At 70.3% G+C, this 106,663-nt stretch carries 120 protein-coding genes and 1 other RNA gene (2 of these 121 running past the window's edge); 54 read left to right on the forward strand and 67 right to left on the reverse strand.

Going from position 1 to position 106,663, the window contains the following annotated elements:
• The 4 genes from atpD to sugE all read left to right on the forward strand — a co-directional run.
• Positions 1–571, forward strand: partial view of a F0F1 ATP synthase subunit beta gene (gene atpD / locus ACO06I_RS17815; protein ID WP_421933963.1) — the final stretch only. It extends 1,019 nt beyond the left edge of the window; only the last 571 of its 1,590 coding nucleotides appear in the window; its start codon lies beyond the left edge, outside the window; the stop codon is at positions 569–571.
• A 5-nt stretch (positions 572–576) separates the two neighbouring features.
• Positions 577–843: an ATP synthase F1 subunit epsilon gene (locus tag ACO06I_RS17820; RefSeq protein ID WP_304699530.1), complete on the forward strand. Its 267-nt coding sequence runs from the start codon at positions 577–579 to the stop codon at positions 841–843.
• Between the two features lie 93 nt (positions 844–936).
• Entirely contained in the window at positions 937–1,611 is a 675-nt protein-coding gene (locus tag ACO06I_RS17825) for a hypothetical protein (RefSeq protein ID WP_421933964.1), read from the forward strand.
• A gap of 95 nt (positions 1,612–1,706) precedes the next feature.
• Positions 1,707–2,027: a quaternary ammonium compound efflux SMR transporter SugE gene (sugE, locus tag ACO06I_RS17830; RefSeq protein ID WP_421933965.1), complete on the forward strand. Its 321-nt coding sequence runs from the start codon at positions 1,707–1,709 to the stop codon at positions 2,025–2,027.
• A gap of 52 nt (positions 2,028–2,079) precedes the next feature.
• Here the strand turns inward: sugE and ACO06I_RS17835 are convergent, their stop codons facing one another.
• The 17 genes from ACO06I_RS17835 to ACO06I_RS17915 all read right to left on the reverse strand — a co-directional run bounded on the left by ACO06I_RS17835 (position 2,080) and on the right by ACO06I_RS17915 (position 17,033).
• The gene (locus tag ACO06I_RS17835; protein ID WP_421933966.1) at positions 2,080–2,844 is read right to left on the reverse strand and encodes an alpha/beta fold hydrolase; all 765 of its coding nucleotides are present in this window, start codon (positions 2,842–2,844) and stop codon (positions 2,080–2,082) included.
• Between the two features lie 66 nt (positions 2,845–2,910).
• Positions 2,911–3,402, reverse strand: a complete 492-nt coding sequence (locus ACO06I_RS17840) for an RNA pyrophosphohydrolase (RefSeq protein WP_421933967.1) — start codon at positions 3,400–3,402, stop codon at positions 2,911–2,913.
• A gap of 10 nt (positions 3,403–3,412) precedes the next feature.
• The gene (locus tag ACO06I_RS17845; protein ID WP_421933968.1) at positions 3,413–4,573 is read right to left on the reverse strand and encodes a divergent polysaccharide deacetylase family protein; all 1,161 of its coding nucleotides are present in this window, start codon (positions 4,571–4,573) and stop codon (positions 3,413–3,415) included.
• Between the two features lie 101 nt (positions 4,574–4,674).
• A complete protein-coding gene (locus ACO06I_RS17850) occupies positions 4,675–6,060 on the reverse strand; it encodes a S41 family peptidase (RefSeq protein ID WP_421933969.1) in 1,386 nt (461 codons plus the stop codon).
• Between the two features lie 88 nt (positions 6,061–6,148).
• On the reverse strand, positions 6,149–7,015 hold the full coding sequence (locus ACO06I_RS17855; protein ID WP_421933970.1) for a murein hydrolase activator EnvC family protein: 867 nt from the start codon (positions 7,013–7,015) through the stop codon (positions 6,149–6,151).
• 6 nt (positions 7,016–7,021) lie between these two features.
• Positions 7,022–7,486 (reverse strand): 23S rRNA (pseudouridine(1915)-N(3))-methyltransferase RlmH, encoded by a 465-nt coding sequence (gene rlmH / locus ACO06I_RS17860; RefSeq protein WP_421933971.1) that lies wholly within the window; start codon positions 7,484–7,486, stop codon positions 7,022–7,024.
• The gene (rsfS, locus tag ACO06I_RS17865; protein ID WP_421935103.1) at positions 7,483–7,896 is read right to left on the reverse strand and encodes a ribosome silencing factor; all 414 of its coding nucleotides are present in this window, start codon (positions 7,894–7,896) and stop codon (positions 7,483–7,485) included. The genes rlmH and rsfS overlap by 4 nt, the downstream gene beginning before the upstream one ends.
• 75 nt (positions 7,897–7,971) lie before the next feature.
• Positions 7,972–8,631, reverse strand: coding sequence for a nicotinate-nucleotide adenylyltransferase (locus tag ACO06I_RS17870; RefSeq protein ID WP_421933972.1), 660 nt, complete (start codon positions 8,629–8,631; stop codon positions 7,972–7,974).
• A 15-nt stretch (positions 8,632–8,646) separates the two neighbouring features.
• Positions 8,647–10,206: an aldehyde dehydrogenase family protein gene (locus ACO06I_RS17875; RefSeq protein ID WP_421933973.1), complete on the reverse strand. Its 1,560-nt coding sequence runs from the start codon at positions 10,204–10,206 to the stop codon at positions 8,647–8,649.
• A 69-nt stretch (positions 10,207–10,275) separates the two neighbouring features.
• Positions 10,276–11,415, reverse strand: coding sequence for a glutamate 5-kinase (proB, locus tag ACO06I_RS17880; protein ID WP_421933974.1), 1,140 nt, complete (start codon positions 11,413–11,415; stop codon positions 10,276–10,278).
• A complete protein-coding gene (gene obgE, locus ACO06I_RS17885) occupies positions 11,412–12,458 on the reverse strand; it encodes a GTPase ObgE (protein WP_421933975.1) in 1,047 nt (348 codons plus the stop codon). The genes proB and obgE overlap by 4 nt, the downstream gene beginning before the upstream one ends.
• Positions 12,455–13,027, reverse strand: coding sequence for a biotin transporter BioY (locus ACO06I_RS17890; protein WP_421933976.1), 573 nt, complete (start codon positions 13,025–13,027; stop codon positions 12,455–12,457). Before ACO06I_RS17890 ends, obgE begins: the two co-directional genes overlap by 4 nt.
• Positions 13,028–13,081: 54 nt before the next feature.
• Positions 13,082–13,612 (reverse strand): GNAT family N-acetyltransferase, encoded by a 531-nt coding sequence (locus ACO06I_RS17895; RefSeq protein WP_421933977.1) that lies wholly within the window; start codon positions 13,610–13,612, stop codon positions 13,082–13,084.
• Between the two features lie 137 nt (positions 13,613–13,749).
• Positions 13,750–14,019, reverse strand: coding sequence for a 50S ribosomal protein L27 (rpmA, locus tag ACO06I_RS17900; protein ID WP_421933978.1), 270 nt, complete (start codon positions 14,017–14,019; stop codon positions 13,750–13,752).
• Between the two features lie 32 nt (positions 14,020–14,051).
• Complete coding sequence (gene rplU / locus ACO06I_RS17905) at positions 14,052–14,627, reverse strand: 50S ribosomal protein L21 (RefSeq protein ID WP_421933979.1); 576 nt, start codon at positions 14,625–14,627, stop codon at positions 14,052–14,054.
• A 114-nt stretch (positions 14,628–14,741) separates the two neighbouring features.
• Positions 14,742–16,076 carry a serine hydrolase gene (locus tag ACO06I_RS17910; protein WP_421933980.1) on the reverse strand — a complete coding sequence of 445 codons (1,335 nt, stop codon included), beginning with the start codon at positions 16,074–16,076 and terminating at the stop codon, positions 14,742–14,744.
• 33 nt (positions 16,077–16,109) lie between these two features.
• Positions 16,110–17,033, reverse strand: coding sequence for a cation diffusion facilitator family transporter (locus tag ACO06I_RS17915; RefSeq protein WP_421933981.1), 924 nt, complete (start codon positions 17,031–17,033; stop codon positions 16,110–16,112).
• A gap of 118 nt (positions 17,034–17,151) precedes the next feature.
• On the opposite strand from ACO06I_RS17915, the gene ACO06I_RS17920 reads away from it, so the two are divergent.
• Entirely contained in the window at positions 17,152–18,228 is a 1,077-nt protein-coding gene (locus tag ACO06I_RS17920) for a CobW family GTP-binding protein (protein ID WP_421933982.1), read from the forward strand.
• Between the two features lie 101 nt (positions 18,229–18,329).
• Here ACO06I_RS17920 and ACO06I_RS17925 read toward each other — a convergent pair whose 3' ends face one another.
• On the reverse strand, positions 18,330–18,758 hold the full coding sequence (locus tag ACO06I_RS17925; protein WP_421933983.1) for a biopolymer transporter ExbD: 429 nt from the start codon (positions 18,756–18,758) through the stop codon (positions 18,330–18,332).
• A 207-nt stretch (positions 18,759–18,965) separates the two neighbouring features.
• On the opposite strand from ACO06I_RS17925, the gene ACO06I_RS17930 reads away from it, so the two are divergent.
• On the forward strand, positions 18,966–19,934 hold the full coding sequence (locus ACO06I_RS17930; protein WP_421933984.1) for a WD40 repeat domain-containing protein: 969 nt from the start codon (positions 18,966–18,968) through the stop codon (positions 19,932–19,934).
• Positions 19,935–20,107: 173 nt separating this feature from the next.
• Here the strand turns inward: ACO06I_RS17930 and ACO06I_RS17935 are convergent, their stop codons facing one another.
• A complete protein-coding gene (locus tag ACO06I_RS17935) occupies positions 20,108–20,770 on the reverse strand; it encodes a nitroreductase (RefSeq protein ID WP_421933985.1) in 663 nt (220 codons plus the stop codon).
• Between the two features lie 243 nt (positions 20,771–21,013).
• Here ACO06I_RS17935 and mtgA point away from each other — a divergent pair, with 243 nt between their 5' ends.
• Positions 21,014–21,727, forward strand: coding sequence for a monofunctional biosynthetic peptidoglycan transglycosylase (gene mtgA / locus ACO06I_RS17940; protein WP_421935104.1), 714 nt, complete (start codon positions 21,014–21,016; stop codon positions 21,725–21,727).
• 64 nt (positions 21,728–21,791) lie between these two features.
• A complete protein-coding gene (ald, locus tag ACO06I_RS17945) occupies positions 21,792–22,907 on the forward strand; it encodes an alanine dehydrogenase (protein WP_421933986.1) in 1,116 nt (371 codons plus the stop codon).
• Between the two features lie 148 nt (positions 22,908–23,055).
• On the opposite strand, the gene ACO06I_RS17950 is transcribed toward ald, so the two are convergent.
• On the reverse strand, positions 23,056–23,763 hold the full coding sequence (locus ACO06I_RS17950; protein ID WP_421933987.1) for a glycosyltransferase family protein: 708 nt from the start codon (positions 23,761–23,763) through the stop codon (positions 23,056–23,058).
• Between the two features lie 36 nt (positions 23,764–23,799).
• Complete coding sequence (locus tag ACO06I_RS17955) at positions 23,800–24,672, reverse strand: bifunctional regulator KidO (protein ID WP_421933988.1); 873 nt, start codon at positions 24,670–24,672, stop codon at positions 23,800–23,802.
• Between the two features lie 97 nt (positions 24,673–24,769).
• Between ACO06I_RS17955 and ACO06I_RS17960 the strand changes: the two genes are divergently transcribed.
• Entirely contained in the window at positions 24,770–25,816 is a 1,047-nt protein-coding gene (locus tag ACO06I_RS17960; RefSeq protein WP_421933989.1) for an XdhC family protein, read from the forward strand.
• Between the two features lie 48 nt (positions 25,817–25,864).
• Here ACO06I_RS17960 and ACO06I_RS17965 read toward each other — a convergent pair whose 3' ends face one another.
• Both ACO06I_RS17965 and ACO06I_RS17970 read right to left on the reverse strand, forming a co-directional pair.
• Positions 25,865–26,041, reverse strand: a complete 177-nt coding sequence (locus tag ACO06I_RS17965) for a hypothetical protein (RefSeq protein ID WP_421933990.1) — start codon at positions 26,039–26,041, stop codon at positions 25,865–25,867.
• Complete coding sequence (locus ACO06I_RS17970; protein ID WP_421933991.1) at positions 26,041–26,697, reverse strand: Crp/Fnr family transcriptional regulator; 657 nt, start codon at positions 26,695–26,697, stop codon at positions 26,041–26,043. Before ACO06I_RS17970 ends, ACO06I_RS17965 begins: the two co-directional genes overlap by 1 nt.
• A 305-nt stretch (positions 26,698–27,002) precedes the next feature.
• Between ACO06I_RS17970 and ACO06I_RS17975 the strand changes: the two genes are divergently transcribed.
• On the forward strand, positions 27,003–27,713 hold the full coding sequence (locus ACO06I_RS17975; protein ID WP_421933992.1) for a Crp/Fnr family transcriptional regulator: 711 nt from the start codon (positions 27,003–27,005) through the stop codon (positions 27,711–27,713).
• Positions 27,714–27,869: 156 nt separating this feature from the next.
• Positions 27,870–29,507, forward strand: a complete 1,638-nt coding sequence (locus ACO06I_RS17980) for a calcium-binding protein (RefSeq protein ID WP_421933993.1) — start codon at positions 27,870–27,872, stop codon at positions 29,505–29,507.
• Between the two features lie 3 nt (positions 29,508–29,510).
• Here ACO06I_RS17980 and glp read toward each other — a convergent pair whose 3' ends face one another.
• Genes glp through moaA form a run of 6 tightly spaced genes read right to left on the reverse strand, consistent with a single transcriptional unit; the run spans position 29,511 to position 33,446 of the window.
• Entirely contained in the window at positions 29,511–30,704 is a 1,194-nt protein-coding gene (glp, locus tag ACO06I_RS17985; RefSeq protein ID WP_421933994.1) for a gephyrin-like molybdotransferase Glp, read from the reverse strand.
• On the reverse strand, positions 30,701–31,171 hold the full coding sequence (gene moaC, locus ACO06I_RS17990; protein WP_421933995.1) for a cyclic pyranopterin monophosphate synthase MoaC: 471 nt from the start codon (positions 31,169–31,171) through the stop codon (positions 30,701–30,703). The genes glp and moaC overlap by 4 nt, the downstream gene beginning before the upstream one ends.
• Positions 31,168–31,722, reverse strand: coding sequence for a molybdenum cofactor biosynthesis protein B (gene moaB, locus ACO06I_RS17995; RefSeq protein WP_421933996.1), 555 nt, complete (start codon positions 31,720–31,722; stop codon positions 31,168–31,170). The genes moaC and moaB overlap by 4 nt, the downstream gene beginning before the upstream one ends.
• Complete coding sequence (locus tag ACO06I_RS18000) at positions 31,719–32,168, reverse strand: molybdenum cofactor biosynthesis protein MoaE (protein ID WP_421933997.1); 450 nt, start codon at positions 32,166–32,168, stop codon at positions 31,719–31,721. The genes moaB and ACO06I_RS18000 overlap by 4 nt, the downstream gene beginning before the upstream one ends.
• Complete coding sequence (locus ACO06I_RS18005; RefSeq protein ID WP_421933998.1) at positions 32,165–32,410, reverse strand: MoaD/ThiS family protein; 246 nt, start codon at positions 32,408–32,410, stop codon at positions 32,165–32,167. The genes ACO06I_RS18000 and ACO06I_RS18005 overlap by 4 nt, the downstream gene beginning before the upstream one ends.
• Position 32,411: 1 nt before the next feature.
• Positions 32,412–33,446, reverse strand: a complete 1,035-nt coding sequence (moaA, locus tag ACO06I_RS18010) for a GTP 3',8-cyclase MoaA (protein ID WP_421933999.1) — start codon at positions 33,444–33,446, stop codon at positions 32,412–32,414.
• Between the two features lie 32 nt (positions 33,447–33,478).
• On the opposite strand from moaA, the gene ACO06I_RS18015 reads away from it, so the two are divergent.
• From ACO06I_RS18015 to ACO06I_RS18025, 3 genes are read left to right on the forward strand one after another with little or no spacing between them, the layout of a single operon-like run.
• Positions 33,479–34,096, forward strand: a complete 618-nt coding sequence (locus ACO06I_RS18015) for a nucleotidyltransferase family protein (RefSeq protein WP_421934000.1) — start codon at positions 33,479–33,481, stop codon at positions 34,094–34,096.
• Positions 34,097–34,121: 25 nt separating this feature from the next.
• A complete protein-coding gene (locus ACO06I_RS18020) occupies positions 34,122–34,400 on the forward strand; it encodes a type II toxin-antitoxin system ParD family antitoxin (protein ID WP_421934001.1) in 279 nt (92 codons plus the stop codon).
• Entirely contained in the window at positions 34,393–34,686 is a 294-nt protein-coding gene (locus ACO06I_RS18025) for a type II toxin-antitoxin system RelE/ParE family toxin (protein WP_421934002.1), read from the forward strand. Before ACO06I_RS18020 ends, ACO06I_RS18025 begins: the two co-directional genes overlap by 8 nt.
• Here ACO06I_RS18025 and ACO06I_RS18030 read toward each other — a convergent pair.
• Together ACO06I_RS18030 and ACO06I_RS18035 are read right to left on the reverse strand one after the other, a co-directional pair.
• The gene (locus ACO06I_RS18030; RefSeq protein ID WP_421934003.1) at positions 34,683–36,869 is read right to left on the reverse strand and encodes a molybdopterin cofactor-binding domain-containing protein; all 2,187 of its coding nucleotides are present in this window, start codon (positions 36,867–36,869) and stop codon (positions 34,683–34,685) included. The two genes, ACO06I_RS18025 and ACO06I_RS18030, sit on opposite strands and share 4 nt — an antisense overlap.
• A gap of 11 nt (positions 36,870–36,880) precedes the next feature.
• Entirely contained in the window at positions 36,881–37,369 is a 489-nt protein-coding gene (locus ACO06I_RS18035) for a (2Fe-2S)-binding protein (protein ID WP_421934004.1), read from the reverse strand.
• Between the two features lie 132 nt (positions 37,370–37,501).
• Between ACO06I_RS18035 and ACO06I_RS18040 the strand changes: the two genes are divergently transcribed.
• The 5 genes from ACO06I_RS18040 (at position 37,502) to ACO06I_RS18060 (ending at position 40,827) form a co-directional block, all read left to right on the forward strand.
• Positions 37,502–37,855, forward strand: coding sequence for a c-type cytochrome (locus ACO06I_RS18040; protein ID WP_421934005.1), 354 nt, complete (start codon positions 37,502–37,504; stop codon positions 37,853–37,855).
• Positions 37,852–38,169: a hypothetical protein gene (locus ACO06I_RS18045; RefSeq protein WP_421934006.1), complete on the forward strand. Its 318-nt coding sequence runs from the start codon at positions 37,852–37,854 to the stop codon at positions 38,167–38,169. Before ACO06I_RS18040 ends, ACO06I_RS18045 begins: the two co-directional genes overlap by 4 nt.
• Positions 38,170–39,060: an NAD(P)-dependent oxidoreductase gene (locus ACO06I_RS18050; RefSeq protein ID WP_421934007.1), complete on the forward strand. Its 891-nt coding sequence runs from the start codon at positions 38,170–38,172 to the stop codon at positions 39,058–39,060. It abuts the gene before it with no gap.
• Entirely contained in the window at positions 39,057–39,752 is a 696-nt protein-coding gene (gene modB / locus ACO06I_RS18055; RefSeq protein ID WP_421934008.1) for a molybdate ABC transporter permease subunit, read from the forward strand. The genes ACO06I_RS18050 and modB overlap by 4 nt, the downstream gene beginning before the upstream one ends.
• A gap of 70 nt (positions 39,753–39,822) precedes the next feature.
• Complete coding sequence (locus ACO06I_RS18060) at positions 39,823–40,827, forward strand: phosphotransferase (RefSeq protein ID WP_421934009.1); 1,005 nt, start codon at positions 39,823–39,825, stop codon at positions 40,825–40,827.
• Between the two features lie 35 nt (positions 40,828–40,862).
• Here ACO06I_RS18060 and ACO06I_RS18065 read toward each other — a convergent pair whose 3' ends face one another.
• From ACO06I_RS18065 to ACO06I_RS18075, 3 genes are all read right to left on the reverse strand, one after another.
• Entirely contained in the window at positions 40,863–42,536 is a 1,674-nt protein-coding gene (locus ACO06I_RS18065; RefSeq protein ID WP_421934010.1) for an MFS transporter, read from the reverse strand.
• Between the two features lie 70 nt (positions 42,537–42,606).
• Positions 42,607–45,294, reverse strand: a complete 2,688-nt coding sequence (locus ACO06I_RS18070) for a PAS domain S-box protein (protein WP_421934011.1) — start codon at positions 45,292–45,294, stop codon at positions 42,607–42,609.
• A 113-nt stretch (positions 45,295–45,407) separates the two neighbouring features.
• A complete protein-coding gene (locus tag ACO06I_RS18075; protein WP_421934012.1) occupies positions 45,408–46,349 on the reverse strand; it encodes an alpha/beta hydrolase in 942 nt (313 codons plus the stop codon).
• Positions 46,350–46,486: 137 nt separating this feature from the next.
• Between ACO06I_RS18075 and ACO06I_RS18080 the strand changes: the two genes are divergently transcribed.
• Genes ACO06I_RS18080 through ACO06I_RS18090 form a run of 3 tightly spaced genes read left to right on the forward strand, consistent with a single transcriptional unit; the run spans position 46,487 to position 48,152 of the window.
• Positions 46,487–46,813, forward strand: coding sequence for a PadR family transcriptional regulator (locus ACO06I_RS18080; RefSeq protein ID WP_421934013.1), 327 nt, complete (start codon positions 46,487–46,489; stop codon positions 46,811–46,813).
• Positions 46,810–47,376 carry a DUF1700 domain-containing protein gene (locus ACO06I_RS18085; RefSeq protein ID WP_421934014.1) on the forward strand — a complete coding sequence of 189 codons (567 nt, stop codon included), beginning with the start codon at positions 46,810–46,812 and terminating at the stop codon, positions 47,374–47,376. Before ACO06I_RS18080 ends, ACO06I_RS18085 begins: the two co-directional genes overlap by 4 nt.
• A gap of 11 nt (positions 47,377–47,387) precedes the next feature.
• Positions 47,388–48,152, forward strand: coding sequence for a GIN domain-containing protein (locus ACO06I_RS18090; protein ID WP_421934015.1), 765 nt, complete (start codon positions 47,388–47,390; stop codon positions 48,150–48,152).
• Between the two features lie 173 nt (positions 48,153–48,325).
• Here ACO06I_RS18090 and ACO06I_RS18095 read toward each other — a convergent pair whose 3' ends face one another.
• The 5 genes from ACO06I_RS18095 to ACO06I_RS18115 all read right to left on the reverse strand — a co-directional run bounded on the left by ACO06I_RS18095 (position 48,326) and on the right by ACO06I_RS18115 (position 54,888).
• Positions 48,326–49,516 (reverse strand): acyl-CoA dehydrogenase, encoded by a 1,191-nt coding sequence (locus tag ACO06I_RS18095; protein ID WP_421934016.1) that lies wholly within the window; start codon positions 49,514–49,516, stop codon positions 48,326–48,328.
• Between the two features lie 42 nt (positions 49,517–49,558).
• The gene (locus ACO06I_RS18100) at positions 49,559–50,350 is read right to left on the reverse strand and encodes an enoyl-CoA hydratase/isomerase family protein (RefSeq protein ID WP_421934017.1); all 792 of its coding nucleotides are present in this window, start codon (positions 50,348–50,350) and stop codon (positions 49,559–49,561) included.
• 55 nt (positions 50,351–50,405) lie between these two features.
• Positions 50,406–51,089 (reverse strand): Fe2+-dependent dioxygenase, encoded by a 684-nt coding sequence (locus ACO06I_RS18105; protein WP_421934018.1) that lies wholly within the window; start codon positions 51,087–51,089, stop codon positions 50,406–50,408.
• Between the two features lie 73 nt (positions 51,090–51,162).
• Positions 51,163–53,622, reverse strand: a complete 2,460-nt coding sequence (locus tag ACO06I_RS18110; RefSeq protein ID WP_421934019.1) for a TonB-dependent receptor — start codon at positions 53,620–53,622, stop codon at positions 51,163–51,165.
• 105 nt (positions 53,623–53,727) lie between these two features.
• Positions 53,728–54,888: a PepSY-associated TM helix domain-containing protein gene (locus ACO06I_RS18115; protein WP_421934020.1), complete on the reverse strand. Its 1,161-nt coding sequence runs from the start codon at positions 54,886–54,888 to the stop codon at positions 53,728–53,730.
• 212 nt (positions 54,889–55,100) lie between these two features.
• Between ACO06I_RS18115 and ACO06I_RS18120 the strand changes: the two genes are divergently transcribed.
• A complete protein-coding gene (locus ACO06I_RS18120; protein ID WP_421934021.1) occupies positions 55,101–55,301 on the forward strand; it encodes a hypothetical protein in 201 nt (66 codons plus the stop codon).
• Positions 55,302–55,305: 4 nt separating this feature from the next.
• Here the strand turns inward: ACO06I_RS18120 and cysQ are convergent, their stop codons facing one another.
• Both cysQ and ACO06I_RS18130 read right to left on the reverse strand, forming a co-directional pair.
• Positions 55,306–56,076: a 3'(2'),5'-bisphosphate nucleotidase CysQ gene (cysQ, locus tag ACO06I_RS18125; protein ID WP_421934022.1), complete on the reverse strand. Its 771-nt coding sequence runs from the start codon at positions 56,074–56,076 to the stop codon at positions 55,306–55,308.
• Positions 56,073–56,282 (reverse strand): DUF3553 domain-containing protein, encoded by a 210-nt coding sequence (locus ACO06I_RS18130; protein ID WP_421934023.1) that lies wholly within the window; start codon positions 56,280–56,282, stop codon positions 56,073–56,075. Before ACO06I_RS18130 ends, cysQ begins: the two co-directional genes overlap by 4 nt.
• 66 nt (positions 56,283–56,348) lie before the next feature.
• Between ACO06I_RS18130 and chpT the strand changes: the two genes are divergently transcribed.
• From chpT to ACO06I_RS18150, 4 genes are all read left to right on the forward strand, one after another.
• Complete coding sequence (gene chpT / locus ACO06I_RS18135) at positions 56,349–57,038, forward strand: histidine phosphotransferase ChpT (protein ID WP_421934024.1); 690 nt, start codon at positions 56,349–56,351, stop codon at positions 57,036–57,038.
• A 105-nt stretch (positions 57,039–57,143) separates the two neighbouring features.
• A complete protein-coding gene (locus ACO06I_RS18140) occupies positions 57,144–57,509 on the forward strand; it encodes a response regulator (RefSeq protein ID WP_421934025.1) in 366 nt (121 codons plus the stop codon).
• Entirely contained in the window at positions 57,506–58,333 is an 828-nt protein-coding gene (locus ACO06I_RS18145; protein ID WP_421934026.1) for a CheR family methyltransferase, read from the forward strand. Before ACO06I_RS18140 ends, ACO06I_RS18145 begins: the two co-directional genes overlap by 4 nt.
• A 54-nt stretch (positions 58,334–58,387) precedes the next feature.
• Complete coding sequence (locus ACO06I_RS18150) at positions 58,388–59,008, forward strand: hypothetical protein (RefSeq protein WP_421934027.1); 621 nt, start codon at positions 58,388–58,390, stop codon at positions 59,006–59,008.
• A 65-nt stretch (positions 59,009–59,073) separates the two neighbouring features.
• Here ACO06I_RS18150 and ACO06I_RS18155 read toward each other — a convergent pair whose 3' ends face one another.
• From ACO06I_RS18155 to ACO06I_RS18170, 4 genes are read right to left on the reverse strand one after another with little or no spacing between them, the layout of a single operon-like run.
• Positions 59,074–59,211, reverse strand: coding sequence for an entericidin A/B family lipoprotein (locus ACO06I_RS18155; protein WP_304701844.1), 138 nt, complete (start codon positions 59,209–59,211; stop codon positions 59,074–59,076).
• Positions 59,212–59,259: 48 nt separating this feature from the next.
• Positions 59,260–60,984, reverse strand: a complete 1,725-nt coding sequence (locus ACO06I_RS18160) for a sensor histidine kinase (protein WP_421934028.1) — start codon at positions 60,982–60,984, stop codon at positions 59,260–59,262.
• Positions 60,985–60,998: 14 nt separating this feature from the next.
• On the reverse strand, positions 60,999–61,604 hold the full coding sequence (locus ACO06I_RS18165; protein WP_421934029.1) for a sigma-70 family RNA polymerase sigma factor: 606 nt from the start codon (positions 61,602–61,604) through the stop codon (positions 60,999–61,001).
• On the reverse strand, positions 61,604–61,792 hold the full coding sequence (locus ACO06I_RS18170; RefSeq protein ID WP_421934030.1) for a NepR family anti-sigma factor: 189 nt from the start codon (positions 61,790–61,792) through the stop codon (positions 61,604–61,606). Before ACO06I_RS18170 ends, ACO06I_RS18165 begins: the two co-directional genes overlap by 1 nt.
• Positions 61,793–62,124: 332 nt before the next feature.
• On the opposite strand from ACO06I_RS18170, the gene ACO06I_RS18175 reads away from it, so the two are divergent.
• Together ACO06I_RS18175 and ACO06I_RS18180 are read left to right on the forward strand one after the other, a co-directional pair.
• The gene (locus ACO06I_RS18175; protein ID WP_421934031.1) at positions 62,125–62,913 is read left to right on the forward strand and encodes a response regulator; all 789 of its coding nucleotides are present in this window, start codon (positions 62,125–62,127) and stop codon (positions 62,911–62,913) included.
• Between the two features lie 101 nt (positions 62,914–63,014).
• On the forward strand, positions 63,015–63,188 hold the full coding sequence (locus ACO06I_RS18180; RefSeq protein ID WP_304701840.1) for a DUF1328 domain-containing protein: 174 nt from the start codon (positions 63,015–63,017) through the stop codon (positions 63,186–63,188).
• Positions 63,189–63,269: 81 nt separating this feature from the next.
• On the opposite strand, the gene ACO06I_RS18185 is transcribed toward ACO06I_RS18180, so the two are convergent.
• Positions 63,270–63,536, reverse strand: coding sequence for a hypothetical protein (locus ACO06I_RS18185; protein ID WP_421934032.1), 267 nt, complete (start codon positions 63,534–63,536; stop codon positions 63,270–63,272).
• Positions 63,537–63,551: 15 nt separating this feature from the next.
• Positions 63,552–63,758: a hypothetical protein gene (locus ACO06I_RS18190; RefSeq protein ID WP_421934033.1), complete on the reverse strand. Its 207-nt coding sequence runs from the start codon at positions 63,756–63,758 to the stop codon at positions 63,552–63,554.
• Between the two features lie 113 nt (positions 63,759–63,871).
• On the opposite strand from ACO06I_RS18190, the gene ACO06I_RS18195 reads away from it, so the two are divergent.
• Positions 63,872–64,234, forward strand: coding sequence for a PRC-barrel domain-containing protein (locus ACO06I_RS18195; RefSeq protein WP_421934034.1), 363 nt, complete (start codon positions 63,872–63,874; stop codon positions 64,232–64,234).
• A 223-nt stretch (positions 64,235–64,457) separates the two neighbouring features.
• Here the strand turns inward: ACO06I_RS18195 and ACO06I_RS18200 are convergent, their stop codons facing one another.
• A complete protein-coding gene (locus ACO06I_RS18200) occupies positions 64,458–64,916 on the reverse strand; it encodes an OmpA family protein (protein ID WP_421934035.1) in 459 nt (152 codons plus the stop codon).
• Between the two features lie 165 nt (positions 64,917–65,081).
• Between ACO06I_RS18200 and ACO06I_RS18205 the strand changes: the two genes are divergently transcribed.
• Genes ACO06I_RS18205 through ACO06I_RS18215 form a run of 3 tightly spaced genes read left to right on the forward strand, consistent with a single transcriptional unit; the run spans position 65,082 to position 67,142 of the window.
• Positions 65,082–65,438, forward strand: coding sequence for a hypothetical protein (locus ACO06I_RS18205; RefSeq protein ID WP_421934036.1), 357 nt, complete (start codon positions 65,082–65,084; stop codon positions 65,436–65,438).
• A 7-nt stretch (positions 65,439–65,445) separates the two neighbouring features.
• Entirely contained in the window at positions 65,446–66,366 is a 921-nt protein-coding gene (locus ACO06I_RS18210) for a diacylglycerol/lipid kinase family protein (protein WP_421934037.1), read from the forward strand.
• On the forward strand, positions 66,366–67,142 hold the full coding sequence (locus ACO06I_RS18215) for a metallophosphoesterase family protein (RefSeq protein ID WP_421934038.1): 777 nt from the start codon (positions 66,366–66,368) through the stop codon (positions 67,140–67,142). The genes ACO06I_RS18210 and ACO06I_RS18215 overlap by 1 nt, the downstream gene beginning before the upstream one ends.
• A gap of 70 nt (positions 67,143–67,212) precedes the next feature.
• Here ACO06I_RS18215 and ACO06I_RS18220 read toward each other — a convergent pair whose 3' ends face one another.
• The 4 genes from ACO06I_RS18220 to ACO06I_RS18235 form a co-directional block, all read right to left on the reverse strand.
• Complete coding sequence (locus ACO06I_RS18220; protein ID WP_215338125.1) at positions 67,213–67,383, reverse strand: DUF1328 domain-containing protein; 171 nt, start codon at positions 67,381–67,383, stop codon at positions 67,213–67,215.
• Between the two features lie 28 nt (positions 67,384–67,411).
• Complete coding sequence (locus ACO06I_RS18225) at positions 67,412–68,089, reverse strand: superoxide dismutase (protein WP_421934039.1); 678 nt, start codon at positions 68,087–68,089, stop codon at positions 67,412–67,414.
• Positions 68,090–68,163: 74 nt separating this feature from the next.
• The gene (locus ACO06I_RS18230) at positions 68,164–68,571 is read right to left on the reverse strand and encodes a hypothetical protein (RefSeq protein ID WP_421934040.1); all 408 of its coding nucleotides are present in this window, start codon (positions 68,569–68,571) and stop codon (positions 68,164–68,166) included.
• Complete coding sequence (locus ACO06I_RS18235) at positions 68,568–68,891, reverse strand: glycine zipper domain-containing protein (RefSeq protein ID WP_421934041.1); 324 nt, start codon at positions 68,889–68,891, stop codon at positions 68,568–68,570. The genes ACO06I_RS18230 and ACO06I_RS18235 overlap by 4 nt, the downstream gene beginning before the upstream one ends.
• 194 nt (positions 68,892–69,085) lie before the next feature.
• Between ACO06I_RS18235 and ACO06I_RS18240 the strand changes: the two genes are divergently transcribed.
• Positions 69,086–70,495: an HWE histidine kinase domain-containing protein gene (locus tag ACO06I_RS18240; protein WP_421934042.1), complete on the forward strand. Its 1,410-nt coding sequence runs from the start codon at positions 69,086–69,088 to the stop codon at positions 70,493–70,495.
• Here the strand turns inward: ACO06I_RS18240 and ACO06I_RS18245 are convergent.
• The gene (locus tag ACO06I_RS18245) at positions 70,492–71,298 is read right to left on the reverse strand and encodes an alpha/beta fold hydrolase (protein WP_421934043.1); all 807 of its coding nucleotides are present in this window, start codon (positions 71,296–71,298) and stop codon (positions 70,492–70,494) included. The genes ACO06I_RS18240 and ACO06I_RS18245 overlap by 4 nt on opposite strands.
• 48 nt (positions 71,299–71,346) lie before the next feature.
• Positions 71,347–71,778, reverse strand: a complete 432-nt coding sequence (locus ACO06I_RS18250; RefSeq protein ID WP_421934044.1) for a PaaI family thioesterase — start codon at positions 71,776–71,778, stop codon at positions 71,347–71,349.
• Between the two features lie 84 nt (positions 71,779–71,862).
• Between ACO06I_RS18250 and ACO06I_RS18255 the strand changes: the two genes are divergently transcribed.
• Positions 71,863–72,420, forward strand: coding sequence for a TetR/AcrR family transcriptional regulator (locus ACO06I_RS18255; protein WP_421934045.1), 558 nt, complete (start codon positions 71,863–71,865; stop codon positions 72,418–72,420).
• Here the strand turns inward: ACO06I_RS18255 and ACO06I_RS18260 are convergent.
• Both ACO06I_RS18260 and ACO06I_RS18265 read right to left on the reverse strand, forming a co-directional pair.
• Positions 72,417–72,890, reverse strand: a complete 474-nt coding sequence (locus ACO06I_RS18260; protein WP_421934046.1) for a cupin domain-containing protein — start codon at positions 72,888–72,890, stop codon at positions 72,417–72,419. The genes ACO06I_RS18255 and ACO06I_RS18260 overlap by 4 nt on opposite strands.
• Before the next feature lie 23 nt (positions 72,891–72,913).
• Positions 72,914–74,122 carry a CaiB/BaiF CoA transferase family protein gene (locus ACO06I_RS18265; protein ID WP_421934047.1) on the reverse strand — a complete coding sequence of 403 codons (1,209 nt, stop codon included), beginning with the start codon at positions 74,120–74,122 and terminating at the stop codon, positions 72,914–72,916.
• Positions 74,123–74,225: 103 nt separating this feature from the next.
• On the opposite strand from ACO06I_RS18265, the gene ACO06I_RS18270 reads away from it, so the two are divergent.
• From ACO06I_RS18270 to maiA, 3 genes are all read left to right on the forward strand, one after another.
• The gene (locus tag ACO06I_RS18270) at positions 74,226–74,819 is read left to right on the forward strand and encodes a DUF4142 domain-containing protein (RefSeq protein ID WP_421934048.1); all 594 of its coding nucleotides are present in this window, start codon (positions 74,226–74,228) and stop codon (positions 74,817–74,819) included.
• Positions 74,820–74,899: 80 nt separating this feature from the next.
• Entirely contained in the window at positions 74,900–75,580 is a 681-nt protein-coding gene (locus tag ACO06I_RS18275; protein WP_421934049.1) for a fumarylacetoacetate hydrolase family protein, read from the forward strand.
• A 1-nt stretch (position 75,581) separates the two neighbouring features.
• Positions 75,582–76,229 (forward strand): maleylacetoacetate isomerase, encoded by a 648-nt coding sequence (maiA, locus tag ACO06I_RS18280; RefSeq protein WP_421934050.1) that lies wholly within the window; start codon positions 75,582–75,584, stop codon positions 76,227–76,229.
• Between the two features lie 229 nt (positions 76,230–76,458).
• On the opposite strand, the gene pbpC is transcribed toward maiA, so the two are convergent.
• Together pbpC and ACO06I_RS18290 are read right to left on the reverse strand one after the other, a co-directional pair.
• Complete coding sequence (gene pbpC, locus ACO06I_RS18285; protein ID WP_421934051.1) at positions 76,459–78,606, reverse strand: penicillin-binding protein 1C; 2,148 nt, start codon at positions 78,604–78,606, stop codon at positions 76,459–76,461.
• A gap of 67 nt (positions 78,607–78,673) precedes the next feature.
• Complete coding sequence (locus ACO06I_RS18290; RefSeq protein ID WP_421934052.1) at positions 78,674–83,794, reverse strand: alpha-2-macroglobulin family protein; 5,121 nt, start codon at positions 83,792–83,794, stop codon at positions 78,674–78,676.
• Between the two features lie 293 nt (positions 83,795–84,087).
• Here ACO06I_RS18290 and ACO06I_RS18295 point away from each other — a divergent pair, with 293 nt between their 5' ends.
• The 6 genes from ACO06I_RS18295 (at position 84,088) to ACO06I_RS18320 (ending at position 89,544) form a co-directional block, all read left to right on the forward strand.
• Positions 84,088–84,261: a hypothetical protein gene (locus ACO06I_RS18295; protein ID WP_421934053.1), complete on the forward strand. Its 174-nt coding sequence runs from the start codon at positions 84,088–84,090 to the stop codon at positions 84,259–84,261.
• A 90-nt stretch (positions 84,262–84,351) separates the two neighbouring features.
• Positions 84,352–86,151 carry a M2 family metallopeptidase gene (locus tag ACO06I_RS18300; RefSeq protein WP_421934054.1) on the forward strand — a complete coding sequence of 600 codons (1,800 nt, stop codon included), beginning with the start codon at positions 84,352–84,354 and terminating at the stop codon, positions 86,149–86,151.
• A 129-nt stretch (positions 86,152–86,280) separates the two neighbouring features.
• Positions 86,281–87,882 carry a pilus assembly protein TadG-related protein gene (locus ACO06I_RS18305; RefSeq protein WP_421934055.1) on the forward strand — a complete coding sequence of 534 codons (1,602 nt, stop codon included), beginning with the start codon at positions 86,281–86,283 and terminating at the stop codon, positions 87,880–87,882.
• Positions 87,883–87,931: 49 nt separating this feature from the next.
• Positions 87,932–88,094: non-coding RNA, 6S RNA (gene ssrS / locus ACO06I_RS18310), on the forward strand.
• Between the two features lie 25 nt (positions 88,095–88,119).
• Complete coding sequence (locus ACO06I_RS18315; protein WP_421934056.1) at positions 88,120–88,695, forward strand: 5-formyltetrahydrofolate cyclo-ligase; 576 nt, start codon at positions 88,120–88,122, stop codon at positions 88,693–88,695.
• A 9-nt stretch (positions 88,696–88,704) separates the two neighbouring features.
• Positions 88,705–89,544: a TIGR00282 family metallophosphoesterase gene (locus ACO06I_RS18320; protein ID WP_421934057.1), complete on the forward strand. Its 840-nt coding sequence runs from the start codon at positions 88,705–88,707 to the stop codon at positions 89,542–89,544.
• Between the two features lie 3 nt (positions 89,545–89,547).
• Here ACO06I_RS18320 and ACO06I_RS18325 read toward each other — a convergent pair whose 3' ends face one another.
• Positions 89,548–91,278 carry an ATP-binding protein gene (locus ACO06I_RS18325; protein ID WP_421934058.1) on the reverse strand — a complete coding sequence of 577 codons (1,731 nt, stop codon included), beginning with the start codon at positions 91,276–91,278 and terminating at the stop codon, positions 89,548–89,550.
• A 91-nt stretch (positions 91,279–91,369) separates the two neighbouring features.
• Positions 91,370–92,002, reverse strand: coding sequence for a hypothetical protein (locus ACO06I_RS18330; protein WP_421934059.1), 633 nt, complete (start codon positions 92,000–92,002; stop codon positions 91,370–91,372).
• Between the two features lie 153 nt (positions 92,003–92,155).
• On the opposite strand from ACO06I_RS18330, the gene ACO06I_RS18335 reads away from it, so the two are divergent.
• Positions 92,156–92,509 carry a phage holin family protein gene (locus ACO06I_RS18335; protein WP_421934060.1) on the forward strand — a complete coding sequence of 118 codons (354 nt, stop codon included), beginning with the start codon at positions 92,156–92,158 and terminating at the stop codon, positions 92,507–92,509.
• Between the two features lie 3 nt (positions 92,510–92,512).
• Positions 92,513–92,731, forward strand: a complete 219-nt coding sequence (locus tag ACO06I_RS18340) for a hypothetical protein (RefSeq protein WP_421934061.1) — start codon at positions 92,513–92,515, stop codon at positions 92,729–92,731.
• A 66-nt stretch (positions 92,732–92,797) separates the two neighbouring features.
• Here the strand turns inward: ACO06I_RS18340 and groL are convergent, their stop codons facing one another.
• Entirely contained in the window at positions 92,798–94,444 is a 1,647-nt protein-coding gene (gene groL / locus ACO06I_RS18345; protein WP_421934062.1) for a chaperonin GroEL, read from the reverse strand.
• 53 nt (positions 94,445–94,497) lie between these two features.
• Positions 94,498–94,785, reverse strand: coding sequence for a co-chaperone GroES (gene groES, locus ACO06I_RS18350; protein ID WP_421934063.1), 288 nt, complete (start codon positions 94,783–94,785; stop codon positions 94,498–94,500).
• A 235-nt stretch (positions 94,786–95,020) separates the two neighbouring features.
• Between groES and ACO06I_RS18355 the strand changes: the two genes are divergently transcribed.
• The 3 genes from ACO06I_RS18355 (at position 95,021) to ACO06I_RS18365 (ending at position 97,447) form a co-directional block, all read left to right on the forward strand.
• Complete coding sequence (locus tag ACO06I_RS18355; protein ID WP_421934064.1) at positions 95,021–95,446, forward strand: hypothetical protein; 426 nt, start codon at positions 95,021–95,023, stop codon at positions 95,444–95,446.
• Positions 95,447–95,580: 134 nt separating this feature from the next.
• Positions 95,581–95,955: a VOC family protein gene (locus tag ACO06I_RS18360; protein WP_421934065.1), complete on the forward strand. Its 375-nt coding sequence runs from the start codon at positions 95,581–95,583 to the stop codon at positions 95,953–95,955.
• A gap of 172 nt (positions 95,956–96,127) precedes the next feature.
• The gene (locus ACO06I_RS18365) at positions 96,128–97,447 is read left to right on the forward strand and encodes an acyl-CoA dehydrogenase family protein (protein WP_421934066.1); all 1,320 of its coding nucleotides are present in this window, start codon (positions 96,128–96,130) and stop codon (positions 97,445–97,447) included.
• Positions 97,448–97,484: 37 nt separating this feature from the next.
• Here ACO06I_RS18365 and ACO06I_RS18370 read toward each other — a convergent pair whose 3' ends face one another.
• Entirely contained in the window at positions 97,485–98,312 is an 828-nt protein-coding gene (locus tag ACO06I_RS18370) for an alpha/beta fold hydrolase (RefSeq protein ID WP_421934067.1), read from the reverse strand.
• A 180-nt stretch (positions 98,313–98,492) separates the two neighbouring features.
• Positions 98,493–99,470: a phosphotransferase family protein gene (locus ACO06I_RS18375; RefSeq protein WP_421934068.1), complete on the reverse strand. Its 978-nt coding sequence runs from the start codon at positions 99,468–99,470 to the stop codon at positions 98,493–98,495.
• 288 nt (positions 99,471–99,758) lie between these two features.
• Between ACO06I_RS18375 and ACO06I_RS18380 the strand changes: the two genes are divergently transcribed.
• From ACO06I_RS18380 to ACO06I_RS18390, 3 genes are read left to right on the forward strand one after another with little or no spacing between them, the layout of a single operon-like run.
• Positions 99,759–100,517 (forward strand): TSUP family transporter, encoded by a 759-nt coding sequence (locus tag ACO06I_RS18380; RefSeq protein WP_421934069.1) that lies wholly within the window; start codon positions 99,759–99,761, stop codon positions 100,515–100,517.
• On the forward strand, positions 100,514–101,269 hold the full coding sequence (locus ACO06I_RS18385; protein WP_421934070.1) for a TSUP family transporter: 756 nt from the start codon (positions 100,514–100,516) through the stop codon (positions 101,267–101,269). The genes ACO06I_RS18380 and ACO06I_RS18385 overlap by 4 nt, the downstream gene beginning before the upstream one ends.
• Entirely contained in the window at positions 101,266–101,856 is a 591-nt protein-coding gene (locus ACO06I_RS18390; protein ID WP_421934071.1) for a GNAT family N-acetyltransferase, read from the forward strand. The genes ACO06I_RS18385 and ACO06I_RS18390 overlap by 4 nt, the downstream gene beginning before the upstream one ends.
• A 172-nt stretch (positions 101,857–102,028) precedes the next feature.
• On the opposite strand, the gene ACO06I_RS18395 is transcribed toward ACO06I_RS18390, so the two are convergent.
• A complete protein-coding gene (locus tag ACO06I_RS18395) occupies positions 102,029–102,907 on the reverse strand; it encodes an SDR family NAD(P)-dependent oxidoreductase (RefSeq protein ID WP_421934072.1) in 879 nt (292 codons plus the stop codon).
• A gap of 124 nt (positions 102,908–103,031) precedes the next feature.
• On the opposite strand from ACO06I_RS18395, the gene ACO06I_RS18400 reads away from it, so the two are divergent.
• Complete coding sequence (locus ACO06I_RS18400) at positions 103,032–104,750, forward strand: alkyl sulfatase dimerization domain-containing protein (protein ID WP_421934073.1); 1,719 nt, start codon at positions 103,032–103,034, stop codon at positions 104,748–104,750.
• Here ACO06I_RS18400 and ACO06I_RS18405 read toward each other — a convergent pair.
• The gene (locus tag ACO06I_RS18405) at positions 104,736–105,170 is read right to left on the reverse strand and encodes a DUF6265 family protein (protein ID WP_421934074.1); all 435 of its coding nucleotides are present in this window, start codon (positions 105,168–105,170) and stop codon (positions 104,736–104,738) included. The genes ACO06I_RS18400 and ACO06I_RS18405 overlap by 15 nt on opposite strands.
• The gene (gene tadA, locus ACO06I_RS18410; protein WP_421934075.1) at positions 105,167–105,619 is read right to left on the reverse strand and encodes a tRNA adenosine(34) deaminase TadA; all 453 of its coding nucleotides are present in this window, start codon (positions 105,617–105,619) and stop codon (positions 105,167–105,169) included. Before tadA ends, ACO06I_RS18405 begins: the two co-directional genes overlap by 4 nt.
• Positions 105,620–105,631: 12 nt before the next feature.
• On the opposite strand from tadA, the gene ACO06I_RS18415 reads away from it, so the two are divergent.
• Positions 105,632–106,663 carry the 5' portion of a pseudouridine synthase gene (locus tag ACO06I_RS18415; protein WP_421934076.1) on the forward strand. It continues 531 nt past the right edge of the window, so only the first 1,032 of its 1,563 coding nucleotides appear in the window; it begins with the start codon at positions 105,632–105,634; the stop codon falls past the right edge of the window.

Here is a 106,663-nt window from a genome sequence, read left to right on the forward strand (position 1 = left end):
GATGGGCAACCTGCAGGAGCGCATCACCTCGACCTCCAAGGGTTCGATCACCTCGGTCCAGGCCATCTACGTGCCCGCCGACGACCTGACCGACCCGGCGCCCGCCGCCTCCTTCGCCCACCTGGACGCCACCACCGTGCTGTCGCGCGACATCGCCGCCCAGGCCATCTTCCCGGCCGTGGACCCGCTGGACTCCACCAGCCGGATCATGGACCCGCTGGTGATCGGCGAGGAGCACTACAACGTCGCCCGCCGCGTCCAGGAAACCCTGCAGGCCTACAAGGCCCTGAAGGACATCATCGCCATCCTGGGCATGGACGAGCTGTCGGAAGAGGACAAGCTGACCGTCGCCCGCGCCCGGAAGATCTCCAAGTTCCTGGCCCAGCCGCTGCACGTGGCCGAGCAGTTCACCAACATGCCGGGCATCTTCGTCAGCCTGGAAGACACCATCCGCTCCTTCAAGGCGGTGGTGGACGGTGAGTTCGACCACCTGCCGGAAGCCGCCTTCTACAATGTCGGCTCCATCGAAGACGCGGTGGCCAAGGCCGAACAACTCGCTTCGGAAGCCTAAGCGCCATGGCCGGCAAGCTGCATTTCTCCCTGGTCTCGCCCGAGCGTGAGCTGTTCTCGGGCGAGGTCGACCAGGTCGACGCGCCCGGGTCCGAAGGCGACTTCGGCGTGCTCGCCGGCCATGCGCCCTTCATGACGACCCTCAAGACGGGCCGCGTGAAGGTGTTCAACGACGGCCGCGTCCAGGCCTTCGACGTACAGGGCGGATTCGCCGACGTGACGCCCGATGGCCTGACCATCCTGGCCGAGCAGGCTGTCGAGGCTGCAATCTAGGCAGCGCCTCGCCTTGGCCGTATTCCCGCGCTAGGGGGCTTGCGAGGGACGGCCACTTTGAGTGTGATAGATCGCAAGTCAGGGGACCCGTCTATGCGTACCGCCATCATCAGTCTGATCGCCGCCGGCCTGGCCACTTCGGCCGCCGCGCAAACCGCCGCTCCGGCCGCGCCCCCGGCGACGACCCCCGAGGCGGCGGCGCCCATGACGCCCCCCGCAACGGCGCCCGCTCCCGCGACGGCGCCCGCCGCCGCGCCGGCGCCGGCCCCCGAGCCGGAGAAGGTCTACACCGTCCCCACCACCGGTGAGGTTGGCCAGATCATCGACGTGATCAACCGCATCTGCGTGCCCCTGGTGCGCGGCGGCGACATCAGCAAGCTCGCCACCAAGGATCTCGGCTTCAAGGTCAACAAGCGGGACGGGACCTACACCCAGACCCTGGTGGCCAAGCCCTACACCCTCACCGTCTTCTCGCCGGGCTCCAACAAGGACGTCTGCCGGATCGCGCTGAACTACACCCTGGACGGCGAGAAGCCGATCATCGTGGGCCTGAACATCTTCTCCCTGCTGCACCAGCCCGAGCTGCTCCAGCAGCGCAACGACTACGTGCCGGCCACCGACTACAAGCGCATCACCAACTCGTGGGAATATTTCACCGACCACGAGTCCATCGGCCTGGTCTTCCTGCAGCTGAAGAAGCCGGACGGCTCCTCGGTCACCGGCAAGTGGGACATGGGCGAAGTGCTCTATTCGGAACGCAAGTTCTAGGCGTCCGCGCCTCCACATCGCTATGAGTTCAGGCGCTGGAGACGACTCCAGCGCCTTTCTCTTTTCCGGGACGGCCCGGTCTTGGGAGGACAGCCATGGCCTGGCTCATCCTGTTCGTCGCCGGTCTGTGTGAAATCGGCTGGGCCGTCGGCCTGAAATACACCGAAGGCTTCACCCGGCCCTGGCCCACCGTGCTCACCGGGGTGAGCCTGATCGCCTCCATGGCCCTGCTGGGGATCGCGGTGAAGTCCTTGCCGCTGGGGACCGCCTATGCGGTTTGGACTGGGATCGGGGCGGTGGGGACGGTGATCCTCGGCATCGTGCTGTTCAAGGAGCCGGTGACCGTGGCGCGGCTGGTGAGCGTGGGTCTGATCCTGGCGGGGATCGCGGGCTTGAAGCTGTTCGGCAAGGCCTAGCGGTCGCAGCCCATTGCACGGGCGCGACAACAACCGCCACCTTGACCTAGGCCTAGGCCGGGTCGCGGACCTTCACCTGGGCCAGCCAGTCCCAGGCGGCGCTGGCCACGTCCTGCCAGCCGGTCTCCCCCAGCAGCCAGTGGCTCATGCCGGGCATCTCGCGGTACTCCGCCCCCAGGCGGGCGGCGGTCTGTCGGGCGGTCATGGGCGGGTGGACGACGTCGCGCTGGCCCACCATCACCAGGCAGGGGACCTCCAGGGCGCCCACCCCGACGCTGGTGGTCATGAAGGGGTCGAGCCACCAGTTGAGCGCCTCCCACAGGGCCCGGCCGCTCTCGGGTCGCAGGCGCTGGACGGCGGCCTCCCGCTCGGGCTTGGGCATGCGGTCGAGGCTGTAGGTGCGCATCAGGGTGCGGTCGGGGCTGATGCTGTGGGACCAGGCGGCGCCCACCATCAGGCCGAAGGCGGTGACCGCCTCCTCCATGGAGGAGCCCGCCACGCCCCAGGGCGGGGAGGGGGCCAGCAGGATCAGGGCCTTGACCGGGGCGCGACGCACGGCGAGCTGGCAGACCAGGCCCCCCAGGGAGTGGCCGATCAGGATCGGCGGCTCGGGCAGGCGGGCGCAGAGGTCGGCGATGTCCTTGGCGTAGACGCTCATGGAGACCCCGGCCACGGCCTCGGCGCGGTCGCCCTCGGCGTGCCCCCTCAGGTCCGGGGTGTGGACGACGTGGCCGGCGGCCTCGAAGGGCGCGCGGAAGGCCTCGAAGGCCCAACCGCCGCAGAAGGCGCCATGCACCATGACGATCGGCGCGGCCAAGCTATCCCCCTTGTGTCTTCGAACAGGCGGCGACTATAGCGATCTGACGGCCCGGCGCCCGTGGCATCACGCCGCGCGGCCGGACAATCCCGCGAAATCGTGGAAGGCGGCCACCACCGCCTCGTAGGTGGCCTTCTTGAAGGGCACCACCAGGTCCGGCGCCTCGGCCAGGCTGCCCCAGCGCCAGTCGTCGAACTCGGGATGGCCGTGGCCCAGCAGGTCGATCTCGTCCTCCTCGCCGTCGAAGCGCAGGGCGAACCAGACCTGGCGCTGGCCCTTCCAGCCCTTGGCGATCTTGCTGCCGCTGTGGCCGGGGGGGAAGTCGTAGGCCATCCAGCCGTCGGTGCGGCCCAGCAGGGTGGTGGTGACCACCCCGGTCTCCTCGGCCAACTCGCGCTTGGCGGCCTCGTAGAGGTCCTCGCCGGCGTCGACGCCCCCTTGCGGGAACTGCCAGTTGTAGGGCTCCGGCGTATTGACCCGCCGCCCCAGCCAGACGCGGCCGTCGGGGTGGAACAGCACCACCCCGACATTGGGACGATAGGCGGTCAGATCGTTCATCGGCTCGCGGTCACCTGCGGGTGGTCAGCGCCGAGGCCGGCGCCAACTGGTAACCCCTAGACTCCACCGATTGCGCCCACTGCGCCACCTGGTTCAACGTCACAGGGTAGGCGAATCCAGATCCCAGGGCCTGGCCGTGCTGCAGGGCGCCGGCCTCCAGGGACAGCAGCTGCTGGTCGATGGCCTCCACGGAGAGCTGGTCGTCGACGATGCGGTCGGCCGAGGCCCGCGGCAGGCCGCCGCCGCGCTTGGCCGCCGAGCCGTCGTCGATGAAGGCCAGGCCGCGGCCGCGCAGGGCGCCGGTGAAGGCCCCCATGGCGGTGTCGGAACCCACGAAGCGGGAGCCGAGATAGTTGGTGACCCCGAAATAGCCGGTGGCGCGGCTGAGCAGCCATTCCAGCTTCTTCACCGTCTCCTGGCCCTGGGCCTGGGCCATCAGGGTGTAGGGGCCCGGATCGTTGTCGGGATAGTCCACCGGCTCCATGGGCGCCTCCAGCAGCACCTCGTGGCCGTTGGCGCGGGCCAGGTCGATCCAGCCCTGCAGACCGTCGGAATAGGGCACGAAGGAAAGCGTGATCTCCGGCGGCAGGGTCTCGATGGCCTGGCGGGTGGCCGTGGCGTTGAGGCCCAGGCCGCCGATCACCAGGGCCACCTTGGGCCGGCCGTTGCTGGTGAAGGGCCGGGCATAGGCCTCGGCCGGGGTGCGGCCGTTGGGGGCGATGATCGGCAGCAGGCCGCCGGAACCCTGGGCGGTGAGGCCGGCGATGGGGGCGGCCGGCAGGGGATCGGCGGCGTGGAAGGCCTGGCCGCCGGGCAGGGTGATCACCGCCTGGCCGCCAAGGGCGCCGTCGGGGCCGATGGGGGTCGCCGAGAGCCGGAAGATGTCGGTGCTGAGGGTCGCGCCGCCGGGATGGTCGGCGATCAGGGCCTCGCGCCAGCCGGGGGGCGCGGCCATGGCGGCCACCTTGGCCAGGCTGATGCGGACCACCGGGGTGCCGGCCTTGGGATCGCCCATCAGGGCGATGAGGACCAGGACGGCGGTCATGAACAGGAAGGCCGCGCCGCCGGCGCCGACATAGGGGTTGGCCAGGGCCTTGGCGAAGATCTCCGGCACGCCGCCCCCGGGGGCGGGCGCGGCGGCGACAGTCACAAGCTTTTTCTTGGAAAACATAGGTCTGACCACACAAGGCTCCAGGGGGGAGCCTGCGCGATCATGGTTAATGAACGGCTACTTTCCCCCCCGCCGCAGCATGGCGCGGGGTCGCAGGCCGCCTATTTGGCGACGGGCTTGGGCTCGAGCTTGGGCAGCTTGGAGACCACCTCGGCCATCTTGGCGGTGGGCTTGGGCAGCTTGGGCGTGGCGGCCACCGAGCCGTAGCGCAGGACGTCCTTGGCCCGGGCGAGCTGGAAGTCGCCGGTGGTGGTGTTGAAGGCCTCCGGCGGCGCCTCGGCCGGCTCGTGGGCGCCGACCCGGGTCTTGCCCTCCTCGGCGTTCAGCGCGTTGCGGAAGGAGGCCTCGCTGAACTGGAAGGCGCGGTTGGCGATGGCCTGGGCCTCGTCGCGGGTCTCGGCCACCTCCAGGTCCGGCTGGATGCCGGTCTTCTGGATGGAGCGGCCGGCCGGGGTGTAGTAGCGGGCCGTGGTGAGCTTGAGCGCCCCGTCCATGCCGCCGCGCAGGGGGATCACGGTCTGGACCGAGCCCTTGCCGAAGCTGGTGAGACCCACCAGTTCGGCGCGCTTGCGGTCCTGCAGGGCGCCGGCGACGATCTCGGCGGCCGAGGCCGAGCCGGAATTGATCAGCACCACCACCGGCAGGCCGCCCGTGGCGTCGCCCGGACGGGCGTTGTAGCGCTCGACGTCGCGGGGATCGCGGCCGCGCTGGGAGACGATCTCGCCGCCGTCCAGGAACAGGTCGGAGATGCCGACCGCCTGATCGAGCAGGCCGCCGGGGTTGTTGCGCAGGTCGAGGATCAGACCCTTCATCTTGGGGTTCTTGGCCCGCAGGTCGGCGATGGCCGCCTCGGCCTCGTCGGTGGTCTTCTCGTTGAAGGCCGAGACCCGCAGATAGCCGTAGTCGCCCTCCAGCTTGGCGGTGGCGGACTTGGGCTTGATCACCTCGCGGATCAGCTTGACGTCGAAGGGGTCGGTTTTCTCGCGGGCGATGGTCAGGGTGACCGCCTCGCCCGGCTTGCCGCGCATCTGCTTGACCGCGTCATTGACCGAAAGGCCCAGCACGCTCTCGCCGTTGACGGCGGTGATGAAGTCGCCGGCCTTGACGCCGGCCTTGAAGGCGGGCGTGCCGTCCATGGGCGAAATCACCTTGACCACGCCGTCCTCGCTGGTGACCTCGATGCCCAGGCCGCCGTACTCCCCGCGCGTCTGATCGCGCATGTCGTCGAAGCTCTCGGGGTTCAGGTAGCCGGAGTGGGGATCCAGCGAGGTGAGCATGCCGTCGATGGCCGCCTCGATGAGCTTCTTGTCATCGACCTCGGTGACGTACTGGCGCTCGACGGTGTCCAGCACGTCGCCGAACAGTTCGAGCATCTTGTAGGTCTTGGCTCGCGGCTCAGCCGAGGCCAGGGCCTGCTGGCTCACATAGGCCATGGAGCCCGCCCCGAGGACGAAGGCCGAAACACCGATCAACAGATACTTGCGCATAGATAGGCCCTAGGGCTCCCTTGCGGCGGAATTGAGCCGCTTAACCGCTTCACGTCCCCACCCGAACCCACCAGTTCGAAGTCGTCTCTTATCCGACAGCCGGTCTCAGGCCGGTCGTGTCCCTTAGCCAGCGCCCCGGATTGACCGGCGCGCCGCGTTCCCGGACCTCCAGATAGAGTTCAGCGGGCGATTGTCGCCCATCCGCCATCCATCCGACAGGCGCGCCCGCCGCGACGGATTGTCCGACGCTGACGTTCGCCCGGTCCAGACCAGCCAACACCAGATGGTATCCACCGGCCAATCTTAAGATCAAGATGACACCCCAACCCTTTACCGGGCCCACATATTGGACAAGTCCGGCGTCGGGCGCCGCCACTTTCGCCCCGGAGGACGCCTGGATGGTCAGGCCGTTGGCGCGGCCGCCGCCGGGCAGGACCTGGCCGAAGCGCCGGCTGACCGGCCCCTGGGCGGGCATCAGCAGCTGTTTGGGCGGGGTGACCTCGCCGTCGTCGGGCTCGGGCAGGGCCGCCCGCGCGCCGGGGGGCTGGATCATGCGCGCCTCGGCCAGCTGGCTGTCGGCGGTGAACAGGGCTTCGCTGGCCACGGCGGCCAGGCGGCGCTGGCGGGCGATCTCCCCGGCCTCCACGGCGTAGAGGGTGGCGCGGCGCTGCAGCTCGGGGGTGATGGCCTTGACCAGGATGGCGGCGCGGACGGCGGCCACGGCGTCGTCGGGGCTCACCAGCAGGGCCGGCGGGGGATCGCGTCGCAGCTGCTCCAGGACGGTCAGCAGGCGGGCCAGGCGGTTGCGGTTGCGCCCCTGCTCGGCGGTGAGCACGGTCTCGCGGACATTGAGGCGCTCGAGCTTGGCCCGCTCGCTCACCGCCGCCACGGCCACGACCCCGGCCGCGAGGCTGGCGAAGGCGCCGATCAGCAAGGCGGGGCGGAGGGTCAGCAACGGTTCTCAGTCACGGTGATAGGGGCCGCCGGCCAGGATGGTGACCGCCCGATAGACCTGTTCGGCCAGCATGGCGCGGGCGAGCGCATGGGGCCAGGTCTGCGGCCCGAAGGCGAGCTTTCCGTTCGCCGACGCGGCCAGGGCGGGATCCAGGCCATCGGCCCCGCCGATCAGGAAGACCAGCCGCCGCACCCCCTGGTCGCGCAGCTTGGCGATCTCGGCGGCGAAGTCCCGCGAGGCGCGCGCGGTTCCCCGCTCGTCGCAGGCGATGACGTGGGCGTCGGCCAGATGCGGCCGCAGGACCTCGGCCTCGGCGGCCTTGCCGGGTTTCTTGGATTCGACCTCGACGACCTCGACGGGGCCGAGGCCCAGCGCGCGGCCGGCCGCGGTGGCGCGGTCCACATAGAGCTTCACCAGCTCGACCTCGGGGGAACGGGCCAGACGCCCGACCGCCAGGATCGTCAGCTTCAAGTGAAGGCGATGTGGGCCGAGTCCACCGACCAGATCTTCTCGATGTTGTAGAAGGAGCGGACCTCGGGACGGAACAGGTGGATGATCACGTCGCCGGTGTCGATCAGCACCCAGTCGCAGTGGGGCATGCCTTCCACGCGCACCTTGCCGTAGCCCTCGTCCTTGAGGGCGCGCAGCAGGTGGTCGGCCATGGCGCCGACATGGCGGTGCGAACGGCCAGAGGCGACGATCAATCCGTCGGCCACGGCGCTCTTACCCTTCAGGTCGATGAACACGACATCCTGGGCTTTGTCGTCGTCGAGACGGGCCAGGATAAGGTCTTCCAAAGCGCTGATGCGACTCTGGGGATCGGTGGAAACCTCGGCGGAAACCGGGGTCTCGTGCGCTCTGGGCGCAGGGTCAGGGCTCAGCGGGGTAGCTCCTTTTTTGCCTCGCTAAAAGGCCTCATATCATGATTGCGGGGCCAGGGGCAGTCCCGCGTGTCATCACGATCTCGAGCCGCCCATCCGCTCGCGCAGGGCGGTGGAGGACTGGAAGTTCAGCGGCCCCGTCAGGAACACCCAGCGGGGGGGGCGGGCCGTGGCCAGGGTCGAGGCCTGGGAGGCCGGGCGCCGGGCGTGGGCGAACCGGCGGGCGGCCGGCGAGAAACGGCTCTTCAGCGAGATCCAGGGGCGCGAGACCACCGCCACCGGCGCCCCGCCCATGATCTGGGTCCAGCCGCGCCAGCGGTGGAAGCTGGCCAGGCTGTCGGCCCCCATGATCCATACGAACTTCACGCCGGGGAAGCGGGCCTTGAGCACCCGCAGGGTGTCGATGGTGTAGGTCGAGCCGATGGCGGTCTCGGCGTCGGAGACGATCATGGCCCGGCCGCGGGCGACCTTGCGCACGCCGGCCATGCGCTGCGCGAGGCTGGCGGTCTCGTGCGAGGACTTCAGCGGGTTCTGCGGGGACACCAGCCAGATCACCCGGTCCAGCTTCAGCCGCTTGCGGGCGGTCTCCGCCACGTGGGCGTGGCCCTGGTGGACCGGATTGAACGAGCCCCCATAGAGTCCCACCCGCATCCCGCGCGTGAGCGTGAAGCCCAGGCGCAGGGTGGCGGGGCGGCCGGCCTCAGGGACGCGCCGGGCGGGTCCCGCGAACCACATGGTCTCTGTTCCGGATCAAAACCGCTTGCCCGTATCGGGGTTGCGGTCGAGGTTGAGGTCGGTCTGGCGGACCCGGGCGCGGATGGTGAAGACCCCGTCCCCGGCCAGAACCCCGCCGCGGGCGAACAGGCGGCCATGCTCCCAGTTGGAGAGGCCGAGCTCGGGACGGTTCAGGGCGTATTGGCCATCCACCCAGCGGGTGAAGCCGTCCCCGGTGAAGGGGGCGTCGACGGCGGCGTAGAAGAGCTCCTGGGCCTCGGGGTCCTCGGAGATCAGGCTGGCGGCGAAGCGGGGGCTGTGGCGGTTGAACAGGGCCACGGCGTCCTCGACGCTGTCCACCACCAGGAGGGTGACCTCGGGGGTCTCCTCCCACTCCCACTCACGGCCGAGGTCGGCCAGGGCGAGCGGCTCCACCAGGGGCTCCTCGCGGTCGCCCTGGGCGCGGGCGACGGTGACCCGGGCCTCGCGCCAGGCGGCGGGGATGTAGGCTTCCGAGCCCTCCGCCACGTGCAGCTTGGCGCCGCGGCGGCGCTGGCCGGCTGCCTCCAGGGCGCGCAGGAAGACCGGGACCAGCTCGTCGGCCCGCTCGCGGACGATGGCGCAGACGTTCAGCGTGTTGCAGACCTTGCGGTCCAGTGAATGGTAGGCGCAGGCCTCGAAGCGGGCGGGGTCGGCGTCCACGCCCGCCACCATCCAGGCGCCGCCGGTGCCGTGCAGGCTGACCGGGGTTCCGGCCTGGCGGGCGATGGCGCCCAGCTGGGCCACGGCGGGTCCGGAGCCGCGCGCCACGGCCAGGGCCAGGCGGGGATCGGAGAACATGGCCCAGCCGGCGGCATGCTCGGCGTTGTCCACCAGGGCCGCGGCGCCCTTGGGCAGGCCCGCGGCGGCCAGGGCCGGGTCCAGGGCGTGGGCGACGATGGCGCGGGCGGTGCCGAGGGCGTCGGAGCCGATGCGGAAGACCACGGTGTTGCCGGTCCGCAGGACGCCGGTGGCGTCGGCGAAGACATTGGGGCGGCCCTCGAAGACGAAGCCGACCACCCCCAGGGGCGCCATCACCTGATCGACGCTCCAGCCCTCATGGGTGACCGTCTCAAGGACCCGGCCGCGGGCGGCGGGGGCGTCGCGCCAGGCCTGGAGGCCCGCGATCATGTCGGCCCGCAGGCTGGGGCTCACCGCCAGGCGGGTCGTGGAGCGGCCGCGGGCCTGGGCGCGGGCGACGTCGGCGGCGTTGGCCGCGGCGATCTCGGCCCAGATCCTGTCGTCGGCGAGGTTGGCGGCGAAGGCCTCGAAGAAGGCCGTGATGGCGTCGTCGCCCACGGCGCCCATCTGCTGGAAGGCGGTGGCGGCGCGGCCCACCGCGGCCTCGGCGATGGCCTGGACGGCGGCGGGGACGTGCAACAGGTCGCCGCTATCCTGCACCACCACCAGGCGGTCGCCGGGGCGGAAGGCCTGGGCGAGGCTCTCGGAGACATAGGCGACGCGGTCGCCGCCATAGGGGATGGCCATGCCCGGCGCGAGCGCGGTCAGCCGGCCGGTCGCCGCCTCCGCCTTGCCGCTCGCCGCCCCGTCGTCCACGTCGCCTCCCATATGCTCAGGATGAGCCTTAGTAAGCACCTTTGACCAAGGCGGCAATTGAACCTGAGCCTAGTCGGCGGTCGCCTCGGCCGGGGCGTGGCCCAGGGCCAGGTCGTCGGCGTGGATCACCGGGCCGGAGGTGTAGCCCAGGGCCGCCTCGATGGCGTCGGACTTCAGGCCCAGGATGGCGAGCGCATCGGCGCTGTCGTAGCGGGTCAGGCCGCGGCCGATCTCGCGGCCGGCCTGGTCGCGGACGATGACCGCCTCGCCCTTCTCGAACCGGCCCTCGACGTCGCGCAGGCCCGCGGCCAGCAGACTCTTGCCGGTGGAGAGCGCCCGGGCGGCGCCGGAATCCACCACCAGGGTCCCGGCCGGGGCCAGGGTCCCGGAGATCCAGGCCTTGTAGGCGGCCTTGGCGCTCAGCGCCGGCTCGATGACGGTGGCGGGTTCGCCGGCCTCGAGGGCGGCGAGCGGCGAGGGGCGGCGGCCCAGGGTGATGACCGTGGCGCAGCCGGCCTGCTGGGCCATGCGGGCCGCGGCGATCTTGGTGGCCATGCCGCCGGTGCCGACCCCGGCGCTGGCGTTGGCGCCCCCGGCCATGGCCTCGATCTCGGGGGTCAGGTGGGTGATGCGGGCCAGGTGTTTGGCGTTCGGGTCGCGGCGGGGGTCGGCGGTGTAGAGGCCGTCGATGTCCGACAGCAGGACGAGCACGTCGGCGCCGATCATCTGGGCCACGCGGGCGGCCAGGCGGTCGTTGTCGCCGTAGCGGATCTCCTCGGTGACCACGGTGTCGTTCTCGTTGACGACCGGGACGACGCCCAGGTCCAGCAGGGTCTCGACGGTGGCGCGCGCATTGAGCCAGCGGTGGCGGACCTCGGTGTCGTCGCGGGTCAGCAGCACCTGGGCGGCGGCGATGTCGTGGGGTTCGAGGGCCTCTTCCCAGGCCCGCATCAGGGCCGACTGGCCGGCGGCGGCGGCGGCCTGCTTCTCCGGCAGGGTCAGGGACCGCTTGGCCAGCATCAGCCGGCGGCGGCCCAGCGCCACGGCGCCGGAGGAGACCACCAGCACCTGCTGGCCCCGGGCCCGCATGCGGGCGACGTCGGCGGCGAAGGCGGCCAGCCACAGGCTGTCGGCGGTTCCGCCCTCGCCCACCAGCAGAGCCGAGCCGACCTTGACGACGACCCGGCGGGCCCGCTCGATCCCGCTCACGGCTTCCAGCCCACTTCGTCCTCGCCGCCCTTGCCGACGGCGGCGGCGGCCTTGCGGTCGCGCACCAGGGCGTAGGCCTCGCGCAGGATTTCCACGACCCCCTTGCCGGAGACCGCCGAGACCAGGCGGACCGGCACGCCGGCGGCCTCGGAGAGGGCCTCGCGCTGCATCTCCACGGTGCTCTCGTCCAGGGCGTCGATCTTGTTCAGCGCCAGGATCTCGGTCTTGTCGCCGAGCTCCTCGCCATAGGCCTCCAGCTCGTGGCGCACGGTGGTCCAGGCCTCGACGACGTCGGTCTGGGTGGCGTCCACCAGGTGGATCAGGACGGCGGTGCGCTCCACGTGGCCCAGGAAGCGGACCCCGAGGCCCGCGCCTTCCGAGGCGCCCTCGATCAGGCCGGGGATGTCGGCCAGGACGAAGCGCTCGTTGGGAGACAGGTCGACGATGCCGAGATTGGGATGGATGGTGGTGAAGGGATAGTCGGCGATCTTCGGCTTGGCGGCGCTGGCGGCGGCCAGGAAGGTGGACTTGCCGGCGTTGGGCAGGCCCACCAGGCCGACGTCGGCGATCAGCTTCAGCCGCAGCCAGATCCAGAGCTCCTCGCCCTCCTGGCCGGGATTGGCGTGATAGGGCGCCTGGTTGATGGAGCTCTTGAAGCGATCGTTGCCCCAGCCGCCATTGCCGCCCTTGGCCAGCAGGAAGCGCTGGCCGGGCGTGTCCAGGTCGACGATCAGGGTCTCCTTGTCCTCGGCCAGCACCTGGGTGCCGACGGGGACCTTCATGACGATGTCGGCGCCGGCCGCCCCGTGGCGGTTGCGGCCCATGCCGTGGGTGCCGGTCTCGGCCTTGAAGTGCTGGCTGTAGCGGAAGTCGATCAGGGTGTTGAGGCCGTCCTGGGCCTCGATCCAGACGTCGCCGCCGCGGCCGCCGTCGCCGCCGTCGGGGCCGCCGTACTCGATGTACTTCTCCCGCCGGAAGGACACGGCGCCGCCGCCTCCGTTGCCGGAGCGGACATAGACCTTGCACTGGTCGAGGAACTTCATGTCGTCAGGATCCGATCGCCCGCGAGTTTCACGGTCGCGACCGCCAATATGGTTTTCAAAAGCGCGCCCGCAAGAAAGGGCGCGACGCCGCCGGCGAAGGCGGCCGTGGCCCCCAGGCCGACGGCCAGCCAGGCGAGGCCCAACAGTAGGATGAGGGCGTGGGCGGCCAGGAAGCTGAGGGTCAGGCTCCGCCAGCCGCGCCCGCCCGGCCGCGCGGCGAGCCAGCCCACGAGGCCGGCGGCGACCAGGAAGCCCGCGAGGTAGCCGGCCGTGGGGCCGACGAAGGGCGCCAGGCCGCTCGCCCCGTCCGCCAGCAGGGGCAGGCCCATGGCCGCCTGGGCCAGCCAGACGAAGACGATCTCAAGGGCCAGCCTCGGGCCCGACAATCCGGCGATCACCAGCAGGGCGTAGGTCTGCAGGGTCATGGGCACGGGGACCATCGGGACCTCGGCCCAGGAGGACGCGGCCAGCAGCCAGCTTCCCGCCAGGACGGCGCCCACGCGCCACGCCAAGGGCCGCCCTGCGAGCAGGGCGTCCAGGGGCGCTCTAAGGGTGGCGGCGGCGGTCAATCTTCTTATCCAAGTGAAGTGCGGCGCCCGCCATAGCACGCGAGCGCCGCAAACTCACGCCAGCCAGACCATCATCCGCGCGGGGACGGCCTCGCCGCGGGCGGCCGACGGGGAGAGCCTGACCTCCCCGGTATAGAGGAAGCCGCTCTTGCAGAGCACCGAGGCCGAGGCCGGGTTGTCGGAGAAGTGGCGCGCCAGGACGTAGCGCCGCTTCCAGTCCTTGTGGGCCCAGACCAGGGCCCCCTTGGCGGCCTCGGTGGCGAAGCCGCAGCCCCAGAAGGGCCGGCCGATCCAGCAGCCCATCTCGGTGCGGCCGTTCTCGCTGGCGAAGCCCAGTTGCCCGATCGGCCCCTGCTCCGGGTGATCGATGACGAACATGGCCTCGGCCCGAGGATCGGCGTCGTCCGCCCGGGAGAGGCAGGCTTCGGCGTCCTCCAGCCCGTAGGGATGGGGGATGGAAGGGGTCATGCAGGCCAGCTCCCGGTCGTTGAGCAGCTTGGCCACGCGGGGCGCGTCGGCGAGGCGGGGCCTGCGCAGCCGCAGGCGCTGGGTCTCGATGACGGGTTCGATCTGGATGGAGCACATCTTGAACCTCCCGGGCCCTCTGATGGGGCCCTGAACAGAAAAAAGCGGGAGCCCGGCGTTCCGGACTCCCGCTTTTCGGGATTCTGTCCGGTCCGCCTGACTGATCGTCTGGCGGACCCGGAGAAGGGGGGATCCGCCTAGCTGGCGTTGGCCTCGGCGGCCACCACGTTCACGTAGGTGCGGTCGTCGCGCTTGGTGACGAACTGCACCGCGCCGTCGGCGGTGGCGAAGAGGGTATGGTCACGGCCCATGCCGACGTTCACGCCGGCGAAGAACTTGGTGCCGCGCTGGCGGATGATGATGTTGCCGCCGACGACGGACTCGCCACCGAACTTCTTCACGCCGAGACGACGGCCGGCCGAGTCGCGGCCGTTGCGGGACGAACCGCCAGATTTCTTGTGAGCCATTGTGGTCTCCTAAACTTGTCTTGATCCGACGCTTATTCGGCGTCGGGCTTCTTGGCGGCGGCCTTCTTCGGCGCGGCGGGCTTCTTGGCGGCGGCTTCAGCCTTGGGCGCGGCGGCCTTCGGGGCAGCAGCAGCCTTCGGCGCGGCGGCCTTCTTGGCGGCGGGGGCGGCGGCCTTCTCGCCGGCGAGGGCGGCCTTGGCGGTCGCGGCCTCTTCCAGCTTCAGGTTCCGGGCGCGAGCGTTGAGGACCGCCTTGGTGGTCATGTCCACCACGCCGTCCCAGTTCTCGGTCTTGCCGGCGCCGGCCACCGAGGTGACGCGCAGGACGCTCTCGTGCTGGCGATGGCCGCGGGTGCGGCGATAGCCCTGACGACGGCGCTTCTTGAAGATCTTCACCTTCAGGCCCTTGCGGGTCTCGATCAGGGTGGCGCTCACGCTGGCGCCTTCCACGATCGGAGCGCCCAGGGTGATGGTCTCGCCATCGCCCAGCATCAGGACGTCGCCGAAGGCCACGTTGGCGCCCGGCTCACCTTCAAGCTTTTCGACGACGAGAAGGTCGCCCGCCTGAACCCGGTACTGCTTACCGCCGGTTTTGATCACCGCGTACATCGTTCGCGCCTTGAGACTTTAGCAAAAAAGGATCACGCCCGTGGGGAGCCCCGCGTGCGAAGGCGCGGACTTATACAGACGACCCCCGCCAAGTCAACGGAAGGCGCTGCGGATTCAGTGGCCTCCGGACGACTCGCCCGGACGGAGGCTGGCGAGCGTGCGGCGGTCGTTGGCCCGCTCGCTCTCCCAGTTGCTCACCACGGCCTTGGAGACCTGCTGCATGAAGGCCAGGCGGGCGCCCACCGGCTTGGTGGTGCGCTTCATCAGGACCACCACCGCATAGGCGCGGCCGTCGGGGGCGGTGAGGACGGCGACGTCGTTGATGCCGATGGAGCCGCCCCGCCAGTCCTGGCCGGTGCCGGTCTTGTGGGCGATGGTCCAGCCGGCCGGCAGGCCGCCCTTCAGCCGCCGCGGGCCGGTGCGGGCCTCCGACATGGTGGAGAGGAAGGTCTCGGTGGCCTCCGGCGACAGCAGCTCGCCGCGCTTGAGAACCATCAGGGCCTGGGCCAGGCCCGCCGGGGTGGCGCCGTCCAGGGGGTTGTCCAGATAGGCGTCCATGGCCGCGTCGCGCACGGCGTCTGGCAGGCGCGAGCGGGCCTCCTTGAAATTGCCGCCGATCCCCAGCTCCGGGCTCCAGGTCAGGCCAGCGATCTTGGCCTGCAGGTTCTTCTCGTCGGCGCCCATGCGGATGCCGGTGAGGTTCTTGCGGGCCAGCATGTCGGCCACGGCGTCCACCCCGCCCACCTGCTGCAGCAGCTTGTCGTTGGCGGCGTTGTCGCTCTCGATCAGGGCCCGGCGCACCAGGTCGCGCAGGGTGGTGGCGTAGCCGGTGGCGCCGATCTTGTGGGAGATGGGCTGGAAGAAGACGCTGCGGTCCTGGGGGCCGAGGATCACCGCCTGGTCCAGGCTCAGCTTGCCCTGGTCCTGGGCGTCCATGGCGGTCATGGCCACCCACAGCTTGGAGACGCTCTGCTGGGGGAAGGCGTCGTCGCCGGCCACCTGGGCCATCCAGCCCTCGCTGCAGTCGGCCACGGCGATGCCCACCTTCTCCCGATAGCCGGCGGCCAGGTCGTCCAGGCGCTTCTGCAGGGCGGGAGGCGGCGGGCCGGGGGCCGGGCGCGGCTTGAGATGGGGCCGGGGGGCGGGGGCTCCGGCGGCCAGGATGGTGGGCTTGGCGGCCTTGGGCGGGGTTCCGGTGGCGACATAGACGCCGCCGAGGATGCTGAGCCCGGCGATCACCGCCAGGGCCGAGGCCGGACGCCAGCGGGCGGCGCAGAAGGTCGTGGCGTCGGCGACGAAGCTGCGGCTGAGCCGGGGCAGGTCGGCGGTGGCGTCCTCCAGGACCGTCCAGCCGCGCAGGGTGGCGACCAGCAGGTCGACGCCGAGGTCCGCCGCCCCCTCCACGGAGCGTCGCGTCCAAGCCCGCAACTGCTCAAGCCCTTGATTCATCAGACCTTGAAAACGCCGATCCGCCCGCTTCGGTCAAGCGGCCGTGTGGTCGCGGACCTCCACAGTTACGTGACTGAGCCCCGCCAGGCCCGCCAGGCGGGCGCGATAGGCCTGGGGCGCCTGCGGGGTGGCCGCGGCGATGACGACGATGGCCGCGTGGTGGCCGGGCCCCAGGCGCCAGAGGTGCAGGTCCAGCACGCGCTCGCCCTCGCCCTCCAGCCGGCCGCGGATCTCGGCGGTCAGTTCGGGGCTGGGATTGATGTCCAGCAGGACGGCGCCGGTGCGGCTGAGCAGGCGCCAGGCGAAGTGGGCCAGCAGGCCCGCCCCCACCAGGGCGGCCACGGGATCGGTCCAGCTCCAGCCGAGATAGCGGCCGGCGGCGAGGCCGACGATGGCCAGGGCGGAGATCACCGCGTCCCCGGCCAGGTGCAGGTGGGCGGCCGAGAGGTTGAGGTCGCCGTCGCGGTCGTGGGCGTGGGCGAGGGGGGGCTTCAGCAGCCAGACGCAGACCAGGTTGATGGCCAGGGCCGCCCCGGCCAGGACCAGGGCGCCGTCATAGGCGACCTCCTCCGGGGCCAGCAGCCGGCCCACGCTCTCGAGGGCGATCAGCAGGGCGGTGACGCCGAGCACCGCGGCGTTGGCGAAGCCGGCCAGGTAGCCCAGCTTCCCCGTGCCGAAGGCGAAGCGGGGATCGGCGGAATAGGTGCGGGCGACGGCGTAGGCGATGGCCGCCACCAGCAGGGCGGCCACGTGGGCGGCCATGTGCAGCCCGTTGGCGACCAGCGCCATGGAGTGGAAGAGCAGGCCGCCGGTGATCTGGGCCGCCAGGGTCGCCAGGCAGATGGCCGCCACGATCCAGGTGCGCCGCTCGTTGCGGGCGTGGTCGGCGCCCAGATAGATCCGGTCGCCCCGGAAGGCGTCCATCGGCTCCTGAGCGCGGGGTTCGGCGGCGGTCACGGTCACCTATATAAAGAGAGGGCGGGTGGCGGTTGGAGAAGTGTTATTCTATAACACCTGACCCAGGTCAAGCGATCGAACGCCGCAGCCTGTTCCATCGGGCCCCGACAATGACTAGATGAGCGCCATGAACGCCAAGACCCCCGTCACCGTCCTCACCGGCTATCTCGGCGCCGGCAAGACCACCCTGCTCAACCGCATCCTCACCGAGGACCACGGCAAGCGCTACGCCGTGATCGTCAACGAGTTCGGCGAGGTGGGCATCGACAACGAACTGATCGTCGGCGCCGACGAGGAAGTGTTCGAGATGAACAACGGCTGCGTCTGCTGCACGGTGCGCGGCGACCTGATCCGGGTGCTCTCGGGCCTGATGAAGCGCAAGGGCGGCTTCGACGCCATCATCGTGGAGACCACGGGCCTGGCCGATCCGGGCCCGGTGGCCCAGACCTTCTTCGTCGACGACGACGTCAAGGCCAAGACGCAACTCGACAGCGTCACCACCGTGGTGGACGCCAAGCACCTGCCCCTGCGGTTGGCCGATTCCAAGGAAGCGGTCGAGCAGATCGCCTTCGCCGACCAGATCGTGCTCAACAAGACCGACCTGGTGACCCCCGAGGAGCTGAGGGCCGTTGAGGCCGCCATCCGGCGGATCAATCCGCTCGCCCCCATCCACCGGGCCCAGCGCTCCAATGTGCCGCTGGAGGCCATCCTCGGCCGCGGCGGCTTCGACCTGGCCCGCATCACCGACATTTCGCCTGAGTTCCTGAACCCCGCGCACGGCGAAGACGGCCATGTGCACGACGAGGACTGCGACCATGATCACGACCATCATCACGATCACGACCATTCTCACCACGATCACGGCCACGATCATCCGCACGAGGACCATGCGGCCGCGGCCGGTATCCGTGGAATCTCGCTGACCCTGCGCAAGCCGATCCATGGGGTGCGGGTCACCAACTGGCTCAACCAGCTGCTGGCCGACCAGGGCCCCGACATCCTGCGGGCCAAGGGCATATTGGACGTGGCCGGCGATGAGCGTCGGCTGGTGTTCCAGGCGGTGCACATGATCCTGGAGGGCGACTTCCAGCGCGACTGGAAACCCGAGGAGGACCGCTTCAGCCGCATGGTCTTCATTGGCCGCAACCTCGACGAGGCGGCGCTCAAGGCCGGCTTCGAGGCCTGCGCGGCCTGAGACCTTCCACCTCCCCATGAAGGGGAGGGATGGGCTTTCGCCCACGAAAAAGCCCGCCCGGGTTTCCCTGGGCGGGCTTTTCCGTATCGGGTTCGAAGGGCCTAGAGCTCTTCGTTGATCAGGGCGACCTGGAAGTAGCCGTTGCCCTGCAGGGTGTTCATCACCGACATGAACTCGCCGTAGCGCACCGTGCGGTCGGCGCGGATATAGACGCGCTCTTCCGTCGGGTTGGGCTTGTTCAGCTTGCGGGCCAGGTCGGCCGGCAGGGTGTCGAGGGTGGTGGGCTGGTCGCCGATATAGAGGCCGGCTTCCTGGATGTTGATCAGGGTCGGCTCTTCGACCTTCGTGCCCGGGGGCGGCGGGATCGCCGGCGGCAGGTCGAGCTTGATCGACACCGTGGCGGCGGGGATCGACACCATGAAGATAATGAGGAGCACCAGCATCACGTCCACGAAGGGCGTGACGTTGATCTCGCTGTTTTGGCCGAGGTCGAACTTGCCGCCGCCCCCGCCGCCCAGCTTCGCACCCATATGCAATTCCTTCCCTAGGGGCGCGCAACACGTGGCGCCCGTCTACAGTCCGGACACCCTTCGCCAATCAAATCGGGATTGTAAAGCCCGAACCGGCTCCCGCGGCCGGTCAAGGCGGGGGCCTGCCCGCCAGCCTCCCCCCAAAGGCGAAATTTCCGGGCAGGCGGCGCCTCGCCAAGACCGGTGTTAGGCGTCTAAGACGCGGGCATGACCTTCTCCTTCGACGCCTATGTCACCGCCGCCCTCTTCGACCGCCACGGCCGGGCCTGTTTCGCCCTGGGCGACGGCACGGTCCGATTCGAGGACGGCGCCACCGCCCAGGCCCACAAGGGCGTGGCCCTGTCGGCCTGCGCACACCCCAGCGGCGAGGGCGTGATCACCGGCGGCGACGACGGCGTCGTGGCCTGGTCGCGGGGCGAGACGGTGAGCGAGATCGCCAAGGTTCCTGGCCGCTGGATCGAATCGGTGGCCGCCAGCCCGGAGTCCAAGCTGATCGCCTTCGCCGCCGGCAAGGAGCTGCACGTCCGCGACGCGGGCGATCCGGCCTTCTCGCGGGTCTTCGTCCACGAGAAGTCGGTGGCCGACGTCGCCTTCGACCCCAAGGGGCGGCGGATCGCCACAGCCACCTATAACGGCGCCTGGCTCTGGTACGCCCGCATCGCCGAGCAGAAGCCCATGGTGCTGAAGTGGGCCGGCAGCCACGTGGCCCTGGCCTGGAGCCCGGACGGCAAGTTCCTGATGAGCTCGATGCAGGAAAACCAGCTGCACGGCTGGCGGGTGGCCGACGAGAAGAACCTGAAGATGGGCGGCTATCCGGCCAAGGTGAAGAGCCTGGCCTTCCTCTACAAGGGCCAGATGCTGGCCACCTCGGGCGCCAACGGGGCGGTGATCTGGCCCTTCTCCGGCTCGGCCGGGCCCCTGGGCAAGCAGGCCGCCGAGATCGGCTTCGACGAATCGGCCATGGTCAACCGCGTGGCCGCCACCCCGGTGGGCAACCGCGTGGCCGCCGGCCTCGACGACGGCCGGGTCTGGGTCTGCGACCTCACCGACCAGAAGATCGACATGCTGAAGGCCGAGAAGGGCCCCCCGATCTCGGCCCTGGCCATGACCGCCGACGGCAAGCGGGTGGCCTGGGGGGACGAGGAAGGCGGGGCCGGGGTGTTCGAGGTGGCTTAGGCCGCGCCCTCACCGTGTCATCCCGCATGCAGCGGCGAAGCCGCGAAAGTGCGGGACCCAGACTCACCGATCTATCCTGAAAGCCCCGCGCGTCTGGGTCCCGGACAAGCCCTGCGGGCTTTCCGGGATGACAGGGGTTTGTTGGGCCGCGCCGTTCGTGAGGCGCCCCCTTCCTATTCGAACCCCTTCAGCTCCCCCCAGACCTCGAAGGGATCGCGCGATGAGCGCAGGGTGTTGATGGGGGCGCTCTCGTCGCGCCAGCCCAGCGCCATGCCGGAGAACAGCATGTGGTCCTCGGGCAGGTTCACCGCCTGGGCGACGGTCTGGGGATAGCGGGCCCAGTATTCCTGGGCGCAGGTGTCCAGGCCCCGCTCGACCGCCAGCAGCATCACTGTCTGCATGTACATGCCCAGGTCCGACCACTGGGGCGGGCCCAGCTTGCGGTCGAGGCAGAAGAACAGGCCCACTGGGGCGCTGAAGAACTCGCCGTTCTTGGCCAGCTGCCGCAGGCGGGCGGGCTTGTCCTCCCGCGGGATGCCGATGGAGGCGTAGAGATCCTCGCCGTTCTGGAACCGGCGGGTGCGGAAGGGGTCCCAGAGGTTGGGGGGATAGACGTCGTATTCCGGGGTCTCGCCGAAGGGATTGGCCGCCACCTTGGCCTTCAGGTCGGCCAGGGGCTGGCCCGCCAGGGCGTAGACCCGCCAGGGCTGCAGGTTGCCGCCGGAGGGGGCGCGGGCGGCGGCCTCCAGGATCTCGCGCACCACCGCGCCCGAGGGCGCCTCGGGCTTGAAGGCGCGGATGGAGATTCGCCGGGCGACGGCCTCCGTGACGTTCATGACCTCTCCTCAGGTGCGGCGGCTTGACCGGTTGCGCCGCATCGCTAGCACTGGCCCCTTAGGTCAAGGCAAGGGTTCTCGACTTTGAGCGACACCAACGCGTCTTCCGACAAGGACGAGGGCCTCCGGCTCACCCCCCAGACCGACAGCGGCTGGGAGGGCCTGGCCAAGTCCTGGGACGACATCTCGCTCAATGAGCCGCCGCGGCCGGTCGAGGACCGCGGCGACGCCCCGCCCATCGAGATCCCGCAGGACCCCACCCGGCGGCGGCCGCTCTGGCGGCGCGTGGGCCGCGTCCTGGTGGTGCTGTTCCTGGTGTTCGGCCTGATCGGGCCGATCCTGGTGACCGCCGCCTACCGGGTGATCCCGCCGCCCATCACCTATCTGATGGTGGAGCGCGCCATCGAGGGCCGCGGCTTCGAGCGCCATTGGCGGCCCCTGGACGAGATCTCGCCCACCCTGGTGCGCGCGGTGATCGCCGCCGAGGACGCCAAGTTCTGCAGCCATCGCGGCTTCGACTTCGCCGCCATGGAGAAGGCCATGGCCCACAACGAGCGCTCCAAGCGGGTGCGCGGCGGCTCCACCATCAGCCAGCAGACCGCCAAGAACATCTTCCTGTGGCCCGACCGCTCCTATGCGCGCAAAGGGCTGGAGGCCTATTTCACGGTCCTGATCGAGGCCCTTTGGGGCAAGCGGCGGATCATGGAGGTCTATCTCAACAGCGTCGAATGGGGTCCGGGGGTCTATGGCGCCGAGGCCGCGTCCCTGAAGAACTTCGGGGTCGGCGCCGACCGGCTCACCAACGCCCAGGCCGCGCGGCTGGCGGCCATCCTGCCCAGCCCGCTGAAATGGCGCGCCGCCAAGCCCGGGCCCTATGTGAAGCGCCGTTCGGGCCGCATCGGCAAGGCCGCCGGGACCGTCCGCCGCGAGGGGATGGCCAGCTGCGTTCTGGGTTGACGGAACAAAACTAAACCCTCAACTCCTCCCTCAAGCGAAACAAATTCGCAAAAGGGAGATTGATATGCGCGTTGGCGTGCCTCGCGAGATCAAGGCGGACGAGTACCGCGTGGGTCTGACCCCCACCGCCGTCCGGGAATATGTCGTCCATGGCCACGAGGTGCTGGTGGAGGCCGGCGCGGGCCAGGGCGCCGGCTATGCCGACGAGGCCTATGTCCGGGCCGGGGCGACGATCGCGCCGGACGCCGACGCGGTGTTCGCCGGCAGCCAGTTGATCATCAAGGTCAAGGAGCCCCAGGCCGTGGAGTGGGCCAGGCTCACCCCCGAGCACATCCTCTTCACCTACCTGCACCTGGCGCCCGACCCGGCCCAGACCGAGGGGCTGCTGGCCTCCGGCGCGGCGGCCATCGCCTATGAGACGGTGACGGACGCGGCGGGCGGCCTGCCGCTGCTGGCGCCGATGTCGGAGGTGGCCGGGCGGATCGCGGTCTTCTCCGCCGGCGAGACCCTGCTGAAGCACAATGGCGGCATGGGCCTGCTGCTCTCGGGCGTGCCCGGCGTGCCGCCGGCGCGGATCTGCGTCCTGGGGGGCGGGGTCGTGGGCATGAACGCCGCGCGCATGGCCGCGGGGCTCGGCGCCGAGGTGGTGGTGGTGGAGCGCTCCATCCCCCGCATGCGGGTGCTGGACGACATGTTCCTCGGCCGCATCCTCACCCGCTACTCCACCCTGGACGCGGTGGAGGAGGAGGTGCTGAAGGCCGATGTGGTGATCGGGGCGGTGCTGACCGCCGGGGCCGCGGCCCCGACCCTGGTGCGCCGCGAGCACCTGTCGCGGATGAAGCCGGGCTCGGTGCTGGTGGACGTCTCCATCGACCAGGGCGGCTGTTTCGAGACCTCCAAGCCGACGACCCACGTCCATCCCACCTATGTGGTGGACGGGGTGGTGCACTATTGCGTGGCCAATATGCCGGGCGCCGCGCCGCGCACCTCCTCGGAGGCCCTGGGCCACGCGACCCTGCCCTTCGGCCTGGCCCTGGCCGACAAGGGGCTCGAGGCCCTGGCGGCCAACCGGCACCTGGCCAAGGGGCTGAACGTGCTCAAGGGCCAGATCACCCACCCGGCGGTGGCCCAGGCGCTGGGCAAGGCCTTCAGCGATCCGTACGAGGCGTGGGCGGCGTAGGGCCGCGTCACTCATCAATGGGTGTCATCCTGGAAAGCGCGTTTGCGCTTGTCCGGGTCCCAGATGCGCGGGGCTTTCGGGAGGGATCGGTGTCTATGGGTCCCGGTCTTCCGCTACGCGGAAACCGGGATGACACCTTGGAGTTAGCTCACGCCGCCCAGCGGGCCAGGTCCTGGCGGCCGCCCACGAGGCTCAGCACGTCCTCCATCCCGAAGGCCGGGTCGTCGGCGTGCAGGGCGGCGTAGACCCCGTTGGCGAAGGCCATGTCGGCCGGGGTCTTCACTCGCCAGTCGAGGTGGGACCAGTCGCGGCGGGCCAGGCAGTGGGCCTGGGGGTAGCGCTCGGGCCGGGTGCGGATCTGGGCGAGCGGCGAGGTTCCGGCCGCCGTCGCCTCGTCGGCCTCATGGGCGGTCTGGGCCAGGGCCTGGGCGGTGACCACCTCCACCTCCAGCCCCAGGGGGAAGGTGCGCTTCACGCGGTTGGAGACATAGGCGGCGCCCGAGGCCAGGGCCAGGCGCACGGTCTCGTCGATGAGGCCGGGGTCGACGAAGGGGCAGTCGCCCTTGATGCGGACCACGTGGCTGACCGGGCCGGCGGCCTCCACGCAGCGCATGAAGCGGCGGCTGAGGTTCTCCGAGGCGCCGCGGAACACGGTCTGGCCGCGGGACACCAGGAAGCTGGCCATGGGATCGTCGACGGCCTCGTCGCTGGTGGCGACGATCACCTTGGACAGGCAGCGGGCCTGACGGATGCGCTCCACCTGCCGCAGGATCATGGGTTCGCCGCGCAGGGGCGCCATGGCCTTGCCGGGCAGTCGGGGCGAGGTCATCCGGGCTTGCAGGATGGCGAGGATCATGGCGCGGGCTCCTTTTGAGCCAGGCCGTGGGGGGCGCTAGGCGGCCCTCCAGGCGCGGGGGTCGAGGGCGACCGGGTCGTCGATCGCCATGTCGTCCCAGTCGAGGTCCGGCGGCGGGCTGGAGGCCGCGGCGATCACCGCGTTCAGCTCGGCCGCGGTGGTGACGCCCACCAGGACGGCGGCGGCTTCGGGGCGGGACAGGGCGAAGCCGAGGGCGGCCTGCAGCGGATCGGACCGGCCCTCGGCGATCAGCCGGCGGGCCCGGGAAATCCGGCTGGCGGCTTCCTTCAGGTGGTTGGGGGCCCGGTCGGCGGGCAGGAACAGCAGGCCCGAAAGGAAGATCGAGCGCAGGTGCACCTCGATGCCGATGCCGGTGAGGGCCGCCAGGGTCCCGTCGATCAGCAGCCGCTGGTCGAGCAGGGAGGCCGGGGCCTGGATGATGTCGGGCCGGAAGCGGCGGGCCACGCCCAGCGGGTCGTCGGAGGCGAAGACCGAGACGCCGATCTTCCTGGTCAGCCCCTGGTCCTTCAGGGCCTTCAGCCGGTCCCACAGCGCCAGGCCGTGGGGGCCGAACAGGTCGGCGGCCGAGGGCACCAGGATGGCGTCGGCGCTCTCCACGCCAAGACGGCGCAGGGTGGCGCGGGCCTCGGCCTCCACGAAGTCGGGGCCGCGGTCGGCGCGGACGGTGGAGATGGAGATCCGGAAGGGGTTGGGCCGGGGCATGATGGTCCCCAGGGCGTCCTCCACCTGGGGCGAGCGGCCGGCCACGTCGAAGACCGCCAGCTGGGTCCGGGCGGCGATGTCCAGGATGTCGCGCACCTCGGCCTGAGGCGGGCGCCCGCGCACGGTCGCCTGGTCGAGGGCGAACTGGCCGGAGCCGAGACCGAGCTTGGAAAGCGGAGAAGTCATGAACAACGCTGGTTGCGGACCTGATGAGCCCCCATTTAGGGGGCAAGGCCTAAAGAACCGGTGTCTGGAACCTTTCTGGGGGGTTAAACTGAGCGGGATGAGAGAACCCCTGCCCGAGTGGCCGCTGTTCGGCATGGCCGAGGACGTCCGCCCCGCCCTGGCCCTTGCGGCGCAACGGAATCTGCCCCTCGCCCTGGCCACCCTGGTGGCCGTCGAGGGCGGCGGTCCGCGCCCGGTGGGAACCCAGATGGTGTTCGCCGAGGCGATCGTCGCGGGATATTTTTCCGGCGGCTGCGTGGAGAGCGATGTCGCCGATCACGCCGCGGCCTGCCTGGAGGACGGGACGCCGCGCCGCCTGGTCTACGGCGAGGGCAGCCCCTGGCCCGACATCCAGCTGCTGTGCGGCGCGCGGATCGAGATCTTCCTGGAGCGGGTGCCGGCCGGCGACCCGGCCCTGGCCAAGCTGCTGGCCGCCCAGGCCGAGCGCCGCCCGGCGGTCTGGATCAGCGACGGGACCCGCCGCCTCTGCGTGGACCCCGACACCCAGGCCGCCTGGGACGGCGCCATCGCCCGCCATTACGACCCGACCCCGCGCCTGGTGGTGTTTGGCTCCGACCCCACGGCGCTGGCCATCAGCCAGCTCGGCGCCCAGAGCGGCTTCGAGACCACGCTGGTCCGCCCCAAGGGGCCGGAGGCTGGCCCGCCCATCGCCGGGATCGCCTATCTGCGCTCCGAGCCGGAGGCGGCTCTGGCCGCCATCGGGACCGACGCATGGACCGCCATCGCCATCGCCACCCACAGCCTGGAGATCGACCGCACGGCTCTGGCCGCCGCCCTGCCCTCGGCCGCCGGCTATGTGGGTCTGCTGGGCGCCCGCAAGCGCCTGCCCGAGCGGCTGGCGCCCCTGCGGGCCGCGGGGGTTCCGGAGAGCGTCCTGGCCCGGGTCCACGCCCCCATCGGCCTGGACATCGGCGGCAAGGCCCCCTGGGAGGTGGCGGTGTCGGTGGTCGGCGAGATCATGGCCCTGCGCCATGCCCGGGCTCCGGAGACGCCGCGCGAACCGGTCTCCAAGCGCGACCGGGAGGGCGCCTGGAGCGCGTCCCGGCCCAAGGAGATCAAGCCCGCCGATCAGGAGCAGTTCTAGGGGCGGCCTGGCCGGGGGGGCGCCTGCGGGCGCCCGTTTCGTTGAGGCTCAGTCGCGACGGCTGGCGGACTCGGCGGCGAGCATGGCGTCCAGGAAGATGCTCTGGGTCGCCAGCAGCCGCCATTCCAGGGCCAGTTGGTGATAGTCCCCGGCGGACATGCCGTCCGCCGCCGACTTCAGGTCGAGGGCCTTGGCCCGGAGGTTCATTTCGTCTGGGGTGAGCATCAGGGGACTCCTGGATCGTCGTCGGACTCGTCGGGGGCCAGCAAGCGGGCCTGCAGCTCGCGGACCGCGCCGTAGCATTCGCAGGACCGCCGCTCGAGGCCGGGGCGATCGAGCACCTCCAGCTGGCCGCGGCTGTAGCGGATCAGGCCCTCGGCCTTCAGGCGGCTGGCGGCCGCGCCCACCGTGGTGCGCTGCACCCCCAGCATGATCGCCAGATAGTCCTGGGTCAGCGGCAGGACCCGGGCGTTCAGCCGGTCCTGGCTCTGCAGGATCCACCGCGCCAGGCGCGGCTCGGTCTCATGCAGGGCGTTGCAGGCCACCGACTGTTCTTCCTGGGCCAGGGTCACCTGGGCGAAGCGCAGCAACAGGTCCACCAGGGCCGGGCTCTGCCGCGCGCGCCCGCGCAGGGCGGCGGCGGGGATGGAGATTCCCGATCCCGCCAGCTGCACGAAGGTGCGGTTGGAGGACACCCCGCCGCTGAGGGCTGGCAACAGGCCGACCGCGCTCTCCGAGCCCACCGTGGCGCATTCGACGCAGGTTCCGTCGTCCATGACCTTGACCACCGACAGACCGGCGCTGCTGGGGAAGTGCGCCTCCGTCACCGGACCGCCCGACTGGTACAGTACTTCTCCCGGCCCCCAAGTCGCCTCGGCCATGTCTGGGATCAGGGCCGCCAAGTCGGCCTTGGGAAGCGCGGAAAGAACTCGATTGATGAATATCACGGGGCCTCGGCAATTCTCTTGCGCCCAGCAATAACTCCATTTCTTTCTTGACTGGTCGAAAAACCGAGTTGATGTTCAACAATTACATAAGACCGGTAATTCTATTCATAGTATGAAATAGTATTTGCTTATAATGTCAGTTTCTGACTTAGTGTGGGTGGGGCCGCTCGCGGCCTCGCCTCATAGGGAATTCCACGCCTCACTGAGGTCCGCGGTCCTCGCGGCTCATGGATATCCTGATGCAGACCGGAAACCGCCTCCTGCTCTCCCTGGAACCCTCCGACTACGACGTGCTTTCGAAGTCGATGCGGCCGATGACCTTCAAGGCGGGAACCGTGCTCTACGAGCCCGAGGCCCCCATCGACTGGGTCTACTTCCCGGAGGAGGGGCTGATCTCCCTGCTGTCGGTGATGCTGTCGGGGGTGGCGGTGGAGACCGCGGTGGTGGGCCGGGAGGGGGGCGTCGGCTTCCTGGAGGCGGTGGGCGCCGGGGTGATCTTCTCCCGCGCCCTGGTGCAGGTGGACCTGCTGGCCCTGCGGGTTCCGGCCGAGGCCTATATCGCCGCCTATGATGGCAGCGCCTCCCTGCGGCGGAAGGTCGGCAGCCATGTGGAGCTGAGCCTCGCCGAGGCGCGCCAGACCCTGGCCTGCCAGACTCACCATTCCCACGAGCAGCGCCTGGCCTGGTGGCTGCTGGAATGCCAGGACCGCACCGGCGGTGGGCCGACCCTGCCCCTGAAGCAGGACTTCCTCGCCTCGATGCTGGGGGTGCAGCGTTCGACGGTCTCCCAGGTGGCCAGCGTGCTGAAGGCCGACGGCCTGATCGACTATACCCGGGGCGTGATCCAGATCCTGGATCGGCCGCGCCTCGAGAAGCGCGCCTGCGAGTGCTACGCCACCACCCAGCACTTCCGGGGAATGATCGAGACCCACGGTGGTGGCGCGACCTGAGCCGGGACGCGGTGGAATCCCTGACTCCTTAACGAGAATTCCCGCCCGGACGTCGGCCTTAAGGTTACCCCGCCACCTCCAGGTTGCGCGCGATTGCCGCCCCGGACGTCGCCCCTAGGTTGCGCCCACGGCATCAGGCCAGGGGCGGAGCGGACCATGTTTCTCAACGGTGGATCGGGCAAGGACAAGCTCACGGGCGGCGCGGGCGCCGACACCCTCTATGGCCTGGGCGGCGACGACTCGCTCTCGGGCCTCGGCGGCGAGGACGTCCTGGCCGGCAACGACGGCAACGACACCCTCTCGGGCGGCGCCAACGACGACTACCTGATGGGCGGCCTGGGCAATGACCGCATCGACGGCGGCACGGGCAATGACTGGGCCGGCTACGAGGACGCGACCTCGGCCGTGAAGGTCGACCTGGCCCTGACCACCGCCCAGAACACCCTGGGCGCCGGGACCGACCAGCTCAACTCCATCGAATATGTCTACGGCTCGTCCTACGGCGACACGCTCAGCGGGACCTCGGGCTTCAACTACATCTTCGGCGGCGAGGGCAATGACAGCCTGATGGGCCGCGGTGGCGACGACTTCCTGGCCGGCGGCGCGGGCGACGATACCGTCGACGGCGGCGCGAACGATGACACGGTCAGCTTTGATGACGGCGTCGCGGGCGGCGTCGTGGTCAACCTGATCACCCAGACCGCCGACGGCCACGGCCACGACAACCTGGTCTCCATCGAGAGCGTCTACGGCAGCACCTACGGGGACACCATCACGGGCAGCGCCGGAGATAACTACCTTGCGGGCAATGGCGGCGGAGATGTGATCTCAGGCGAAGGTGGAAACGACGTAATCGATACGGGCGCTGGCGGGGCGACCATCCGAGGCGGTGACGGCGACGATTTCCTGGTTAGCAGCCTCCAAAGCAACTCGCTGGATGGGGGGGCAGGCAGCGATACCGTCACCTATGAGAACTTTCAGACCGGCGTTCGCGTCGTTCTCGGAGAGGGAGAAGCTCAAGCCTTCAACATGGCCGGGTCGGACCACCTCAACTCGGTCGAGAACGTCATTGGCACCGCTTCTGACGATCACATCATTGGCGACGCCGGAGATAATTTCATCAGCGGCGGAGACGGGCGTGACGGACTGTTTGGCGGCTCCGGAGGTCGAGATGTGCTCGATTGCGGCGCGGGCGACGATTATATTTACGCAGGTGGCTCGTCGGACCTGACGGCGATCGGCGGGGCCGGAAACGACAGCATCTACTTCTTTGATAGCAGCTTCGTCAGTTCCGGCGTGACGGTTGACCTGGCAGCGACGGGTTCGCAGCAGATCGACGCCACCCACGCCCTCACCATCTCGGGTTTCGAGAATTTCACCGGCACCGCCGGCGCCGACACCGTCTACGCAAATGACGACGCCAACAGGTTCTATACGTTTGGGGGTGTGGACACCTTCGTGTTCAGAACTTTGGCCAGCATCGGGAATGGCTCCACCTCCGACATGATCTCGAGAATGATCATGGATCCGGATCCCAATCCCGGCGCGCCTTGGGGAGCGATCATTGATGTCTCAGCGATCGACGCCGATGCGACCCAGGCCGGAAACCAAGCCTTCCACCTTCTTGCCCAAGGCGCCGCCTTCACCGGCCATGCCGGCGAAATCACGCGGAACTGGTCGTCACAGCAGGGTGGTTATGCCGTGGAGTTAGACGTCGATGGCGACGCCGTCGCCGACGCCCGTCTGATGGTGTATGGCGGCGTTTCCGTCGCCGACGCCAACTTCATCCTTTAGCCGCTACCCCGCCCGGTCCAGCCGCAGCACCTCGACGAGGTCGCCGGCGGCTGAGGCCGGGGCGCTCGGGGGGCGGACCAGCAGGGCGTCGGCGGCGGCGAAGACGGTGATCAGGGAGGAGTCCTGGTCGCGGTAGGGGTGGACGGTGATACCGCCCGCCTCATAGGTGAGCTTGGCCCGCATCCAGTGTTCGCGGGGGCCGTTGGCGGCGAGCGGCTCGGCCAGGCGGGCGCTGGCCATGCGGGGCTGGTGCGGCGCGCCGCCATAGGCGGCGATCAGGGGTTTCAGGAACAGCTCGGCGCAGACGAAGGCCGAGGCCGGGTTGCCGGGCAGGCCCAGCAGCCGGCGGCCATCGGCCAGGACCCCGAAGAAGGTGGGCTTGCCCGGCCGCACCGCGACGCTCTCCACACGGTACTGAATCCCCAGCGCCTCGGCGGCGGTGCGCACCAGGTCGTGGTCGCCCACCGAGGCGCCGCCCACCGTGACGATGAGGTCGGCCTCGGCCTCGCGCATGGCCTCGACCACGGCGTCCAGCTGGTCGCGGACGCCGCTGAGCCTGCTGGCCTGCGCGCCCCAGGCCTCGCACATCACCTGCAGGGCCGGCGAGCCGGAATCGTAGATCTGGAAGGGTCCCGGCGTCGCCGGCGCCTCGACGATCTCCTCGCCGGTGGAGAGGATGGCGATGCGGAGTTTGCGGCGGACGCCGAGCTCGGCGCGGCCGGCCGAGGCGGCCAGGGACAGCCGCCAGGGATCAATGCGGGTTCCGGCGGTCAGCAGGACGTCGCCGGCCTGGAAGTCCTTGCCGGCGTCGCGGATATTGTCGCCGGGCGCGGCCTTGGGGACGCTCACCTGCTCGCCCTCGCGGGTCGCGTTCTCCTGGATCACCACGCTGTCGGCGCCGCCGGGCAGGGCCGCGCCGGTGAAGATGCGGATCGCCTGGCCGGCGGCCAGCACGCCCTCATAGCCGTGGCCCGCGGCGCTCTCCCCGACGATGGCCAGGGAGCCCGGGGTGTCGGCGGCGCGCACCGCCCAGCCGTCCATGGCCGAGTTGGTGAAGGGGGGCTGGGCGCGGACGGCGCTCACGTCGTGGGCCAGCACCCGGCCCACGGCGGCGGACAGGGGAATGGTCTCGGCGGCCAGGGGCTGAGCCTCGGCCACCATGGCGGCGCGGGCGGCCTCCACCGAGAGCAGCTTCACGGGCGCGTCCAGTCGCCGGACTTGCCGCCGGACTTCTTCATCAGGCGCACCACCTCGATGGTCATGGCCTTATCGGCGGCCTTGAGCATGTCGTAGACGGTCAGGCAGGCCACCGAGACGGCGGTGAGCGCCTCCATCTCCACTCCGGTCTGGCCGGTGGTGCGCACGCGCGCGGTGACGGCCAAGCCGCCCTCGCCCGGCTCGACCCGGACCTCGACCTTGGAGAGCGCCAGGGGGTGGCAGAGGGGGATCAGGTCGGCGGTCTTCTTGGCGGCCATGATGCCGGCGATCTCGGCGGTCCCCCGCACGTCGCCCTTCTTGGCGTCGCCGGAGAGGGCGAGCGCCAGGGTCGCCGGGCTCATGCGCACGAAGCCCTCGGCCAGCGCCTCCCGCGTGGTGACGGCCTTGTCGGAGACGTCGACCATATTGGCGCGGCCGGTCTCGTCGATGTGGGTGAGGCCGGTCATTTCTCCAGCAGGCGCGGCATGAGTTCGACCATGTTGCAGGGGCCGTGGCGGCTGTCGAGCTGGGGGGCGATCACCTTGTCCCAGCCGTCGCGCACTGCGCCGTTGGAGCCCGGCAGGCAGAAGACGAAGACCCCGCCCACCAGGCCGGCGGTGGCGCGGCTCTGCAGGGTGGACAGCCCCACCGACTGGTAGCTGACCATGTGGAAGACCACCGAGAAGCCGTCGAGCTTCTTGTCGAACAGCGGCTCGACGGCCTCGGGGGTGACGTCGCGGCCGGTGATGCCGGTGCCGCCGGTGGTGATGATGGCGTCGACGGTCCCCGAGGCCACCCAGGCCTTCACCTGCATGCGGATCTGGTCGACGTCGTCCTTGACGATGGTCTTGTCGGCCAGTTGGTGGCCGGCGCCGGTGATCCGCTCGGCCAGGACGTGGCCGGAGGTGTCGCTCTCCTCGTCGCGGGTGTCGGAGATGGTCAGGACGGCGATGCGGACCGGGACGAGGGTCAGCTTCTCGTCGATGCGTCCGCCGGGGCTGAGGGTCGGGGCGTTCATGGGGTCTCCCAGCGGGTGATGTCGGCGTGGTCCTGCGGCCGGGGCTCGATCCAGCGCGCCTGTCCGTCGGGGCCGGTCTCCTTCTTCCAGAAGGGGGCCCGGCTCTTCAAGTAGTCCATCAGGAAATCGCAGGCCTCGAAGGCCTCGCGGCGGTGGCTCGACGCGGTGGCCACGAAGACGATGGCCTCGCCGGGCGCGATCCTGCCGATGCGGTGGACGATCTGGAAATCGTCGAGGGAAAAGCGCTGGCGCGCGCCCTCGGCGATGCGGCCGATCTCGGCCTCCGTGAAGCCCGGATAGGCCTCCAGCTCGAGGATGCGGGTGGAGCCCTGCTCGGCGCGGGCCAGGCCCGTGAAGGTCGCCACGGCCCCGGTCTCGGTGCGGTCGCGACAGAAGGCGCTCAGCAGGGCGCCGGGATCGAAGGGCTGGTCGGTGAGGGTGATCATCCGCCGCTCATGGCCGGCAGGAAGGCGACCTCCGAGCCGGCGGTCAGGGCGGCGTCGCCGCGCACCAGGACCTGGTCCAGGGCCACCTGGACGCCGGGGGCGGCCAGGGCCTCGGCGAGGCCCTCGTCCTCGGCGCAGAGCTGGGCGCGCAGGGCGAAGAGCGAGGCGGGCGGGGGATCAAGGCTGCGCTCGCGCCAGCCGGCGATGTCGCTCAGGCGCCCGAACAGCAGGACCTTGGCCACCCTAGCCCCCCGTCGTGGACATGTGGCGGGCGACGGCCGGGGCGCCGGACCGCACGATCTGGAAGTCGTGGCCCTGGGGCTTGGCGTCGATGGCCAGGCGGATCGCCTCCTCCAGGCCCCTGGCGTCGGCGCCGGCGCGGATCACGGCGCGCAGGTCGCTGGCGTCCTCGCGGCCCAGGCAGGTGTGCAGGGTGCCGGTGCAGGTCAGGCGCACCCGGTTGCAGGCCTCGCAGAAATTGTGGCTGAGGGGCGTGATGAAGCCCAGGCGGCCGCCGGTCTCCTTGACCCGCACATAGTGCGCGGGCCCGCCGGTGACGTGGTCGCTGTCCTCCAGGGTCCAGAAGCTTTCCAGCTCGCGGCGGACGTCCTTGAGGGACAGGAACTGGTCGGTGCGGTCGAACTCGATCTCGCCGAGCGGCATGGCCTCGATCAGGGTGGCGTCGCAGCCCCGGGCGTGGGCCCAGGCGATCAGGTCGGGCAGCTCGGCGGCGTTGTCGTCCTTCAGGGCCACGGCGTTGATCTTCACCGCGATCCCGGCGGCCAGGGCCGCGTCGATGCCGCCGATCACCTTGGCCAGATCGCCGCCGCGGGTCAGGGTGCGGAACAGGTCCGGCTTCAGGGTGTCCATCGAGACATTGATCCGCCGCACGCCGAACCTCGCCAGGTCGGGGGCGAACTCGGCCAGGCGGGTGCCGTTGGTGGTCAGGGTCAGCTCTTCCAGCGCCCCGGTCTTCAGGTGCCGCGACAGGTTCTCGATCAGGCCCATGACCCCCTTGCGCACCAGGGGCTCGCCGCCGGTGATCCGCAGCTTGCGCACCCCAAGGTCGACGAAGGCCGTGGCCAGCCGGTCGAGCTCCTCCAGGGTGAGCACCTGGGCCTTGGGCAGGAAGGTCATGTGCTCGGACATGCAGTAGACGCAGCGCAGGTCGCAGCGGTCGGTCACCGAGACCCGCAGATAGGTCACGGTGCGGCCAAAGCCGTCGATCAGGGCCGGTCTCGAAGTCGCTTGCGGCGAGGCGTCGTCATAGGGCGTCATGCTGCGCCTAACATAGAGGGGAAGAACCGGTCGTGACAGGGGTGGGCGGATTTGAAGCGATCGTCCTGGCGGCGGGGTCGGGGACGCGGTTCGGCGGCGGCAAGCTGCTGGCGGCCTATGGCGGTGGTGTGTTGCTGGAGGGCGCCCTGCGCGCGGCCTTCGCCGCCCCGGTGCGCACCGTCACGGTGGTGACCGGCGCCGATCCCAGCCGGGTGGCGGCCGTGGCCACCGCCCACGCCAAGGCGGCGGGACAGGGCGCGCGCCTGCGCATCGTCCATGCGGTCGACCACGCCGAGGGCATGGGCGCCTCCCTGCGGCGCGGCGCCGCCGCCCTGCCGGCCGACGCCGAGGGGGTGTTCATCTTCCTGGGGGACATGCCGCGGATTCCGGTGGCCGTGCTGGCGCCCCTCGCCCAGGCGGTCGAGGACGGCGCCCCGGCCGCCGCGGCGACCTTCGGCGGCAAGCGGGGCCACCCGGCGGTGATCGGCGCGGCCCTCATCCCCCAGCTGCTGACGCTCACCGGCGACGCCGGGGCGCGGGCGGTCCTGCAGGGCCTGGGCGACCGTCTGGCCCTGGTGGAGGCCCCCGACGACGGGGTGCTGTTCGATGTGGATCAGCCGGCCGACCTCGACCTTGGTGCGAAGAAGTAGTATTTCTTCGCCAAGGAGACTTGCCATGTCCAAGGTCGAAAAGCTGTCCATCGCCCTCACAGGTGAACTGGCGGAACAGGTGCGGGTCGCCGTCCGGACGGGTGACTACGCGTCCTCCAGCGAAGTCATTCGCGAGGCGCTGAGGGACTGGACCGACAAACGGGAACGCCGCGCAGCCAAGCTCTTCGAACTGAGGCGCCTCGTGCAGGAAGGCCTCGATAGTGGAGAGCCGGTCGAGCGCGAACCGCTGGACGTCTTCCTGGCCCGCAATCGGAAAGCGCTGGCCGAACGCCAGAATGGCTAGGCTGCGCCGAACGCCTGTTGCGCTCCATGACCTCAGCAACGTCTGGCTGACCATCGCGCTCGACAACCCCAACGCCGCCGACCGCGTGGTCTCACGCATCTATGATGCCGAAGAGCGGCTGGCCGACTTTCCGGAGCTGGGCCGCGTACGACCTGAACTCCTGCCCGACCTGCGCAGTTGGGCGGTCGGCGACTACGTCATCCTCTATCGGATCGAACCGGACGCCGTGGTGATCGTGAGGATCCTCCACGGCGCCCGTGATCTTGGCGACCTGCTGGGCGACTAGGCCTTCACGAAGGGCAGGCTCGTCGTCGCCTGGCCGTTGAGGGCCAGCAGGGCGTTGGCGACCGCGGGCGCGATCACCGGAGTGCCCGGCTCGCCGGTGCCCGAGGGGGCGTTTCCGGAGGGGACGATATAGGTCTCCACCGTGGGCGCCTCGGAATTGCGCAGCACCCGGTAGGTGTCGAAGTTGCTCTGTTCCACCACCCCGTCCTTCAGGGTCACCTTGCCGAACAGGGCCGCCGACAGGCCGTAGCAGATGCCGCCCTCCATCTGGGCGGCGATCTGGTCGGGGGAGATGGGGGTGCCGCACTCCACGGCGGTGACCACGCGGCCGACCTTGGGCTGGCCGTCCACCAGCTGCACCTCGGCCACCTGGGCCACCAGGGTGCCGAAGCTCTCATGCACGGCGACGCCCCGCGACCAGCCGGCGGGCGCGGGCTGGTCCCAGCCGGCCTTCTCGGCGGCCAGGTTCAGCACGGCCAGGTGGCGGGTCGCCCCGGCCTTCTCATAGAGGGTCCGGCGATAGGCCACCGGGTCCTTGCCGGCCTTGCGGGCCAGTTGGTCGATGGTGTGCTCCATGACGAAGGCGGTGTGGGTCGCCCCCACCGAACGCCACCACAGGACCGGCACCCCGAGATCGGGCAGCAGGGCCTGGGCGTCCACCACCGGGGTGGCCTTCAGATAGGGCGAGCCCTTGGCGCCCTCGACGGTGGTCTCGTCGAGACCCTTGGCGGGCATCGGCGAGCCCTTCATCAGGGTCTGGGTGACGATCCGGTGGCGCCAGGCCAGCGGATAGCCCTCCTTGTCGAGCGTGATCCTCAGGGCGTGGTGGGTGAGGGGGCGGAAATAGCCCGCCGCCATGTCGTCCTCGCGGGTCCAGACCAGCTTCACCGGCCGCATCTTGCCGACCTTCTTGGCGACCTCGACGCACTCGGCGGCGTAGTCCGACTGGAAGTTGGCGCGACGGCCGAAGGAGCCACCGGCGAACAGGGTCTCGATCTCTACCGCGCCCGGCAGCATGCCGACGATCTTGGCGGTGTTGAGCTGGTCCACCGTCGGGATCTGCGATCCGAAGGTCAGCTTGGCCTTGCCGACGCCCACCTGGGCCACGCAGTTCATCGGCTCCATGGCCGCGTGGGCCAGGAAGGGGAAGTCATAGGTGGTCTCGAAGATGGTCCCCTCGACCTTCTTGGCGGCGTCGCCCTTGGTCTCGAAGGCCTGCCAGGGGGTCTTCTCGGGCAAGGTTCCCTTGCCCGCCGCCCACTGCCGGTAGTTGGCGGCCAGCTTGTCGGAGCTGACCTTCTCGGCCCCGCTCTCGTCCCAGGTCACCTTCAGGGCCTCGCGGCCCTTGCGGGCGGCCCAGGTGTTGTCGGCCACCACCGCCACGCCGGTGGGGATCTGGTAGACCTCCACCACGCCGGGGACCTTCCTGGCCTCGGCGGCGTCGAAGCTGGCCACCTTGGCGCCGAAGCGCGGGGCGTGGGCCACCATCGCCACCAGCATGTCCGGCATCTGGACATCCTGGGTGAAGCGGGCGGCCCCGGTGCTCTTGGCCAGGCTATCCTTGCGCCGCACCCGGTCGGTGCCGATCAGGGTGAAGGTCTTGGGATCCTTCAGGGTCGGGGCCTTGGGGGGCGTGACCTTGCCGGCCTCGGGCAGCAGCTGCGCGAAGGTGGCCGACTTGCCGGACTTGGCGTGGCTGACGACGCTGTCCTTGACGGTGATCTCGCCGACCGGCGCGTTCCATTTGTTGGCGGCCGCCTCGACGAACATCGCCTTGGCGCCGGCGCCGGCCTGGCGCAGCTGGGTCCACGAGTTGGAGATCGCCGAGGAGCCGCCGGTCCCCTGCACGCCCATGCCGGTGTTGGCGTAGACCTTGGCGATGGCCGGGGCCTGCTCGACCGTGACCTTGGTCCAGTCGGCGTCCAGCTCCTCGGCGACGATGGCCGCCAGGCCCGCATGGTTGCCCTGGCCGAATTCGATGTGCTTGGAGATCACCGTCACCGCGCCGTCGGCGCCGATCTTGATGAAGGGCCCGAAGGCGCCGAAGTCCTCCTTGGCGCCGACGCTGAGCAGGTCGCCCGGCGAGCAGCCCACCAGCAGGGCGCCGCCCACCAGGGTGGCGCCGACCACGAGGTCGCGACGGGTGGCGCCGAGGGTTTCGCGGGGGGAGAGGATCTTGTTCATGCGGCGCGCTCCTAGACCTTGGCCGGGGCGGCGGGGGTGACGACGGCGGCGGGGGCCATGCCGGCGGCTTCCTTGATGGCCGCGCGGATCCGCTGATAGGTGCCGCAGCGGCAGATGTTGCCGTCCATGGCCGCGTCGATGTCGGCGTCGGTGGGGTGGGGCTTGGCGGCCAGCAGGGCCGCGGCGCTCATGATCTGGCCCGACTGGCAGTAGCCGCACTGCGGGACGTCGTTCTTCACCCAGGCCTGCTGCAGCGGGTGGGTCCCACCCAGGCTCTCGATGGTGGTGATCTTCACCCCGGCCAGGCCCTCGATGGGAATCGAGCAGGCCCGGATCGGCTGACCGTCGGCCAGCACGGTGCAGGCGCCGCACTGGGCGATCCCGCAGCCGTACTTGGTGCCGGTCAGGTGCAGTTCGTCGCGCAGCACCCACAGCAGGGGGGTGTCGGGCGCGGCCTTCACCGCCAGGGGCTTGCCGTTCACATCGAGTGTCATGGCCATGGGCAGATCCCTCTCCGGGTGAGATTCAACAATCATCTTAACGTCGTTTAGTCCTCGCGGTAAATGTGCGCCGTCGTGGCCGGGCCGCGCGCGACGCGCTAGTGAAGGGGACGAGGTTCCCTGAGGGATTTGATGAGACGCCTGTTTCCCCTGCTGCTGGCCCTGGCGGGTCTGTCGGCCTCGCCGGCCCTGGCCGCCGACGGCGCCAAGACCTTCATGCTCCAGTGCAAGACCTGCCACGCCGCCAAGAGCGGCCCCATGGGTCCCAGCCTGAGCGGGGTCGCCGGCCGCAAGATCGCCAGCCTGCCCGACTACAAGTACTCCGCGGGCCTGACCGCCAAGGGCGCTCAGACCTGGACTGACGCCAATCTCGACGCCTATCTGGCGGCGCCCGCCAAGTTCGCGCCGGGCACGAAGATGATGACCGGCCTGGCCGTCCCCGCCGACCGCGCCGCGGTGGTCGGCTATCTGAAGGGGCTCAAATGAGACTCGCGCCCTGGATCGCGCTGGCCGCGGGCCTGGCGCTGGCCGGATGCGCCACCGTCGCGCCCGAGGACGCCAGCGACGCGCCCATGACCTATAGCTGCGGCGCCGGGAAGCGGTTCGTCGCCGCCTACGCCCTGGACGGCCGCATCGTGCGGGTGACCGCCGGCGGCAAGACCACCACCCTGCGCCAGGTGAAGAAGAAGCACGGCGATCCGATTTTCTCGGCCGGCGGCGTGACCCTGACGACCAGGGGGGCGAGCGCCGACCTGGACGGGGCGCCGGCCGGTCCCTACCGGAACTGCAGAACCGGCTAGGTGGACGCCTTCCCCGCCTATTTCCCCCTGGCCGGCGTCAAGGTGGTGATCGCCGGTTCCGGCGAGGCCGCGGAGGCCAAGCTGCGGCTGCTGGCCTCCTCGCCGGCGGTGCTGGTGCGGGTGGAGGGGCCCGACGCCTTCCTGCCCGGCAGCTATTCCGGCGCCCGGCTGGTGTTCATCGACGGCGAGGACGAGGCCTTCGCCAAGGCCGCCGCCGCCGCCGCCCGGGTGGCCCGCGCCCTGGTCAATGTCACCGACCGTCCCGAGCTCTGCGACTTCACCACGCCCGCGGTGATCGACCGGGGCGAGGTGGTGGCCGCCATCGGCACCGGCGGCGCCTCCCCCATGCTGGCCACTATGCTGCGCAACGACATCGAGCAGCGGGTGCCCGAGGGGACCGGCCGGGTGGCCGCCCTGTTCCGCAAGTTCCAGGACGACGTCCGGGCCAAGTTCCCGGAACTGCACGCGCGGCGCGCCTTCCTGCGCGAGACCCTGTCGGGGGCGGTGGCCCAGGCGGCCCAGGCCGGCGACATGGAGCAGGCCCAGACCCTGTTCCGCGCCGCCATCGCCAAGGGCCCCAAGGCCGCCGGCAAGGTGCAGTTCGTGGCCGGGCGCGGACCCGCCGACCTGCTGACCCTGAGGGCCAGCCGGGCCCTGGCCGCCGCCGACGTCCTGGCCGCCGACGAGGGCGCCGACCCCGACATCCTGTCGATGGCCCGCCGCGACGCCGATCGCCTGGCCCCCGCCGCCGCCACGCCCCAGGCCCTCATCGATCTGGCCCGCGATGGCCGCCGGGTGGTGCGGCTGGTGGTCCAGGCCCCGCCGGCGGCGGAGGCGCAGGCCCTGGCCGCCGCGGGAATCCCCGTCGAGATCCTGGCCTCGGCCTCGTGAGCGCCCTGACCCCGGAGGACTGGGCCGCCGTGGCCCTGTCGCTGAAGGTGGCCCTGGCCGCCACCGTCTTCGGCCTGCCCCTGGCCCTGCTGACCGCCATGGCCCAGGCCCGGGGCCGTTATCCTGTCCGCGTGCTGCTGGACGGCCTGGTGACCCTGCCCCTGGTGCTGCCGCCGGTGGCCACCGGCTATGTCCTGCTGCTGCTGTTTGGCCGGCGCGGGGCCATCGGCGCCCTGCTGGAGAAGGTGGGGATCGTCTTCGCCTTCGACTGGACCGGGGCGGCCCTGGCGGCCGGGGTGATGGCCTTTCCCCTGATGGTGCGGCCCATGCGCCTGGCCATCGAGGCCCTCGACCGGGAGGTGGACGAGGTGGCCCGCACCCTGGGCGCGCGGCCCCTGGTGCGCTTCTTCCGGATCACCCTGCCCCTGGCCCTGCCCGGGGTCGCGGCCGGGGCCATCCTCGGCTTCGCCAAGGCGCTGGGGGAGTTTGGGGCCACCATCACCTTCGTGGCCGCCATCCCCGGCGAGACCCTGACCCTGCCCGCCGCCATCTATGGCGCCACCCAGTCCCCCGGCGACGAGGCCCGCGCCGGGGCGCTCTGTCTGGTGGCCGCGGCGATCGCGGTGGGGGCGGTGCTGATCTCCGACGCCGTGGGGCGGATGGCGACGCGGGCGTCCCGCGGGGCGTCCTAGTTATTTATCCGGGTTATATTGACTCTGAATTATATCCGGGTGAAAAGGCCGCTCACCCGGAGCCGAGCCCATGTCCATTCCGCAAGCCAAGCGCCCCGCGGTCGACCGCGCCCTGACGGCCGCCTTCGGCACGACGGAGCTGGACGGGATCGTCGCCCTGGGCGGCGGCCTCTCGGGCGCCCTGATCTACCGGATCCGGGTCGGCGGCATCGCCTATCTGCTGCGGATCGAGGGGGGCCGCGACGCCTTCCGTGATCCGGACCGCTGGTACGCCTGCATGCGCATCGCCGCCGAGGCGGTGATCGCGCCGAGGGTCCGCTACGCCGACCCCGCCGACGGGGTGGCGATCATGGAGTTCATCGTCGAGCGCTCGCTGAGCCAGGACTTCCCGGGGACGCGGTCAGACCTGATCACCGAGGCGGCCCAGACCCTGCGCGCCCTGCACCAGACCCCGGCCTTTCCGCCCCTGGTGGACTATATGGAGGGCATGGAGTCGGTGATCGGCGATCACCGGGCCACCGGTCTGCTGGAGCCTGGGGCGACCGCGCCCCTGTTGGCCCGGTGGTCGCAGCTGAGGGGCGCCTATCGCACCGACCCGGCCGACCTGGTCTCCAGTCACAACGACCTCAATCCGCGGAACCTCCTCTATGACGGCCGCCGCCTGTGGTTCGTCGACTGGGAGTCGTCCTTCCTGGCCGATCGCTATGTGGACCTGGCGACCCTGGCCAATTTCATGACCTCTGGCCCGGCCGAGGCCGACCTGCTGCTGGGCGTCTATCTCGGCCAGGCGCCGGACGCGCGGCAGCGGGCGCGGCTGGAGGTCATGCGGCAGGTGAACCACCTGTTCTACGGCCTGATCATGCTCAACGCGGTGGCGGCCCAGCGTCCGGGCGTCGCGGCGCCGGCCGGGCTGGCGGCCCCGGACCTGGCGGAGATCCACCAGGGCCTGGGCGCCGGGACCTATGTCCTGGAGGGCTGGGAGGGCCAGGTCACCTACGGCAAGGCGCGGTTGAACGCCGCGTTGGCGGGCATGAGGACCGAGGCCTTCGAGCAGGCGCTGAAGGTGCTGGAATAGGGCTCCCCCTCCCCGCAAGGGGAGGGGGATTTCGCCTAGTCGTGCAGGGACCGCTTGTGGGTCTCGGGCAGGAACAGCAGGCAGGTGACCACCGAGATCGCCGTGAAGGCGAAGGGGTACCAGAGGCCGGAATAGATGTTGCCCACCGCCGCCACGATGGCGAAGGCGGTGAAGGGGACGAAGCCCCCGACCCAGCCGGTGCCGATATGGTAGGGCAGGGACATGGCGGTGTAGCGGATCCGGGTGGGGAACAGCTCCACCAAGGTGGCGGCGATGGGTCCGAACAGGGCCGTGGCGGCGATCACGAAGACCATCAGCACGCCGAAGACGCCGGGCAGGTTCATCCGCGCCGGGTCGGCCTTTTCCGGATAGCCGGCGGCCTTCAGACCGCCCTTGATGCGGCCCTCGATCTCGGTCTTGGCGGCCTTGGCGGCGTCCTTGGGCAGGCCGGCGATGGAGCCCGATTCGATCACCGTCTCGCCGACCTTCACCTGGGCCTTGGCGCCGGGGGCGCCCTTCTGGTTGTTGTAGGAGACCCCGGCGTTGGCCAGGGTGCTCTTGGCGATGTCGCAGGAGGAGGTGAAGGCCGCCTTGCCGACGGGATCGAACTGGAGGGAGCACTCGGCGGGGTCGGCCACCACCACGATGGGGGTGCGGGCCTCGGCCTCGGCCAGGGCGGGGTTGGCGGTCTTGGCCAGCATGTGGAAGCCGGGGAAGTAGGCGATCAGCATCAGGGTCATGCCGAACAGCATCACCGGCTTGCGCCCCACCTTGTCCGACAGCCAGCCGAAGACGACGTAGAAGATGGCGCTGACGGCGGTGGCGGCCATCATCAGCAGGTTGATGGTCTCGGGGGGGACCTTGAGGAACTTGTCCAGGAAGGTCTGGGTGTAGAAGAAGGCCGTGTACCAGACCGCGCCCTGGGCGAACATGATGGCCACCAGGGCCAGGATGACGATCTTCAGGTTCTTCCAGGTGCCGAAGGCCTCGGTGAAGGGCGCCTTGGCCACCTCGCCCTCCTCCTTCATCTTGGCGAAGGCCGGGCTCTCCGAGAGCTTCAGGCGCATGAAGATCGAGACCGCCAGCAGGCCCGCCGAGAACAGGAACGGGATGCGCCAGCCCCAGGCGTCGAAGGCCTCCGGCCCGGCGACGCGGCCCACCACCAGGCGGGTGGCCAGGATCACCAGCAGGGCGGCGAACAGGCCGAAGGCGGCCGAGGTCTGCACCCAGCTCGTCGAGCGGCCCCGGGCGCCGGGGGGCGCGTGCTCGGCCACATAGATGGCGGCCCCGCCATATTCGCCGCCGAGCGCGAAGCCCTGCAGGATCCGCATCAGCACCAGCAGGGCGGGCGACAGCAGGCCGGCCTGGGCGTAGGAGGGCAGCAGGCCGATGGCCACCGTGGCCCCGCCCATCAGCACCACGGTGAACAGGAAGGCGCCCTTGCGCCCCACCCGGTCGCCGATGCGGCCGAAGACCAGGGCGCCCAGGGGGCGGAAGGCGAAGCCGGCGCCGAACAGGGCCAGCGCGGCGATATAGCCGGCGGTGTCGGGGAGACCGGAGAAGAAGGTCTTGGAGATGACCTGGGTCAGGCTGCCGAAGACGAAGAAGTCATACCATTCGAACGTGGTCCCGGCCGCCGAGGCGGCCACCACAGTGCGCAGCGAAGCCTCCTTCGGCTCCTTCACCTGTCCAACAACGGCGTCCGCCATACGTCTCTCCCCCGAGCTCTTGTGGGCCAAGGTCTAGCATTGGCCGGCGCCGGGGTGGAAGGGCGGGACTTTAGGCCACTGCTTCGTCGGCCGCCGGCGCGCTCAGCCGGGCGATCTCGCTGAGCAGGGCCGAAGGCGAGATGGGCTTGCCCACCACCCCGTCCATGCCGGCCTCCAGATAGGCCTGGCGCTGGTGGGACAGGACATTGGCGGTCAGCGCCACGATGGGGATCTGGGCGACGGAGCCCCCCAGGGCGCGGATGCGGCGGCTCGCCTCCAGGCCGTCGATGCCGGGCATCTGGACGTCCATCAGGATGAGGTCGAAGACCCCGCGGGCGGCGGCCTCCACCCCCAGCAGGCCGTCGGCGGCGGTCTCGACGCTGGCGCCGAGGTTCTCCAGCAGCTTGGTGGCGATCATGCGGTTGGTGGAGTTGTCCTCCACCACCAGGATGCGCAGGCCCTCCAGGACCGCGCCGCCGGCGTCGGCCAGGGGGGCCACCGGCTCGGCGCTGGGGGCGGCCACCTCCAGCCAGAAGGTCGAGCCCTCGCCCTCCACCGAGGTGAAGCCCACGGCTCCGCCCATCATCTGGGCGAGCTTCTGGGTGATGGCCAGGCCCAGGCCCGAGCCGCCGAACCGGCGGGTGGTGGAGGCGTCGCCCTGGTCGAAGCGCTGGAAGATGCGGTCCTGGGCCTGGGCCGGGATGCCGACCCCGGTGTCGATGATCTCGAAGCGCAGGATGCGGCCCTGCGGCCGGTGATGCAGGGCGGCGCGGATGGTGACCGAGCCGGCCAGGGTGAACTTCACCGCGTTGCCCACAAGGTTGAACAGGGCCTGGCGCAGGCGGACCGGATCGGTGCGCACCCAGCCGATGTCGGCCAGGCCCTCCAGGTTCAGGACCAGGCCCTTGGCCTCGGCCTGGGGCCGCAGCAGGCGGGTGACTCCCTGGACGAGGGCGGCGGGATCGATGGACTCCTCGGCCAGGACCAGGGCCCCGGCCTCGATCTTGGAGAAGTCGATGACGTCGTTGAGCAGTTCGGCCAGCATCTGGCCGCAGGACAGCGCCTCCTCCAGCATGGCGCGGCCCTCCTCCGACAGACTCTCGGTCTTCAGCAGGTGGAGCACCCCCATCACCCCGTTCATGGGGGTGCGGATCTCGTGGCTCATATTGGCCAGGAAGGCGGCCTTGGCCTCGGCGCCGGCCTCGGCGGCCTCCTGGGCCTCGATCAGGGCCAGCTCCTGGCGCTTGCGCTGGTCGAAGTCGTGGACCAGGCCGACGCCCTTGATCCAGCGGCCCTTGGCGTCGCGCTTGAGGTGGTGGAAGACCCGCATCCAGCGCGCCTCCCCCGAGGGGGTGACGATGCGGGCCTCGAAGGCCTCGCCCGACCTGCGGCGGTTGGCGTTGATGTCGAGGAAGGCCTGGCGGACGCCGGCCATGTCGTCGGGATGGAACTTGGGGAAATGGAGCTTCTGGGCGTCCCGGTAGCTGCGGGACGAGCGGCCGATCAGCTTCTTGAATTCCGGGCTGGCCCAGAAGGTCTTGTTGACGTGGTCGATCTCGTAGACCCCGGCGTCGGCGGCCGCGAGGGCCACCTTCAGGCGCCGGGCGTTGGTCTGGGCCTCGCGGCGGGCCCGCGACACCGCCGAGATGTCGTCCACATAGGCCAGCATGCCGCCGATCTCGCCCTGGGCGTTGAGCCACGGCCGGGCCTCCCAGCGCACCCAGTGGCGGTTGCCCTGGCTGTCGGTGAAGCGGTCCTCCTTGCTGGAAACGACCTCCCCGGCGAGGGCGCGCTTCTGGGCGGCGATGAACTTCTTGGGGATGGTGGGGAAGACGTCCTCCAGCCGCAGGCCCACATGGTCGCGGTGTCCCAGGCTGAAGGCGTGACGCCACTGGTTGCTGATCATCAGATAGCGCAGGTCGCGGTCGAACATGGCCACGGCGAAGGGGGCGCTCTCGACGAGCTGGCGGATCTGGCGCTCGGCGGCGAGCGCCATGTCGCGGGCCGCGGCCAGTTCCGTGATGTCCTGGGACATCCCCTTGAGGGCCGAATAGCCCCGTCGCCGGGGCACGCAGTGGAAGGTGGTGCGCCAGGTCGACCAGCGGCCGTCCTTGTTGCGCATCCGCTGTTCGAAGGTCTGGGGTTCGCCCTGGAAGACCCCGCGGTTGAAGGCCTCGCGCACCGCCTCGCGTTCGTCGGGATGAAGGATGGCCTCGAAGTCGGCGATGGTGGCCACCTCGTCGGGCCCGTAGCCGGTGATGGCGCGGATGTCGTCGGACCAGTCGATGCGGCCGGTCAGCGGCTCGAAGGTCCAGGTGCCCACCCCGGCCGATTCCGACAGCAGCAGGCGAGTGCGGCGGGCGTCCTCGAGCTCGGCCTCCCGCTCGCGCTCACGGGTGGCGTCGCGCAGCACCCCGATGATGTGGCCGTCATCGGTGAGCTGGCTGCGCCCCTCGAACCAGCGATAGGCGCCGTCCTTCATCCGCATGCGGGCCAGGTTCTGGCCGGTGCGGGTCTTGAGCAGGCCCTCGGCGAACTTGCGGAAATCCGCCAGGTCGTCGGCATGCAGGAAGTCGGCGGGGTAGCGGCCGACAATGTCCTCGGAGGTCCAGCCGGTGGCGGCGGTCCAGGCCGGGTTCACCAGCTTGAAGCGGGCGTCGGGGCCGATGACGAGCAGGAGCTCCTGGCTGTTGGCGAACAGCCATTCGACCATCGGTCCGTGCTCCGTCGGCGTGTTGGTCGCACGCTCTTCCGGCATGGAAACTCCCCCGTCTTCGGGGTCCTTGCTTAAGCGCGAAGCGTAAACGCAACGTTCGAAGAACGCGGGTTGATCGCGAAAGTTGAAGGGCCCTCAACCGGCGGAGGTGGCGCCTAGTCCATGTTCTTCTTCTCGATCTTCCACTCGGGGGCGACGCAGAGGCCGCACTTGGGGCCGGCGAACATCTTGCCGGCCGCCTTGTCGCCCTTCAGCCGCCAGGCGAGCCAGGCCTCCCCCACCTCGCCGAACCAGCCGCCGTTGACGTGCCGATAGGTGCCGCCGTGGCCGACGTTCAGATTGCCCATGAAGACCGGCACGGTGGTGATCCTGGCGAAGTCGTCCCTGGCGTTGGGATAGGCCACGTCCACCGGGCCGCCGATGAAGTAGGCGACCGGGGCGTGATAGGCCTTGAGGCTGTCCTTGGTGGCGTTGGAGAGCTTGGGCAGGCCGGCCTGGTCGACGATGACGCCGGAGTTCCAGACCACGGTGGTCTTCACCCGCGGATCGGAGGAGGCCTCGATGGCCTGCAGGCCGCCGCAGGACTGGCCCATCACCGCCACCGCCTGGGTGTCGATGCGGCCCTTGTAGGGACCGGCCTTGGCGTTCTGGGCGTCGGCCCAGTCGATGGCGTCGATCAGCTGGTGGGCGGTGGTCTTGGGGGCGGCGATGGGCGCGCCCTGGCCGGGCGGGGCGCTCGACGCCAGGGGCGGGGCGTCCTTCGGCCCGATGGCCACCACCAGGAAGCCGTGGCTGGCGATCTTGGTGAGGAAGGGGATGAACCGCGCGCTGGAGTTGGCGCAGGCGCCGTTGCCCCAGGCCACGATGGGCAGCTTGCCCTTCACGGCGGCCAGGTCGGTGGGCCGGTAGATCGTATGGGTGGGCAGGCTGGCGTCGGTCTCGACGGTCACCGCGTAGGGGCCCAGGGCCGGGGCGTGCTGCGGCGGGGCGTCGTCGGGCACGCGCAGGATATCCGGACGGGTCGTCGCGGCCGGGGTCTGGGCCTGGGCCTGGGCCGCCGAGAGGGCGAGGGCCAGGGCGAGGGGGATGATCTTCAAGGCCGTTTCCTCAGACGAAATGGTTTGTGAGGCAAACGATATCCCGCCTTACGGAAAGTTCACTATCGTGCGACGCCCACTACCTTGTATGAAGCAGTACCTGGCGATATGTGATCGCGGGTGTGGAGGCAGATCCCGTGGCGGAAGCCGTTGAAGTTCAGCTGAAGAAGGGGGTGCTCGAGCTGTGCGTGCTCGCGCTCCTCTCGCGGGGCGACAACTACGCCTACGAGATCGCCAGCCGTTTGGCCGAGGGGATCGATATGGGGGAAGGCACCATCTATCCGCTGATGCGGCGGATGCAGGCCGATGGCCTGGTGGACACCTACCTGGTGGAGTCCTCGTCGGGCCCGCCGCGCAAATATTACCGCCTGACCGAGGTGGGCAAGACCAGCTTCGCCGGTCAGAAGCTGGCCTGGGGATCCTTCTCCCGGGCCGTGAACGCCATCCTGGGAGAGGCCCAATGACCCGTCAGGCCTTCCTCGACCGGCTGCGCCTGGGGCTCTCGGGCCTGCCGGCCGCCGCCGTCGCCGAGATCGTCGCCGACTATGAGGCCCACTTCGCCGAGGGCGAGGCCGCCGGCCGCACCGAGGCCGAGGTGGCCCAGGCCCTGGGCGACCCCGGCCGCCTGGCCCGCGAGCTGCGGGCCGAGGCGGGCCTGAAGCGCTGGGAATCCGAGCGCAACCCGTCGGCGGCGGCCTCGGCCATCTTCGCGGTGCTGGGCCTGGGCGCCATCGACCTGCTGATCCTGCTGCCCATCGTGCTCTCCATCGCCGGCACCCTGCTGGGCCTGTTCGTCGCGGTGATCGCGGTGTTCGGCTCCGGCGGCTTCGTCTTCGCCGCCGGCCCGTTCCTGGATCCCCCCGGCGGGGTGGCCGCGGCCATGCTGGCCGGCATCGGCCTGATGGCGGCCGCCGTCTCCATCGGGGCGGTGCTCTGCCTGGTGACCGTCGGCTTCGTCAATGTGCTCGTCTGGTACGGGCGCCTCCACTACCGGCTGCTGAAGCCGGCCATCGAACCTCAAGCCTGAAGGCCCCGCCCATGATCCGCCTTCTCGTCATCATCGCCGTGGTCGGGTTCCTCACCGCGGTCGTCACCCTCGGCGGCGCCGCCGCGCTTGGGGGCCGGGACATCGCCGCCCAGGGCTGGGACCACTGGTCCGACCACGACTGGGGCATCGGCTGGGACGAACATGGCCGCCGCCATTCCGACTGGCGCAACGCCCACCGGAACGACCCGGAATGGGCCTCGGCCACCCGCGAGATCGCCTGGGACGGCGCCTCGGCCCTGATCCTGGACGTCCCCGGCGAGGTCACCTTCACCCAAGGGTCGGAAGGCCCCGGCAAGCTGACCGTCACCGGGCCCAAGCGCGCCATCGACACCCTGGCCCTCTCGGGCGGCCGGCTGAGCGACGGGGTGAACAACACCGGTGAGCGGCTGCGGATCGTCATGACCGCGCCCAAGGTCACCCGCTTCGAACTGAAGGGGGTCGATCGCCTGACCCTGGAAGGCTACGATCAGGACAGCCTGGAGATCAGCACCTCGGGAATGGCCAAGGTCACCGCCCGCGGCAAGACCGGGACCCTGAAGCTACACATGACCGGGGCGGGCGAGGCCGACCTGGCCGGCCTCGACGCCGAGAGCGCCGAGGTGGACATCTCCGGCGCGGCCGAGGCCGCCATCGCCCCGCGGGCCAGCGCCAAGCTCGACATCTCGGGCTCGGGGGAGGTGGAGCTGAAGACCCGGCCCCTCAAGCTCGAAAAGAACGTCTCCGGCTCCGGCGAGGTCAAGGAGCTGGAGTCCTAGAGCTGTTCCCGTTTCGAATGAATCGAAACGGGGCTCTAGATTCTTGACTTGGTCGCTCTTCCTGATCGCCTGACTTGATCCAAGTCAGGCGGGAAACGCTCTAACCTTCCTCCCAAGGGAACGCGAACTCGGCCCAGGCGCGGATTTCCGCCCTGGGCTTCCTTCTGTCTGGACTAGAAGGCGTTCTCGCCGGTGATCGCCCGGCCCAGGATCAGGGCGTGGACGTCGTGGGCGCCTTCATAGGTGTTGACGGTCTCCAGGTTCGAGGCGTGGCGCATCACGTGGTACTCGCCGGAAATCCCGTTGCCGCCGTGGATGTCGCGGGCCTCGCGGGCGATGGCCAGCGCCTTGCCGCAGTTGTTGCGCTTCATCAGGCTGATCGCTTCCGGCACCCAGGCCCCCTGATCCAGCAGGCGGCCGAGCGCCAGGGCGCCCTCGAAGCCGAGCGCGATCTCGGTCTGCATGTCGGCCAGCTTCTTCTGCACCAGCTGGCGCGCGGCCAGGGGCTTGCCGAACACCTGGCGGGTCTTGGTGTAGTCGCGGCTGGCGTGCAGGCAGAACTCGGCCGCCCCCATGGCTCCCCAGGCGATGCCGTAACGGGCCTTGTTCAGGCAGGAGAACGGTCCCCGCAGGCCCGAGACCCCGGGCAGCATCTGGTCCTCGGGCACGAAGACGTCGGCCAGGGCGATCTCGCCGGTGATGGAGGCGCGCAGGGACAGCTTGTTGAGGATCTTCGGCGTGGCGAAGCCCTCCGAGCCGCGGTCCACCAGGAAGCCGCGGATCACCCCGTCCAGCTTGGCCCAGACCAGGGCGACGTCGCAGATCGGCGAGTTGCTGATCCACATCTTGGACCCGTTCAGGACGTAGCCGCCGGGCGCCTTGCGGGCCACGGTGCGCATGGAGGCGGGGTCGGAGCCGCCGTCGGCCTCGGTGAGGCCGAAACAGCCGATGATCTCGCCCTTGGCCATGCCGGGCAGGTACTTGCGCTTCTGCTCTTCGGATCCGAAGGCGTAGATCGGATACATGACCAGGGACGACTGCACGCTCATGGCCGAGCGGTAGCCGGAGTCGATCGCCTCGATCTCGCGGGCGATCAGGCCATAGGCCACGTGGTTGACGCCGGCGCCGCCGTATTCCTCGGGGAGCGTCGGGCCGAGGAAGCCCAGGGCCCCCATCTCGGTCATGATCTCACGGTCGAAGCGCTCCTCGGCATAGGCCGAGACCACCCGGGGCAGCAGCTTCTCGCGGGCGTAGGACCGCGCCGCGTCCCAGACCATGGTCTCCTCCTCGGAGAGGCGGGACTTCATGTCCAACGGATCTTCCCAGTCGAAGGTCTTCGAGGGGGCGGCGGTGTCCAGGGCCATGACAGTTTCCTTGCGTGCTGTGCGCCGCCTTATGACGCCAAGTCAGGTCCCTGTGTAGACGCCTTTGCGCTTCTCCAGGAACGAGGCCCGGGACTCCTTCACATCGTTGGTGGCGCGCCGCGCGAAGGAGAGGCCGACCGACTCGTATTTCAGGGCCGTGTCGAGGTCGCTTTCGAAGTTGGTCTGCAGCACCTTCTTGGCGGTGCGCACCGCGAGCGGGGGCCAGCGGGTCATCTCCTCGGCATAGGCCAGGGCGGCGTCCAGCAGTTGGTCGTGGGGGACCAGGCGGTTCAGCAGGCCCAGCGCCTTGGCCTCCTCGGCCAGCACCATCCGACTGGTGAGGATCAGGTCGGCGGCGTCGGCGTAACCCACGATGCGCGGCAGCAGCCAGCTCATGCCGGAGTCGGGCGACAGGCTGCGCTCGACGAAGGTGGTCTTGAAGCGGGCGTGCTCGGAGCCGATGCGGACGTCGCAGCCGAGGGCCGCGCTCATCCCGGCGCCGGCGCAGACCCCGTTGATGGCGCCGATCAGCGGCTTGTCGAAGTCGTGGAACAGCCGGGCCCAGCGGCCCACCCAGCTCATCTCGTCCAGGCGGGCGTTCTGGCTGGTCTCGGCGGGCGGCGCCTGGCCCGTGAGGTCGGCGCCCGAGCAGAAGCCCCGCCCGGCGCCGGTGAGGATCAGCGCGCGGACATTGTCGTCCTCCCGGGCCAGGGCGAAGGCGGCATGGACGTCGGCCCGCAGCTCGCCGCTGATGGCGTTCAGCTTCTCGGGCCGGTTCAGGGTGACGATCCCCACATGGCCGCGGGTCTCATAGTCGATCGTCTGCCAGGTCATGCGCGTTTCCCCTTTTGCCCAAGCCTCACGCGCCTTGGTTGGGGAGGCAAGGGGCTTAGAGCTCCGACCACATCCGCAGGAGGTTGTGATAGGTCCCGGTGAGCGACACCACGGCGGGATCGTCCAGACCGCTCCGCTCCGCCACCCGCTGGATGGCCAGGTCCATGTCGAACAGCAGGGCCCGCTGGGCGTCCTGGCGCACCAGGCTCTGGATCCAGAAGAAGCTGCCCACCCGCTCGCCGCGGGTGACGGGCTCCACCCGGTGCAGGCTGGAGGCGGGATAGAGGATCAGGTCGCCCGCCGGCAGCTTCACCTCGTGGGCGCCGAAGGTGTCCTCGATCACCAGCTCGCCGCCGTCATAGGTCTCCGGCTCGGCCAGGAAGAGGGTGGCCGACAGGTCGGTGCGGATGCGCACCCCGGTGTCGCGGTGAAAGCGCAGGGCGTTGTCGATGTGGTCGCCGAAGGCCTGGCCGCCGCCATAGCGGTTGAACAGGGGCGGATAGACCGTGTGGGGCAGGGCCGCCGACATGAAGAGGGGATTGCGGGTCAGGGCCTCGCGGATCAGCACCCCGGCCTCGCGGGCCGCCGGCGAACCCTCGGCCAGCTGCAGATTGTCCTTGGCGAGCGCCGACTGGGCGCCGGAGGTGGCGTTGCCGTCGGCCCAGTCGCCGGCGTCGATGAGGCCGCGGACCTTGGCCACCTCGGCGGGGTTCAGCAGACCGGGGACTTGCAGGAGCATGGCGTGATCCTAGACGAAGGCGCGCCCCGCCCGCGAGGGGCGGGGCGCAAGGCCTACCGGTTCAGGGGGAGGATCAGAACCGGTAGCTGAGGCTGGCGGTGACGGCGCGGCGGTCGCCAGGGGTGGCCCAGCCGTTGTTGCGCCCGCGGGTGTAGTAGACCTCGTCCAGCAGGTTGTTGACGTTGAGCCGCAGCTCCAGGCCGGGCTTCGGGGTCCAGGCGACGGTCGCCCGGTGCACCCAATAGGCCTCGGAGGTCACCAGGGGGATGGTGGTCCGGGCCGGCGGGACCGAGCCGGTGATCTGGCCGTGCTGGGTCAGGAAGTACTGGCCCTGATAACTCACCCCGTAGCCCACCTGGATGTCGCCCGGCAGGTCATAGGTGGTGAACAGGCTGAAGGCGTGGTCGGGCACGTTGGTGAGCGGGTCGCCCTTGGTGAAGTCCAGGCCGGCGGCGGCGGAGAACCGCGACACACCCTGCAGCACCTCGGAGTCCAGGTAGGTGTAGTTGGCGAAGATCGACCAGGCGTCGGTGATCCTGCCCGAGGCGCCGAGGGCCACGCCGCTCACCCGGGCGCTGCCGTCCAGCTGCTGGTCGGGCACGGTGGGGTCGCCCGAGGCCACCTTGTAGTTGGTCCGGTCGTTGCGGAAGAGCGCCGCGGTCAGGGACAACCGGCCGCCGAGGTCGAGCTTGCCCCCGACCTCGATGTTCTCGGCCTCCTCCGGATCGACGGTGCAGGTGGCCAGGCTGCAGGCGCCCGAGCCGTTCACCGTCGCCTGGGAAGGGGTCTGGGAATTGCCGTAGGCGATATAGAGGCTGGAGTTCGGCGTCGGCTTGAAGACCACGCCCAGCCGGTAGGTCAGCAGGTTCTCGTCGCTGCGGAAGATGGGGCCACTGCCGGAGAAGACGCCGCCCGGCGCGCCGGCCGAGGCCGGTCCCGGGGCCGTGCCCCCCGACGGGTTGGGCAGGTAGCCGGCCGAGGTGTAATAGCCCGAGACGTTCTCGCCTTCGTTGTGCTCGTAGCGCAGGCCGAAGTTCACCGACCAGCGGTCGGTGATGGTGACGTTGTCGAACAGGTAGACCGCCTGGTTGCGGCGCTCCCCGTCCTGCCCCCCGGCGGGGAAGGCCAGGGGCGTGCCCGAGGGCGCGGCGCCCCCGCCCTGGATCACGTTGTAGGGTCCGGCATAGACCGTGTTGGGGTCGGCGATGCTCATCGGCGGCAGGGCCACCGCCGTGCCGTTGGCGTTGCGCAGGACGTTGCCGTTCTTGAGCTTGAAGGTCTCCGACAGCAGGGCCACGCCCACCACCGCGTCGTGGTCCAGCCCGGCGATCTCGCCGCGCCAGCTCAGGTCGGTCTGGTTGTAGAGCAGGGTGTTCTCGGTATCGCGATAGTTCCCGCGCGGACCGCTCGGCTGATAGAATCCCGGCGCCGGATCGGTGGCCAGGCAGGCGGTGTAGCCGGTGACGTTGGTGGCGGTGGTCGACTGGCTCCGGGCCGCCGGCTTCCGGCCATTGGCCAGGCACCAGGTTCCCTGGGGCGGGTCGACGATGGTCAGCTGGGTGACCTTCTGGGCGCGGGTCAGGTTGCGCAGGATCAGGCCGTCACCAAAGTCGTGGTCGATGATCCCGGTGAGGATGTCGACCGTCTGCTCCTGGGTGTCGATGTTGGAAAAGCCGTAATAGTTCGACGGGTCGACGCCGGGCACGGGGCGGCCGTTGTAGAAAGGCACGCCGTACTGCGGCGTGTTCTTGTCTTCCTGGTGGAAATACAGGGCGGTGAACTGGGTCGGACCGTCCAGGCCGATGACGATCGAGGGCGCGATCCCCCAGCGCTCGAAGCTCTCCACGTCGCGGCCCGGCGCGTCATTGCCGTGCGCCATCAGGTTCAAGCGCACCGCGACGCTGTCGGAGATCCTGTGGTTGGCGTCCAGGGTGGCCCGGTAATAGGCGTCGGTCCCCACCGCGCCGGTGACGGTGGTGGTGTCGCGCGCGTTCGGGCGCTTGGATACGATATTGATGGTCCCGCCCACCGAGCCCGCGCCGGAATAGACCGAGTTGGCGCCGTTGGTGACCTCGATCTGCTCGAGGTTGAAGGGGTCCGACCGGCTGTACTGGGCGCTGTCGCGGACCCCGTCGATGGTCAGGTCGTTGTTGGCCGAGTAGCCGCGCAGGTTGATGCTGTCGCCGAAACCGCCGCCGCCCTCGCCGGCCCCGAAGGTGATGCCGGGCACCGTCGAGAGAATGTCGCGCAGGGACAGCAGGTTCTGAGCCTCGATCACCCCGCGCGGCACCACGGTGACGGTCTGCGGATGGTTCAGCGGTTCGGCGGTGAGCTTGACGTTGTCCAGGGCCTTGCGGCGCCCCTGCACGTCGAGGGTGGAGACGGCGGCGGCGCCGTCATCGGCGGTGGCCATGGCCCCGTCGTCGGCAGCCTCGGCCACGCCCCCCAGGGACAGGCCCGCCGCCCCGGCCACGGCCGCGCAGGTCAGGGCGCGCTTGGCGCGTGCGGAAACTCCGTTTCGAACTCTTTGCATGGCGACCCGTCCTACTCGACGCCCCCCGGGCGCCATCTGCGATTGCGAGGCATTCCTAGAATGCGCCTCGCGCCTTAGCAATGAGAATTATTCGCAACTAAGGCCTCAGGCCGCGGCCATCCGCCGGTGCATCGCCCGCCGGCGGGCGCGGCGGCGCAGCCACATCACCAGCCCGGTGATCGACAGCACCACCGGGGCGATGCCGCCCAGGACGATGATGGTCTGCCAGACGATCCCCATGTCGGCGCCGTCATGGATGCGGCGCATCCAGCGCGACAGGGGGTCGGGGCCACCGCCGCCCGAGCCGCCCCGGTCGGCCTTGGTCTCGCCGGTGGCGTCGTCCACGGCCAGGGTGGCGGGCGCCTTCACCCCGGGCTCGCGCACCTGGACCTTCCAGGCCGGCGCCTTGCCCTGGGTGGGGACACTCACCCCGGCCAGGGTCGCGCTGGGCGCCGCGGCCAGGGCCTTGGCGGTCGCCGCCTCGAGGGTGAGATTTGGCCGGGCGACCGGCGGGGCGAAGCGGCCGCCGCCGCGCTGGCCGCCGCCCTGGGGGCTCTGGGCCTGCGGCGGGGGGGCGACGCCGAACAGGGCGCGGCTGGTCTGGGGGAAGGAGATATAGACCCCGGTCAGGGACAGGACCGCCAGGGGCAGGCAGATCCAGAAGCCCACCATGTGATGCAGGTTGAACAGGGTCGAGGGGCCGCGCCGCCAGCGCAGGGCCTTGAGGACCGCGCCGTTGCGGGGCCACCAGAGCCAGAGGCCGCTGACGCAGGAGACGAACATCGCCCAGCCGATCCAGCCCACCACCTTGCGGCCGATCTCGGGGATGAAGAGGGTGCCATGCAGCCGGTGCATGGTCATGGAGAAGCCCTTGGCCACCTCGGCCTTGGCCAGGACCTTGGCCGTCGGCGGGTCGATCCAGAGGTTCAGGCTGCGGGGCCGGCCGCCGGGGCCGGGCGGGCCCGCGACGCGGCCGACCGCCACCACGGGATCGCCCGCCTTTTCCGGGAAGCGGATCTGGGTGAGGCGGGCCTCGCGGCCGAAGGCGGCCTGTGCGCTCTGCGCGTAGGCGGCGGGGGGCAGGGCGACCTGGGGTCCGCTGACGGCGTAGCGCTCGCCGTGGGTCGCCCGGTCCAGGGCGTCGTGCCAGACCAGGATCGCGCCCGACAGGCTGAGGGGGATGATGGCCACCAGCAGGCCGACGCCGATCCACAGATGGACGTCCAGCCAGAGCCGGCGCAGGCGGCCGGACAGAGATGCGGTCATGGGATCCCCTTCGAAAGCCTGTCGGCCGAGGGTCCAGCTACTGCGAACGGCTTTCAATCGCAAGTATAATGCGAGCCATTATCATCTAACGCCCCTGCGACAGTCCGCCGGCTCGCCCCCTGCGCGAATCATGGGAGTCTGTGCACAGAGCGTCGCAACCATCGCGGCGATCGGTTGTTCCCGTGTCAGGCGCTTAGACCAAGGGATCGCCCATGTCGCTTACCCGTACCGAGTCCAGCCCGTTCGAACTGCTCCGGCCCTTTGTCTGGCTGGCGGCCTTCGCCTTCTTCGTGGGCTTTGCGACCTACATGGTGGCCGGCGCCGGCGGCGCGGCCAAGGCCTACGGCCGCACCCACGCGGCCTCGCCCATCGAGTCCTCGCTGATCGACTGGAACAGCCGCAAGGCGATCTAGCCGCCTATCGGCCCCGCGCCACGAACCAGCCGTTGCGGAACTTCTCGTCGGCCTTGCCGTAGACGAAGGCTTCGCCCTCGGGGGTCAGCACGCTGCCGCCGGCGGCCTCCAGCACCGCGTGGCCCGCGGCGATGTCCCACTCCATGGTCGGCCCGTGCCGCGGATAGACGTCGGCCGAGCCCTCGGCGATGCGGCAGAACTTGATGGAGGAGTCCATCGCCTGGGGATGGTCGAAGCCGTACTTGTCGGCCAGGGCCTGGATGGTCTCTTCCTTCATGGTGTGGCTCACCAGGGCCACGGCCTTGCCCTGCGGCCAGGCCCGCGCCTGGATCGGCTTGCCGGCCTCGCCCACCACCCGCTTCATCGCCTGGCCGCCCTGGGTGTACCAGGTCTCGCCGCTGGCCGGGGCGCAGACGGCGCCGGCCACCGGCCGGCGGCCCTCGATGAGGGCGATATTGACCGTGAAGTTGGGATCGCCGCGCACGAAGGCCTTGGTGCCGTCCACCGGGTCCACCAGGAAGAAGCGGTGGCCGATGGCCTCGGGCGTGCCGAACTCGCTGGCGTCCTCCTCGGAGATCACGTGGACCCCCGGGAAATGGGTCTCCAGCCGCTCCAGGATCAGCAGTTCACCCCGGCGGTCGGCCTCGGTCACCGGGCTGTCGTCGGCCTTGGAATGGACGGTCAGGCCCGACTTCCACAGCGGCAGGACCAGGCGCCCGGCCTCCTCGACGATGTCGGCCAGCAGGGCCCCGATCTCGTTGTCGAAGTCGCTCATCGCGCCGCGCCCCGGCGGCCGCGGGGATCCTCGGCCACGAAGGCCAGGGTCACCACCGAGGTGTCGATCACCTGTTTGCCGGCCTCTTGGAAGTTCACCGTCACCTTACGCCCCGCGACTGACTGCACCTGACCCGAGCCCCAGTCGTCCTGGCCCGGGTGGCGCACGATGACGCCAGGCTCGAGAAAGGGATCGGAACCGCTCATAGGCGAGGTACCTAGACGCCCGATGCGGTTTGCCAAAGCGCCAAATCAGGCCAAGTTCAGGGCCTTATGACCGAGCCCGAACAGACTCCCGAGCCGCAGGCCCCCGCCGAGCCGCCCGCCAAGGCCGTGCCGCGCACCGCCGAGGTGGCCGCCTATCTGGCCGCGCGCATGTGTCACGACTTCATCAGCCCGGCCAGCGCCATCGTCTCGGGCCTCGACCTGCTGGAGGATCCCAGCGCCCAGGACATGCGCGAGGACGCCATGAGCCTGATCTCGGCCAGCGCCCGCAAGCTGGCCGACCTGCTGTCCTTCACCCGCGTGGCCTTCGGCGCCTCGGCCACCGCCGAGACCTTCGACGCGCGCGAGCTGGCCAAGCTGGCCCAGGGGATCTTCGCCCACATGCGCGCCGAGCTGGACTGGCAGGTGGAGCCGGCCTCCCTCAACAAGCCAGCGGCCCGCGCCATCCTGAACCTGGCCCAGATGGCCGGCGCCGCCCTGCCCACGGGCGGCGTGGCCAAGATCCGCGCGGTGGAGGAAGGCGCCTTCGTCGTCATCGCCGTCGAGGCGGTCGGTCCCCGCGCCCGGCTGCGGGCCGAGGTGCTGGACGGCCTGCGGGGCGAGGCCATGGGCGACGGGCTGCACGGCCACTGGGTCCAGGCCTATTACGTGCACCTGTTCATGACCGACGCCGGCGGGCGGATCTTCGCCGATGTGGGCGAGGAAAAGGTCACCTTCGCCGCCAGCATCCCGGCCTGATCCGGACTGCGGCCAAGTCGCGCGCGAATGTGAATTTCCGCCCGGTTAACACGCCTCCTTAACCAACCGCGCGCGAGAAGATTCGCCTACGGTTGGAGTGCCCCGTTGAAGACCTGCCTCGTCGTTGACGACAGCCGGGTGATCCGCAAGGTCGCCCGCAGAATCCTGGAGGACATCGGCTTCGAGATCGCCGAGGCGTCCGACGGGATGGAGGCGCTCGCCTGGTGCCGCGCGGCCATGCCCGACGCGATCCTGCTGGACTGGAACATGCCGGTGATGACGGGGATCGAGTTCCTGCGCCACCTGCGGCTGGAGCCGGGCGGGGACAAGCCCACCGTGGTGTTCTGCACCGTCGAGAACGACGTCGAACGCATCCGCGAGGCGCTGGACTGCGGCGCCGACGAGTACATCATGAAGCCCTTCGACGGCGACATCATCGCCTCGAAGTTCGCCGAGGTCGGACTGGCATGAGGCCCGAGGACAAGGATCTCGTGGTCCAACTCTGCGGCGCGCGGGCCGGCCTGCACGTCGACCCCGCCAAGGACTACCTGCTGGAGAGCCGGCTGGGCCCCGTGGCCCGCCGTGAGAACTTCGGCTCCATCGACGAGATGATCGCGACCCTGCGCGCCAAGCGCGAGGATCGCCTGGCCTGGGCCATCGTGGAGTCCATGGCCTCCAGCGAGACCGCCTTCTTCCGCGACCGCACGCCCTTCAACCTGTTCCGCGACGAGATCCTGCCCACCCTGGCGCGGCTGCGCGACGGCGAGCCGATCCGCATCTGGAGCGCGGCCTGCGGCTCGGGCCAGGAGGTCTATTCCCTGGCCATGACCATCGACGACCAGCGGGCCCTGATCCCGGGCGCGCGGCTGGAGCTGTTCGCCTCGGACCTGTCGGAGCGCGCCCTGGAGAAGGCCCAAAGCGGCCTCTACACCCAGTTCGAGATCCAGCGCGGCCTGCCGATCCGCCAGCTGGTGCGCCACTTCGAGAAGGCCGAGGAGATGTGGGCGCTCAGCCCGCGCATCCGTCAGATGGTCCGCTGGCGGCGCATCAACCTGGTGGCCGACCTCTCGGCGGCCGGGCGCTTCGACGTCATCTTCTGCCGCTATGTCCTGAACGCCCTGGTGGAACCCATGCGCGCCCGCCTGCTGGAGAACCTGGCCCGGGCGCTCAGTCCCGACGGCTTCCTGTTCCTGGGCCTGGGCGAGACCGCCACGGGCCTGTCGGAGGCCTTCCAGCCGGTGAGCGGCCGGCCGGGCCTCTACGCCCGGAACCCTTCCTTTCGCGCCGCCGCCTGACAGGCGGAGCCACAACGGTCTAGGATCGCCCTGACCAATCCTGGGGGGATCCGAATGCGCCGACTGTCCGCAACCGCCGCCGTGCTCACCGCCGGCCTGGCGCTCGCCTCGTGCAACAAGCCGAGCCAGGAGGCCTCCGCGCCGGTCTCCCCCGGACAGCCGACGGCCCCCGTCCCACCGCCGGGGCCGCCCGCCACGCCGGCGCCGGCCGCGCACCTCACCGGCTTCTTCCATCAGCCCGGCGTGGACCTGTTCGGCTACTACTTCGCCAAGGCGCCGGTGCAGTTCGGGAACTTCCAGCTGCGGGAGCTGCACCTGGGGACCGCCGAGGAGTTCGCCAGCTATGAGAAGGGCCAGAGGGTCTCGCCCAACTACGCCCCGGTGATGCTGGAGTTCGACGACGTCACCAGCCCGGAGCGGGAGAACGAGCTCGGCCAGCCCTACCACGAGGTCAGCCGGCGGGTGCTGCCCAAGGCCTATCGCGTCACCGCCGACCAGCTCAGCTTCTACGGGGAGGACGCGGTGCTCGGGGAGGTGAGCTTCGAGGGCCAGCTGGACGCCAAGGCCCTGGAGCGCGTCCAGGCTGGCGGCGAGGAGGAGCCGGTGCTGACCGGGACGCTGGCGGCCATGGGGCAGAGGCTGAACCGGGTCTTCGTCTGGTTCGGCGGCGACTGACGCTCACGAAAAACCCCGCCGCACGAGGTGCGGCGGGGCTTCCGAACCCGGTAAGGGGTCGAAGCTTAGTGCTTGGCGTCTTCGGCGGTGGTGGTCACGGCCGAACCGGCGGCCGAGACGTCGCGGCCGGCGCCCGACAGGGTGTTGCAGGCGGAAATGGCGAAGGTGGCGGCCACGACGGCCAGCAGAGCGATCTTACGCATTGGGTTTAGTCTCCCCGGGGGATTGTTGAACTTGCGGGAGACGAACGGTCAGGCCGCCGCCTGGTTCCCTTCCTGGGGCTCAGGCTTGACTGTATTTTCCACGCCGGGCGTCGGGAAGACGAGCCGCACGGTCACGCCGCCCGATTCATTGCGCACCAGTTCGCTGCGGCCGCGCAGCTGACGGGCGAAGGCGGTCATCAGAGTGCGGCCCACCCCCGAGGCGGTGAGCACCTCGTTGCTGGAGGCCCCGTCGTCGCTGATCTCCAGCTTGGCCTCCTCGCCGTCCACCGAGAAGGTGACGGTCAGCGTGCCCCCGCGGCCGGCGAAGGCGTGCTTCTGGGCGTTGGTGATGGCCTCGACGGTGAACAGGGCCAGGGGCGCCAGGCGGTCAGGGTCGATCACCAGGGCGTCGACGTGCAGCTCGGTGCGCACCGGGGCGCCGTGCAGGGAGTCGGCGGCCACCAGCTGGGCGGTGAGCTCCTCCAGGAAGGGCCGCAGGTCGACCTTCTTCAGATCCGGGCCCTGGTAGAGGGCGCGGTAGATCAGGGCGAGCGCGGTGATCCGCTGGCGGGTGTCGGACATGGCCGCCCGGGCCGCCGGATCGCTGAGCGCCCGCTGCTGCATGTTCAGCAGGGAGGAGATGACCTGCAGGTTGTTCTTCACCCGGTGATGGATCTCGCGCATCAGCGCGTCCTTCTGGGCCAGGTTGTCGCGCAGGGTGGCGTCGCGCCCGACGATGGCGTCGGCCATCTGCTCCAGGGTCTCGGCCAGGTCGCGGATCTCCGGCGGCGCCTGTTCGGCCTGGATCGGACGCACGCTGAGCCGGCCGCGGGCGTAGAGGGCGGCGATCCGCTGCAGATAGGCGATCCAGCGGATCACCACCCGCTCGGTCACCACCAGCACCGCCAGCAGGGCCAGGACGAAGGCCAGGATCGGGAACAGCAGGCCGGTGAGGGGATTGAGCCGCGCCCAGGAGAACAGGCCCTGGCTCTTGGCCGAGAGGATCACATAGAGGTCGTCCCCCACCAGGGGGGCGGCGGAATAGACCCGGCGGTCGCCGCGGCGATCCTTGGCGTACCAGACCACCGAGCCCTTGGCGTCGGCCCGGGTCCGCCAGGCGGGCGGCAGGTCGGGGAAGGCCTGGCCGTCGGTGAAGTTCATGTATCGGCCCTGCCTGTCGGCCAGGGCCACCTCCGCCTCGTCGGGGAGGGAGCGGTCGGCCAGGCGCGGGGCCAGGCTCCGTAAGGTGATCACCGCCACCAGGGCGCCGTCGAAGCCGACCCGCGGATCGGTGGCGCGCACCGCCGCCATCAGGGCCGGTTCCCGGGCGTAGACCGCCCCGGGGTCGCGGGTGACCACCAGGTTGTCGCCGGTCTGCAGCTGTTTGAACCAGGGACGCTCGCCGCGCAGGGTGTCGAGGGGCACGTCGCCGGCCGCGCAGGCCACGCGGCCGCGGCGGTCGAAACGGATCAGGTTGGCGTAGCCGGGAATGCGCCGGGTCACCTCGGCCAGGCGCTGGGCGCACTGGAAGCCCACTGAGGCCGGCGCCAGGGTCTCCAGCAGGATGTCGGCGGCCTCCATCCGGGCCCGCGCCGTGGCGGCGCTGCGTTCGGCGGCGGCGGCCAGGTTCTGTCGCACGATCTCGCCCTCGCGGCGGAAGGCCATGGAGGACTGGATGGCGCCCAGGATCAGCACCGGCAACAGGGCGGCCGCCAGGGCGGCGGTCAGGCGCACCCGGATCGTCGACAAAGAGCCCCAGGGGGAGGTGTTCATGTTACGCCCGTCGCCTAGCGGGCGCTTGAGAGCCGCTCCGCGTCCGCGAGGATGGAGCGCATGGCGTCGCCTGCGGCCCCACCATCGCGCTCATAGCTCCCGTCGTCGAGGATGGCGTGCAGGGCGCGGCGCGCCCGGCTGACCCGACTCTTCACGGTGCCCACCGCGCAATTGCAGATCTCGGCGGCCTCCTCGTAGGCGAAGCCGCCAGCGCCCACCAGGACCAGCGCCTCGCGCTGTTCGGCCGGCAGCATGGCCAGGGACATCCGCAGCTCGTCCAGGGCGACCGGCGCCTCGGGATCGTCCACCGCCACCAGGGTGCGTTCTGCCGCCTCTTGGTCGAGCTGGCTCTGACGCCAGGAGCGGCGCTTCTCGGAATAGAACTGGTTGCGCAGGATCATGAAGGTCCAGGCCTTCATGTTGGTGCCCATCTGGAAGCTGGCCCGGGCGTCCCAGGCCTTCATCATGGCGTCCTGCGCCAGGTCGTCGGCGCCGGCCGGCTCCCCGGCCAGGGTGCGGGCGAAGGCCCGAAGGTGCGGGATCAGCTTGACCAGCTCGCGCTTGAACGCCTCGTCGTCGGCGGGATCGCGGTCGGCATGCTTGGATGCAGCCTCCGACATCAGCCCTTCTCCGAGGAACGCTTGTCGGCCTTGCGCAGGATGTCGAGGAATTCGTCGGGGACCGGCTCGTTGACCACCTCGTCGAACATCTGTCGCAGACGCACCCCGATCGCCTGTTGCCGGAGCCTCGCCTCGTCGAGAGCCGCCGATGTCTTGCGGCGCTCCTCATTGGGTGTTTGTTCGATCATGTCCTCGGCGCTCCGCTTGCGCGGGGCTTGCCCCCTCGAATGGTCATCGTCGCCCGTCAACGCCCCGCTCCGATTCCGGTTCCCATGATCAACCCCCTTAAGCGCGACGCCCCGCCGCCGCTTTTCCGGCGCTCGCACCGTTCGCAGATCACGGATCTGAGCTCGTCTTCATCTCTTTCAGGACGCTGAGCCTGAAACCCCATGGTCTAGAATGGAGAAAACGCCCGCCCAAGGGAACCGGTTCCCCACAGCGACGTTTCCGGCGTTATGATGAGCGCTGTCGGGTGTTTCCCGATGCGGTCGCGTGTTTCTCGAACGGGGAGGGTATCACCTTGAGTCTTCTAGCCCGACTGGCGCCGCACCTGCCTTATGTGCGCCGCTACGCCCGCGCCCTCACCGGCGACCAGACCACGGGCGACCACTATGTCCGCGTCGCCCTGGAGGCCCTGGCCGCGGGCGAACGGGTGCTGGAGGCCAACCTGACCCCCCGCGTGGCGCTCTATCATGTGTTCCATGCCATCTGGCTCACCACCGGCGCCAAGCTTGAGCCCCGGGACGGCGGCGGCGACGACGCCAGCGGCCGCCTGATGCGCATCGCCCCGCGCTCGCGCCAGGCCTTCCTGCTCACCGCCCTGGAGGGCTTCACCCCCTCGGAGGCCGCCCAGATCCTGGGCGCCGACTTCTCCGAGGTGGAGACCCTCATCAGCGAAGCCCAGGCCGAGATCGATGCCGAGCTGGCCACCGACGTCCTGATCATCGAGGACGAGCCGGTGATCGCCGCCGACATCGAGGCGCTGGTGACCGAGCTGGGCCACACCGTGGTCGACATCGCCGCCACCCGCACCGAGGCGGTGGACGCGGTGAACCGCAAGGTGCCGGGCCTGGTCCTGGCCGACATCCAGCTGGCCGACGGTTCCTCCGGCATCGACGCGGTCAAGGACATCCTGGCCCGCTACGACGTGCCGGTGATCTTCATCACCGCCTTCCCCGAGCGGCTGCTGACCGGCGAACGCCCCGAACCCACCTTCCTGATCACCAAGCCCTTCCAGCCGGAAACGGTGAAGGCGGCGATCGGCCAGGCGCTGTTCTTCCACCCCAGGAACGCCCGCCAGGCGGCCTAGATTTTCGGACCCTCACCGAAGCGGAACGCCGGCCTCGCGCCGGCGTTGTCGTTTCAGGCGCCGCGTCGGGCGGCGCAGTGTTCCTGCGACGGAGTCGCCACATGCTGGGCTGGGCCTTGACCTTCGCCATCCTCGCCATCGTGGCGGGTCTCCTGGGCTTCGTCGGGCTGGCGGGTCTCGCCGCCACCGTGGCCAAGGTGCTGTTCGTGATCTTCCTCGTCCTGCTGGTGGCGAGCTTCGTCATCCGCGCGGTGCGCGGACAGTCGGTGCTCTAGGGCCGCGACAAATCGAAGATCCGCTCATGAAGACGGCCGCCCCATGGGGCGGCCGTCTTGCTTTGGCGCGGAGCCCGGCCCTCAGGGCGCGGGGGTGGGCGAGGTCTGCTGAGTGGCCGGGGCCGGCGCGCCCATGTCGAAGGCCTGGGCGTCGGCGGGCTGCTTGGCGTTGTTGACCTCGGTGGAGGCCAGGTCGTCGGCCTGCCAGGTCCAGGCGCCGAACAGGGCCATGGCGGCCAGGGCTGTGGAGACCAGTAGCACCCAGAACACGTGGCGGCCCAGCCGGCCCTGGCGGGCGCGGGTGGCGTTGAGAACGGGATGGGTGGAATTGCGGCTCAGGACGGCCATGGGTCGGCTCCTTTACTAATTCGGGAAATAGCTGAACGGGCCGGGGGGCGTGGGCCGGCCGGTGTCGTGGGCGCTGCTGAGCTGTCCGATCAGGCCGCCGGCGAAGGCGACTCCGAGGATGACGGCCAGGGCCGCGCCGCGGCGGCGCGACTGGCGTTGGCGTTCGGTGGGCGCGGTGAACAGGACCAGACCGCCATTTGAGGCTTGATAGCCGCGGATCATGGGAACCCCCGATGTCAGCGCGAGCCGGACGCCCGCATCTTGGCAAACGCCGAAAACCTGCTGCTGTTCCCGCTCATCGCCCGTTCAGGCCCGCGGGCCCAGGATGGGTCGCAATGAGGCCACCGGTCTCCTATCTGATGAGCGCCATGATCAAGTCCCGACACCTTATCGCCGCCGGTCTCGCCGTCGGCCTGACCTTGACCTTCGCCGGCCTCGCCCTGGCGCAGTCCGCGCCGGCCCTCGAGGGTCGCGAGGTCCGCGCCGCCGACGGCGCTGTGCTGGGGACCATCGCCAAGGTGATCACCGGCGCCGACGGCCGTCCGGTCCAGGTGCTGGTCCAGCCCAAGGGCGCGCGCGCCGCCGGACCCCGCAGCCTGCCCTACAAGGCGTTGAAGCCCGAGGGCGAACGCTTCGTCATTCCCCTCAGCAAGGCGGAGTTCGACTCGATGCCGGCCGTCGATCTGGCGGCGAAATAATTTTCCAAAAAACTCGCGCGGAACGGGAACAAAGGATTCGGGCGCGAGTTTGATATTTGCGGAGGCGGCGACGCCCCCCCCGACTTGAGGCCGGCGCATATGCCGGTCTGCCGCCTCCGCACCCCCATTCTCGATGTGCACAAACTATCAAGGCGGGCCTCCCGGGCCCGCCTCTTCCTTTGTGCGTTCCGGCCGACCAGCGCCTGGTCGGCCGGCCAGGTCCCTACCGGCGCGGGGTGGAGAGCTTCAGCACCAGGTCGGCGCGGCGGCGCAGGGGCCGGGTGTCGCCGTCAGCGGTGGTGGAGCCGGCCTGGCCCACGGCCTTCAGGTCGAGCTCGGCGGCCGGCAGGCCGGTGGCGATGAGCGCCTGGCTCACCGCGGCGGCGCGGCGCTTGGACAGCTCCATATTGGCGCCCGGCGCGCCCTTGGCGTCGGCCAGGCCCAGGACGGCCACCCCGTCGACCTTGCAGGTCTTGGCCTGGTCGGCGGCGGCGCGGATCACCGCGCGGCCCTCGTCGGTGACCTCGGCGGAGTCGGGCTCGAAATAGATCTGGACGGTCACGTCCGGGCAGGTCGCCTCGCGCTTGACGATCCGGTCGCGGGCGTTGCTCAGGGTCGTGCACCCCGACCCCATCAGAGCCAGCACCAGAACGGCCGCGCCAAGTCCACGTACAGTCGCCATCAGCCCATACCCCTAGGGAGGAGGCCGCCGCAGCCCATCGCCGCGACCGCCCTCCATGTTGCGCAACGCGCGGCGAAGCTTCCCGTTCGCCGCCCGTCGTCACCGGAACCCTCGACAGCCTCTACCGTTTCGTTGAGTCCAAGGAAACGACCGGAGATTGCGACCATGCTGTGGAAACGTCCCATCCATCGTTCGAACGAGGTCGAGACCGTGGCCGAGGCCGACCACGAGGCCCGCGCCGCCTATGAGCGCGGCCGCCGCGACGAACGCAAGGCCCGCAAGCGCCATCCCATCATGATGACCCTGACGGTGGCCGCGGCCATGGTCGGCGGGGTGGTCCTGGCCCTGGCGGCCAAGGAAGGCTCCTTCGCCCGCAGCGGCGACCTGGTGGACCAGGGCCTGGCGGTGGCCGCCAACCGCGCCGAGCCGGTGGTGCTGAACGCCGCCGACGACGCCGGCGCGGCCCTGAAGGACGCCGGCGCCAGCCTGAAGTCCAAGACCAGCCCCGACACCGAGAGCTGAGCGTCTCGTGGGGGGGAAGATCCGAACCATCGAGCTGATCGCCAACACCGCCTCGGGCAGTGTCGGGCCGGCCGCGCCTGACGAGGCGCGCGCCATCCTGGCCGAATTCGGCGACCGGGCGAACGTCTGCGTGCCCGAGAACGGCGATGTCACCGGATGCCTGCAGGCGGCCATCGACCGGGGGCCGGACCTGCTGGTGATCCTGGCCGGCGACGGCACCGCCCGGGCCGCCGCCGAGCTGTGCGGCGTGAAGGGCCCCCTGATCGCCCCCCTGCCCGGCGGCACCATGAACATGCTGCCCAAGGCCATCTACGGGACCACCGACTGGAAAGCCGCCCTGCGCGACACCCTGGAGCACGGGGAGGAGCGGGTGATCGGCGGCGGCGAGGTGGAGGGGCGGATGTTCCTGGTGGCCGCCATCCTCGGCTCGGCCGCCCTGCTGGCGCCCGCCCGCGAGGCGGTGCGCGAGGGCCGTCCGCTGGTCGCCTTCCACCGCGCCCGGCGGGCCTGGCGCCGCGCCTTCTCCGGCCGCCTCCGCTACAGCCTCGACGGCGGGCCCCGCGGCAAGGCCGAGGCCATGAGCTTCATGTGCCCGATCGCCTCGCGCGCCCTCGACGACGACGCCCAGTGCCTGGAGGCCGCGGCCCTGGATCCGGCCGGGGTCGCCGAGGCCCTGCGCCTGGGCCTGCACAGCGTCATGGGGAACTGGCGCGACGATCCCTCGGTGGAAGCGATCGCCTGCCGCCGCGCCCGTGTCTGGGCCTCCAGCGGCGTGCCCGCCGTGCTGGACGGCGAGCCGGCCCGGCTCAGCGCCAGCGTCCAGGTGGTGTGGAAGAACGAGGTGGCCCGCGTCCTCGCTCCGCCGCGCAAGGCCGACACGAAGGCGCGGGAAACCCTGGCCGAGACGACCGCCCGGGCCGGCTCCTGATGCGCATCGCCCATCTGTCGGACATCCATTTCGGCGGCGAGAACCCGCAGGCGGTGGCCGCGGCCTCGGCCTGGCTGGCGGCCGAGCCCCTGGACCTGGTGGTGGTGTCCGGCGACCTGACCCGCTTTGGCGAGACCCAGGAGTTCGTCTCCGCCGCCGCCTGGCTGAAGACCCTGCCCAAGCCGCGCCTGGTGACGCCTGGCAATCACGACGCCCCCTACCTGGCCTGGGTCGACCGCCTCTTCACCCCCTTCGCCCGCTATGAGCGCGCCATCGGCCGGGCCCGCTTCCAGACCCACCTGGCGCCGGGCCTGGCGGTCTATGGGCTCAACACCGCCCGCGGGGTGCAGCCCCGGGCCAACTGGTCCAAGGGCCAGATCTCGCAGAACCAGGTGGCCGAGGCCCTGGCCTGGTTCGCCCAGGCGCCCGCCGACGCCCTGCGGATCGTTGTCTGCCACCACCCCCTCACCGAGATGATCGGCGGGCCGATGACCGGCAAGGTCTGGCGCGGCGAGGCCGCCGCCCAGGCCTTCGCGGAGGCCGGGATCGACCTGGTGCTGAGCGGCCATATCCACGCCCCCTTCACCTGGCCCTACGGCTATGGCGACGGCCATACCTATGCGGCCGGGGCTGGCACTCTGTCGGTGCGCGAGCGGGGGGTGCCGCCGGGCTTCAACCTCATCGAGACCGACGCGGAGGAGATGCGTGTCCAGGCCCTGGCCTGGACCGGATCGAAGTTCGAGCCCTCCCGCACCTGGTCGCTGGCGCGGCGCTGAGCCTCAACGCGAAACGCGCCCCCGACCAGGTCGGAGGCGCGCTTTCGGCGTTCGTCCAGGGGTGGCGTCGCTAGACGCTTCGACCGCGGACGAGGTGCATGACGAGGCTGACCACGAACAGCACCAGGAAGACGAAGAACAGGATCTTGGCCACACCCATCGCGGCGCCCGCGATGGAGGTGAAGCCGAGGAGGCCGGCGATCAAGGCGACCACCAGGAAGGTCAGGGCCCAGCTCAGCATGGGTGAAGCTCCATAGGTGTTTGCGTACCTAGTTCGAACGTGCGCCAAGCGCAGCCGTTCCACCTGAAACGGTGTCGGGCGCCGGATGGGTCCAGGCCTTGCCCTCGCCGCGGGCCGCGGCGTACTGGCTCGCGGCGAAGCTCCAGTCGGGCAGGGCGTCGAACCAGGCCTTCAGGAAGCCCTCGCGGTCGTTCTTGTGGTCCAGATAATAGGCGTGCTCCCAGAGGTCGCAGACCAGCAGGGGGGTCAGGCCGCCCTGGATCAGAAGGTCCGCCGCGTCGTGGGTGGAAAGCACCTTGAGCGCCTCGCCCTCGGCGGCCAGCCACACCCAGCCCGAGCCGAAGTGGCCGGCGCCCTCCGTCACGAAGGCGGTCTTCAGGGCGTCGAGTCCGCCGAAGTCCCGGGTGATCGCCTGGGCCAGGGCGCCTTCGGGCGCCTGGCGGCGCGCGCTCATGGCGGTCCAGAAGAAGGTGTGGTTCCAGGCCTGGGCGGCGTTGTTGAACAGCTTGGCGGAGGCGGGGTCGCCGGCGGCCTCGCGGACCACCGCCTCCAGGCTGGCCGGCGCGCGGCCGGCCTTGGCCAGCAGCTCGTTGGTGGTGTCGACGTACTTCTGATGATGCTTGTCGTGATGCAGGTGCATCGTGGCGCGCGAGATCACCGGCTCCAGGGCCGCGTGGTCGTAGGGCAGGGGCGGGAGTTCGAACATGGCGGGATTCCGGGTCTGGAGGGGCGGCGCGAGCGCCGGTCCCCTTCCAAACCCTCAACCCCGCCTCGGGTTCGTTATTTCTTCTTCGACGAGGCGCCGCCCGCCGAGCGGGTCGCCATGGCCGTGGCCAGCAGGGTGGCCACGATCTTGGGGTTGCGCAGCGCCACCGCGCCAGCGGCGAGGATGGCGCTGGCCGCCACGATCGGCTTCTCGCGGGCCAGGTCGATCATCTTGGTCAGGATGTCGCGCTCTTCGGGTTGCTTGCCGAACTTGGGCGGATGGGCCTTGACCAGCAGGACCAGGGCGCAGAGTCCCATGAGCAGGGCCGCGGCCCCGGCCACCGCGACGGCGGCCCAGGCGGGCCCGGCCATCGGCAGAACCGCGGCGTAGAGGGCGAAGGCCAGGGCGACGACGCAGACGGCCGCCGCCGCGGCGAGCGCGGAGACGGCCGAAACGTAGAGCAGCGCCTTCTTCAGGATCAACGGTTGCGGCCGCTGGCGAGCAGCAGGCCGACCAGCAGGCCGACGCCAAGCGCGGTGCCGGCCGCCATCAGCGGACGTTCGCGGACCCGCTCGACGACATAGCGCTGGGCTTCGTCGAGGTGTTCGCCGGCGTTGTCGGCATAGGTGCGGCTCTGGGCGCGGACCTGCTCGAGGCCCTCGGCCACGACCTTTTCAAAGCGCTTGGAGGCCTCCGAGAAGGTCCGTTCGGCCTGGCTGGCGAGCTGGGTCGCGGCTTCGGCCACCGAGGCGGCGGCCGCCTTGGCTTCCTGGGCGGTGCGGTCGACGGCGTTCGCGGGCATTCAGGATCTCCAGAAAATGGGGTAGCCCCCGCAGGACTTGCGGGCGCGGGCAGCACGGCCTCAACGCGGCGTATCTTAGGCCGGTTCCGGGCCGGCGCAAAGCCGGCGCGCCGGCACAAAATGAGTCATGGAAACGATGACTCAACCCATGGTTCCTGTCGCTTCGACGCGAACCCCGATCTATGATCCCCGGCATGAGCGCCAAGGCCACCGGCCTGAACCTGGATCGCGAGCGTCTGGACCTGGCGCTGCAGGCCGCGAGGCTGGGCGAGTTCGAGTGGGACCTCGTCCGGGACCGCTTCATCGTCAGCGACCGCATGTCTGTCATCACCGGCCTTCCCGCCGGCGAGCAGCCCGCCCGCCAAGGTGAAGCGCTCTTCGAGACCCTGCATCCCGAGGACCGCGAGCGGGTGCTGCGGGACGTCCGTGCGGCCGTGGCGGCCGACGGACGCTATGAGACGGAGTACCGGCTGCTCCTGCCCCACCGGGAGCCGATGTGGATTCGCAACGCGGGCATCCAGGTGACCGACGAAAGCGGCGCCGTCACCTCGATCTGCGGCGTCGTTCAGAACATCAGCGAGACCCACGCCGAGGAGGATCAGCGCCGCACCCTGATGGCCGAACTGGACCACCGGGTGAAGAACGTCCTCGCCGCGGTCCAGGTGCTGGCCTACCAGACCGCCAAGCGCACCACCTCCCTGGAAAGCTTCCTCTCCAATTTCGCCGGGCGGCTGAAATCCATGGGGGCGGCCAACGAGCTGCTCACCGCCGCCCGCTGGCGCGGCGCGGCCATCGCCCACCTGGCGGCCGCCGAGCTGGGGGGGCTGGCGCCGGGCCAGACCCGCTGGGAAGGTCCCGAGCTCTTCCTGACTCCGCGCGCCGCCAACGCCCTGTCTCTCGCCCTGCACGAGCTGGCCACCAATGCGGTGAAGTTCGGCGCCCTGTCCACCGAGGCCGGCCGGGTCGACCTGCGCTGGACCAAGCTGGCGGGCGGCGGCTTCGAGCTGATCTGGAGCGAGAGCGGCGGGCCGCCGGTCTCGCCTCCGGCCCGCAAGGGGTTCGGCTCCACCCTGCTGGCCCAGGTCACCGGCCGCGAGCTGAATGGCGAGGTGGAGCCCGAGTTCCGCGCCGCCGGGGTCCGTGTGCGGATCACCGCCGGCCCGCAGACCATCGTCGATCGCCCCGACACCGTGCCCGAGGCGCCGGTGATGCGGGTGTTCGAGACCGCCCCCACGGCGCGCGGCCCCACCAATCTGCGCGGTTCCCGCGTGCTGATCGTCGAGGACGCGGTGCTGCTGGCCCTGGAGCTGGAGACGGGGCTGTCGGAGGCTGGCGCCGAGGTGGTGGGCCCGGCCTATGAGCTGGCCGAGGCCATGGCCCTGCTGGATGGCCACATCGACGCCGCGGTGCTGGACGCCAATCTCAACGGCCTGTCGGTGACCCCGGTGGCCGAGGCCCTGGCCGCCCGCGGCATTCCCTTCGTCTTCGCCACCGGCTACGGCGACTCCGCCGGCGCGCCTCTGGGCTTCGACGCCCCCATCATTCGCAAGCCCTACGACGTCACCCAGGTGGCCGCCGCGGTCTCCGCCCTCCTGGCGAGCTAGACCGCCTCGCCCTTCAGGAAGGCGATCATCGCCGCCGTGGCGGTGCGATCCTGGATCATGAACAGGTGGCCGCCCTCGAAGAACCGCAGGGTCGCGCCCTTGATGCGGCCGGCCAGCTTCTCCTGGGTTTCCGGCAGGGCGATGCCGTCATAGCGGCCCGCCGCGATCAGGGTGGGGGCGGTGATCTGGCCCAGCCGCTCCCAGGTGTCGTGATGGGCCCGGGCCTCCAGCTGTCGCCGCGCCCCCATCTCCCGGCCCGGCTCGCCCTCGAAGGGGTCGCTCGCCCCCATGGCCACGAACTGGGCGTAGAGTTCAGGATTGGACGCCGCCCAGGCGGCGTCCCGGCGGGTGTCGGAGATCGGCATCAGGTGCTTGGCGCGGGCCTCCCCCTTCAGGTGCTCGATCTCGTGGAAGGGGAAGGAGGCCCCGCCGGCCCCGCCCGGCGAGGTGCAGGCCAGGACCAGGCGGTCGACGCGGCTCGGATGCCGCAGCACCAGCTCCTGGGCCACCATGCCCCCGAAGGAGACCCCGATGACATGGGCCTTATCCAGGCCCAGCGCCTCCATGAGGGCCGCGGCGTCGTCGGCGTAGTCGGCCATCGTATAGGCCAGGTCGGGCTTGTCCGAGCGACCGAGGCCCCGCTGGTCGTAGGAGACCATGTCGAAGGCCTTGGGCAGGGGGCCGTCGAACTGGTTGGGCTTGTTGCGCAGGTCGCCGCCGGTGCCGGAGATGAACAGCAGGGGCGGGCCCGCCCCCGCGCGCTCGTAATAGAGGTCCAGGCCGTTGACGTGGGCGGTGGGCATCGGGGCTCCTTGGCAAGCAGGCCAGCCTAGAGCCCGCGCCCGTCCCTGTCAGCCGGCGACCTTCGGCGTCAGGATCTGCTGGGCGGCGGCCCGGGCGATCAGGGCGCCGTCGTCGCGGCGGAAGTCGGCCTCGACGTTGATGAGCTGGCGGGTGGTGGCCGTCACCCGCCCCTCGATGGTCAGCGGATGGGCGCGGCCCACCTTGGCGAAGGTCATCTGCAGATTGATGGTGCGGAAATAGTTCTCCTCGGGGATCACCGTCAGGGCGGCGAAGGCCATGATCTGGTCGGCCAGGGCCGCCAGGTGTCCGCCGAACATCGAGCCGTCGCGGTTGAGGATTTCCGGCTCCGGGGTCCACACCTTGCGCACCCAGCCGGGCCCCCAGTCGTCCAGGGTCCCCAGCCTCAGGGTGGTCACCACCGGCGGCACATTGGTGTCGCCCGCCTTCAACGCGTCCAGTCGTTCCGTCGCCCAGGTCATTCAGAAACCTCCACTGTTGAGGCGCCGACAATCCGAGCTAAGCTCATATTTGGCTACTCGCCTTCGGAGGAGACCCTCAAGTCCATGGCGCAATCCCAACGCCGCCAACCGAGGCAGGCCCGGTCCGTCGCGACCCAGGCGGCCATCTTCGAGGCGACAGCTCAGATTCTGGAGGGGCAGGGGGAGGGCGCGCTCACCACCAACGCCATCGCCCGGCGCGCGGGGATCAGCATCGGCACGCTCTATCAGTACCACGCCGACAAGCAGTCGATCCTGGTGGCCATGGCGCTGGCCGAGAACGCCAAGGTGCGCGAGCAACTGATCGCCGCGGCCGGCCCGGACGGGGTCTCCAGCGCCCGCCTGGCGATCCGCACCCAGATCGCCATCATGGCCGACCGCCCCGCCACGCGCCGGGCCTGCCTGAAGGCGATCCTGGCGACCGAACTCATCCCCGCCGAGGAGAAGACCACCAACCGCCTGATCGAACGCCATCCCGGCGACCGGCTGGATCGCTTCGTCATCAGCCGCGCGGTGATCGGGGTGATCCGCGCCGCGGTGCTGGAGGCTTCGCCGGTGCTGACCGATCCCGGCCTGGAGGACGCCCTGGTGAAGCTGGTGGAGCGCTATTCCGCGGCGGGTTAGCCCGGCGCCCTGTGGATCGGATCGACCCAGGCCACGCCCTCGGGGCGCTCCGCCGGCTCGATGTCCAGGTTCACCACCACCGCGTCGCTGTCGCTGCGCACCAGCAGGCATTCCAGGGTCTCGTCGGCCGAGGCGTTGATCTCCTGGTGCGGCACATAGGGCGGCACATAGATGAAGTCGCCGGGCCCGGCCTCGGCGGTGAATTCCAGCTTCTCGCCCCAGCGCATCCGCGCCCGACCCTTCAGCACATAAATGACGCTCTCCAGCGGCCCGTGATGGTGCGCGCCGGTCTTGGCGTCGGGGTGGATATGGACGGTACCGGCCCAGAGCTTCTGGGCTCCAACCCTGGCGAAGTTGATCGCCGCGGCCCGGTCCATGCCGGGAGTCTGGGGGGTGTTGGTGTCGAGCTGGTCGCCGGGGACCACGCGGACCCCGGTGTGCTTCCAGGCGTCCTCGGGAATATCGGTCATGGCCAAGCCTCCGGCGTGAGCCTCTAGACTATGCCCTTGGCCCGCAGCTCCGCCACCTGTTGCGCGCTCAGGCCCGCCAGGCCCGTCAGCACCTCGTCGGTGTGCTGGCCCAGCGTCGGGCCCGGCCAGCGGACCTTGCCGGGGGTCTCGGACATCTTGGGGAAGGCGTTCTGCATCTTGATCTTGCCGAACACCGGATGGTCGGTCTCCACGATGGCGCCACGGGCCTTGAACTGTTCGTTCTCCAGCATGTCCGGCGCGCGGAAGACCCGACCCGAGGGGATGCCGTCGGCCTCCAGCAGGGCCAGCAGGTCGGGCAGGGCGAAGTCCTTGGTCCAGTCGGCGATGATCGCGTCCAGCTCGGCCTGGTTCACGCCCCGCGCGGCGTGGTCGACGAACTTCGGGTCCTTGGCCAGTTCCGGCTTGCCCATGGTCTGGGCCAGGCGGGCAAAGACGGTGTCGCCATTGCCGCCGATCAGGATCATCTCGCCTTCGGCGCACGGATAGACATTGGAGGGGGCGATGCCGGGCAGGATCGAGCCCGACCGCTCGCGGACATAGCCGGTCAGGTCGTACTCGGTGACCAGGTTCTCCATCACCGCCAGCACGCTCTCATAGAGGGCGACGTCCAGCATCTGGCCGCGGCCGGTATTGGCCCGGTGGTGCAGGGCCATGGTGATCCCCATCACCGCGTGCATGGCCGTCAGGCTGTCGCCGATGGAGATGCCGGCCCGGGCCGGGGGCCGGTCGGGCTCGCCGGTGACGTGGCGCAGGCCGCCCATGGCCTCGCCGATCAGGCCATAGCCGGCGCGGCTGGCGTAGGGCCCGGTCTGGCCGAACCCCGAGACCCGGGCCATGATCAGGCCGGGGTTCGTGGCCGACAGGGCCTCATAGCCCATGCCCCATTTCTCCATCGTGCCAGGGCGGAAGTTCTCGATCAGGATGTCGGCCTTGGCGATCAGGGTCTTGGCGATCTCCCGGCCCTCCGGGGTGCGCAGGTCCAGGCCCACCGACTGCTTGTTGCGCCCGATCACCGGCCACCAGGGCGATAGCCCCTGGGGCAGGCTGCGGCCCCACTGGCGCATGGGGTCCCCCACCCTGGGGTCCTCGATCTTGATCACCCGGGCCCCGAAGTCCCCCAGGATCTGGCCGGCGAAAGGGCCGGCGATCAGGGTGCCCATCTCGATGACCACGAGGTCCTTCAGCGGTCCTTGGGCGGCGGTGTCGGTCATGGCGGGCTCCCCGGAACAGATCACGCGTCCGTGAGTTTCAAGGACGCGAGCCGGTCGTTTGGACCCGCCCGGCCCTCTGTCTGTCAATGCTCAGGAGTTCTCCATGAGCCGTCATCTGCTGATCGCGGGCGCGTGCATCGCCGCCCTCTCCCTCGCCGCCTGCGGCAAGAAGGCCGAGACCGAAGGCGCCGCCACCCCGGCCGAACAGGCCATGACCCCGGACGCCAACCCGGCGGCCACCGTTCCCACCCCCGCCAACGAAGCCACGGCCGCCGACTTCGTGCCCAAGGCCGCCGCCAGCGACATGTTCGAGGTGGAGCTGGCCAAGGTGGCCCAGAAGCGCGCCACCAGCGCCGAGGTGAAGAAGTTCGCCGGCGAAATGATCACCGCCCACACCAAGACCACCGCCGACCTGAAGAAGGCCATCGCCGATTCCGGCCAGACCATCACCCCGCCGGCGACCCTGCCCGCCGACCTGCAGGCCAAGATCGACGACCTGAGCAAGGTCGACGCCAAGGACTTCGACAAGAACTACATGGACAACCAGGTCGACGCCCACCAGTCGGCGCTCAACCTGATGCAGCGCTACGCCGAGGACGGCGACGTCCCGGCCATCAAGGCCTTCGCCGCGGCCACCGCCCCGGCGGTGCAGAAGCACTACGACATGGCCAAGGCCCTGCGCGATTCCCTGAAGTAGCCGCCGCCGCGCCCCGCCCTCCGCGCCCCGGCGCGAAGGGCGGGGTTCCCTTCCCGACGGCGCGGGCGTAAGGCGGCTCCATGACCGAATACGTCCTTGCTCCGCCGGCCCAGGCCTGTGTCCCCGTCGAGGGCTCGAGCGCCCTCTTCCCCGTCCGCCGCGTCTATTGCGTGGGCCGCAACTACGCCGCCCACCGCCGCGAGATGGGGGGCGACGATCGCGATCCCCCCTTCTTCTTCGCCAAGCCCGCCGACGCCGTGGTTCCCCCCGGCGGCGCCGTCCCCTATCCGCCCCGCACCGGCAACCTGCACCACGAGATCGAGCTGGTGGTCGCCCTGAAGGGCGGCGGCGCCAACGTCCCCGTCGAGGCCGCCCTGGACCTGGTCTACGGCTACGCGGTCGGCGTCGACCTGACCCGCCGCGACCTGCAGAACGCCGCCAAGGACAAGGGCCAGCCCTGGGAGGCCGGCAAGGCCTTCGACGCCTCGGCGCCGATCTCGGCCATCAAGCCCTGGACCGGCCCCGCGCCCCAGGGGCGCATCGCCATCTCGGTCAACGGGACGGTTCGCCAGGAGGGCGTCGTCGCCGACATGATCTGGAACGTCGCCGAGATCATCGCCGAAGCCTCCAAGCTCTGGACGCTCGCCCCCGGCGACCTGATCTTCACCGGCACCCCGGAGGGCGTCGCCGCCATTGTCGCCGGCGACAAGGTCGAGGGCGAGGTCGAAGGCGTCGGCCAACTCAGCTTCAAGGTGTCCTGAGATGGGTTTCACTCTCTATAGCGCCTGGCGCGCCACCGCCCCGTACCGGGTCCGCATCGGCCTGGCGCTGAAGGGCGTCGACTATGCCTATGTCCCCGTCGACCTGGTGGCCGGCGAACAGCACAAGGCCGAGTACCGGGCGGTCAATCCGCAGCGCCTGACCCCCGCCCTGGACCTGGGCGACGGCTCCGACGTCATGACCCAGAGCCTGGCGATCCTGGAGTGGCTGGAGGAGACCCGGCCCGAGCCGGCCTTCCTGCCCAAGGATCCTCTGGACCGGGCCCGGGTGCGGGCCATGGCGATGATCATCGCCTGCGATATCCATCCCCTGAACAACACCCGGGTGATGCGCGCCTTCGAGGCCATGGATGTGGCCCCGCCGCGGCGCCAGAAGTGGATGGAGCGCTGGATGGTCGACGGCTTCAACACCTTGGAGCCGATGATCGCCAAGTACGGCCAGGGCTACTGTTTCGGCGACCAGCCGGGCCTGGCCGACTGCTGCCTGATCCCGCAGGTCTACTCCGCGCGGCGGTTCAATGTGGACCTGGAGGCCTTCCCCTCGATCCTGGCCGTGGCCGACCACGCCGCCGAGCACCCCGCCTTCATCGCCGCCCTGCCGGAGAACCAGCCGGACGCGGTCCCGGCCTAACCCAAAATCCGCTCATCCCGGCGAAGGCCGGGACCCAGATGCATCAAGGGCGGCGGGGGGTGACCCGCCGTTCGTGTGGTTCGTGTGGTTCGTGGACAACCTGATGGGCCTCTCCAGTCGCGCGGCTTGAAGAGTTGGAACCACGAACCACACGGACGGGGTCCTGATTGCAGGCCTGAGCTGAATCTGGGTCCCGGCGTTCGCCGGATGAGCGGTTGAGGGGATGCGATCAATTCCCTCGGACGCGCACCCGCGCCGTGACCTTCCTCCCCTCGCCGTCGATGACCATCAGGCGGTAGAAGCCCGGGCCCTTGGGGCGCCAGACCACGCGGCCCGACACAGGGTCGCGGTCCAGGGGCTCGCCGTCGATGTACCAGGAGAGGCCCTGGCCGCCGGCGGCCAGGACCAGGCCGCGGGATTTCGGCCCGAAGCTCTCCACCTGCACGGCCGAGCCGTCGGGCGGGAAGATCAGGCGCGGGCCTTCCGACACGGTGTCCAGCTGCTGGAGGGCCGTGGGCGCGGCCTTCGGCGCGATGGGCCGCGGGGCGGCGGCCGGCGCGTCCAGCAGGTCGGCGACGTCGAACAGCAGGGGCAGGGCCGCGTCGCGCCCGGTCAGGCCGCCGCGGGCCCCGCCGTCGGCCCGGCCGGTCCAGACCAGGATCACGTACTTGCCCACCACTCCGGCCGCCACGGCGTCGCGGAAGCCGTAGGAGGTGCCGGTCTTGAAGGCCATCAGCGGCCGGCCCTTGGTGAGCGCCGCGGGGCTGGAGCCGGCCGGCGGCGGGGTCTCGCGCAGGATGTCCAGCACCTGGGTGGCGGCGGCCCGCCGCATCAGCCGCTCGCCGCCCTGGCGCGGACGTTTCGTCGCCTCTGCCTCGGTCCAGGCGAGCGGCTTGGCGGTCCCCCCGTCCCCCAGGGCCGCATAGAGCACCGCCAGGTCCCGCAGGCTGATCCCCACCCCGCCGAGCGCGATGGCCAGGCCCGGCGTGCGCAGCTGCCGGCGCGGCCGCACCAGGGTCACGTCCACCGCCGCCAGCCGCGCCTCGAAGGAGGCCGGCCCCACCTTCTCCAGCAGCTCGACGGCGGGCACGTTCAGGGAGTGGGACAGCGCCTCGCGGGCGGTGACCTTGCCGTGGAAGACCCGGTCGAAGTTCTCCGGCTGATAGTCGGCGAAGCGGCGCGGGGCGTCGTCGATCTGGGTGTCGGGCGCGGCGATCCCGTCGTCGAAGGCGAAGCCGTAGATGAAGGGCTTCAGCGAAGACCCCGGTGAGCGGATCGCCCGGGTCATGTCGATCCAGCCGCCGGGGCGATCCAGGCCGCCGGAGCCGACGGCGGCGCGCACCGCTCGGTTTTCGATCTCCACCACCAGGATGGCGGCGGTGTCCTCCGGCCCCTGGGCGCGGGCGGCCGCGGCGGCGAGCGGCTCCAGCCGCGACTGCAGGCCCGCATCGATGGTGGTCACCACCGAGGCCTGGGAGGCCGGCGCCGCGCGGGCCAGCTGCCCCGCCACATGCCAGGCCATGGCCGGGAAGCGGGCGCGGCCGGGCAGGGGATCGCCCTCGGCCTCGCCGGCCTCCACCTCGGTGAGCCGCCGGGCCCGGACCATCTTGTCCAGCACGCCGCGCCGCGCGGCCCGCGCCGCCTCCGGTCGCCGGTCGGGACGCCGGGCCTCCGGCGACTGGGGCAGGGCGATCAGCAGGGCCTGTTCGCTGTCGGTGAGGGTCTCGGGCTCGTGGCCGAAATAGGAGAGGCTGGCGGCCCTCACGCCTTCCAGATTGCCGCCATAGGGCGCCAGGGTGAGATAGAGGGCCAGGATCTCGCGCTTGGAGAGCCGCGCCTCGATCTGCACGGCGCGGATCATCTCGATCAGCTTGGCGCCGAGGGTCCTGGGCCGGGGCTCCAGCAGGCGGGCGGTCTGCATGGTGAGGGTCGAGGCGCCCGAGGTGGCCCGGCCATGGACCAGGGCCGACCCCGCGGCCCGGACCACAGCGAAGGGGTCGACGCCGGGATGCAGCCAGAACCGGGCGTCCTCGACGGCCACCAGGCGGCGCTGGAAGGTCTTGTCGGTGCGCGACAGGTCGGCCCGGATCCGCCAGCGCCCATCCTCCACCGGCAGGGCCCGCAACCAGGCCCCGCGCCGGTCCAGCGCCACCGGCGAGGATCGCCGCGCCCGCGACAGGTCCGGCGGCAGCAGGGCGTCGGCGGCGAACACCGCCGTCTCCAGCCCCAGCAGGGCGATGAGGGCGAGGGTGATGCGCCTGATAAGTTCCTTCTCCCCTTGCGGGAGAAGGCGGCCCTGCGGAGCAGGGTCGGATGAGGGGGCGCCCGGACCTCTCCGTCGAACCCTCGTCAGGAGCGCGTCGAGGGTGGTCCTCACTCGACCGTCCTCCCGACGGCCACCCTCTCCCGCAGGGGGAGAGGGTTTCCATCACTCATCGTCGTCACTACGGCCCCGGCGTGATGGTGGTCCGATCCGCCGCCGTGCGGGCGTTGAGCGCCGGACGGTACATGTCGCGGGCCTGGGCGCCGGGGAGCAGGAAGTCCCCGGCGGTCACCGCGCGGGCCACATAGGCGAAGGCGAAGCTGTCCTTGCCCGCCAGGTCCATGGCCGCGACATAGCGGTCGTCGCGGCTCTCCTGCACGTCGGCGGCCGACAGCTTGCCCAGGAACCGGAACGGGCCGTTCTGGGCGTCGTCGGGACCCAGCACCGTCTCGATCTCGAAGCCCGCGGGCAGGGGATCGTCGATGACGAGGGCCATGGTGCGCGCCTGGCTGGAGCGCCCGGACACCACCACGATCACCCGGTCGCCCTGATGCAGGTTGCGCGCGTCCACCGCGCCACCGGTGAAGCCCACCAGCCGCTTGGACAGGCTGATGCCGCTCTCGCTGGCCGGCGGGGCGGTGATCGGCGTGCCGGTCACCGTCACCGTTCGCCACAGCGCATTGCCGCCATTGACGAAGCTGGCGCTGGCCAGCTTGCCCACCGCCCAGCGCGGCGCCCCGCCCGCCGGGTTGAGCGGGATGGCGCCGGTCGCGGTGACCTTCATCGGCCCGGCCGCCTTCAGCATGAAGTGGGCGGCCTGCAGCAGGCGGGCCTGCTCCTGGGTGTTGAGGCTGTCGGGGTCCTTCACGGCGTTCTCGAGCCGGCCTTGCAGGCCGCGCGCCATGCCGCTTTCCCCCGCCTCGTAGGCGAGCGCGATGACCCCCGCCAGGTCCCTCAAGGGGCTCTGGTACCAGTCGCTCTCCTCGCGATAGCCGAGGCTGGCTATGGCCTGGCGCAGGGCCGAGCGGGCCCGGGCGTGGTCGCCCATCAGGGCCAGCCCCGCCCCCACCTGGGCCTTGGCCAGCGGCGAGCTTTCGGACTTCATCTGCACGTCATGCCACCAGCGCAGGCGGCCGAGGTCGCCGCGCCCGCCCTTGGCCAGGACATAGAGGGCGTAGGCCGAGGCGCGGCTGCGCATGGTGGCCGTGGCCTTCTTGGACGCCTCGGGCGAGCCCGCCCACCACTCGGGATATTCCGTGCGGTAGGAGATGGAGACCCAGCCGGTGGGCTGGGAGATCTGGCGCATGGCCGACAGCGCCCGGTCGACGGCCTGTTGGGGCACCGGGACGCCCGCCCTCTGGGCCTCGATCAGGAAGTCGGTGGCGTAGGCGCCGAGCCAGGCGTCGGCCTCCCCGTCGCCCACCCGCCAGAGGCCGAAGGCCCCGTCGAGGGTCTGGCGGTCCAGCAGCCGGCCCACGGCGCCGGCGAGCGCCGCCGAGGACCGTTTCACCTTGGGATCGCCGCTGACCTCCTGGGCGTAGAGCAGGGGATAGGCCGCCGAGATGGTCTGCTCGGTGCAGCCATAGGGATAGCGCGACAGGGCCACGGCGATCGGGCCGGGGTCGAAGCCGCGGAACGGCGAGTAGCTGACCTGCATCGTCGCGTCCCCCGCCGCCAAACCCGCGAGCAGGTTGGCCGTCGGGGTGTAGCTGGTCCCGGGGCGTTGCAGCTCGATGGTGGTGCGGGTGATCGGGCTCCAGCCCAGCCGGGTCTGGATCGGATAGTCCCGCGCCGTCGTGAAGCCGGGGCCCGAGACCGTGAAGCCGACCTTGCCGATGCCGGCGCGGGTGGGGGCCTCGAGGGCGATTCGCTCGGCGACCCTCTGGCCGAGCGCCAGTTGATAGGCCTTCTTGAAGGGCGCCAGGACGCCGCCCTGGGAGGTGAGCTCGGCGATGTACTCGCCGACCTTGCCCTCCAGATTGTGCAGCTCCAGGGTCGCGAAGGCCCGGTCCCCGGGCGCCAGGAAGCGCGGCAGGGCCAGGTCGGCCACCACCGGCTCGCGCACGGTGAGCGGCTTGGAGGCCGAGCCCACGGCGGTGTCGGTCCAGGCCACGGCCATCAGCCGGAGCTCGCCGTTGAAGTCGGGGGCGGGGAACTTGATCACCGCCTTGCCGTCCAGGCCGGTCTCCACCACCCCCGACCACAGGGCGACGGTCTTGATCGGGGTGACCGTCAGGCCCTCGCCGCCGATCTCGTCGCCGCCGAAGTTGACGTTGGCCGGGGCCCCGAGGTTGGGGTCCAGCAGGCGGCCATAGTCGTCGCGATAGTCGAGGGTGAGCGCCTTCTTGCCGAAGTACCACTTCACCGGATCGGGGCTGTCGAACTTGGTCAGCCGCAGGATGCCCTCGTCCACCGCCGCCAGGGTCACGTGGGCCCGGCCGCCGAACCCGGCGCCCTTGATGGCGATGGGCACGCTCAGCATGGCCTTGGAGTCCACCTTGACCGGGGTGTTGAGCTCCACGGTCAGCTTGCGGTCCTTGGGGTCGAGGGGGACATAGACCAGCCCCAGGGCCCGGCGTGGTTTGGGGGCGGACACCGGATCGCGCGGCTGCACCACGCTCACCAGCACATAGGCCCCGCCGCCCCAGGCGCCGTTGGTCTTCAGGCGCACGGTGGCGCCGTCCTTGCCGACGGTGACGGTCTTGAAGTCGATCAGCCGGTCGGTGGCCACCGCGATCTGGGCCTCCCCGGCATAGGGGGGCTTCAGGGTGATCTCGACGGTGTCGCCCTGGGCGTAGGCCTTGGTCCCGGCGCTGACGCGCACGAAGTCGGGGGCCTCCACGTCCTTGGCCGGGGCGCCCCAGCCCGAGGCGAAGCGGATGACGCTCTTGGCGCCGCCGGGGCCGGTGAGCTCCAGGCGATAGTCGCCCCAGCCCAGACGGCGGGCGATGCGGGCCGGCGCGGCGGCGGCGATGTTCAGCGCCCCCTTCTGCACCACCACGTCGCGGCTGGTGCGGCGCCATTGCCAGCGGCCGTCCTGCTGGAACCAGTCATAGTCCCAGTTCTCGGCGATCAGGCTGTAGGCCACGCCGGTCGCGGCGATGCGCTTGCCGGCCGCGTCGGCGGCGATGACGTTCATGGCGATGGTGGGGTCGCCATTGCCGCCGGTGTCGCCCTGGTCGACCTTGACCCCCAGATAGAGGGGCTTGGTGCGGACCTTCAGGTTCAGGCCCTCGCGCACCGGGCGGCCGCCGGGCTCGAAGACGCTGGCGGTCATGACGGCGGCCAGGGGCTGGGGGGTGTCCCCGGCCTCGGCGGCCGACAGTTTCAGGACCGCGCGGCCCTCGCCGTCGGTGACGGTCTGGCCAAGCTCGAGAAACTTCTCCTCGAAGGGGCTGACCTGGTCGCCCCACGAATAGCCCTCGAACTGCGGGAAGGGATTGGGGTCGACCTTCAGGCGGGCCTCGCCCTGCACCTGCAGGCCGGCGCCGGCCGCGCCGTAGAGGAAGCGGGCGGAGATCTCGACATTGCGCACCTCGGCGGCCTTCAGGGGCACGCTTTCCTGGCCGACGGTGGTCACCGCCAGCCGCTGCGGGGCGAAGTCCTCCACCGAGAAGCTCAGGGATCCGGCCGGCTTGTCCAGGCCGTCGATCTCGACCTTGGCGCTCCAGCGGCCGCGCGGCGCGCTCTTGGGCAGCACCACGTCGGCGCCCACCGCGCCCTGCGGGGCGCCGTCGAAGGCGTAGCGCTTGAACTCCACCCCCGACGGCCGGCGGATGACGATGGCGCCCTTGCGGTCCTTCACCGCCTTGACCTCGCGGTCGCGGAGCAGGGCGTTCAGGTGGACGGTCTCGCCGGGGCGATAGATGCCGCGGTCGCCATAGACATAGGCGTCGACGGCGGTGGAGGTGGCGCGGCCGGCCGTGGCGCTCTCGCCCGGCTCGGAGGTGCGGCCGCCGATGCCCTGCTTGGACAGGTCGACGGGGGCGCGGTCGAGGTCCAGCACCGCCAGGTCGCCGGCCTGGCCATAGGCCATAACCATCTTGGCGTCGGCGGGGCCCTCACCCTCCAGCAGGGCGTGGTCGAAGTGGACGCGGCCCGAGGCGTCGGCGTTGGCCACGGCCAGGTCCTCGCCGTTGCGGGCGACGAGGGTCACCTTCACCCCCGGCAGCACCTTGGCGGTCTTCAGGGAGCGGACCACCACGTCCAGGGCCTCGGAGCCGTCATAGGCCGAGAGCGCCATGTCGGTGAACATCACCCAGCGCCTGGCCTGGGCCGGCGGATTGGGGTCGAGGCTCTCGCCGTCGTCGCCCTTGATCGCCCGGCCGCCGGAGGCGTCACGGGCCTTGATGACATAGCCGCCCGGCTTCATGTCCTTGAGCACCGCGCCCAGGGGGAAGACGGTGGTGGTGCGGTCGCCGGCGGCCTGGACGTTCACCGCCACCTCGCCCTTCCAGACGATGCGGCCCTCGTCGTCGGGGCTGTCGGAGCCGTAGTCGTCGGAATACTGGCCCTCGGCGGTGGGATCGGGGGCGCTGATCGACTTGCGCACCAGGTTGCGGTCCACCACGCGCCAGACCTCGACATAGAGGCGGCTCACATTGACGGTCTCGATGCCGATGCCGTCGGCGTCCTCGCGCGGCAGGATCACGCCCTCGCCGGCGAAGCCGACATAGGGGGGCTTCTCGCCGAAGGTGAAGTCGACGTCGGAATTGGCCGCCAGGACCTCGCCGCCGCGGGCCGGCAGGCCCTTCAGCAGGGTGATCCGGCGGTCGGTGAAGCCGACCCCGGCCACGCAGAGCTCCGAGCCCTTCACCGAGACGGCCGGGCTGCCCCCCATGTCGGGCGCCACCAGCACGTAGTCGGCATAGGACTTGGCCGGATCCAGGGGTCTCGTCAGCTCGACGCAGGCCATGGGCTCGGGCTTGGAGGTGTCGATGCGCGAGCGCCAGACCGCGAAGCCCTCGGGCTTGGGGACGCCGCGGCGTGGGGCGTTGGCGCCCCGGGGCTTGCCGAACAGGGACCAGCCCTGCGCGCCCGGCTCCAGCTTGGCGGTGGGACCGGCCTTGCCGGCGCCGAACAGGGACAGACCGTCTAGGCCCTTGGCGGCGATGAAGCCGCCGCCGAAGCTCGCCACCAGCAGGCCGGCGGCCAGCAGGCCCGGCACCCGGCTGCTCCGCGCCCGGTCGGCCCAGCCCGTCAGGCGATCGCGCAGGGACGGCGCGGGCGGCGTGGGGTCCGGCTCAGGCCGGGGCATGGGCTCAGGCGCGCCCTCGATCGGCGTCTCGTCGCTCGGAGCCATCGCCCCCTCCCCGGATGACCATTCGTCGTCGAAAGGAGGGGAGGGCAAAGCCGCGCCAGCGTCAATGCGAAGGCCGGCCCCGCGGCCCATTCGGCCCTCATTTTACATCGCCTCGCAGACCGCCCGCGCCGACTTGACCACGGTCAAGGTTGAAAGCGCCGTCCGATGGCAGACCTATCCTCCGCCAGCGGACGTTCACGCTGCGGTGCATCCCATGCGCAACCGCTTGACAGGAAGGTGCGTTGGAGTCGTCATAAAGCAGTATTGCTGCAACGCACAACGCGAGGCCGCCCATGACCGACCAACCGTACGCCTACTCCCTCGCCCATGCGGAGCGCGGTTGGTCCTGGTCCGTCTATGACGAGGACGGCGAGACCGTCGCCACCGGCCTCGACCTCAGCCAGTCCGACGCCCAGGCCGCCGTGGAGGACACCATCCGCCGCGCCGCCTCGGAGATGCGCCCCTAAACCTTGACGAGGCCCATCGGGGGTCGTTCCTTCGCGGTCATGGCGGCGCAGGCGCGTCGCATCCCACCTCCGCGCAAGGACCCCCCTCGCATGCGATCCCAACTTCTGGCGGCCACGGCCGTCGCCCTGCTGGCCTTCGGGCCGGCCGCGGCCCAAGGGGCCAAACCGACTCCGGCCGAGGCAAAGGCCTTCGTCGACAAGGCCGAGGCCGATCTGGCCGCCTTCAACGAATACGCCGCCAAGTCCTCCTGGGTGCGGGCCACCTACATTACCGAGGACACCCAGTGGCTGGAGGCCAAGGCGACGGCCGAGCAGAACACGCTCGCCACCGGCTACGCCAAGCAGGCGGCCCGCTATGACGGGGTGGCCGTCGATCCGGTCACCGCGCGCAAGCTGAAGCTGCTGAAGCTCTATCTGGTGACCCCGGCGCCGGACCGTCCCGGCGCGGCGGCCGAGCTGGCGGCCCTGCAGTCACGGCTGGATTCCACCTATTCCACCGGCAAGTTCACCTATCAGGGCAAGACCCTGACCTTGAACGACGCCGAGGACATCCTGGCCAAGAGCCGCGACCCGGCCGAACTGAAGGCCGTCTGGGAGGGCTGGCACTCCATCGCCCCGCCGATGAAGGCCGACTACGCCAAGGCCGTGACGCTGACCAACGAGGGCGCCAGGGGCCTGGGCTTTTCCGACACCGGCGCCCTGTGGCGCTCCAACTACGACATGGACCCCGAGGCCTTCGCCGCTGAGACCGATCGGCTGTGGACCCAGGTGGAGCCCTTCTACCGCAACCTGCACTGCTATGTGCGCGCCCGGCTCAACGACAAGTACGGCGACGCGGTCCAGCCCCGCACCGGCCCGATCCGCGCCGACCTGACCGGCAACATGTGGGCCCAGTCCTGGGGCAATATCTACGACGTGGTGGCCCCGAAGACCGCCGCCTCCAGCTACAATCTCGACGAGCTGCTGGTGAAGCACGGCTACACGCCGGTGAAGATGACCCAGACCGGCGAGGCCTTCTATTCGTCCCTGGGCTTCGCGCCCCTGCCCAAGACCTTCTGGGAGCGCTCCATGCTCGAGCGGCCCCGGGACCGCGAGGTCACCTGCCACGCCTCGGCCTGGGACGTGAACGACCGCGACGACATCCGCATCAAGGCCTGCCTGAAGGTCAACGCCGAGGACTTCTACACCGTCCACCACGAGCTGGGTCACAACTACTACCAGCGGGCCTATTCGGATCAGCCCTTCCTGTTCAAGGGCTCGGCCAATGACGGCTTCCACGAGGCGGTGGGCGACCTGGCCGGCATGTCGGCCCTGACCCCCACCTACCTGACCCAGATCGGCCTGCTGGATAAGGCCCCCGGCGCCGAGGAGGACATCCCCTTCCTGCTGAAGATGGCGCTGGACAAGATCGCCTTCCTGCCCTTCGGCCTGATGATCGACAAATGGCGCTGGCAGGTGTTCTCGGGAAAGGTGGACGCGGCCCACTACAACGAGGCCTGGTGGAAACTGCGCGACCAGTACCAGGGCCTGGCCCCGCCCGGCCCGCGTCCGGCCGACGCCTTCGACCCGGCGGCCAAGTACCATATCGCCGCCAGCGTCCCCTACATGCGCTACTTCCTGGCCTTCAACTACGAGTTCCAGTTCCAGCGCGCGGCCTGCAAGCAGATGGGCTGGAAGGGGCCGCTGCACCGCTGCTCCCTCTATGGCCGCAAGGACGTGGGCGAGAAGCTGAACGCCATGCTGGCGCTCGGCCAGTCCCAGCCCTGGCAGGACACCCTGAAGGTCTATTCGGGCGAGACCCGCACCGACGCCAGCGCGGTGACGGAGTACTTCAAGCCCCTCAACACCTGGCTGATCGCCCAGAACAAGGGCGAGCACTGCGGCTGGTAGGCTGATCCCTGGGGCGGCGCCGCGAGGGACGAATCCTTGCGGCGCCGTTTACCCTGCGGGGCGCCTCTTTCGTTTACGCTGATCTGCGACATTCCCCCGAATTCCTGCGATCGGGGGCGTGCCGTGCGCGTGAAACGACAAGACGAGATCAACCGGCCGACCGGCCTGCGGGCCAGGCTCGCGCGCCGCCTGCTGGCCGGCGCCCGGGACGAGAACGGCGCCGCGGCGGTGTTCTTCGCCATCTCGCTGATCCTGCTGGCCCCGCTGTCCCTGGGCCTGTTCGACATCTACCTGGCCTCCACCCAGCGCAACAACCTGCAGGACGCCCTGGACGCCGCCTCCCTGTTCGCCGCCCGCTCGACCGGCACCACCAGCGCCGCGGTGGACGCCGTGGGCGACGCCGCCCTGACCGCCAACCTGGTGCTGCCGGCCGGCTCGACCCTGGTGGCGTCCAACTTCACCCTCGTGGGTGAGAAGGTGGTCGGCTACGCCGAGGTCAGCCCGCCGGCCCTGGCGCCGGGCCTGTTCACCCACGGCACGGTGAAGGCCAATTCCGAGGTGGTGCGCTCGCTGGACAAGCTGGAGATCGCGCTGGTCCTCGACAACACCGGATCGATGGCCGGCACCAAGCTCACCACCCTGAAGTCCTCCGCCAAGAGCCTGGTGGACAAGCTGTCGGCCGCCGCGGCCCGCAGCACCGATCCCACGCCCCTGCGGATCGCCCTGGTGCCCTTCTCCATGACCGTGCGGGTGCAGGACACCACCAGCGTCTCGGCCTACAACACCAGCACCCACACCGGCGCGGGCATCCCCAGCTGGATCGATCCCGAGGGCAAGGCCCACGTCGCCGCCGGCTACGACACCTTCAACACCCAGACCGACCGCTTCAAGATGCTCAAGCAGATGGGCCAGTCCTGGTCCGGCTGCGTGGAGACCCGCCGCCAGCCCTATGACATCCAGGAGACCGCCCCGACCACGGCGACCCCGGCCACGATGTTCGTGCCCTATTTCTGGCCCGACGAGCCCGACTACAACGACGGCTACCGGGGCTATGTGAACGACTATATCGACGACGGCAGCTCCGGGTCCTGGGACGTCCGCGAGAAGAACTCGGCCAAGTACACCAAGACCCCCAAGAGCGGGACCTGGCAGACCGGCTACACCTACGGTCCGAACATGGGCTGCAGCCTGCAGCCGATCATCCGCCTGACCTCCAACACCACCACCATCAAGACGGCCATCGACAACATGTCGGCGGTTGGCGACACGAACATTCCGGCCGGGATGATGTGGGGGTGGCACGCGCTGTCGCCGAACGCGCCCCTGGCCGACGGCTCAGCCTACAACACCCAGCACCTGCGCAAGATCATCATCCTGATGACCGACGGCGAGAACACCATGGGTGACCCGAGCTCCAGCTACAAGAACAACAAGTCCTACTACAGCGCGCTGGGCTATATCTGGCAGGGCATCCTGGGGATCTTCAGCGGCAACACCACGACCCGTGGCGACAGGATGGACGACCGCCTGGCCGCGCTCTGCACCAACATCAAGGGCAAGGACATCACCGTCTATACCGTCCGGGTGGAGGTCACGAGCGGCACCTCGACCCTGTTGCAGAACTGCGCCTCGACGCCGGACAAGTTCTACGACGTGCAGGATGTGTCGGACCTGTCGGCCGCCTTCGACGCCATCGCCGGCTCGATCGACAACCTGCGGCTCTCAAAATAGAGGCGCCGCTTGAGAAGTGACCGCCGGAGGCCTACCTTAGGTCCCGGCGGGTCTGCTGCGGATCTCGTCGAAGGCAACAAATCCCAGAGACCTTAATTCTCTCTACGGGAGCTGTCCCTGTCCGGGCTCGTGGGCCCGGGCATATGGCGCCCACCTGGTATACCAGGTCCGAGGGGGTTTTAACCGTCCTTCACGGCTCTCGCGGCGCCGCCACCCCTCCGCCCCTACAGGACCCGGGTGAGCGATATCTCCTCCAAGAACGACCTGCGCGGACGCATGCGCGCCCTGCGCAAGGCCCTGGCGATCGCCGCCCCGAGCGCGGCCGAGCGCGCCGCGGCCCTGCTGCCCCTGGAGCGCCTGCCGGCTTTCGCGGTGTTCAGCGGCTATCACGCCCTGGGCTCGGAGCTCGATCCCAGCCCGCTGATCCGCCGCCTGGCGGCCACCGGCGCCATGCTGGCCCTGCCGGTGGCGCTCAGCCCCGATGCGCCCCTGGCCTTCCGCGCTTGGGATTCCCGCGACGCCCTGGCGCCCGACGCCGTGGGGGTGCCGGCGCCGCCGCCGTCGGCCCCCGGCCTGCACCCGGACCTGGTGATCACCCCATTGCTGGCCTTCGACCGCGCCGGCGGGCGGCTCGGCCAGGGCGGCGGTCATTTCGACCGCACCCTGGAAGCCCTGCGGGCGACAAAGCCGGTCTTCGTCCTGGGCCTGGCCTATGCCGGCCAGGAGGTGGAGCAGGTCCCCGCCGAGCCCCACGATCAGAGGCTGGACGCCATCCTCACCGAAACCGGCTATAGAGAGCTGAAGACGACCTAAGGACTTTCAATGCGTTTTGCTTTCTTCGGGGATGTCGTGGGCCGCGCCGGCCGCGACGGGATCGCCGATCACCTGCCCGGCCTGCGCCGCCGGCTGGGCCTCGAATTCGTGATCATCAACGCCGAGAACGCCGCGGCGGGCTTCGGCATCACCGAGAACACGGCCCGCGAGCTGTTCGACGCCGGGGCCGACTGCCTGACGCTCGGCAACCACTCCTTCGACCAGAAGGAGGCTCTGACCTATATCGTGCGCGAACCCCGCCTGATCCGCCCGGTGAACTATCCGCTGTTCGCCGACACGCCTGGCCGCGGCTCGCAGATGTTCGAGACCGACACCGGCAAGCGCATCCTGGTGATCAACGTCCTGGGCCGCATCCACATGGACAGCCTGGACGATCCCTTCGCCGCCGTGGACCGCGAGCTGGAGGCCTGTCCGCTAGGCATGGCCGTGGACGCCGTGGTGGTGGACATGCACGCCGAGATCACCAGCGAGAAGATGGCCATGGGCCACTTCTGCGACGGCCGCGCCAGCCTGGTGGTGGGCACCCACACCCACGTGCCGACCGCCGACTGCCAGATCCTCAACGGCGGCACCGCCTACCAGACCGACGCCGGCGCCTGCGCCGACTATGACAGCGTCATCGGCAACCAGAAGGAAGAGCCCCTGCGGCGCTTCACCACCCGCATCTCAGGCGGCCGCTACAAGCCCGCCGAGGGTCCGGCCACGGTCTGCGGGGTGTTCGTGGAGACCGACGACGCCACGGGCCTGGCCCTGCGGGTCGAACCCATCCGCATCGGCGGCCGGCTGTCGGAGACGGTGCCGGTGCTGGACGCGGTGGCCGCCGAGTAGGGCTCAGGCGATCTGCGACCGCGCGGCCTCGTCCCGCGGGGCGCAGGCCGCCAGGATGGCGGCGATCAGGGCCATGGGCTGGATCGGCTTGGGTTGGACCCCGTCGAAGCCATGGGCCCACAGCTTGGCGTCCTCGCCGGGCATGGCGTCGGCGGTGAGCGCGATCACCGGGATGTCGGCGGGGCCGGCCTCGCCGGCCCGGATGCGGCGCAGGGCCTCGATCCCCGTCATCCGCGGCATGTGAACATCCATCAGCACCAGGTCGAAGGCCTGCTCGCGGAGCATGTCCAGGGCCTCGACCCCGTCATTGGCGGTTTCCAGGCGCGCGCCCACGGCCTCCAGGATGGCGCGGGCCACGGCCTGGTTGATGGGGTTGTCCTCCGCCACCAGGATGCGCACCCCGGTCAGGCCGCCGCCGGGAGCCTCCGGCTCGGCCAGGTCCAGGGCCTGGGCGACGGGCAGCTCCAGCAGGACGCGGAAGATCGAGCCGCGGCCCGGCTCGCTCTCCACGGCGATGGCGCCGCCCATCAGGTCTGTAAGCTGCTTGCAGATGGCCAGGCCCAGGCCCGTGCCGCCGAACCGGCGCGAGGTGGCCGCCTCGGCCTGGGCGAAGGACCGGAACAGGCGTGTCTGCTGGTCCGGCGAAATGCCGATCCCGGTGTCGGAGACCGCGATCTCGAAGCGCGCGCCGTCCTGGGCGGCGATCTGCGGCCGGATCGACAGGCGCACCTCGCCGGACTCGGTGAACTTGAGCGCGTTGGACACCAGGTTCAGCATGATCTGGCGGATGCGGTTGGGGTCGCCGGCCACCCAGCGCGGCGCGCCGGGCGCCACCTCGTAGGTGAGCTGCAGGCCGCGCGCATTGGCCACCTCCCGCCACAGGTCGCAGACCCGGGCGCCGACCTCGGTGAGGTCGAAGGCGATCGTCTCCAGCTCCAGCTTGCCCGCCTCGATCTTGGAGACGTCGAGGATGTCGTTGAGGATGGCCATCAGCCCGTCGCCGGAGCGGATCAGCATCTCCACCTGGCCGGCCTGGCGGTCGTCCAGGCGGGTCTGCTTCAGGGCGTGGGCCATGCCCAGGACCCCGTTCATCGGGGTGCGCAGCTCGTGGCTCATCATGGCCAGGAAGGCCGACTTGGCCTGGCTGGCCTCCACCGCCTCGCGCTGGGCGGTCTCCAGGGCCTGGGCGGCCCGCATGTTGAGGACGGCGCTGCTGAACACATAGACCACCGCCAGGGCCGCGCTCACCGCCAGGGTCAGCAGCGGCATGCCGTGGAAGCCGCCGGCGAAGGTCACCAGGACGAGGAGGGTGGCGGCCGGTATGCCCCCCAGGATCACCAGCGCCAGCTTCGAGCGGAAGGCGAAGCACTGGGCGTGGATCAGCTGGCTGGAGAATACGGCCACGGCCACCAGCTGCAGGGCCTGGGACCCGGTGCGCCAATAGAACACCGCGGCGGTCGACCAGACGGCGCTGACGAACACCATGGTGCCGACATAGGATAGGCGGGCGGCCAGGCTGTTGGGCCGACCGGCGGCCGGCGCGCGGCTGGCGAACCAGGTCCAGGCCTCGCCGGCGAAGAGGGCGGCGCTCCAGACCAGGGCCGTGGCCAGGCCGAGGTTCAGGCCCAGCAGGCCGGCGCTGATCGTCGACATGACCAGGCGCGCCAGGATGGTGGCGCGGCCCTCGGCCGCGACCCGGTCGAGTTCGTCGTTCAGCAGGTGCAGGCCGTTCATTCGCAGCCCCCCTGGCGCCCGGAATGTGCAGCCTCACCCTGGCACGCCAATGGTGAAGCCTTCGTTTTTGGGCGCCGCCGTCAGATTCCGCTCAGCGCGGACGCGGCCCCATCGGCGGCCGCGGCAGGGTGGCCAGGGTCAGCCGGCCATCGCCGTCGGGGTCGAGGATGGCGAAGCGCTTGCCCGCCGCCTTGGCCCACTCCTCGGCGGTGACCTTCCAGTCCAGGTCGGCGTCGGCGCCGCGCACCGGCTGGGGCTCATTCAGCAGGCCGTAGCGCGCGGCGCCCTCGCGGGGGCTGGCGCCGCGCGGTCCGCCGCCGCCGCGGGGGATGCGGCTGGCCTCGCGCTCCATGCCGGGTGGCGGGCCCCGGCCGCCGCCGGGCGGGCCGCCGCCCTCGCCGGCGAAGCTCATGCGGGTGATCTCCGGGGCGATCTTGGTCTCGTAGGCGCTGTTCTCGAAGCCGTCGATGCGCCCGTCGGCGTTGGCGTCCAGGACCTTGAAGAAGGCCATGGCGTCGGCGCGGAACTCGGCCAGGGTCAGGGCCCCGTCATGGTCGGCGTCGGCCCGGGCGAACCAGGCCTCCAGGCCGCCGCCGCCGCGGAAGGGCTCCCCGGCGGGGCTGATGAACAGCCGGCCCATCGCCTCGGGCGGCGGTCCCGGCTGGGCCGCGACGGGCAGGGGCGCGAGGCTCAGGGCGATGATCAGGGGCAGGCGGCGAGGCATGGCGGATCCCGAACTCTGGAGGCGGCAAATGGCCAAGCTCGTGGGGCCGAACTAAGCCCGGGCCTGCAACGTCCCTGCAATCTGAGGGCGGGGCTTGGCCGGGGCGGCGCACCGGGCCATCCTGGGCCACGTCCTCAAGGCCGGAGTTCTCCCATGTCCCGTTTCCTCGCCCGCGTGCTGATCGCCGCGCTCGGCCTCTGGCTCGCCGCCTCGGTGGTGCCGGGCGTCTCCTATGCGGGATGGCCGGACCTGTTGCTGGCGGCCCTGCTGCTGGGGGTGGTCAACGCCATCGTCCGTCCCATCGTCTTCCTGCTGACCCTGCCGCTGACCATCCTGACGCTCGGCCTGTTCCTGCTGGTGGTGAACGCCGCCATGATCGGCCTGGTGGCCCTGCTGCTGCCGGGCTTCACGGTCGCGGGCCTGGTCCCCGGGATCCTGGCGGCCATCGTCACCGGCCTGGTGAGCTGGGTCGGCCAGATGGCGCTCGGCGACGGCCGGGGCGACTGAGCCGTGGCCACCTTCCTGATCCGTCACAAGGGCGAGCTCGGCGTCGAGTGGGCCTTCATCAAGGCCAAGTCCCCGGGCGCCCTCACCACCGCCTTCCGCGAGATCGAGGTGATCGAGCCCTGGCCGGACTGGGCCACGCCGCAGATGGTCAAGGACGTCGGGGTCTATGACCTGAAGGGCGAACTGAGCCCGTTGCTGCAGAGGCTCAAGCGCGCGCAATAGCGGCCACGAAAAAGGGCGGAGCCTCGCGGCCCCGCCCTCGATCTTAAGCGCTTGAGTGGCTCGGACTTAGAAGTCCATGCCGCCCATGCCGCCCATGCCGCCACCCATGTCGCCGCCGCCTTGGCCGCCCTTCTTCGGGGCCTCGACGATGGCGGCTTCGGTGGTGATCAGCAGGCCGGCGACCGAGGCCGCGTCCTGCAGGGCGGTGCGGACCACCTTGGCCGGGTCGATGACGCCGGCCGCGACCATGTCCACATATTCTTCGGTCTGGGCGTTGAAGCCGAAGGTCGGGGAGGCGTTCTCCATGACCTTGCCGACCACGATCGAGCCTTCGACGCCGGCGTTTTCGGCGATCTGACGGATCGGGGCCTGCAGGGCGCGGCGCACGATGGCGACGCCGGCTTCCTGGTCGTCGTTGTCACCCTTGAAGCCGTCCAGAGCCTTGGAGGCCTTCAGCAGGGCGACGCCGCCGCCGGGGACGATGCCTTCTTCCACGGCCGCGCGGGTCGCGTTGAGGGCGTCGTCGACGCGGTCCTTCTTTTCCTTCACTTCGACTTCCGTCGAGCCGCCGACGCGGATGACCGCGACGCCGCCGGCCAGCTTGGCCAGACGTTCCTGCAGCTTTTCCTTGTCGTAGTCGCTCGTGGTGTCTTCGATCTGGCGCTTGATCTGGCCGATGCGGCCTTCGATCGCGTCCTTGGCGCCGATGCCGTCGACGATGGTGGTGTCGTCCTTGGTGATCGAAACCTTCTTGGCCTTGCCGAGCATTTCGAGGCCGACGTTCTCGAGCTTGATGCCCAGGTCTTCGCTGATCAGCTCACCGCCGGTCAGGATGGCGATGTCTTCCAGCATGGCCTTGCGGCGATCGCCGAAGCCCGGCGCCTTGACGGCGGCGACGCGGAGACCGCCGCGCAGCTTGTTCACCACCAGGGTGGCCAGGGCTTCGCCCTCGACGTCCTCGGCGATGATCAGCAGGGGACGGCCCGACTGGACCACGGCTTCCAGGACCGGAAGCAGGGGCTGCAGCGAGGTCAGCTTCTTTTCGTAGAGCAGGATCAGAGGCTCTTCGAGTTCGACCTCCATCTTGTCGGCGTTGGTGATGAAGTAGGGCGACAGGTAGCCGCGGTCGAACTGCATGCCTTCGACGACGTCGAGTTCGGTCTCGGCGGTCTTGGCTTCTTCAACCGTGATGACGCCTTCGTTGCCGACCTTGGCCATCGCCTTGGCGATCATCTCGCCGACTTCGGTGTCGCCGTTGGCGGAGATGGTGCCGACCTGGGCGATCTCGGCGTTGGTGGTCACCTTCTTGGAGGAGGCCTTGATCTCGGCCAGCACCTTGGTGACGGCCTTGTCGACGCCGCGCTTCAGGTCCATCGGGTTCATGCCGGCGGCGACCGACTTCAGGCCCTCGACGACGATGGCCTGGGCCAGCACGGTGGCGGTGGTGGTGCCGTCGCCGGCCTTGTCGTTGGTCTTGGAGGCGACTTCGCGGATCAGCTGGGCGCCGAGGTTCTCGAAGCGGTCAGCCAGTTCGATTTCCTTGGCGACCGAGACGCCGTCCTTGGTGGAGCGCGGGGCGCCGAAGGACTTCTCGATGACCACGTTGCGGCCCTTGGGGCCCAGGGTCACCTTCACGGCGTTGGCCAGGATGTTGACGCCGCGCAGCATGCGGTCGCGCGCGTCGGAAGCGAAATAGACGTCTTTAGCGGCCATGTTCGTTCAGCTCTTTCAGTATGTTGTGGGAGGGAGGAGAGCGGAGGAGGTGGTTATTCGACCACGCCCAGGACGTCGCTTTCCTTCATGATCAGGAGGTCCTGACCGTCGATCTTCACTTCGGTGCCCGACCACTTGCCGAACAGGATCTTGTCGCCCGGCTTCACGTCCAGGGGCTGGATCTTGCCGTTGTCGTCACGGGCGCCGGGGCCGACGGCGACGACTTCGCCTTCCTGCGGCTTCTCCTTGGCGGTGTCGGGGATGATGATCCCGCCCTTGGTCTTCTCTTCTTCTTCGACGCGCTTGATCAGCACGCGGTCTCCCAGGGGACGAAACGCCATGTCTTTTTCTCTCCGTTCGGGACGGTTGAATGGATTGCGTCGCAACGAGGGGCCGAGCGTTAGCAGCCGCAGCCCCTGAGTGCTAACGACGGGCGGGACGTAGGGTCGCGGGGCCCCGGAGTCAAGCTTGGCCGGGCCGGAAACAGCCCTTGCGGCGAATCCGCTTGGCCCGCGCGGCGGCGTCCCGCTAAGGGTCTTGGCGAGGGAAGAAACCTAAAGTCCCAGGAGATCATCCATGCGTCTCGCGCTCGCCGCCCTGTCGGCCCTGTCCATCGTGGCCGTGGCCCTGCCCGCCGCCGCCGAAACCTGGAAGCCCTACAGCGCCGTAAGCGACAAGGGTCTCCAGTGGTCCTATGACACCGACTATTCCTACCGCGACACCGCCAGCGGCATGGTGGTGATCCAGCAAGCCATCGGCAAGGTGGGCGCCAACCCCCGCGTCGGGCCCTCGGCTCCGGGCGCCGCCGACGGGGTCGGCAGCGTGGTGGCCATCGACTGCAAGGCCAAGGCCCTGATGATCATCGGCTCCTATTCGCCGTCCAAGCCCCTGGCGATCGCCGACACCTGGCGCACCGGCAAACCCGCCAAGGCCGCCAGCGCCGACGACAAGGCCCTGGTGACCGCCGCCTGCGCCGGCGCCGACCAGTTGCCCACGAAGTAGGTCTACCCCCTGGTGTCATCCCGGAAGACGCGTAGCGTCTGTCCGGGACCCAGACGCGCGGGGGCTGCCGGATTGATCGGGGGTCCCGCACTTTCGCGCTTCATGCGGGATGACACGAAGGGAAGGGGACGCCGATGCTGGACCATGTGAGCCTGAGGGTGGTCGACCACGCCCGGTCCCAGGCCTTCTACGACGCGGCGCTCAAGCCGCTGGGCCTGAGCCGGGTGTTCACCATGGATGTGGGCTCGGGCTACGGCGACAGCCGGCCCTTCTTCTGGATCGGGCTGGGCGAGACCTCGGGCTATTGCCACGTGGCCTTCAGCGCCCCCGACAACGCCACGGTCGACGCCTTCTACGCCGCGGCCATCGCCGCCGGGGCCCGCGACAACGGCCCGCCGGGCCTGCGCCCCCACTACCATCCCAGCTATTACGGCGCCTTCGTCCTCGACCCCGACGGCCACAATATCGAGGCCGTCTGCCATGGGGCCAATCCGGCCATGCCGAGCTGAGCCGCCCGGACCGGCGCGGGAAAGCACGAGCGTATTAAAACGCTTGTTTGATTTGCGGCCCGCGATGGGCCAAAGCTATCGGCCTAGGCTTCAGCGCGGCGAACAGGCCGCGCGACATCCATGGGTCTCGCGCAACGGGGCCGCCAACCAGAACACCGTGGGAGTGACAAAGATGAGCGAGACCAAGGACAAGGCCCAATCCAGCTTCAAGCTGAACCCGATGGACGACCTCAACGACCTGCGGATGTCGGCCAAGGCCCTGCCGCTGCTGGAGCACGTCAAGCGCTTCATCGCCGAGACCGTCCAGCCGATGAGCGTGGAGTTCCACCGCCTGGGCGAGGGCAAGACCGACATCTGGAGCTATGCGCCGGGTCAGCTCGAAGTGCTGGAAAAGGCCAAGGACAAGGCCAAGGCCGAGGGCCTGTGGAACTTCTTCCTGCCCAACGCCGAGACCGGCGAGGGCCTGTCCAACCTCGACTACGCCTATATCGCCGTCGAGCTGGGCAAGAACCCCATGGCCTCTGAGACCATGAACTGCGCCGCCCCCGACACCGGCAACATGGAGGTCCTCGAGCGGGTCGGCACCCCTGAGCAGAAGAAGAAGTGGCTGGAGCCCCTGCTGCGCGGCGAGATCCGCTCGGCCTTCGCCATGACCGAGGTGAACGCCGCCTCGTCGGACGCCAAGAACGTCAACACCCGCGCCACCCTGGTGGGCGACGAGTACGTCATCAACGGCGAGAAGCACTACATCTCCGGCGCCGGCGACCCGCGCTGCAAGATCATGATCACCATGGTCCAGACCAGCCCGGACGGCCCGCCCAACCTGCGCCAGTCGCAGATCCTGGTCCCCACCGACGCCCCCGGCGTGAAGATCGTCGGCCCCATGAACGTGTTCGGCGATCCCGACGCGCCGCACGGCCACATGCACATCATCTTCGACAATGTCCGCGTGCCGGCGTCGAACATGCTGCTGGGCGAGGGCCGCGGCTTCGAGATCAGCCAGCTGCGCCTCGGCCCCGGCCGCATCCACCACTGCATGCGCGCCATCGGCCAGGCCGAGAAGGCGCTCGACCTGATGGTCACCCGCGGCCTGTCCCGCGAGGCCTTTGGCAAGCCGCTGGTCCAGCTGGGCGGCAATATCGAGAAGATCAGCCGCGCCCGCATCGACATCGAGGCCATGCGCCTGATGGTGCTCAAGGCCGCCAAGGCCATGGATGTTCTCGGCAATCAGGAAGCCCGCATCTGGATCCACATGGTCAAGGCCATGGTGCCCGAGCGGGTCTGCGAGATCATCGACGAGGCCATCCAGATGCACGGCGCGCTGGGCGTGTCGCAGCACACCCCGCTGGCCCGCATGTACACCTCGACGCGCACCCTGCGCATCGCCGACGGCCCCGACGAGGTCCACCACATGGTGGTGGGCCGCAACGAGCTGCGCCAGTATCGCGAGATGCCGGCCGACGCGACCTCCGCCGCCGTCTGGCGGAACTAGGGATCAGGCGGGGGCTTCGGCCCCCGCCGTTTCTTGCCTAGGCCTTGATGAAGGCCAGCAGGTCCGGGTTGATGATCTCCGCATGGGTCGTGCACATGCCGTGGGGCAGGCCCGGATAGGTCTTCAGTGTCCCGGCTTTCAGCAGTTTGATCGCCTTCAGGGCCGCGTCGGCGATGGGCACGATCTGGTCGTCCTCGCCGTGCATCACCAGGACCGGGACCTCGATGGCCTTGAGGTCCTCGGTGAAGTCGGTCTCCGAGAAGGCCTTGATGCAGTCGTGGTGGGCCTTGGCGCCGCCCATCATCCCCTGGCGCCACCAGTTGTCGATGGCGCCCTCCGACACCTTCGCGCCGGGCCGATTGAAGCCGTAGAAGGGCCCGCTCGGGACGTCACGGTAGAACTGCGCCCGATTGGCCGCCAGGGCGGCGCGGAACCCGTCGAACACCTCGATGGGCAGGCCCTCGGGATTGGCCTCGGTCTTCAGCATGACCGGCGGCACCGCCCCGATCAGCACCGCCTTGGCCACCCGCCCGCCGCCACCGTACTTGGCCACATAGCGGGCCACCTCGCCGCCGCCGGTGGAGTGGCCAATATGCACCGCTCCCTTCAGGTCCAGATGGGCGGCCAGCTCGGCCATGTCGGCGGCGTAGGTGTTCATCTCATTGCCGGTCGCCGTCTGGCTGGAGCGGCCGTGGCCCCGCCGGTCGTGGGCGATGACCCGATAGCCCTGGGCCACGAAGAACAGCATCTGGGCGTCCCAGTCGTCGGCGCTCAGCGGCCAGCCGTGGTGGAAGACCAGGGGCGTGCCCGCGCCCCAGTCCTTGTAGAAGATCTCGGTCCCGTCCCGGGTGGTGATGGTCGGCATGTCCTGACTCCGACGGATGCGGGGCCACTGCGGCCTCCGCCCTGACCCGACTCCTAGACCCGCGACCCCGGCTCCGGCCCCGTCAATTGAGCGGACGGCGTTCAACAACGCTTGATTGATCCAAAGGCGGGCAGACGGCGGACGCCGGCCTCCTGAATCGTCGCCGCGCCCCGCTTGGTCCTAGATCGCCAGCATCGCCTTCCAGGGCGCCCGCCCGGCCAGGATCGCCGCCAGCCGGCCGGCCGTGTCGCGGGGGTGGGCGGCGGGGTAGTTCATCAGCTGGGTCAGCTCCCACAGAGCGTCATAGACCGCCAGCCGCTCGGCCAGGGCCGGATGGTCGAACAGCTCGGGATAGGCCTCGCGCAGCCAGCCGATCACCGGGGCATAGGCCGCGGCTGGCGCCGCGCCGGCGTCGGGACTGAAGGCCTCCGGCCCGCCCAGGAACCGCAGCAGCACGTCCAGCTCCCGGTCGCGCGGTGCGGCGCCCCCGCTCTCGAAATCCACCAGGCCCGCGCGCTCTCCGTCCCAGATCACATTGGCGAAGGCGAGATCGCCGTGGGTCAGGACCTCGGCGTCGTCGTCGAAGCAGGCCAGCCGGTCCTCGATGAAGGTCACGGCCGCCGTTAGCAGGGTCTCCGGCGCCGTCCCCCGCGCCCGATTGGCTTCCGCCAGCCGCCGGACATGGCTGGGGTGAACTCGCAGGGCCACGGAAGGGTCGCCTCCCGGCCGCAGGGCGGCGGCCCGCCAGGGCGGCTCGCGCAGGTGCGGCGCCAGGGGCGCGGCATGGGCGGCGCGCATCGTCTGCGCCAGGGACCGCACCGCCCGTTCCCGCCCGGCCATGTCGAGGCTGGGCCACAGCCGCATCAGGTCGCTCCCCGCCAGCCGCGTCTGGATCATCCATTCGCGCCTGCCCGCCTGGCCCGTGGCCACGACCCGAGGGCAGGGCGCCTCCGCCAGGGCCCGCAGCACCGCGGCCTCATGGCTCAGCGACCCTTCGAACCGTCCCGAGGCGATCCGCACCACATGGGCCTCGCTGGCCCAGATCGCATTGGACCATCCCGCCATCGGCTCCAGCGCGCCCGCCGCCAGCCCGTGGCGGGCCAGCAGGTCGGCCGCCCAGGCGGCGGGGTCGCTGTTCAGGTCAATGTCTCTTGGCATGGGCCTAGTCATCCTGGCGGCCGCGCGGGGGCTTGGGAAGCCCACCCTCTCGACGGCCCCGCTTGTTCGGGTGTATGCGGATTTCGCTCCCCGAGCCGCCGGGTCGATCCGCCGTCGCGTGATCCCTGGCCTCCCCGCGCCGCGACCGGCGCCGGTTCGAGCACAGCGCCTTCCTCCGGAGGGTGAGCGGGCGGACCCGCACATTCCGCGCACGATGCGCAGCTGTCCGGCGATCGGAGGGGGCCTGTGTCCCCCTCGACGAAGCCGGCGCAACCGGAGGACGACCCCATGAGCGCTCTCGCAGCCCTCTTCATCCTTGTTCTGGCCTTCGTGACGGCCACCCTGTCGGGGGTGTTCGGCATGGCCGGCGGCTTGGTCCTGATGGGCGGGCTGGCCCTGGTCCTGCCGGTCTCGGCGGCCTTCGTGACCCACGGACTCCTGCAGCTCGTCGCCAACGGCTGGCGGGCCATCCTGCACCGCCGGCACGTCAATTGGCGGATCGTGGCGATCTATGCGCTCGGCTCCCTGATCGCCGGGGTGGTGGTCTCGCTGATCGCCATCGCGCCGTCGAAGCCCTTCCTCTTCCTGTTCATGGGCCTGCTGCCGGGCCTGCTCTGGCTGCCGCAGGACTGGATCAAGCTGGACGCGGCCCGTCCGGGCCAGGCCCTGCTCTCAGGGATCATGGTGACGGGGGTGAACCTGACGGCCGGGGTGGCGGGGCCCTTGCTGGACATCTTCTTCGTCCGCACGGCGCTGACCCGCCACGTCATCGTCGCCACCAAGGCCGCCACCCAGGTCTTCGCCCACCTGGCCAAGATCATCGTCTATGGGGGGCTGATGCTGCGCACCCATGACGGAGCCGCGATGCCGCCGCTCTGGCTGTTCGCCCTGGCCATCCCGCTCTCCATGCTGGGGACGGCGGCGGGGGGCCGCATCCTCGATCGGCTCACCGACGTGAACTTCAAGCGCTACACCCGGCTGATCGTGACGGCGGTGGGGATCATGTACCTGGTCCAGGCGGGCCAGCTCTTCCTGGGCGCCCGATGACGGCCTGGCTGGGCGCCCTGATCCTGGCGGGCGTCCTGGCCACCGCCACCCTCTCGGGCGTGTTCGGCATGGCCGGCGGGTTGATCCTGATGGGTCTGCTCACCGCCCTGCTGCCCGTTCCGGCGGCGCTCGCGATCCACGGCCTGGTGCAGATGGCGTCCAACGCCTCGCGGATCGTCCTGCACCTCAGGCACATCGTCTGGAGGGTGGTGGGCTTCTACGCCATCGGCGCCGTGGCCACGATGGGCGCCTTCATCTTCATTTCCTACACGCCCACCAAGGCCGTCGTGTACCTGGCGCTCGGCCTGCTGCCGATCGTGGTCTGGCTGCCGGAGAAGTACATTCCGCTGGACGCCGCCCGCCCGCCCCATGCGGTGCTGGCGGGAATCCTCTCCACCGCCATGGCGCTCACCTCGGGGGTCTCGGGACCCCTGGCCGACCTCTTCCTGGTGCGCAGCGTGCTCACCCGCCACCAGGTGCTCTCCACCAAGGCCGCCCTGCAGATGTTCAGCCACCTGTCCAAGGTGCTGTTCTACGGCGGGGCGATCCTGATGGCCGGCGGCGGCGGGTTCACCCCGCCGTGGCTGCTGGTGACGGCCTGCGCCCTGGCCGTCGTCGGCGTCAGTCTGGGCTCGCGGGTCCTCGACCGACTCACCGACCAGGGCTTCCGCGCCTGGCGCCGCTGGATTTTCACCGGCATCGCGGCGATGTACCTGGTGCAGGCCGCGATCCTGTTTGCGAGGGGTGCATGAAAGTCGATCCGACCCGGGTGATGGAGAACCGCTTCGTGCGGCTGGAACCCTTCACCGAGGCCCACAAGGAGGATCTGCGGGCGGCCTGCGACGCCGACCCCTCGGTCTGGACCGACCTCTACCCCTATTCCATGGCCGGCGAGCACTTCGACCCGATGTGGACCCGCATGCACGCCAACCAGGCCAAGGGCGTCTCGATCCACTGGGCGGTGTTGGTCGGCGGCCGTTGCATCGGCATCACCTGCTACTCGTCCTATGACCTGCCCAACGCCAGCCTGGAGATCGGCGGCACCTACTACCACCCCGACTTTCGCGGCGGGCCGGTGAACCCGGCGGCCAAGCGGCTGATGATGGACCAGGCCTTCGGCGACGGCGCGCGCCGCGTGGTGTTCCGCGTCGACGCGATCAACGCCCGCAGCCGCGCCGCGGTCCTGAAGCTGGGGGCGCAGTTCGAAGGCGTCCTGCGCCAGGATCGCGTCACCTGGACCGGCCGCATCCGCGACACCTGCATCTTCTCGGTGCTGAAGGACGAGTGGCCGGCCGTGCGGGACGGGTTGGATAAGCGGCTGTCGGCTTTCGAGGCCTAAGATCCTCCCCCAGCGCGCAAGCGCGATGTGGGGGAGGTGGCTCGTCGCGCAGCGGCGAGACGGAGGGGGATCGCCGTAGGCGACACCTTCGACCCCAAACGAGAGTCAAAGTCCCCCTCAGTCAGCTTCGCTGACAGCTCCCCCAGAGGGGGAGCATCTTCTTAGACGCGCCTTAGGCGCTGGCCGCGGTCTTCTCTTCGGCCGCCGGGAAGAACACCTCCTTGGCGTGATTGGCCACGTCCTGGGCGGTGTAGGGCTTGCCCGGGTTGAAGCCGTCGGTCTGCAGCATCTTGATCTCGCGCACCCCACGGGAGGAGACCCCCAGCACCTTGCCGGTGTGGTCGGCGGCGAGGTCGGAGACCATGTAGAGCACGCCCGGCGCGATGTTCTCCGGCAGGCTCATGGGATCGGGCTCCTTGCCCTGGCGGCCGGGCAGATCCGAGGTCATGCGGGTGAAGGCGCCGGGCGCCAGGGCCATGACCCGGATGCCGTACTTGCGCCCCTCGATGGAGAGCACGCGCATGAAGCCGTAGATGCCGGCCTTGGCCGCCCCGTAATTGGACTGGCCGAAGTTGCCGTAGAGGCCCGAGGTGGAGCTGGTCATGACGATGACCCCGGGCTTGCCGTTGTCCTTCATCCACTTCCACACCGGCATGGTGCAGCAATAGGTGCCCTTCAGGTGCACCTTCACCACCAGGTCCCAATCGGCCTCGGAGGTGTTGGCGAAGGTCTTGTCGCGCAGGATGCCGGCGTTGCAGACCAGGATGTCGATCTGGCCGAAGTTATCCAGCGCGGTCTTGGCGATGTTCTCGCCGCCTTCCATGGTGGAGACGTCGTCGGCGTTGGCCACCGCCTTGCCGCCGGCGGCGATGATCTCGTCCACCACCTTCTGGGCCGCGGCGCTGGTGCCCGATCCGGAGCCGTCGCGGCTGCCGCCCAGATCGTTCACGACGACGCTGGCGCCCTCCTTGGCGAACAGCTTGGCGTAGGCCTCGCCCAGACCGCCGCCCGCGCCCGTGACAATCGCCACCTTCCCATCAAGAAGTCCCATGGTCGTTCTCCCTATGACTAAATTTTCGCCCATCATCGAACCGCGTCGGGCGCCTGACAAGCATTGACCGGCGCCGCGCCGCCGGCGTCTCTGGCGCAAAGCCTGTCCTTGGGGGGATGCCACCATGATCCGAACCGTCTGCGCCCTGGCCTTCAGCCTGGCCGCCACCGCCGCCCTGGCCGATGAGCCCGCGGCGCGCATCGCCCCCAGCCTCGCGGCCCACACCGCCGAGTTCGCGCCGGCCAAGGTCTATGAACCGGCGCCCGGCGTCTTCTCCGCCGTGGGCTATGGCATCGCCAATTCGATCATGGTGGTGGGCAAGTCGGGCGTGGTGATCATCGACACCACCGACAGCCTGGACGAGGCGAAAAAGGTCTGGGCCGAGTTCGCCCCGCGGGCCGGCGGCAAGCCGGTCGTGGCCATCATCTACACCCACAACCACAACGACCACATCAGCGGCGCCTCGGCCTTTCCCCTCGCCAAGGGCGGCAAGGTGATCGCCCAGGCCACCCTGCTGCGGGAGGCCGCCAAGTGGAACGGGGTGGCCGCCCCCTCCATCGCCGCCCGGGCGGCGCGCATGTACGGGGTCTTCCTGCCCAAGGGCACGCCGGACGGTTTCGTCAGCGTCGGCATCGGGCCGTTCCTCTCGGCCTTCGGCGGCGGGGCCGGCGGCTTCGTGGCCCCCAACCAGACCTTCGACCGGACGCTCTCCATCAAGCTCGGGGGCGAACGGTTCGTCCTCGAACATGCGCCGGGCGAGACCGAGGATCAGCTGTTCGTCTGGATGCCGGAGCGCCGGGTGCTGTTCCCGGGCGACAACATCTACAAGGCCTTCCCCAACCTCTACACGATCCGCGGCACCAGCTACCGCGACCCGGTCCAGTGGGCCGCCTCGCTGGACCGGATGATCGCCCTGCACGCCGACGTGCTGGTCCCCTCCCACACGCGGCCCATCGTCGGCGAGAAGGCCATCTTCTCCACCCTCAGCGACTATCGCGACGCCATCGCCTTCACCCACGATCAGACGGTCCGCTGGATGAACCAGGGCCTGACGCCCGACGAGATCGTCGAGAAGGTGAAGCTGCCGGCTCGCCTGGCCGCCAACCCCTATCTTTTCGAGCACTACGGCACGGTGGAGTGGTCGGTCCGCTCGATCTTCGCCGGATACATGGGCTGGTTCAGCGGCGACGCCGCCGAGTTGTCCAAGGATGCGCCCGACGCGCGCGCCAAGGAGATCACCGACCTGGCCGGAGGCCCCGCCGCAGCTCTGGCCAAGGCCGAGGCCGCCTACAACGAGGGTCGCTGGAAGTGGGCCGCCGAGCTGGCCACCTATGTCCGCCGGGCCGATCCGTCCCTGAAAGCGCAGGCCGATGCGTTGGAGGCGAAATCCCTGCGCCAGCTTGGTTTCGACAGCGTCTCCCCCAATGGCCGGAACTTCTATCTGGAGCAGGCGGCGGAACTGGCGGGCAAGGCGCCCGGCTGGAAGCAGATCATCGGCGCGCGCCAGGGCGGGGCCCAGGCCGCGGGCCTGCCCGCCGCCGCCATCGTCGCCACCTTCCCCGTCCGCCTTAATGCTGAGGAGGCCGCCGACGTGAACACGTCGCTCGCCTTGAGGTTCACCGGCGAGGGGGACTGGACCATCCGTGTCCACGAGGGGGTGGCGAGGGTCTTCACCGGCTGGCATGCCGATTCGCCCGTGGTGCTGTCGGGAACCAAGGCCGATTTCGTCGCCGCCATGGCCTCGCCCGCCGCCCTACAGGCCGCCCTCGCGTCGGGCAAGCTCAAGCTGATATTGGGCTCGCCTGCCAACCTGGCGGCGTTCCTGGACCTATTCCGGGGCTGAAACCCGGCTGTACGTCCAGTGCTCGGCGCGCGGCTTGCCGCCGGCCACGCCCTCGATCCCGGCGCAGAGGTTCTCGCCGCAGCGGCGGTACATGACCCGCTGCGGGAAGTCGTGGGCCCTGTTCTCGAACACCGCGCTGCCGGGATCGCTGGGAACGGCGACAAAGGGGGTCGGGGCCTGGCCGTCGACATAGGCCGTGAAGGTCAGGCCCGCGGGCGCCACGGTGATGGTCATGAACTCCGAGCGCGCGGGCTTCCCCGGCAGGTTGGTCTGGCCGGCCCCCGACATCGTCCCGCCCAGGGGCGCGAGCCAGGTCTCCCGCGTTACCACCCCGTCCTTCTCGTAGGCCCAGGACCCGGCCATCCAGGACAGGTCCGCCGGAGCGGCGACGGCGGCCGCCGCCAGGATCGCGAGCATCATGTCGGTTCGCCCTTCTTGCGCCGCGCCTTGAAGAAGCCCTTCAGCATCGCCGAGCTCTCCTCCGCCATCACCCCGCCGGTCACCTCCGGCCGCCAGTGGCAGGTGGGCTGCTCGAAGAAGCGGGGGCCGTGCATCACCGCACCGCCCTTGGCGTCGTCGGCGCCGAACACCACCCGTCCGATCCGGGCGTGGCTGATGGCCCCGGCGCACATGGCGCAGGGCTCCAGGGTCACCACCAGGGTCAGCCCCGTCAGCCGGTAGTTGCCGAGCTTTTCCGCCGCCGCCCGCAGGGCCACGATCTCGGCGTGGGCGGTGGGATCGTGGGCGCCGATCGGCTGGTTGGCGCCGGTGGCGATCACCTCGCCGGTGGCCGGATCCACCACCACGGCGCCCACCGGGGTCTCGCCGGCGTCGGCTGCGGCTTGCGCGGCCTCGAGCGCGATGCGCATGGTGCGAAAATCATGGTCCACGATCCCCAAGACACCCAGGAGACCCCCCAAGGTCAAGGCGGCGAACGCATCGCCAAGGCTATGGCGCGGGCCGGCGTCGCCTCGCGCCGGGAGGTCGAGCGGCTGATCGAGGCCGGTCGCGTCTACCTCAATGGCGTGCAGGTGACGACGCCGGCCACCAAGGTCGAGCCTGACGACGTCCTCACCGTCGACGGCGCCCTGGTCCAGGCCGCCGAGCCCGCCCGCCTGTTCCGCTATCACAAGCCCGTCGGCCTGGTGACCAGCCACAAGGATCCGCAGGGCCGCCCCACGGTGTTCGACGCCCTGCCCAAGACCCTGCCGCGCCTGATCTCGGTGGGCCGCCTCGACCTCAATTCCGAGGGCCTGCTGCTGCTCACCAATGACGGGGCGTTGGCGCGGGCCCTGGAGCTGCCGGCCAGCGCCATCGTGCGCCGCTACCGCGCCCGCGCCCGGGGGCGCGTCACCCAGGAGAAGCTCGACAGCCTGAAGAACGGCGTCACCGTCGAGGGCGTCAGCTACGGCGCCATCGAGGCCCATCTCGACAAGGCCAAGGAGGGTCCACAGGGCGCCAACGTCTGGATCACCGTCACCCTGGCCGAGGGCAAGAACCGCGAGGTCCGCCGCGTGCTGGAGGCGCTGGGTCTGACGGTCAACCGCCTGATCCGCATGTCCTACGGCCCCCTGGCGCTCGGGACCCTCGGCGTCGGCGAGATAGAGGAGGTGGGGCCCCGCGTCATCCGCGAGCAGTTCGCCGACCACATCCCGCCGGGAAACCTGCCCACCGCTGACAGGGCCCAGTTCTCCAAGCCCATCGCCACCCGCGCCGGCGGCGACGTCCCGCGCCGGGGCCGCACCGCGCCGGGCGCCGGGGCGGGCCCCGACGACGGCATGCCCAAGGCCAAGGCGGTCTACAAGGCCGGCTGGGCCAAGCCCAAGATCGCTCCCAGCCCGCACCCCAAACGCAAGGCCAAGGCCAAGCCCGCCGCCCCGGAGGGCCAGGTTCGCCCCACCGCCATCCCGCCG

The organism is Phenylobacterium sp. (assembly GCF_965229015.1).
GTDB lineage: Bacteria > Pseudomonadota > Alphaproteobacteria > Caulobacterales > Caulobacteraceae > Phenylobacterium.

What these genes read in the sequence shown, in the direction of transcription:
- ACO06I_RS18170 (WP_421934030.1), bottom strand. Translation starts at nt 61,792, where the DNA reads ATGATCGAACAAACACCCAATGAGGAGCGCCGCAAGACATCGGCGGCT.
- moaA (WP_421933999.1), bottom strand. Translation starts at nt 33,446, where the DNA reads ATGACGCCCTATGACGACGCCTCGCCGCAAGCGACTTCGAGACCGGCC.
- ACO06I_RS18205 (WP_421934036.1), top strand. Translation starts at nt 65,082, where the DNA reads ATGCTGTGGAAACGTCCCATCCATCGTTCGAACGAGGTCGAGACCGTG.
- ACO06I_RS17825 (WP_421933964.1), top strand. Translation starts at nt 937, where the DNA reads ATGCGTACCGCCATCATCAGTCTGATCGCCGCCGGCCTGGCCACTTCG.
- ACO06I_RS18215 (WP_421934038.1), top strand. Translation starts at nt 66,366, where the DNA reads ATGCGCATCGCCCATCTGTCGGACATCCATTTCGGCGGCGAGAACCCG.
- ACO06I_RS18330 (WP_421934059.1), bottom strand. Translation starts at nt 92,002, where the DNA reads ATGCCTCGCCGCCTGCCCCTGATCATCGCCCTGAGCCTCGCGCCCCTG.
- ACO06I_RS18190 (WP_421934033.1), bottom strand. Translation starts at nt 63,758, where the DNA reads ATGATCCGCGGCTATCAAGCCTCAAATGGCGGTCTGGTCCTGTTCACC.
- ACO06I_RS18365 (WP_421934066.1), top strand. Translation starts at nt 96,128, where the DNA reads ATGAGCGAGACCAAGGACAAGGCCCAATCCAGCTTCAAGCTGAACCCG.
- ACO06I_RS18060 (WP_421934009.1), top strand. Translation starts at nt 39,823, where the DNA reads ATGTCCATTCCGCAAGCCAAGCGCCCCGCGGTCGACCGCGCCCTGACG.
- cysQ (WP_421934022.1), bottom strand. Translation starts at nt 56,076, where the DNA reads ATGAGCGACTTCGACAACGAGATCGGGGCCCTGCTGGCCGACATCGTC.
- ACO06I_RS18035 (WP_421934004.1), bottom strand. Translation starts at nt 37,369, where the DNA reads ATGGCCATGACACTCGATGTGAACGGCAAGCCCCTGGCGGTGAAGGCC.
- moaB (WP_421933996.1), bottom strand. Translation starts at nt 31,722, where the DNA reads ATGAACGCCCCGACCCTCAGCCCCGGCGGACGCATCGACGAGAAGCTG.
- rpmA (WP_421933978.1), bottom strand. Translation starts at nt 14,019, where the DNA reads ATGGCTCACAAGAAATCTGGCGGTTCGTCCCGCAACGGCCGCGACTCG.
- obgE (WP_421933975.1), bottom strand. Translation starts at nt 12,458, where the DNA reads ATGAAGTTCCTCGACCAGTGCAAGGTCTATGTCCGCTCCGGCAACGGA.
- chpT (WP_421934024.1), top strand. Translation starts at nt 56,349, where the DNA reads ATGACCGAGCCCGAACAGACTCCCGAGCCGCAGGCCCCCGCCGAGCCG.
- ACO06I_RS18020 (WP_421934001.1), top strand. Translation starts at nt 34,122, where the DNA reads ATGTCCAAGGTCGAAAAGCTGTCCATCGCCCTCACAGGTGAACTGGCG.
- ACO06I_RS18025 (WP_421934002.1), top strand. Translation starts at nt 34,393, where the DNA reads ATGGCTAGGCTGCGCCGAACGCCTGTTGCGCTCCATGACCTCAGCAAC.
- ACO06I_RS17960 (WP_421933989.1), top strand. Translation starts at nt 24,770, where the DNA reads ATGAGAGAACCCCTGCCCGAGTGGCCGCTGTTCGGCATGGCCGAGGAC.
- ACO06I_RS18200 (WP_421934035.1), bottom strand. Translation starts at nt 64,916, where the DNA reads ATGGCGACTGTACGTGGACTTGGCGCGGCCGTTCTGGTGCTGGCTCTG.
- ACO06I_RS17870 (WP_421933972.1), bottom strand. Translation starts at nt 8,631, where the DNA reads ATGTGGTTCGCGGGACCCGCCCGGCGCGTCCCTGAGGCCGGCCGCCCC.
- rplU (WP_421933979.1), bottom strand. Translation starts at nt 14,627, where the DNA reads ATGTACGCGGTGATCAAAACCGGCGGTAAGCAGTACCGGGTTCAGGCG.
- ACO06I_RS17910 (WP_421933980.1), bottom strand. Translation starts at nt 16,076, where the DNA reads ATGAATCAAGGGCTTGAGCAGTTGCGGGCTTGGACGCGACGCTCCGTG.
- ACO06I_RS18335 (WP_421934060.1), top strand. Translation starts at nt 92,156, where the DNA reads ATGTCCCGTTTCCTCGCCCGCGTGCTGATCGCCGCGCTCGGCCTCTGG.
- ACO06I_RS17935 (WP_421933985.1), bottom strand. Translation starts at nt 20,770, where the DNA reads ATGAACGTCACGGAGGCCGTCGCCCGGCGAATCTCCATCCGCGCCTTC.
- ACO06I_RS18100 (WP_421934017.1), bottom strand. Translation starts at nt 50,350, where the DNA reads ATGACCTGGCAGACGATCGACTATGAGACCCGCGGCCATGTGGGGATC.
- ACO06I_RS17980 (WP_421933993.1), top strand. Translation starts at nt 27,870, where the DNA reads ATGTTTCTCAACGGTGGATCGGGCAAGGACAAGCTCACGGGCGGCGCG.
- maiA (WP_421934050.1), top strand. Translation starts at nt 75,582, where the DNA reads ATGGGTTTCACTCTCTATAGCGCCTGGCGCGCCACCGCCCCGTACCGG.
- ACO06I_RS18235 (WP_421934041.1), bottom strand. Translation starts at nt 68,891, where the DNA reads ATGCCCGCGAACGCCGTCGACCGCACCGCCCAGGAAGCCAAGGCGGCC.
- ACO06I_RS18400 (WP_421934073.1), top strand. Translation starts at nt 103,032, where the DNA reads ATGATCCGAACCGTCTGCGCCCTGGCCTTCAGCCTGGCCGCCACCGCC.
- ACO06I_RS18030 (WP_421934003.1), bottom strand. Translation starts at nt 36,869, where the DNA reads ATGAACAAGATCCTCTCCCCCCGCGAAACCCTCGGCGCCACCCGTCGC.
- moaC (WP_421933995.1), bottom strand. Translation starts at nt 31,171, where the DNA reads ATGACCGGCCTCACCCACATCGACGAGACCGGCCGCGCCAATATGGTC.
- ACO06I_RS17925 (WP_421933983.1), bottom strand. Translation starts at nt 18,758, where the DNA reads ATGGGTGCGAAGCTGGGCGGCGGGGGCGGCGGCAAGTTCGACCTCGGC.
- ACO06I_RS18105 (WP_421934018.1), bottom strand. Translation starts at nt 51,089, where the DNA reads ATGCTCCTGCAAGTCCCCGGTCTGCTGAACCCCGCCGAGGTGGCCAAG.
- ACO06I_RS17930 (WP_421933984.1), top strand. Translation starts at nt 18,966, where the DNA reads ATGACCTTCTCCTTCGACGCCTATGTCACCGCCGCCCTCTTCGACCGC.
- ACO06I_RS18150 (WP_421934027.1), top strand. Translation starts at nt 58,388, where the DNA reads ATGCGCCGACTGTCCGCAACCGCCGCCGTGCTCACCGCCGGCCTGGCG.
- ACO06I_RS18370 (WP_421934067.1), bottom strand. Translation starts at nt 98,312, where the DNA reads ATGCCGACCATCACCACCCGGGACGGGACCGAGATCTTCTACAAGGAC.
- ACO06I_RS18145 (WP_421934026.1), top strand. Translation starts at nt 57,506, where the DNA reads ATGAGGCCCGAGGACAAGGATCTCGTGGTCCAACTCTGCGGCGCGCGG.
- ACO06I_RS18045 (WP_421934006.1), top strand. Translation starts at nt 37,852, where the DNA reads ATGAGACTCGCGCCCTGGATCGCGCTGGCCGCGGGCCTGGCGCTGGCC.
- ACO06I_RS17950 (WP_421933987.1), bottom strand. Translation starts at nt 23,763, where the DNA reads ATGATCCTCGCCATCCTGCAAGCCCGGATGACCTCGCCCCGACTGCCC.
- ACO06I_RS18295 (WP_421934053.1), top strand. Translation starts at nt 84,088, where the DNA reads ATGACCGACCAACCGTACGCCTACTCCCTCGCCCATGCGGAGCGCGGT.
- groL (WP_421934062.1), bottom strand. Translation starts at nt 94,444, where the DNA reads ATGGCCGCTAAAGACGTCTATTTCGCTTCCGACGCGCGCGACCGCATG.
- ACO06I_RS17840 (WP_421933967.1), bottom strand. Translation starts at nt 3,402, where the DNA reads ATGAACGATCTGACCGCCTATCGTCCCAATGTCGGGGTGGTGCTGTTC.
- ACO06I_RS18180 (WP_304701840.1), top strand. Translation starts at nt 63,015, where the DNA reads ATGCTGGGCTGGGCCTTGACCTTCGCCATCCTCGCCATCGTGGCGGGT.
- ACO06I_RS17970 (WP_421933991.1), bottom strand. Translation starts at nt 26,697, where the DNA reads ATGGCCGAGGCGACTTGGGGGCCGGGAGAAGTACTGTACCAGTCGGGC.
- ACO06I_RS18275 (WP_421934049.1), top strand. Translation starts at nt 74,900, where the DNA reads ATGACCGAATACGTCCTTGCTCCGCCGGCCCAGGCCTGTGTCCCCGTC.
- ACO06I_RS18065 (WP_421934010.1), bottom strand. Translation starts at nt 42,536, where the DNA reads ATGGCGGACGCCGTTGTTGGACAGGTGAAGGAGCCGAAGGAGGCTTCG.
- ACO06I_RS18375 (WP_421934068.1), bottom strand. Translation starts at nt 99,470, where the DNA reads ATGCCAAGAGACATTGACCTGAACAGCGACCCCGCCGCCTGGGCGGCC.
- ACO06I_RS18355 (WP_421934064.1), top strand. Translation starts at nt 95,021, where the DNA reads ATGCGTCTCGCGCTCGCCGCCCTGTCGGCCCTGTCCATCGTGGCCGTG.
- ACO06I_RS18090 (WP_421934015.1), top strand. Translation starts at nt 47,388, where the DNA reads ATGATCCGCCTTCTCGTCATCATCGCCGTGGTCGGGTTCCTCACCGCG.
- ACO06I_RS18185 (WP_421934032.1), bottom strand. Translation starts at nt 63,536, where the DNA reads ATGGCCGTCCTGAGCCGCAATTCCACCCATCCCGTTCTCAACGCCACC.
- ACO06I_RS18040 (WP_421934005.1), top strand. Translation starts at nt 37,502, where the DNA reads ATGAGACGCCTGTTTCCCCTGCTGCTGGCCCTGGCGGGTCTGTCGGCC.
- ACO06I_RS18000 (WP_421933997.1), bottom strand. Translation starts at nt 32,168, where the DNA reads ATGATCACCCTCACCGACCAGCCCTTCGATCCCGGCGCCCTGCTGAGC.
- ACO06I_RS18360 (WP_421934065.1), top strand. Translation starts at nt 95,581, where the DNA reads ATGCTGGACCATGTGAGCCTGAGGGTGGTCGACCACGCCCGGTCCCAG.
- ACO06I_RS18320 (WP_421934057.1), top strand. Translation starts at nt 88,705, where the DNA reads ATGCGTTTTGCTTTCTTCGGGGATGTCGTGGGCCGCGCCGGCCGCGAC.
- ACO06I_RS18255 (WP_421934045.1), top strand. Translation starts at nt 71,863, where the DNA reads ATGGCGCAATCCCAACGCCGCCAACCGAGGCAGGCCCGGTCCGTCGCG.
- ACO06I_RS18290 (WP_421934052.1), bottom strand. Translation starts at nt 83,794, where the DNA reads ATGGCTCCGAGCGACGAGACGCCGATCGAGGGCGCGCCTGAGCCCATG.
- ACO06I_RS18225 (WP_421934039.1), bottom strand. Translation starts at nt 68,089, where the DNA reads ATGTTCGAACTCCCGCCCCTGCCCTACGACCACGCGGCCCTGGAGCCG.
- ACO06I_RS18405 (WP_421934074.1), bottom strand. Translation starts at nt 105,170, where the DNA reads ATGATGCTCGCGATCCTGGCGGCGGCCGCCGTCGCCGCTCCGGCGGAC.
- sugE (WP_421933965.1), top strand. Translation starts at nt 1,707, where the DNA reads ATGGCCTGGCTCATCCTGTTCGTCGCCGGTCTGTGTGAAATCGGCTGG.
- ACO06I_RS18380 (WP_421934069.1), top strand. Translation starts at nt 99,759, where the DNA reads ATGAGCGCTCTCGCAGCCCTCTTCATCCTTGTTCTGGCCTTCGTGACG.
- ACO06I_RS18325 (WP_421934058.1), bottom strand. Translation starts at nt 91,278, where the DNA reads ATGAACGGCCTGCACCTGCTGAACGACGAACTCGACCGGGTCGCGGCC.
- ACO06I_RS18095 (WP_421934016.1), bottom strand. Translation starts at nt 49,516, where the DNA reads ATGGCCCTGGACACCGCCGCCCCCTCGAAGACCTTCGACTGGGAAGAT.
- ACO06I_RS18195 (WP_421934034.1), top strand. Translation starts at nt 63,872, where the DNA reads ATGAGGCCACCGGTCTCCTATCTGATGAGCGCCATGATCAAGTCCCGA.
- ACO06I_RS17845 (WP_421933968.1), bottom strand. Translation starts at nt 4,573, where the DNA reads ATGTTTTCCAAGAAAAAGCTTGTGACTGTCGCCGCCGCGCCCGCCCCC.
- tadA (WP_421934075.1), bottom strand. Translation starts at nt 105,619, where the DNA reads ATGCGCATCGCGCTCGAGGCCGCGCAAGCCGCAGCCGACGCCGGCGAG.
- ACO06I_RS17850 (WP_421933969.1), bottom strand. Translation starts at nt 6,060, where the DNA reads ATGCGCAAGTATCTGTTGATCGGTGTTTCGGCCTTCGTCCTCGGGGCG.
- ACO06I_RS18245 (WP_421934043.1), bottom strand. Translation starts at nt 71,298, where the DNA reads ATGCCCACCGCCCACGTCAACGGCCTGGACCTCTATTACGAGCGCGCG.
- ACO06I_RS17895 (WP_421933977.1), bottom strand. Translation starts at nt 13,612, where the DNA reads ATGTGCTCCATCCAGATCGAACCCGTCATCGAGACCCAGCGCCTGCGG.
- ACO06I_RS18130 (WP_421934023.1), bottom strand. Translation starts at nt 56,282, where the DNA reads ATGAGCGGTTCCGATCCCTTTCTCGAGCCTGGCGTCATCGTGCGCCAC.
- ACO06I_RS17965 (WP_421933990.1), bottom strand. Translation starts at nt 26,041, where the DNA reads ATGCTCACCCCAGACGAAATGAACCTCCGGGCCAAGGCCCTCGACCTG.
- ACO06I_RS18250 (WP_421934044.1), bottom strand. Translation starts at nt 71,778, where the DNA reads ATGACCTGGGCGACGGAACGACTGGACGCGTTGAAGGCGGGCGACACC.
- ACO06I_RS17975 (WP_421933992.1), top strand. Translation starts at nt 27,003, where the DNA reads ATGCAGACCGGAAACCGCCTCCTGCTCTCCCTGGAACCCTCCGACTAC.
- ACO06I_RS18265 (WP_421934047.1), bottom strand. Translation starts at nt 74,122, where the DNA reads ATGACCGACACCGCCGCCCAAGGACCGCTGAAGGACCTCGTGGTCATC.
- ald (WP_421933986.1), top strand. Translation starts at nt 21,792, where the DNA reads ATGCGCGTTGGCGTGCCTCGCGAGATCAAGGCGGACGAGTACCGCGTG.
- ACO06I_RS18395 (WP_421934072.1), bottom strand. Translation starts at nt 102,907, where the DNA reads ATGGGACTTCTTGATGGGAAGGTGGCGATTGTCACGGGCGCGGGCGGC.
- ACO06I_RS18085 (WP_421934014.1), top strand. Translation starts at nt 46,810, where the DNA reads ATGACCCGTCAGGCCTTCCTCGACCGGCTGCGCCTGGGGCTCTCGGGC.
- ACO06I_RS18270 (WP_421934048.1), top strand. Translation starts at nt 74,226, where the DNA reads ATGAGCCGTCATCTGCTGATCGCGGGCGCGTGCATCGCCGCCCTCTCC.
- ACO06I_RS18385 (WP_421934070.1), top strand. Translation starts at nt 100,514, where the DNA reads ATGACGGCCTGGCTGGGCGCCCTGATCCTGGCGGGCGTCCTGGCCACC.
- ACO06I_RS18165 (WP_421934029.1), bottom strand. Translation starts at nt 61,604, where the DNA reads ATGTCGGAGGCTGCATCCAAGCATGCCGACCGCGATCCCGCCGACGAC.
- ACO06I_RS18110 (WP_421934019.1), bottom strand. Translation starts at nt 53,622, where the DNA reads ATGCAAAGAGTTCGAAACGGAGTTTCCGCACGCGCCAAGCGCGCCCTG.
- ACO06I_RS18160 (WP_421934028.1), bottom strand. Translation starts at nt 60,984, where the DNA reads ATGAACACCTCCCCCTGGGGCTCTTTGTCGACGATCCGGGTGCGCCTG.
- ACO06I_RS18070 (WP_421934011.1), bottom strand. Translation starts at nt 45,294, where the DNA reads ATGCCGGAAGAGCGTGCGACCAACACGCCGACGGAGCACGGACCGATG.
- ACO06I_RS18240 (WP_421934042.1), top strand. Translation starts at nt 69,086, where the DNA reads ATGAGCGCCAAGGCCACCGGCCTGAACCTGGATCGCGAGCGTCTGGAC.
- groES (WP_421934063.1), bottom strand. Translation starts at nt 94,785, where the DNA reads ATGGCGTTTCGTCCCCTGGGAGACCGCGTGCTGATCAAGCGCGTCGAA.
- ACO06I_RS17820 (WP_304699530.1), top strand. Translation starts at nt 577, where the DNA reads ATGGCCGGCAAGCTGCATTTCTCCCTGGTCTCGCCCGAGCGTGAGCTG.
- ACO06I_RS18300 (WP_421934054.1), top strand. Translation starts at nt 84,352, where the DNA reads ATGCGATCCCAACTTCTGGCGGCCACGGCCGTCGCCCTGCTGGCCTTC.
- ACO06I_RS18390 (WP_421934071.1), top strand. Translation starts at nt 101,266, where the DNA reads ATGAAAGTCGATCCGACCCGGGTGATGGAGAACCGCTTCGTGCGGCTG.
- ACO06I_RS18115 (WP_421934020.1), bottom strand. Translation starts at nt 54,888, where the DNA reads ATGACCGCATCTCTGTCCGGCCGCCTGCGCCGGCTCTGGCTGGACGTC.
- ACO06I_RS18260 (WP_421934046.1), bottom strand. Translation starts at nt 72,890, where the DNA reads ATGACCGATATTCCCGAGGACGCCTGGAAGCACACCGGGGTCCGCGTG.
- ACO06I_RS18220 (WP_215338125.1), bottom strand. Translation starts at nt 67,383, where the DNA reads ATGCTGAGCTGGGCCCTGACCTTCCTGGTGGTCGCCTTGATCGCCGGC.
- ACO06I_RS18155 (WP_304701844.1), bottom strand. Translation starts at nt 59,211, where the DNA reads ATGCGTAAGATCGCTCTGCTGGCCGTCGTGGCCGCCACCTTCGCCATT.
- ACO06I_RS17920 (WP_421933982.1), top strand. Translation starts at nt 17,152, where the DNA reads ATGAGCGCCATGAACGCCAAGACCCCCGTCACCGTCCTCACCGGCTAT.
- ACO06I_RS17955 (WP_421933988.1), bottom strand. Translation starts at nt 24,672, where the DNA reads ATGACTTCTCCGCTTTCCAAGCTCGGTCTCGGCTCCGGCCAGTTCGCC.
- ACO06I_RS18120 (WP_421934021.1), top strand. Translation starts at nt 55,101, where the DNA reads ATGTCGCTTACCCGTACCGAGTCCAGCCCGTTCGAACTGCTCCGGCCC.